95 protein-coding genes and 5 tRNA genes (1 of these 100 only partly in view) are annotated in these 113,505 nt (G+C 69.6%); 57 read left to right on the forward strand and 43 right to left on the reverse strand.

Annotated features, from left to right (window positions below; genetic code table 11):
* Positions 1–313: 313 nt before the first annotated feature.
* The 10 genes from ABIC63_RS18910 (at position 314) to ABIC63_RS18955 (ending at position 13,631) form a co-directional block, all read left to right on the forward strand.
* Positions 314–1,936: an acyl-CoA carboxylase subunit beta gene (locus ABIC63_RS18910; protein WP_354320937.1), complete on the forward strand. Its 1,623-nt coding sequence runs from the start codon at positions 314–316 to the stop codon at positions 1,934–1,936.
* A gap of 29 nt (positions 1,937–1,965) precedes the next feature.
* On the forward strand, positions 1,966–3,960 hold the full coding sequence (locus tag ABIC63_RS18915) for an acetyl-CoA carboxylase biotin carboxylase subunit (RefSeq protein WP_354320938.1): 1,995 nt from the start codon (positions 1,966–1,968) through the stop codon (positions 3,958–3,960).
* Positions 3,961–4,009: 49 nt separating this feature from the next.
* Positions 4,010–4,795, forward strand: coding sequence for an enoyl-CoA hydratase/isomerase family protein (locus ABIC63_RS18920; RefSeq protein ID WP_354320939.1), 786 nt, complete (start codon positions 4,010–4,012; stop codon positions 4,793–4,795).
* A 130-nt stretch (positions 4,796–4,925) separates the two neighbouring features.
* Entirely contained in the window at positions 4,926–7,043 is a 2,118-nt protein-coding gene (locus ABIC63_RS18925; protein WP_354320940.1) for a 3-hydroxyacyl-CoA dehydrogenase NAD-binding domain-containing protein, read from the forward strand.
* Positions 7,044–7,088: 45 nt separating this feature from the next.
* Positions 7,089–8,651, forward strand: coding sequence for a long-chain-fatty-acid--CoA ligase (locus tag ABIC63_RS18930; RefSeq protein ID WP_354320941.1), 1,563 nt, complete (start codon positions 7,089–7,091; stop codon positions 8,649–8,651).
* Positions 8,652–8,710: 59 nt separating this feature from the next.
* Positions 8,711–9,901 (forward strand): substrate-binding domain-containing protein, encoded by a 1,191-nt coding sequence (locus tag ABIC63_RS18935; RefSeq protein WP_502935892.1) that lies wholly within the window; start codon positions 8,711–8,713, stop codon positions 9,899–9,901.
* 4 nt (positions 9,902–9,905) lie between these two features.
* Complete coding sequence (locus ABIC63_RS18940; protein ID WP_354320943.1) at positions 9,906–10,730, forward strand: ABC transporter ATP-binding protein; 825 nt, start codon at positions 9,906–9,908, stop codon at positions 10,728–10,730.
* Position 10,731: 1 nt separating this feature from the next.
* On the forward strand, positions 10,732–11,475 hold the full coding sequence (locus ABIC63_RS18945; protein WP_354321045.1) for an ABC transporter ATP-binding protein: 744 nt from the start codon (positions 10,732–10,734) through the stop codon (positions 11,473–11,475).
* A gap of 13 nt (positions 11,476–11,488) precedes the next feature.
* On the forward strand, positions 11,489–12,550 hold the full coding sequence (locus ABIC63_RS18950) for a branched-chain amino acid ABC transporter permease (RefSeq protein ID WP_354320944.1): 1,062 nt from the start codon (positions 11,489–11,491) through the stop codon (positions 12,548–12,550).
* 13 nt (positions 12,551–12,563) lie between these two features.
* Positions 12,564–13,631 carry a branched-chain amino acid ABC transporter permease gene (locus tag ABIC63_RS18955; protein ID WP_294373014.1) on the forward strand — a complete coding sequence of 356 codons (1,068 nt, stop codon included), beginning with the start codon at positions 12,564–12,566 and terminating at the stop codon, positions 13,629–13,631.
* Between the two features lie 18 nt (positions 13,632–13,649).
* Here ABIC63_RS18955 and ABIC63_RS18960 read toward each other — a convergent pair whose 3' ends face one another.
* Positions 13,650–14,375, reverse strand: a complete 726-nt coding sequence (locus tag ABIC63_RS18960; RefSeq protein WP_294373016.1) for a GntR family transcriptional regulator — start codon at positions 14,373–14,375, stop codon at positions 13,650–13,652.
* Positions 14,376–14,667: 292 nt separating this feature from the next.
* Here ABIC63_RS18960 and ABIC63_RS18965 point away from each other — a divergent pair, with 292 nt between their 5' ends.
* The 7 genes from ABIC63_RS18965 to ABIC63_RS18995 all read left to right on the forward strand — a co-directional run bounded on the left by ABIC63_RS18965 (position 14,668) and on the right by ABIC63_RS18995 (position 21,079).
* Positions 14,668–15,870 (forward strand): acyl-CoA dehydrogenase family protein, encoded by a 1,203-nt coding sequence (locus tag ABIC63_RS18965; RefSeq protein WP_294373018.1) that lies wholly within the window; start codon positions 14,668–14,670, stop codon positions 15,868–15,870.
* Between the two features lie 40 nt (positions 15,871–15,910).
* Positions 15,911–16,768, forward strand: a complete 858-nt coding sequence (locus ABIC63_RS18970; RefSeq protein ID WP_354320945.1) for a helix-turn-helix transcriptional regulator — start codon at positions 15,911–15,913, stop codon at positions 16,766–16,768.
* Between the two features lie 30 nt (positions 16,769–16,798).
* The gene (locus ABIC63_RS18975; protein WP_354320946.1) at positions 16,799–17,602 is read left to right on the forward strand and encodes an SDR family oxidoreductase; all 804 of its coding nucleotides are present in this window, start codon (positions 16,799–16,801) and stop codon (positions 17,600–17,602) included.
* 146 nt (positions 17,603–17,748) lie between these two features.
* On the forward strand, positions 17,749–18,156 hold the full coding sequence (locus tag ABIC63_RS18980; RefSeq protein ID WP_354320947.1) for a GFA family protein: 408 nt from the start codon (positions 17,749–17,751) through the stop codon (positions 18,154–18,156).
* Between the two features lie 302 nt (positions 18,157–18,458).
* Entirely contained in the window at positions 18,459–19,652 is a 1,194-nt protein-coding gene (locus tag ABIC63_RS18985) for a sensor domain-containing diguanylate cyclase (protein ID WP_354320948.1), read from the forward strand.
* Complete coding sequence (locus ABIC63_RS18990) at positions 19,649–20,149, forward strand: YdeI/OmpD-associated family protein (RefSeq protein WP_354320949.1); 501 nt, start codon at positions 19,649–19,651, stop codon at positions 20,147–20,149. Before ABIC63_RS18985 ends, ABIC63_RS18990 begins: the two co-directional genes overlap by 4 nt.
* Before the next feature lie 90 nt (positions 20,150–20,239).
* Complete coding sequence (locus tag ABIC63_RS18995) at positions 20,240–21,079, forward strand: restriction endonuclease (RefSeq protein WP_502935893.1); 840 nt, start codon at positions 20,240–20,242, stop codon at positions 21,077–21,079.
* Positions 21,080–21,155: 76 nt separating this feature from the next.
* Here ABIC63_RS18995 and ABIC63_RS19000 read toward each other — a convergent pair.
* The 3 genes from ABIC63_RS19000 to ABIC63_RS19010 form a co-directional block, all read right to left on the reverse strand.
* A tRNA-Ala gene (locus tag ABIC63_RS19000) sits at positions 21,156–21,231 on the reverse strand.
* Positions 21,232–21,267: 36 nt separating this feature from the next.
* Positions 21,268–22,245, reverse strand: a complete 978-nt coding sequence (locus ABIC63_RS19005) for a GMP reductase (RefSeq protein WP_354320952.1) — start codon at positions 22,243–22,245, stop codon at positions 21,268–21,270.
* A 222-nt stretch (positions 22,246–22,467) separates the two neighbouring features.
* Positions 22,468–23,130 carry an OmpW/AlkL family protein gene (locus ABIC63_RS19010; protein WP_294373036.1) on the reverse strand — a complete coding sequence of 221 codons (663 nt, stop codon included), beginning with the start codon at positions 23,128–23,130 and terminating at the stop codon, positions 22,468–22,470.
* A 212-nt stretch (positions 23,131–23,342) separates the two neighbouring features.
* Here ABIC63_RS19010 and azu point away from each other — a divergent pair, with 212 nt between their 5' ends.
* Together azu and ABIC63_RS19020 are read left to right on the forward strand one after the other, a co-directional pair.
* Complete coding sequence (azu, locus tag ABIC63_RS19015; protein WP_354320953.1) at positions 23,343–23,795, forward strand: azurin; 453 nt, start codon at positions 23,343–23,345, stop codon at positions 23,793–23,795.
* A gap of 48 nt (positions 23,796–23,843) precedes the next feature.
* The gene (locus tag ABIC63_RS19020) at positions 23,844–26,258 is read left to right on the forward strand and encodes a UvrD-helicase domain-containing protein (protein WP_354320954.1); all 2,415 of its coding nucleotides are present in this window, start codon (positions 23,844–23,846) and stop codon (positions 26,256–26,258) included.
* Between the two features lie 24 nt (positions 26,259–26,282).
* On the opposite strand, the gene ABIC63_RS19025 is transcribed toward ABIC63_RS19020, so the two are convergent.
* From ABIC63_RS19025 to ABIC63_RS19035, 3 genes are read right to left on the reverse strand one after another with little or no spacing between them, the layout of a single operon-like run.
* Positions 26,283–27,080 (reverse strand): BPSS1780 family membrane protein, encoded by a 798-nt coding sequence (locus ABIC63_RS19025; protein WP_354320955.1) that lies wholly within the window; start codon positions 27,078–27,080, stop codon positions 26,283–26,285.
* Positions 27,081–27,121: 41 nt separating this feature from the next.
* Positions 27,122–28,174 (reverse strand): homoserine kinase, encoded by a 1,053-nt coding sequence (locus ABIC63_RS19030; RefSeq protein WP_354320956.1) that lies wholly within the window; start codon positions 28,172–28,174, stop codon positions 27,122–27,124.
* 7 nt (positions 28,175–28,181) lie between these two features.
* The gene (locus ABIC63_RS19035; protein ID WP_234193825.1) at positions 28,182–28,550 is read right to left on the reverse strand and encodes a hypothetical protein; all 369 of its coding nucleotides are present in this window, start codon (positions 28,548–28,550) and stop codon (positions 28,182–28,184) included.
* A 122-nt stretch (positions 28,551–28,672) separates the two neighbouring features.
* Between ABIC63_RS19035 and polA the strand changes: the two genes are divergently transcribed.
* The 4 genes from polA (at position 28,673) to ABIC63_RS19055 (ending at position 35,157) form a co-directional block, all read left to right on the forward strand.
* Positions 28,673–31,462, forward strand: a complete 2,790-nt coding sequence (gene polA / locus ABIC63_RS19040) for a DNA polymerase I (protein WP_354320957.1) — start codon at positions 28,673–28,675, stop codon at positions 31,460–31,462.
* A 261-nt stretch (positions 31,463–31,723) separates the two neighbouring features.
* Positions 31,724–33,019, forward strand: a complete 1,296-nt coding sequence (locus ABIC63_RS19045) for a M20/M25/M40 family metallo-hydrolase (protein WP_354320958.1) — start codon at positions 31,724–31,726, stop codon at positions 33,017–33,019.
* Between the two features lie 169 nt (positions 33,020–33,188).
* Positions 33,189–34,085: a dienelactone hydrolase family protein gene (locus tag ABIC63_RS19050; protein ID WP_294373050.1), complete on the forward strand. Its 897-nt coding sequence runs from the start codon at positions 33,189–33,191 to the stop codon at positions 34,083–34,085.
* Between the two features lie 115 nt (positions 34,086–34,200).
* Positions 34,201–35,157, forward strand: coding sequence for a ZIP family metal transporter (locus ABIC63_RS19055; protein WP_354320959.1), 957 nt, complete (start codon positions 34,201–34,203; stop codon positions 35,155–35,157).
* 72 nt (positions 35,158–35,229) lie between these two features.
* Here the strand turns inward: ABIC63_RS19055 and ABIC63_RS19060 are convergent, their stop codons facing one another.
* From ABIC63_RS19060 to ABIC63_RS19095, 8 genes are all read right to left on the reverse strand, one after another.
* Entirely contained in the window at positions 35,230–37,266 is a 2,037-nt protein-coding gene (locus tag ABIC63_RS19060; RefSeq protein ID WP_354320960.1) for a DUF3300 domain-containing protein, read from the reverse strand.
* Positions 37,267–37,480: 214 nt separating this feature from the next.
* Positions 37,481–38,095 (reverse strand): DUF3299 domain-containing protein, encoded by a 615-nt coding sequence (locus ABIC63_RS19065; protein WP_294373057.1) that lies wholly within the window; start codon positions 38,093–38,095, stop codon positions 37,481–37,483.
* Positions 38,096–38,286: 191 nt separating this feature from the next.
* Positions 38,287–39,546, reverse strand: coding sequence for an ABC transporter permease (locus ABIC63_RS19070; RefSeq protein WP_294373059.1), 1,260 nt, complete (start codon positions 39,544–39,546; stop codon positions 38,287–38,289).
* Entirely contained in the window at positions 39,543–40,247 is a 705-nt protein-coding gene (locus ABIC63_RS19075) for an ABC transporter ATP-binding protein (RefSeq protein WP_354320961.1), read from the reverse strand. The genes ABIC63_RS19070 and ABIC63_RS19075 overlap by 4 nt, the downstream gene beginning before the upstream one ends.
* Positions 40,244–40,867 carry a DUF2796 domain-containing protein gene (locus ABIC63_RS19080; RefSeq protein WP_354320962.1) on the reverse strand — a complete coding sequence of 208 codons (624 nt, stop codon included), beginning with the start codon at positions 40,865–40,867 and terminating at the stop codon, positions 40,244–40,246. The genes ABIC63_RS19075 and ABIC63_RS19080 overlap by 4 nt, the downstream gene beginning before the upstream one ends.
* A gap of 5 nt (positions 40,868–40,872) precedes the next feature.
* A complete protein-coding gene (locus tag ABIC63_RS19085) occupies positions 40,873–41,781 on the reverse strand; it encodes a sulfurtransferase (protein ID WP_354320963.1) in 909 nt (302 codons plus the stop codon).
* Positions 41,782–41,843: 62 nt separating this feature from the next.
* On the reverse strand, positions 41,844–42,767 hold the full coding sequence (locus ABIC63_RS19090; protein WP_354320964.1) for a DMT family transporter: 924 nt from the start codon (positions 42,765–42,767) through the stop codon (positions 41,844–41,846).
* 49 nt (positions 42,768–42,816) lie between these two features.
* Positions 42,817–43,980: an aromatic ring-hydroxylating oxygenase subunit alpha gene (locus tag ABIC63_RS19095; RefSeq protein WP_354320965.1), complete on the reverse strand. Its 1,164-nt coding sequence runs from the start codon at positions 43,978–43,980 to the stop codon at positions 42,817–42,819.
* 268 nt (positions 43,981–44,248) lie between these two features.
* Here ABIC63_RS19095 and xseB point away from each other — a divergent pair, with 268 nt between their 5' ends.
* The 4 genes from xseB (at position 44,249) to ABIC63_RS19115 (ending at position 48,544) form a co-directional block, all read left to right on the forward strand.
* Complete coding sequence (gene xseB / locus ABIC63_RS19100) at positions 44,249–44,503, forward strand: exodeoxyribonuclease VII small subunit (protein ID WP_354320966.1); 255 nt, start codon at positions 44,249–44,251, stop codon at positions 44,501–44,503.
* A complete protein-coding gene (locus ABIC63_RS19105; RefSeq protein ID WP_354320967.1) occupies positions 44,503–45,438 on the forward strand; it encodes a polyprenyl synthetase family protein in 936 nt (311 codons plus the stop codon). The genes xseB and ABIC63_RS19105 overlap by 1 nt, the downstream gene beginning before the upstream one ends.
* Before the next feature lie 20 nt (positions 45,439–45,458).
* Positions 45,459–47,312: a 1-deoxy-D-xylulose-5-phosphate synthase gene (gene dxs / locus ABIC63_RS19110; protein ID WP_354320968.1), complete on the forward strand. Its 1,854-nt coding sequence runs from the start codon at positions 45,459–45,461 to the stop codon at positions 47,310–47,312.
* 149 nt (positions 47,313–47,461) lie between these two features.
* Entirely contained in the window at positions 47,462–48,544 is a 1,083-nt protein-coding gene (locus ABIC63_RS19115; RefSeq protein ID WP_017762306.1) for a TRAP transporter substrate-binding protein, read from the forward strand.
* Positions 48,545–48,743: 199 nt separating this feature from the next.
* On the opposite strand, the gene ABIC63_RS19120 is transcribed toward ABIC63_RS19115, so the two are convergent.
* The 6 genes from ABIC63_RS19120 to ABIC63_RS19145 form a co-directional block, all read right to left on the reverse strand.
* On the reverse strand, positions 48,744–50,606 hold the full coding sequence (locus ABIC63_RS19120) for a TRAP transporter large permease (RefSeq protein ID WP_354320969.1): 1,863 nt from the start codon (positions 50,604–50,606) through the stop codon (positions 48,744–48,746).
* Between the two features lie 19 nt (positions 50,607–50,625).
* Complete coding sequence (locus tag ABIC63_RS19125; RefSeq protein ID WP_354320970.1) at positions 50,626–51,255, reverse strand: TRAP transporter small permease subunit; 630 nt, start codon at positions 51,253–51,255, stop codon at positions 50,626–50,628.
* A 243-nt stretch (positions 51,256–51,498) separates the two neighbouring features.
* Positions 51,499–54,318 (reverse strand): PAS domain S-box protein, encoded by a 2,820-nt coding sequence (locus ABIC63_RS19130; RefSeq protein ID WP_354320971.1) that lies wholly within the window; start codon positions 54,316–54,318, stop codon positions 51,499–51,501.
* A gap of 58 nt (positions 54,319–54,376) precedes the next feature.
* Entirely contained in the window at positions 54,377–54,889 is a 513-nt protein-coding gene (locus ABIC63_RS19135; RefSeq protein WP_294373082.1) for a hypothetical protein, read from the reverse strand.
* A 132-nt stretch (positions 54,890–55,021) separates the two neighbouring features.
* Positions 55,022–56,362, reverse strand: coding sequence for a sulfatase family protein (locus ABIC63_RS19140; RefSeq protein WP_354320972.1), 1,341 nt, complete (start codon positions 56,360–56,362; stop codon positions 55,022–55,024).
* Positions 56,359–57,330, reverse strand: coding sequence for a Bug family tripartite tricarboxylate transporter substrate binding protein (locus ABIC63_RS19145; RefSeq protein WP_354320973.1), 972 nt, complete (start codon positions 57,328–57,330; stop codon positions 56,359–56,361). Before ABIC63_RS19145 ends, ABIC63_RS19140 begins: the two co-directional genes overlap by 4 nt.
* Before the next feature lie 92 nt (positions 57,331–57,422).
* On the opposite strand from ABIC63_RS19145, the gene ABIC63_RS19150 reads away from it, so the two are divergent.
* The gene (locus ABIC63_RS19150) at positions 57,423–57,932 is read left to right on the forward strand and encodes a MarR family winged helix-turn-helix transcriptional regulator (protein WP_354320974.1); all 510 of its coding nucleotides are present in this window, start codon (positions 57,423–57,425) and stop codon (positions 57,930–57,932) included.
* 66 nt (positions 57,933–57,998) lie between these two features.
* Here the strand turns inward: ABIC63_RS19150 and ABIC63_RS19155 are convergent, their stop codons facing one another.
* From ABIC63_RS19155 to ABIC63_RS19165, 3 genes are read right to left on the reverse strand one after another with little or no spacing between them, the layout of a single operon-like run.
* Positions 57,999–59,111, reverse strand: coding sequence for a mechanosensitive ion channel family protein (locus ABIC63_RS19155; protein ID WP_354320975.1), 1,113 nt, complete (start codon positions 59,109–59,111; stop codon positions 57,999–58,001).
* 56 nt (positions 59,112–59,167) lie between these two features.
* Positions 59,168–61,432 (reverse strand): FUSC family protein, encoded by a 2,265-nt coding sequence (locus ABIC63_RS19160; protein ID WP_354320976.1) that lies wholly within the window; start codon positions 61,430–61,432, stop codon positions 59,168–59,170.
* Positions 61,429–62,472, reverse strand: a complete 1,044-nt coding sequence (locus tag ABIC63_RS19165) for an inositol monophosphatase family protein (RefSeq protein WP_354320978.1) — start codon at positions 62,470–62,472, stop codon at positions 61,429–61,431. Before ABIC63_RS19165 ends, ABIC63_RS19160 begins: the two co-directional genes overlap by 4 nt.
* A gap of 437 nt (positions 62,473–62,909) precedes the next feature.
* Between ABIC63_RS19165 and ABIC63_RS19170 the strand changes: the two genes are divergently transcribed.
* From ABIC63_RS19170 to ABIC63_RS19180, 3 genes are read left to right on the forward strand one after another with little or no spacing between them, the layout of a single operon-like run.
* Positions 62,910–63,218, forward strand: a complete 309-nt coding sequence (locus ABIC63_RS19170; protein WP_294373260.1) for a DUF3649 domain-containing protein — start codon at positions 62,910–62,912, stop codon at positions 63,216–63,218.
* Positions 63,215–64,843, forward strand: a complete 1,629-nt coding sequence (locus ABIC63_RS19175) for a PepSY-associated TM helix domain-containing protein (RefSeq protein ID WP_354320979.1) — start codon at positions 63,215–63,217, stop codon at positions 64,841–64,843. Before ABIC63_RS19170 ends, ABIC63_RS19175 begins: the two co-directional genes overlap by 4 nt.
* Entirely contained in the window at positions 64,843–65,121 is a 279-nt protein-coding gene (locus tag ABIC63_RS19180) for a DUF3325 domain-containing protein (RefSeq protein ID WP_114802928.1), read from the forward strand. Before ABIC63_RS19175 ends, ABIC63_RS19180 begins: the two co-directional genes overlap by 1 nt.
* Before the next feature lie 36 nt (positions 65,122–65,157).
* Here ABIC63_RS19180 and ABIC63_RS19185 read toward each other — a convergent pair whose 3' ends face one another.
* From ABIC63_RS19185 to ABIC63_RS19195, 3 genes are all read right to left on the reverse strand, one after another.
* Positions 65,158–67,674: a penicillin acylase family protein gene (locus ABIC63_RS19185; protein WP_354320980.1), complete on the reverse strand. Its 2,517-nt coding sequence runs from the start codon at positions 67,672–67,674 to the stop codon at positions 65,158–65,160.
* Positions 67,675–67,833: 159 nt separating this feature from the next.
* Entirely contained in the window at positions 67,834–68,643 is an 810-nt protein-coding gene (locus tag ABIC63_RS19190; protein ID WP_354320981.1) for a helix-turn-helix domain-containing protein, read from the reverse strand.
* An 87-nt stretch (positions 68,644–68,730) separates the two neighbouring features.
* Positions 68,731–69,021: a 2Fe-2S iron-sulfur cluster-binding protein gene (locus tag ABIC63_RS19195; RefSeq protein ID WP_294373101.1), complete on the reverse strand. Its 291-nt coding sequence runs from the start codon at positions 69,019–69,021 to the stop codon at positions 68,731–68,733.
* 90 nt (positions 69,022–69,111) lie between these two features.
* Between ABIC63_RS19195 and ABIC63_RS19200 the strand changes: the two genes are divergently transcribed.
* Together ABIC63_RS19200 and ABIC63_RS19205 are read left to right on the forward strand one after the other, a co-directional pair.
* Entirely contained in the window at positions 69,112–69,639 is a 528-nt protein-coding gene (locus tag ABIC63_RS19200) for a GNAT family N-acetyltransferase (RefSeq protein WP_294373103.1), read from the forward strand.
* Positions 69,640–69,728: 89 nt separating this feature from the next.
* A complete protein-coding gene (locus ABIC63_RS19205) occupies positions 69,729–70,634 on the forward strand; it encodes a DUF808 domain-containing protein (protein ID WP_354320982.1) in 906 nt (301 codons plus the stop codon).
* A gap of 34 nt (positions 70,635–70,668) precedes the next feature.
* On the opposite strand, the gene ABIC63_RS19210 is transcribed toward ABIC63_RS19205, so the two are convergent.
* Positions 70,669–70,869 carry a hypothetical protein gene (locus ABIC63_RS19210; protein ID WP_294373107.1) on the reverse strand — a complete coding sequence of 67 codons (201 nt, stop codon included), beginning with the start codon at positions 70,867–70,869 and terminating at the stop codon, positions 70,669–70,671.
* An 86-nt stretch (positions 70,870–70,955) separates the two neighbouring features.
* Positions 70,956–71,114 (reverse strand): hypothetical protein, encoded by a 159-nt coding sequence (locus ABIC63_RS19215; RefSeq protein WP_017759941.1) that lies wholly within the window; start codon positions 71,112–71,114, stop codon positions 70,956–70,958.
* A gap of 150 nt (positions 71,115–71,264) precedes the next feature.
* Between ABIC63_RS19215 and ABIC63_RS19220 the strand changes: the two genes are divergently transcribed.
* From ABIC63_RS19220 to ABIC63_RS19235, 4 genes are all read left to right on the forward strand, one after another.
* Positions 71,265–71,690: a hypothetical protein gene (locus tag ABIC63_RS19220; RefSeq protein WP_354320983.1), complete on the forward strand. Its 426-nt coding sequence runs from the start codon at positions 71,265–71,267 to the stop codon at positions 71,688–71,690.
* A complete protein-coding gene (locus ABIC63_RS19225; RefSeq protein ID WP_294373111.1) occupies positions 71,687–72,361 on the forward strand; it encodes an alpha/beta hydrolase in 675 nt (224 codons plus the stop codon). The genes ABIC63_RS19220 and ABIC63_RS19225 overlap by 4 nt, the downstream gene beginning before the upstream one ends.
* Positions 72,362–72,480: 119 nt before the next feature.
* Positions 72,481–74,046: a glutamate--cysteine ligase gene (gene gshA, locus ABIC63_RS19230; protein ID WP_354320984.1), complete on the forward strand. Its 1,566-nt coding sequence runs from the start codon at positions 72,481–72,483 to the stop codon at positions 74,044–74,046.
* Positions 74,047–74,181: 135 nt separating this feature from the next.
* Positions 74,182–76,299 (forward strand): esterase-like activity of phytase family protein, encoded by a 2,118-nt coding sequence (locus ABIC63_RS19235; RefSeq protein WP_354320985.1) that lies wholly within the window; start codon positions 74,182–74,184, stop codon positions 76,297–76,299.
* A gap of 119 nt (positions 76,300–76,418) precedes the next feature.
* On the opposite strand, the gene hemH is transcribed toward ABIC63_RS19235, so the two are convergent.
* Positions 76,419–77,432 carry a ferrochelatase gene (hemH, locus tag ABIC63_RS19240; RefSeq protein WP_354320986.1) on the reverse strand — a complete coding sequence of 338 codons (1,014 nt, stop codon included), beginning with the start codon at positions 77,430–77,432 and terminating at the stop codon, positions 76,419–76,421.
* A gap of 15 nt (positions 77,433–77,447) precedes the next feature.
* Between hemH and ABIC63_RS19245 the strand changes: the two genes are divergently transcribed.
* The gene (locus ABIC63_RS19245; RefSeq protein WP_294373119.1) at positions 77,448–78,179 is read left to right on the forward strand and encodes an HAD-IA family hydrolase; all 732 of its coding nucleotides are present in this window, start codon (positions 77,448–77,450) and stop codon (positions 78,177–78,179) included.
* Between the two features lie 143 nt (positions 78,180–78,322).
* Positions 78,323–78,787, forward strand: coding sequence for an SH3 domain-containing protein (locus ABIC63_RS19250; protein ID WP_304303528.1), 465 nt, complete (start codon positions 78,323–78,325; stop codon positions 78,785–78,787).
* Here the strand turns inward: ABIC63_RS19250 and hpnE are convergent.
* The 3 genes from hpnE to hpnC form a co-directional block, all read right to left on the reverse strand.
* Positions 78,781–80,028, reverse strand: coding sequence for a hydroxysqualene dehydroxylase HpnE (gene hpnE / locus ABIC63_RS19255; protein ID WP_354320987.1), 1,248 nt, complete (start codon positions 80,026–80,028; stop codon positions 78,781–78,783). The genes ABIC63_RS19250 and hpnE overlap by 7 nt on opposite strands.
* A 70-nt stretch (positions 80,029–80,098) precedes the next feature.
* Positions 80,099–80,941 carry a presqualene diphosphate synthase HpnD gene (hpnD, locus tag ABIC63_RS19260; RefSeq protein ID WP_294373124.1) on the reverse strand — a complete coding sequence of 281 codons (843 nt, stop codon included), beginning with the start codon at positions 80,939–80,941 and terminating at the stop codon, positions 80,099–80,101.
* A gap of 135 nt (positions 80,942–81,076) precedes the next feature.
* Entirely contained in the window at positions 81,077–81,946 is an 870-nt protein-coding gene (hpnC, locus tag ABIC63_RS19265) for a squalene synthase HpnC (RefSeq protein WP_354320988.1), read from the reverse strand.
* Positions 81,947–82,082: 136 nt separating this feature from the next.
* Between hpnC and ABIC63_RS19270 the strand changes: the two genes are divergently transcribed.
* The 11 genes from ABIC63_RS19270 (at position 82,083) to ABIC63_RS19320 (ending at position 95,201) form a co-directional block, all read left to right on the forward strand.
* Positions 82,083–84,011, forward strand: coding sequence for a potassium transporter Kup (locus ABIC63_RS19270; protein ID WP_476345172.1), 1,929 nt, complete (start codon positions 82,083–82,085; stop codon positions 84,009–84,011).
* 182 nt (positions 84,012–84,193) lie between these two features.
* Positions 84,194–85,405, forward strand: coding sequence for an efflux RND transporter periplasmic adaptor subunit (locus ABIC63_RS19275; RefSeq protein ID WP_354320989.1), 1,212 nt, complete (start codon positions 84,194–84,196; stop codon positions 85,403–85,405).
* A complete protein-coding gene (locus ABIC63_RS19280) occupies positions 85,405–88,584 on the forward strand; it encodes an efflux RND transporter permease subunit (RefSeq protein WP_354320990.1) in 3,180 nt (1,059 codons plus the stop codon). Before ABIC63_RS19275 ends, ABIC63_RS19280 begins: the two co-directional genes overlap by 1 nt.
* Positions 88,585–88,794: 210 nt before the next feature.
* Positions 88,795–88,881 (forward strand) — tRNA-Leu (locus ABIC63_RS19285).
* Positions 88,882–88,910: 29 nt separating this feature from the next.
* Positions 88,911–90,224, forward strand: coding sequence for a trigger factor (gene tig, locus ABIC63_RS19290; protein WP_294373131.1), 1,314 nt, complete (start codon positions 88,911–88,913; stop codon positions 90,222–90,224).
* 150 nt (positions 90,225–90,374) lie between these two features.
* Positions 90,375–90,983, forward strand: coding sequence for an ATP-dependent Clp endopeptidase proteolytic subunit ClpP (clpP, locus tag ABIC63_RS19295; RefSeq protein ID WP_043112356.1), 609 nt, complete (start codon positions 90,375–90,377; stop codon positions 90,981–90,983).
* A 119-nt stretch (positions 90,984–91,102) separates the two neighbouring features.
* A complete protein-coding gene (gene clpX, locus ABIC63_RS19300; protein ID WP_294373134.1) occupies positions 91,103–92,371 on the forward strand; it encodes an ATP-dependent Clp protease ATP-binding subunit ClpX in 1,269 nt (422 codons plus the stop codon).
* A gap of 11 nt (positions 92,372–92,382) precedes the next feature.
* A complete protein-coding gene (gene lon, locus ABIC63_RS19305) occupies positions 92,383–94,818 on the forward strand; it encodes an endopeptidase La (protein WP_294373135.1) in 2,436 nt (811 codons plus the stop codon).
* A gap of 63 nt (positions 94,819–94,881) precedes the next feature.
* A tRNA-Gly gene (locus ABIC63_RS19310) sits at positions 94,882–94,957 on the forward strand.
* A 47-nt stretch (positions 94,958–95,004) separates the two neighbouring features.
* Positions 95,005–95,080, forward strand: a tRNA-Gly gene (locus tag ABIC63_RS19315).
* 45 nt (positions 95,081–95,125) lie between these two features.
* Positions 95,126–95,201: transfer RNA gene (locus ABIC63_RS19320), tRNA-Gly, on the forward strand.
* Between the two features lie 214 nt (positions 95,202–95,415).
* Here the strand turns inward: ABIC63_RS19320 and ABIC63_RS19325 are convergent.
* Positions 95,416–97,968 carry an FtsX-like permease family protein gene (locus tag ABIC63_RS19325; RefSeq protein WP_354320991.1) on the reverse strand — a complete coding sequence of 851 codons (2,553 nt, stop codon included), beginning with the start codon at positions 97,966–97,968 and terminating at the stop codon, positions 95,416–95,418.
* Between the two features lie 71 nt (positions 97,969–98,039).
* Here ABIC63_RS19325 and ABIC63_RS19330 point away from each other — a divergent pair, with 71 nt between their 5' ends.
* Positions 98,040–98,819 carry a GNAT family N-acetyltransferase gene (locus ABIC63_RS19330; RefSeq protein ID WP_294373138.1) on the forward strand — a complete coding sequence of 260 codons (780 nt, stop codon included), beginning with the start codon at positions 98,040–98,042 and terminating at the stop codon, positions 98,817–98,819.
* 27 nt (positions 98,820–98,846) lie between these two features.
* Here the strand turns inward: ABIC63_RS19330 and ABIC63_RS19335 are convergent, their stop codons facing one another.
* The 4 genes from ABIC63_RS19335 to mutL form a co-directional block, all read right to left on the reverse strand.
* Positions 98,847–99,509 (reverse strand): ABC transporter ATP-binding protein, encoded by a 663-nt coding sequence (locus tag ABIC63_RS19335; protein WP_354321046.1) that lies wholly within the window; start codon positions 99,507–99,509, stop codon positions 98,847–98,849.
* Between the two features lie 62 nt (positions 99,510–99,571).
* The gene (miaA, locus tag ABIC63_RS19340) at positions 99,572–100,561 is read right to left on the reverse strand and encodes a tRNA (adenosine(37)-N6)-dimethylallyltransferase MiaA (RefSeq protein WP_354320992.1); all 990 of its coding nucleotides are present in this window, start codon (positions 100,559–100,561) and stop codon (positions 99,572–99,574) included.
* A 163-nt stretch (positions 100,562–100,724) separates the two neighbouring features.
* The gene (locus tag ABIC63_RS19345; RefSeq protein ID WP_294373145.1) at positions 100,725–101,684 is read right to left on the reverse strand and encodes an alpha/beta hydrolase; all 960 of its coding nucleotides are present in this window, start codon (positions 101,682–101,684) and stop codon (positions 100,725–100,727) included.
* Between the two features lie 221 nt (positions 101,685–101,905).
* Positions 101,906–103,840, reverse strand: a complete 1,935-nt coding sequence (gene mutL / locus ABIC63_RS19350; RefSeq protein WP_354320993.1) for a DNA mismatch repair endonuclease MutL — start codon at positions 103,838–103,840, stop codon at positions 101,906–101,908.
* Positions 103,841–103,889: 49 nt separating this feature from the next.
* Between mutL and ABIC63_RS19355 the strand changes: the two genes are divergently transcribed.
* Positions 103,890–104,552: a DedA family protein gene (locus ABIC63_RS19355; protein ID WP_294373148.1), complete on the forward strand. Its 663-nt coding sequence runs from the start codon at positions 103,890–103,892 to the stop codon at positions 104,550–104,552.
* A 67-nt stretch (positions 104,553–104,619) separates the two neighbouring features.
* Here the strand turns inward: ABIC63_RS19355 and ABIC63_RS19360 are convergent, their stop codons facing one another.
* From ABIC63_RS19360 to tsaE, 3 genes are all read right to left on the reverse strand, one after another.
* A complete protein-coding gene (locus ABIC63_RS19360; protein ID WP_017761537.1) occupies positions 104,620–104,889 on the reverse strand; it encodes a YMGG-like glycine zipper-containing protein in 270 nt (89 codons plus the stop codon).
* Between the two features lie 142 nt (positions 104,890–105,031).
* On the reverse strand, positions 105,032–106,525 hold the full coding sequence (locus tag ABIC63_RS19365) for an N-acetylmuramoyl-L-alanine amidase (RefSeq protein WP_294373151.1): 1,494 nt from the start codon (positions 106,523–106,525) through the stop codon (positions 105,032–105,034).
* Between the two features lie 62 nt (positions 106,526–106,587).
* The gene (tsaE, locus tag ABIC63_RS19370) at positions 106,588–107,115 is read right to left on the reverse strand and encodes a tRNA (adenosine(37)-N6)-threonylcarbamoyltransferase complex ATPase subunit type 1 TsaE (RefSeq protein WP_502935889.1); all 528 of its coding nucleotides are present in this window, start codon (positions 107,113–107,115) and stop codon (positions 106,588–106,590) included.
* A 12-nt stretch (positions 107,116–107,127) separates the two neighbouring features.
* On the opposite strand from tsaE, the gene queG reads away from it, so the two are divergent.
* Positions 107,128–108,180 carry a tRNA epoxyqueuosine(34) reductase QueG gene (gene queG, locus ABIC63_RS19375; protein ID WP_294373265.1) on the forward strand — a complete coding sequence of 351 codons (1,053 nt, stop codon included), beginning with the start codon at positions 107,128–107,130 and terminating at the stop codon, positions 108,178–108,180.
* A 9-nt stretch (positions 108,181–108,189) separates the two neighbouring features.
* Here queG and ABIC63_RS19380 read toward each other — a convergent pair whose 3' ends face one another.
* A complete protein-coding gene (locus ABIC63_RS19380; protein ID WP_354320994.1) occupies positions 108,190–109,095 on the reverse strand; it encodes an AEC family transporter in 906 nt (301 codons plus the stop codon).
* Between the two features lie 126 nt (positions 109,096–109,221).
* On the opposite strand from ABIC63_RS19380, the gene ABIC63_RS19385 reads away from it, so the two are divergent.
* From ABIC63_RS19385 to ABIC63_RS19395, 3 genes are all read left to right on the forward strand, one after another.
* On the forward strand, positions 109,222–110,199 hold the full coding sequence (locus tag ABIC63_RS19385) for a tripartite tricarboxylate transporter substrate binding protein BugE (protein ID WP_354320995.1): 978 nt from the start codon (positions 109,222–109,224) through the stop codon (positions 110,197–110,199).
* Positions 110,200–110,278: 79 nt separating this feature from the next.
* Complete coding sequence (xerD, locus tag ABIC63_RS19390; protein ID WP_354320996.1) at positions 110,279–111,202, forward strand: site-specific tyrosine recombinase XerD; 924 nt, start codon at positions 110,279–110,281, stop codon at positions 111,200–111,202.
* Positions 111,203–111,261: 59 nt separating this feature from the next.
* The gene (locus ABIC63_RS19395) at positions 111,262–112,266 is read left to right on the forward strand and encodes a Bug family tripartite tricarboxylate transporter substrate binding protein (protein ID WP_294373160.1); all 1,005 of its coding nucleotides are present in this window, start codon (positions 111,262–111,264) and stop codon (positions 112,264–112,266) included.
* 73 nt (positions 112,267–112,339) lie between these two features.
* On the opposite strand, the gene ABIC63_RS19400 is transcribed toward ABIC63_RS19395, so the two are convergent.
* Positions 112,340–113,161, reverse strand: coding sequence for a ferritin-like domain-containing protein (locus ABIC63_RS19400; RefSeq protein WP_354320998.1), 822 nt, complete (start codon positions 113,159–113,161; stop codon positions 112,340–112,342).
* 68 nt (positions 113,162–113,229) lie between these two features.
* Between ABIC63_RS19400 and ABIC63_RS19405 the strand changes: the two genes are divergently transcribed.
* On the forward strand, positions 113,230–113,505 hold the 5' portion of the coding sequence (locus ABIC63_RS19405; protein ID WP_294373164.1) for a gamma carbonic anhydrase family protein. It continues 249 nt past the right edge of the window; 276 of the gene's 525 nt are visible here — the first part of the coding sequence; its start codon is at positions 113,230–113,232; its stop codon lies beyond the right edge, outside the window.

The raw sequence follows: 113,505 nt of genomic DNA on the forward strand, positions 1-113,505 counted from the left end.
GGGGGTTGGGGGGGGGGGGGTTTATTATACAAATTTTTGCCGGCGGCGCCCCCCCCCCCCCGGCCCCGGCGCGCGCAGCCCGGACCGTCGTGCACAACGGTCGTCCCCCGGCCCCGGCGCGCGCGCCCCGGACCGTCGTGCACAAGGGTCGTCCCCAAGCCCAAACGCGCGTACCGCGGACCGTCAGCGCACAACGCCAGCGCCCCACACAGCCACTTCGCGCAAGACCCGGCAAGCCTCACTGCCTAAGCTGACCCCCATCCCACACGGCAGGCGTTCGCAGCACCGCAGACGCCCGCATCAGAAGCACCTCATGGCCATCATCGAGTCGACCATCTCCCCCGGCAGCGATGCCTTCGAAGCCAACCGCGCCGGCATGCTCGCCCTCATCGAGCGCGTGCGCACCTACCAGCAACGCAGCATCGCCACCTCCGCCAAATCCCGCGAGCGCTTCGAGAAGCGCGGCCAACTGCTCCCGCGTGAGCGACTGGCCCTGCTGCTCGACCCCGGCACGCCCTTCCTCGAGATCGGCGCCCTGGCCGGCCTGGGCCTCGACCACCCCGATCTTGACCGCAGCGTCCCCGGCGGCGGCGTCATCGGCGGCATCGGCTGGGTCAGCGGCGTGCGCGTCATGGTCAATGCCTCGGACTCCGGCATCGACGCCGGTGCCCTGCAGCCCATGGGCATTCCCAAGCAGCTTCGCATGCAGGAGCTGGCCCTGGAGAACAGGCTGCCCTACGTGCAACTGGTTGAGTCGGCCGGCGCCAACCTCATGACCTACAAGGTCGAGGAATTCGTCACCGGCGGCAGCCTGTTCCGCAACATCGCGCGCATCTCCGCGGCCGGCCTGCCGGTGGTCACCGTCACGCATGGCTCGTCCACCGCGGGCGGGGCCTACCAGACGGGCCTCTCGGACTACATCATCATGGTGCGGGGCCGCTCCCGGGCCTTCCTGGCCGGGCCGCCGCTGCTCAAGGCGGCCACCGGCGAGATCGCGACCGAGGAGGAACTGGGCGGCGCCCTCATGCACACGTCCATCTCCGGCCTGGGCGACTACCTGGCCGAGGATGACCGCGACGCCGTCCGCCTGGCCCGCGAGATCCTGGCCAACATCGACTGGCAGCGCAGCGTGCCGGCCGAGCCCGCGCGCACCTTCAAGCCGCCACGCCACGACGCGGAAGAGCTGCTGGGCATCATGCCCATGGACCACAAGCGGCCCGTGGACATGAAGCAGGTCATCGCCCGCATCGCCGACGACTCGGACTTCCTGGAGTTCGGCCAGAACTACGGCGGGGCCACCGTCGTCGGCCACATCAAGGTCGAAGGCATGCCGCTGGGCATCGTCACCAACAACGGGCCCATCGACCCGGCCGGTGCCGCCAAGGCCACGCACTTCATCCAGGCCTGCTGCCAGTCGCGCACGCCGATCCTGTACCTCAACAACACGACCGGTTTCATGGTGGGCCGCGCCTACGAAGAGGCCGGCATCATCAAGCATGGCTCCAAGATGATCCAGGCCGTGACCAATGCGACGGTGCCGCAGATCACCATCTACTGCGGCGCTTCCTTCGGGGCCGGCAACTACGGCATGTGCGGCCGCGGCTTCCATCCGCGCTTCTGCTTCAGCTGGCCCAATGCCAAGACGGCGGTGATGGGCGGCGAGCAGGCGGCGCAGACCATGGTCAACGTGACCGAGGCCGCCATGAAGCGCAAGGGTGGCGAGGTGGACCACGCGAAGCTGGCCGAGCTGGAGCGCCGCATCGTCGAGCGCTTCGACAGCCAGATGAGCGTGTTCACCACCAGCGCGCACCTGCTGGACGACGGCGTGATCGACCCGCGCGACACCCGCGCCGTGCTGGCCAATGTGCTGGCCATCTGCCGCGATGCCGAACTGCGGCAGCCGCAGGCCATGCAGTTCTCGGTTGCACGGCCGTGACCTCCTGCGACCCATCGGATCTACACGCCATGACCGCCGACACTCCTGCGCGCACACCCTTCCGCAAGATTCTGATCGCCAACCGGGGCGAGATCGCGCTGCGCATCATCCGCACCGCCCGGGCGCTGGGCTACCGCACGGTGGCCGTCCATTCCACCGCCGACGCCGGCGCGCGCCATGTGCGCGAAGCCGACCAGGCCGTGTGCATCGGCGAGCCGCTGCCCGCGCAGAGCTACCTGCGCATCCCGGCGCTGATCGAGGCGGCGCGCCGCAGCGGGGCCGACGCGGTGCACCCAGGCTACGGCTTCCTCGCAGAGAACGAGGACTTCGCCCAGGCCTGCCATGACGCCGGGCTGGTCTTCATCGGCCCCTCGGCCGAGGCGATCCGCGTCATGGGCAACAAGGCCGGTGCCAAGGTGCTGATGCAGGCCGCGGGCGTGCCGTGCATTCCGGGCTACCAGGGCGAGGACCAGAGCGAGGCGCGCCTGGCCGACGAGGCCGGGCGCATCGGCTTTCCGGTCATGATCAAGGCCACGGCCGGTGGCGGGGGGCGCGGCATGCGGCTGGTGAACAGCGCGGCCGAGTTTCCGGAACTGCTGCGCAGCGCCCGCTCCGAGGCGCAGAGCGCCTTCGGCGACCCCGAGGTGATCCTGGAGCGCGCCATCGTGCGGCCGCGGCACATCGAGATCCAGGTCTTCGCCGACCGCCACGGCCATGCCATCCACCTGGGCGAGCGCGACTGCTCGGTGCAGCGCCGGCACCAGAAGCTGATCGAAGAAGCGCCATCGCCCGCGGTCGACGCCGACCTGGGTGCGCGCATGGGCGCCACGGCTGTGGCAGCCGTCAAGGCCATCCGCTACGAAGGCGCGGGCACGCTCGAGTTCCTGCTGGACGCCGAGGGCCGCTACTACTTCATGGAGATGAACACGCGGCTGCAAGTGGAGCATCCCGTCACCGAGGCCATCACCGGCCTGGACCTGGTGGCCCTGCAGTTGCGCGTGGCCGCGGGCGAGCCCCTGGGCATCGCGCAGGAGGATGTGCGGTTCAGCGGCCATGCCATCGAGGTGCGCCTGTGCGCCGAGGACGCCGATCAGGGCTTCATGCCCCAGAGCGGCACCATGGCCCTGTGGCAGATGCCGCCGCAGTTGCGTGTGGAGCATGCGCTGCAGTCCGGCGCCGAGATCCCGCCGTACTACGACTCGATGATCGCCAAGCTCATCGCCCACGGCGACAGCCGCGAGGACGCACGACGTCTGCTGATGGCCGGCCTGGAGGATGCGGTGGCGCTGGGCGTCACCACCAACCAGGCCTTCCTGCACCGCTGCCTGGGCCATGACGTCTTTGCGGCCGGTGGTGCGACCACCGCCTTCATCGCCGAGCACCAGGCCGCGCTGCTGGCGCCCGATGCGGCCCTGCGCGCGCGGGCTGCGGCCATCGCCGCCGTGCTGCTGTACGAGACCACCGCGGCACCCCAGGCGCCCGGCCAGCGTCGGCTGGCGCCCAGCCTGCCCATCGGCATGCGCCTGCAGATGGCGGGTGAGACCGTGGCCGCCAGCGTGGTGCTGACCGAAGGACGCCACTTTGCGGTCGGCATCGGCGAGGCCACCTACCGAATCGCACTGGATGGGCTGGAGCAGCCCCATGCCCGCTTCACCTGCGATGGCCTGCAGGAGAGCGTCGCCTTCCATCGCGATGGCGCGACGCTGCTGCTGCACTACGCCGGCCTGCCGATCCGCATCGAGGACCGCACCCGCGCCGCGGCGGCGCGCCAGGGCGAGGCGGGCGGCGACGGCAAGGTGCGCGCGTCCATGAACGGCCGTGTCGTGGCGGTGCTGGCCGCCATCGGCGACATGGTGCAGCCCGGCCAGCCGGTGCTCACGCTGGAGGCCATGAAGATGGAACACGTGCATGCCGCGCCCGTGGCGGGCCGGTTGGTCGCCCTGCATGTGAAGACCGGCGACCAGGTGGCGGCGAGCCGCGTCGTCGCCGAGATCGAGCCGGTGACCGAGGGCGTGCCCGCCTGAGCGGGCTGGCGGCCACGTGCGCCCTTTCAATCCTTACAGCGAGACGTCCATGACAGAGAACGCAGCGCCCGCCGTGCTGTGCGAGAAGCGGGGCCATGCCCTGTGGGTGATCCTCAACCGGCCCGACAAGCGCAATGCCATCAACAAGGAGGTCGTCGCGGGCATCCGCGAGGGCTGGCGGCGCGCCCATGCCGACCCCGAGGTGCGCGTGATCGTGCTCACCGGGGCCGGCGACAAGGCCTTCTGTGCGGGGGGCGACCTGCAACCGGGCGCCGGCTTCGCCTTCGACCTCTCGCGGCCCAACATCGACTATGCCGACCTGCTGCGCGACGTGCAGAACGCCACGCTGCCGAGCATCGCGCGCATCAACGGCACCTGCATGGCCGGCGGCATCGGGCTGCTGTGCATGACCGACATGGCCGTCGCGGCGCAGCAGGTGCAGTTCGGCCTGCCCGAGGTCAAGATCGGCCTCTTTCCCATGCAGGTGCTGAGCCTGCTGCAGGACCTGGTGCCGCGGCGCGTGCTGCGCGAGTGGTGCCTGAGCGGCGAGCCCTTCGGTGCGGCGGAGGCCCACGCGGCCGGCCTGCTCAACCATGTGGTGCCCGCGGCCGAACTGGACGCGAAGACCCAGTGGCTGGTCGACCGCGTGGCCGACAAGTCGCCCACGGCGCTGCGCCGCGGCAAGTACGCCATGCGGGCCATGGCCGCCATGTCCTTCGACGAAGGCATCGCCTACACCGAGAGCCAGATCGCGCTGCTCGCCATGACCGAGGACGCGCGGGAAGGCCTGGCCGCCTTCAACGAAAAGCGAAGGCCGGTGTGGACCGGCCGTTGAGCCTGCGGTCCCTGCCGCGGCCCCGGGTCGATACCGACCCGGACAGCGTGTAGACGCAAGAGGCCGAAGACCCCCTTTGCTAGCCTTTCTTCGCTGCCCGCAACGGGCGCGAAGGCCCCTGAAGACACCCATGACCGAGCCCGTCGTTTCACTTGCACGCCATGGCGACATGGCCGTGCTGACCATCGCCAACCCGCCCGTCAATGCCCTCTCCACGGCGGTGGTGGCGGGCCTGGCCGAGGCCGTGCTGGCCTTCGAGGCCGACCGCAGTTTTGCCGGCCTGCTGGTGCACTGCACGGGCCGCACCTTCGTGGCGGGCGGGGACATCGGCAGCTTCGACGATCCGGCCTTCTCGGCCGCTCCCTACAACCGCACCCTGGCCCGCATCGAGGCGCAGGATCGCCCGGTGGTGGCCGCGCTGCACGGCACCGTGCTGGGGGGTGGGCTGGAGCTGGCCCTGGCCTGCCACGCCCGCGTCGCGGTGCCCGGCACGCAGTTCGGGCTACCGGAAGTCAAGCTGGGCCTGCTGCCGGGCTCGCTGGGCACGCAGCGCCTGCCGCGTGCGGTGGGCGTGCGGCTGGCGCTGGACATGATCTCGACCGGACGCAGCCTGGATGCCCAGGCCGCACGCGACGCGGGCATCGTCGACGACGTGCGTGCGGGCGATCCGCTGGCCGTGGGGCTGGCCTACCTGCGCGCGCTGCAGGCCGGTGGCGAGGGCGTGCGGCGCCTGAGCGCCCAGCCCGTGCCCGACGAGGGCCTGCCGGCCGACTTCTTCGCGCAGGCACTGCAGGCCGCCGCGCAGCGCAAGCCTTTCCATCCCGCCGCGCGCAGCATCGTGCTGGCGGTGCAGGCGGCGGCCACGCAGCCCTTTGCCGAGGGTGAGGCCACCGAGGCACGGCTGTTCGAGCAGTTGCGTGTGTCGCCCGAATCGGAGGCCCTGCGGCACCTGTTCTTCGCCGAACGCCAGGCCGCGCGCATTCCAGGCCTGCCGCGCGACACGGCGTTGCGACCGGTGCGCCGCGTCGGCATCCTCGGCGCCGGGACCATGGGGGGCGGCATCGCGATGAACTTCGCCAACGTCGGCCTGCCCGTCACGCTGGTCGAGGCCTCGGCCGAGGCGCTTGCGCGCGGCCTGGGCATCATCCGCCGCAACTACGAGGCCAGCGCCGCCAAGGGCCGCATGACGTCTGCGCAGGTGGAACAGCGCATGGCGCTGCTGCACGGCAAGCTTGACGACACCGCGCTCGCCGACTGCGATCTGGTCATCGAGGCCGTGTTCGAGGACATGGCCCTCAAGCAGCAGGTCTGCGCGCGGCTGGGTGCCGTGTGCCGGCCCGGCGCCATCATCGCCACCAACACCTCCACGCTGGACGTGGACGCGCTCGCCGAGGCCACCGGCCGGCCGGCCGATGTGGTGGGCCTGCACTTCTTCAGCCCCGCCAATGTGATGCGCCTGCTGGAGGTGGTGCGCGGCGCGCGTACCGCGCCCGATGTGCTGGCCACGGCCATGCAGCTGGCACGCAGCATCCGCAAGGTGGCGGTCGTCTCGGGCGTGTGCTACGGCTTCATTGGCAACCGCATGGCCGAGGTCTACATGCGCGAGGCGGAGTTCCTGTTGATGGAAGGCGCAAGCCCTTCGCAGGTCGACGGCGCGGTGGAGGCGCTCGGCATGGCGATGGGCCCGTGCCGCATGCTCGACATGGCCGGCATCGACGTGGGCGCCCGCACCGTCATCGAGTACGGCAAGGCCGGTGGGCTGCCGCCGGACGACAGCTACCGTGCCATGGTGCGTCGGCTCTACGAACTGGGCCGCTTCGGCCAGAAGACGGGCGCGGGGTACTACCGCTACCAAGGCCGCACGCCGGTGGACGACCCCGAGGGCGCACACATCGCGGCCGAGCTGGCCGCGGCCCACGGCATCGCGCGCCGCACGGACATCGGCGCGCCGGAGATCGTGGAGCGGCTGCTGTACCCGCTGATCAACGAAGGCGTGCGGATCCTGGAGGAGGGCATCGCCTACCGGCCGGGCGACATCGACATCGTCTGGACGGCCGGCTATGGCTTTCCCGATCACCTGGGCGGGCCGATGTGGTGGGCCGACGCGCTCGGCCTGGCCACCGTGGCCGACCGACTGACCTTCTACGGCCGCACCCGCGGCGATCGCTTCGGCTACTGGCGCGTGGCGCCGTTGCTGTCGGAGCTCGTTCGCAGCGGGCGGCGCCTGTCCGACGGGCTTCCCGGCTGAGCGCCGCCCGACCATCTCACGCATCACCCACATCGGAGACACGCCATGGAAGACCTCACCCTCATCGACGGATTGCGACGCCAGCTCGCCGAGCGGCCGGACGCCACCGCCTACCGGCAGGGCGAGCGGCGGCTCAGCTACCGCGACATCGAGGCCTTCACCAACCGGCTGGCCCACGCCCTGGCCGGTGCCGGCGTGGGACGCGGCTCGCGCGTGGCGGTGCTCACCAAGCAGCATGTCGAATGCATCCTGGTGACGCTGGCTGCCTGTAAGCTGGGGGCCGTGTGCATGCCGGTCAACTGGCGGCTGGCGGCCAAGGAGGTCGAGTACATCGTCAACAACGGCGAAGCGCCATTCCTGATGGCCGATGCCGAGTTCCTGCCGCTGCTGGAGAAGGCCGAGCTGCCGGGCGTGCGCATCCGCGTGTGCACCACCGAAGGCACGGCATTGCCTTCGCTGGCCCAGTGGTGCGCCGTCCAGTCCGACCGCTTCGAGCCGGTGGCCGCGGACACGCATGACGCGGCGCTGCAGCTCTATTCCTCCGGCACCACGGGCCTGCCCAAGGGCATCGTGCTGACGCATGCGGGGCTGCTGTCCACCTCGCGGGTGGTGTCGCGCGAATGGAAGTTCGACCACCGGCATGTGCTGGGCAACCCGTTGCCGGTCTTCCATGTGGCGGGCATGACGATGCTGCTGCTGACGCTCTACACGGGCGGCCAGACTTCGTCGTACCCGGAGTTCGATCCGCGCGGCTACCTGCGTGCCATCGGCGAGCACGGCATCACCCACACCTTCGTGGTGCCGGCCATGATCCTGTTCATGCTGCAGGTGCCCGAGGCGAAGTCCTTCGACTTCAGCCGGCTGCAACTCGTCGCCTACGGGGGCTCGCCGGTGAGCGAGTCGGTGCTGCACCAGGCCTTCGAGGTCTTCGGCTGCGACTTCCTGCAGGTCTATGGCCTGACCGAGGTGTCGGGGCCGGCGACCTTCCTCTTTCCCGAGGACCACCGCGCCGGCGATGCCGAACTGCTGCGTTCTGCGGGTCGGCCCATTGGCGGCGGGCGCCTGCGCATCGTCGATCCCATCGACCTCAAGGACCTGCCCGACGGCCAGGTGGGCGAGATCTGGATCGAGTCCGACCGCAACCTCAAGGAGTACTGGCGCAACCCCGAGGCCACGGCCGCCGCCTACCCGGAAGGCCGCAATGCCAATGGCGGCTGGTTCCGTTCGGGCGACGCGGGCTACATGAAGAACGGCTATCTCTACATCAACGACCGCATCAAGGACATGATCGTTTCGGGCGGCGAGAACATCTATCCGGCCGAGGTGGAGAACGTCCTGATGCGTCATCCGGCCGTGGCCGACGGCGCCGTCATCGGCGTGCCCGATCCGACCTGGGGCGAATCGGTCAAGGCCTGCGTGGTGCTGCGCCCGGGGGCCACGGCCGACGCGCGCGCCATCATCGACTTCATGCGCGAGAACCTTGCGCACTACAAGTGCCCGAAGACCATCGACATCGTCGAGGTGCTGCCACGCAACCCCAGTGGCAAGGTGCTCAAGCGCGTGCTGCGCGAGCCCTACTGGAAAGGCCAGACGCGCGCCGTGGGCTAGGCGCGCATCCCGGGCGCACGAAGAGGCGCCTGTTCCCATCCACAACGGAGACAAGCATGCTGAAGAAACTCGCCATGGCCGCCACCGCGGCTGCGGCCTGCTGGCTTGCGCCACAGGCCTTCGCACAGGACAAGCCGATCAAGATCGCGCTCATTGCCAGCAAGACCGGGCCGTCCGAGGCCTATGCCCGCGACACCGAGCGCGGGCTGCGCCTGGGCCTCGAATACCTCACCCAGGGCTCGATGACGCTGCTCGGCCGCAAGATCGAGCTGATCGTCAAGGACGACCAGATGAAGCCCGAGCTGTCCAAGGCCATGCTCACCGAGGCGCTGGCGGACGACAAGGCCGACATCGCCATCGGCACCTCCTGGTCCGGCGGCGCGCTCTCGATGGCGCCGGTGGCGGAGGAGTACGGCAAGCTGCTCATGGTCGAGCCGGCCATCGCCGATTCGCTCACGGGCTCGGCCTGGAACAAGTACCTCTTCCGCGCCAGCCGCAACTCGTTCCAGGACGCCCTGGCCAGCGCCGCGGCGCTGAAGGACGGCGACAACATCGCCTTCCTCGCGCCCGACTATGTCTATGGCAAGGACGGCGTGAAGGCGGCCAAGGAGGCGCTGGCCGCCACCAAGAAGAAGGCGACCGTGGTGCACGAGGAGTACATCCCGCTGTCCACCACCGACTTCACCGCGCCCATGCAACGCATCTTCGACCGCATGAAGGACGTGCAGGGCAAGAAGTACCTGGTGGTGATCTGGGGCGCGCCCAACCCGATCCGCAAGATCTCGGAGCTCAACCCGGGGCGCTACGGCATCGAGTTCCTCTCCATCGGCGGCGCCAACCTCGAAAACGCCAAGCCGTGGCGCGGCCTGGACATCACCGGCGGCACCTTCTACTACTACGACTTCCCCAAGAACCCCATGAACGACTGGCTGGTGGCCGAGCACCGCAAGCGCTACCAGACGCCGCCGGACCTGTTCACCGCGGGCGGCTTCGTCACGGCGGCGGCCATCGTGGCCGGGGTGAAGAAGGCCAACTCGGTCGACACGCCCAAGCTCATTGCCGCCATGGAAGGCATGGAGTTCGACACGCCCAAGGGCAAGATGACCTTCCGCAAGGAAGACCATCAGGCGCTGCAGTCGCAGTACCAGTTCCGAATGAAGAAGGCGCCGGCGAACGAGTGGGACCTGTTCGAGCTGGTGCGCGAGATCCCGGCGTCCGAGATGCCGCTGCCGATCACCGTCAAGCGCTGAGCGCATGCACGACGCGACAGCGCAAGTCCGCCCGCCTGAAGCGCGTGCACCGGTCCTGGAGAGCCGGGGACTGGGCATCCGCTTCGGCGGCCATGCCGCGGTGGACGACGTGAGCGCGGCCTTCCATGCGGGAACGCTGACGGCCATCGTCGGGCCCAACGGGGCCGGCAAGACGACCTACTTCAACCTGCTGTCGGGCCAGCTGCCGGCCACGGCCGGCCGGGTGATGCTGCATGGCGAAGACGTGACCCGGCTCGACGCCGCGCGGCGGACGTCCCGCGGCATCGGCCGCGCCTTCCAGCTCACCCACCTGTTTCCGCGGCTGAGCGTGCTGGAGAACGTGCGGCTGGCGGTGCAGAGCCGCCACCGCGCCGGCTTCAACATGCTGGCCGTGTGGCGCAGCCGGGCCGACCTGGTGGAGCAGGCGCGCGAGCATGTGCAGCAGGTCGGCCTGGCTGCGCGCCTGGACGAGCAGGCGGCGCGGCTGTCGCACGGCGACAAGCGCAAGCTGGAGGTCGCCATCCTGATGGCGCTGGCGCCGCAGGTCGTCATGCTCGACGAGCCCACGGCCGGCATGAGCGTGGACGAGGTGCCGGTGATCCTCGACCTGATCGCCCGCCTGAAGGCGCGCGGCGATCGCACCATCCTCCTGGTGGAGCACAAGATGGACGTGATCCGTTCGCTGGCCGACCGCATCGTGGTGCTGCACAACGGCCGCCTGGTGGCTGACGGCATGCCCGCCGAGGTGATGGCCTCGGCCGTCGTGCAGGAGGCCTACCTCGGCGTGCGCCGCCAGCGCACGGCGCGCAGGGAGGCGGCCCATGCATGAGATGCCGGAGCCTAAGACGGGCGGCGACGCGCTGCTGTCGCTCACCGGCGTGCACACGCACATCGGCGAGTACCACATCCTGCAGGGCGTGGACCTGCAGGTTCCGCGCGCCGGCCTGACGGTGCTGCTGGGGCGCAACGGCGCCGGCAAGAGCACCACGCTGCGCACGATCATGGGACTGTGGCACGCCAGCCGCGGCACGCTGCGCTTCGATGGCGAGGACATCACTGCCGCGCGCACGCCGGACATCGCACGCCGCGGCATCGCCTTCGTTCCCGAGGACATGGGCGTGTTCGCAGGGCTCACGGTGCAGGAGAACCTGCGCCTGGCGGCCATCGGCGGGCGCTTCGACGAGGCGCGGCTGGCGTGGATCTTCGATCTGTTCCCGGCGCTCAAGCGCTTCTGGCTGCGGCCGGGCGGCACGCTGTCGGGTGGGCAGAAGCAGATGGTGGCCATCGCCCGTGCCATCGTCGAGCCGCGTAAGCTGCTGCTGATCGACGAGCCCACCAAGGGCCTGGCACCGGCCATCGTCGACAACCTGGCCGATGCCTTCGAGGCGCTGAAGGCCCGGGGCACCACCATCCTGCTGGTGGAGCAGAACTTCCACTTCGTGCGCGCGCTGGGCGACCATGTCGCGGTGATGGACGACGGCCGCATCGTGCACACCGGCACCATGGCCGCGCTGGACGCGGACGAGGCGCTGCAGGCCCGGCTGCTCGGCCTGCATGCCGGCGCCGTCCATTGAGGGAGACCGACGAATGTCCGCCACCGACTCCATCCTGGCGACGCCGGCACAGGCCGCGGCCACGCCCGCCGCACCTGCGGCGCTGGAGGCCCTGCCGGGCCGGCGCCGCGACCTGGTTCCCGTCCTGGTCATCCTGGCCTTCATCGCCATCGCGCTGCCGGTCACGGGCAGCCTGCCCACCTGGGTCACGCTGACCGTGGCGGCCCTGGCCATGGGCATGATGCTGTTCATCATGGCCAGTGGCCTCACGCTGGTCTTCGGCCTCATGGACGTGATGAACCTGGGCCATGCGGCCTTCGTGGCCGTCGGCGCCTACACGGCGACGCTGATGGTGGGGCCCTTGCAGGCCCTGCTGCAGTCCGCGTCGATATGGGCCGGCATGGCGGCCATCCTGGCCGTGATCGCCGTGGCCATGGCCGTAACGGCACTGCTGGGCTGGGTGTACGAGCGACTGTTCGTGAAGCCGGTCTATGGCGACCATCTCAAGCAGATCCTCATCACCATCGGCGCCATGATCGTCATGGAGCAGCTCGTGCTGGTGGTGTTCGGTGCCAACCAGATGCTGCTGCCGCTGCCCGAGGCCTTGCGTGGCTCGATCCTGCTGGGCGACGTGGCCATCGAGCGCTACCGGCTGGTGGCCGTGGGCGTGGGGCTGGCCGTCTTCATCGGGCTGACGCTGGTGCTCGGGCGCACGCGCATCGGCCTGCTGATCCGTGCGGGCGTGGAGAACCGTTCCATGGTCGAGGCCCTCGGCTACCGCGTGCGCACGGTGTTCGTGGGCGTGTTCGTGGCCGGCTCGGCGCTGGCGGGCCTGGGCGGCGTGATGTGGGGCTTCTACCGCGAGCAGTTCACCGTGGCCATCGGCGCCGAGGTGCTGGTGCAGATGCTCATCATCGTCATCATCGGTGGGCTGGGCTCGGTGGCCGGCTGCTTCGCCGGTGCCATGCTGGTGGCGCTGACCACCAATTACGTGAGCTTCCTGCTCCCCGACCTGGCGCTGGTCTCCAACATCCTGGTGATGATGGCCGTGCTGCTGTGGCGGCCGCAGGGGCTGTACCCGGTGCACAAGCCGTAGGAGGACGTCCGCCATGCTCATGCGAATCCTTTCCGGCGACCTGCCGCGCAGCCGGGCGCTCACCGTGCTGCTGCTCCTGGTGCTGTTCTATCTGGCCACGGCGCCCTTTCTTTTCTCCGGAGCCCGGCCGTTGAACGTGGCGGCCACCATCTGCGTGTTCATCGTGCTGGTGGCGTCCTTCGACCTGCTGCTCGGCTACTGCGGCGTGGTGTCCTTCGCGCATGCCATGTTCTATGGCATCGGCGCCTACGGCGTGGCCATCGCGATGCACACGCTGGGGCCCACCTGGACGGCCATGGGCGTCGGGGCGCTGGCGGCGATCGGGCTGTCGGTGCTGCTGTCCTTCCTGATCGCGCTGATCTCGCTGCGGGTGAAGGCCATCTTCTACACCATGATGACGCTGGCCTTCGGGGCTGCCTTCGGGGCCCTGGTGATGCGCCTGAGCGGGATCACCGGCGGCGACGATGGCCGCACCTTCCGCTTGCCGCAGGCCCTGACGCCGGCCTTCCGCCTGGTCGAGGACGAGGTGCTGGGCACGGCCATCAACGGCCGCCTGCTGACCTACTACCTGGTCTTTGGCGTGTCGCTGCTGCTCTTCCTGCTGATGCTGCGCGTTGTCAACTCGCGCTTCGGCCGGGTGCTGGAAGCCATCCGCGAGAACGAATTCCGCGCCGAGGCCATCGGCTATCGCACGCTCCACTACCGCATCGCCGTCAACTGCCTGGCCGCGGCACTGGCCACCTGTGCCGGCATCCTGATGGCACTGTGGCTGCGCTACGTGGGGCCGCAGACCACGGTGGGCTTCAACGTGATGCTCAACATCCTGCTGATGGCAGTGATCGGTGGGCTGGGCACCATCTATGGTGCGGTCATCGGCGTGGCGCTGTACATCGTGGCCGAGAACTATCTGCAGAGCCTGATGGCGGGGCTCAGCAGCGCCCTGGGCGCGGCGCCGCTGCTGGCCAAGCTGTTTCACCCCGACCGCTGGATGCTCTGGTTCGGGCTGGTGTTCGTGCTGTCGGTGTACTTCTTCCCGAGTGGCGTCGTGGGCCGGCTGCGCACGGCTTTGGTCCGGCGCTGAGAGCCTGCCCGACCGCGCTCAGTCCAGGGCGAGTCCGCGCATGCGAGGAAGGGTGCGCTCGCCGGACTTCTGCAGATGGCGCCGCATGCGCTTTTCTGCCTTGTCGGCGTCGCCCATCAGGATCGCCTCCGTGATGCCGCGGTATTCGGCCACCATGGCGCGTACATCGGCGGGCGTGAGCAGGTGGTGGAACTGGGCGCGGAAGAGATGGGCCCGGGCCTGCGGCAGCACGCGGTCGAGCTCCGGGCTGGCCGCGATGTCGAACATGACCTTGTAGTAGTGGGCGCGTGCGTCGAGCACGTGGTCCAGCGCCTCGGGCGTCTCGGCGCGCACGAGCTTGTGCGCGGCCGCCTCGAAGCGCCTGGCGTTGTCGCCCAGGTGGATGCGTTGGGCGGCCAGGCGCGCGGCCAGGCCCGAAAGCACCTCCAGCACGCCCAACAGGCTGGTCGCGTCTTCGCGGGTGAGCGAGCGGATGACGGCGCCCCGGTGCGGTGTGAGTTCGACCACACCGCTGGCGGCCAGGATGCGCAGCGCTTCGCGCACCGTGCTGCGGCCCACGCCCAGGTCACGCATCAGGTCGGTCTCGACCAGACGCTGGCCCACCACGAAGCGGCGATTGAGGATGCCCTTGCCGATGGCGTCGGCCACGCGGTCGGGCGTGCTGCGCGGATGGGCGGGCGACACGGCGGCGGGTGTCTTGCGCACGGCGGGGCGGCGTGTGGCGGCGGGCTTGTTGTCGTTCATGGATGCGGATGTTGGCCTGTGCCATTGTCGGGCGATGAGGCCCGATCGGGGCTCCGCACCGGCACGCGGCGAGATGCCTCCAGCAGGTGGACGCAAGACGGCAAGGCCCCCTCGTCCTACGCTGCGGACCCGCGCTGATCGGCGTGGCGGCGCACTTCGATGCGCGTCGCCCGCGCGACGGCGGCCGGGGCAAGTACCTAAGATCGTCTGACGAAATCATCCTACTATCTGGCCGAATCACCATGCGGGCCACGGTTGCCCGCTGCCTGCCCCATCTCTCGAAAGGCCTTTCGTGTTCGCGTTCTCTCCCAAAGTCCAGGATCTGCAGCAGCGCCTGCTTGCCTTCATGGACGAGCACATCCATCCCAACGAGGACCGCTACTACAAGGAGGCCGAGGCGCTGGGCCCATGGAAGGTCGCGCCGATCCTGGACGAACTCAAGCCGAAGGCGCGCGCGGCGGGGCTGTGGAACCTGTTCCTGCCGGACTCCGGGCATGGTGCCGGCCTGAGCAACTTCGACTACGCGCCGCTGTGCGAGATCATGGGCCGCTCGCACCTGGCGCCCGAGGTGTTCAACTGCTCGGCACCCGACACCGGCAACATGGAGGTGCTGGCCCGTTACGGCACGCCCGAGCAGCAGGCGCGCTGGCTCACGCCGCTGCTGGCGGGGGAGATCCGCTCCTGCTTCGCCATGACGGAGCCGGCCGTCGCCTCCAGCGATGCCACGAACATCGCGTCGAGCATCGTGCGCGACGGCGACCACTACGTCATCAACGGCCACAAGTGGTACACGACCAACGCCACCGATCCGCGCTGCCGCATCTGCATCTTCATGGGCAAGTCCGATCCGGACAACGCCGACCGCCACCGGCAGCAGTCCATGATCCTCGTGCCCATGGACACGCCCGGCGTGAAGGTGGTGCGGCCCATCGCGGTGTTCGGCTTCTACGGCGTGCCCGACCGTGCGTCGGAGGTGATCTTCGAGAACGTGCGGGTGCCGGCGGCCAACATGCTGCTGGGCGAGGGCCGTGGCTTCGAGATCGCGCAGGGCCGGTTGGGGCCGGGCCGCATCCACCACTGCATGCGGCTGGTGGGTCTGGCCGAGCGGATGCTGGAGCGCATGTGCCGACGCAGCCTCTCGCGCGTGGCCTTCGGCAAGCCCATTGCGCAGCAGGGCGTGACGCTGGAGCGCATCGCCCAGGCCCGCATCCTGATCGAGCAGGCACGCTTGCTCACGCTCAATGCGGCGCACCGCATGGACACGCTGGGCAACAAGGGCGCCAAGGCGGACATCGCCATGATCAAGGTGGCGGCACCGCAGATGGCCTGCCAGGTGATCGACTGGGTGATCCAGGCCCATGGTGGCGGCGGTACCAACAACGACCTGGGTATCGCGTCCGCCTATGCCACCGCGCGGCTGCTGCGCCTGGCCGATGGCCCCGACGAGGTGCATTGCGCCCAGATCGGCAAGCTCGAGCTGGCCAAGTACCGATGAGCATGCGAAACGCTTTCGCCGACAGACCGCCGAGGAGACCATGAAGGACAGTTCGATCGATCCCGCATGCGACCGCGCCTTCGGTGCAGCCACGGCGGCCGAGCCGTCCGAGCCGCTGATGTGGCTCAACACCGACCGCGTGCTGTATGTGGGCCTGCTGGGTGCGCCTTCGATGCGTACCTTCGGCGCGTATTCGCTGTACCTGTCGCTGGCGCGGCCGCATCGCATCTGCGTGGAGGGCGGTCGCTGGGAGGAGGCGTCGTTGTCGGTGGTGCCGCCCTACGTGCCGCACCGCATCGTCTCGGTCGACCGGATGATCTGCAATGTGCTCGTCGAAGCCGACACGGTGCGGGCGGCCGATCTGTGCGGTGCGCTGCGCGCAGGGCGCGGCGCCATTCACGATCCCCAGGCCGTGCAGTCCCTGCGTGAGGCACTGCTGCGATTCAGGCTCGGCAGTACGCGGCGGTACGCCAGCACCGCCGACTTCGACCGTGCCTTCTTCGGTGCGGCCTTGCCGGCCCGTCCGGTGGACCGGCGCATCGCGCAGGTGCTCGCACGCATCAAGGACGACCCCAACCGCCATTTCCCGGCCGAGGACTGCGCGGCCAGTTGCCATCTGTCGGTGTCGCGCTTCCTGCATCTGTTCCGCGCCGAGGTGGAGGCGCCGTTCCGCAGCTTCCGCACCTGGCAGCGCGCACGCAGCCTGCTCTACTTCGTCACCCGGAACTCGAACCTGGCCGCCATCGCGCTGGATGTGGGCTATCCGGATTCGACCCATTTCAGCCACTCGATCCGGCAGATCTACGGGCTCACGCCCAAGTCGATCTTTGCCGGCTGTAGACGGCTGGCGCTCTATGGCAGCGGTGCCGCCGCCCTGCCGCGTTTCGCCTTCCATTGACGCTGCTTCTTCGCTTGCAGCCTTCCTTCCATGCAGATCGATCTCGACTTCACCGGCCGCCATGTCGTGGTGTTCGGCGGCACCACCGGCATCAACCTGGGCATCGCCGATGCATTCGCGCGCCAGGGCGCCCGCCTCACCGTGGCGAGCCGCAAGCCGGAGAACGTCGATGCGGCGGTCGTCGCGCTGCGCCAGCACGGCGGCGAGGTCCAGGGTGTCAGCGCCGACGTGCGCGACTTCGATGCCGTGGGTGCGGCCTTCGCGCGGTCGGCCGAGGCCTTCGGTCCCATCGATGTGCTGGTCTCCGGCGCGGCCGGCAACTTCCTGTGCGCGGCCAAGGACATGTCGGCCAACGGCTTCAAGGTCGTGGTGGACATCGACCTGCTCGGCACCTTCCATGTGCTGCGGCAGGCGCACGCGCATCTGCGCCGGCCGGGTGCCTCGGTCATCAACATCACCGCGCCGCAATCCTTCGTGCCCATGCGCTACCAGGCCCATGCGAGCGCCGCCAAGGCAGGCGTGGACCAGCTCACGCGGGCGCTGGCGCTCGAATGGGGCGGGGAGGGCATCCGGCTCAACGGCATCTCGCCCGGGCCCATCGATGGCACCGAAGGCTTCCGCAAGCTGATGGCGCCGACGCCGGAGGACCGCGAGTTCGCGCGCCGGCAGGTGCCGCTGCAACGCTTCGGCGGGCTGGACGACATCGCCAACCTGGCCTTGTTCCTGGGCTCGCCCTATGCGGGCTACATCTCGGGCGCCGTGATTCCCTGCGATGGCGGTGGGGCGCTGGAGAGCGTCAAGCCGGCACTCGAGGCGGCGGGGGCGGCGCTCTGAGCTTGGGCGGCCTTGGGCCCGGTGCCCGGCGGTTCGCAGGCGGGGCGCCGCGGCAGGGCACCCGCCAGCAGTGCCCGCATGGCGGCGCCGCGTTGGCTAAAGTCGACGGGGTCGGGGCGAGCGCGCCCCATGCCAAGGAGTCGTCGATGAAGATTCAAGGTGAGTGCTATTGCGGGGCCATCGCCTACGAGGCCGAGGTGGAGCCCGGCACGATCACGGTCTGCCACTGCGCGGATTGCCAGATGCAATCCGGATCTGCCTTCCGCGCCAACATGCCGGCGCCCGCGGCCGGCTTCCGGCTGCTGCGCGGGACGCCCCGCACCTACGTCAAGACCGCGGCCAGCGGCAACCGGCGCCTGCTCGCTTTCTGCGAGGTCTGCGGCAGTTCGCTGTATGCCTGTGCGACCGAGGATCCCCAGGTCTATTCATTGCGCGTCGGCACGATCAAGCAGCGCCACGCGCTGGGTGTGCCGCAGCGCGAGATCTGGACGCAGCGGCGGATGGACTGGGTCGGCCTGCCGGACGGCGTGGCCTCCTTCGAAGGGCAGCCCTGAGCGCCTGAGCGTCTTGGGTCCAGGCTCGCTCGTCACGCCAAAACGCCGCCGCTCGGGCTCGGCCAAAAAACGCTCAGGCGCTGAGCCATCGCGCCGCGCGCAGGGCCGAGTTCCAGGGCAAGGGGCCCATATGGGCGGCTCGAACGGCTTTCATCGGTGCATCGAGCCAGTGCCGATGTGCATCAGAATGTTGCCGACATGCGAGTTTCAGCAAAAAGTTTGCAGCAGGGCCCTGGAGCCATCGTCCGGCGTCGGATTCGGCACGACACGGCTTCTCCGTCCAACGCCCGCAGCCCGGCGCGATGCTGAAGATTTTTCCGCACCCCTCTGCGTCCGCCGCGCCTGCCGGGGAGCAGCCCCGTGTCTATTGGCTCGTGAGGATGAACCGGCGCAACCGGAGCATCTTTTATGTGCTGCTGTTCCTCACCGTCGCCTCGCACCTGTGGGGGGTGGGTTCGAGCTTCACGGCGTGGCTGCTGCTGGCCCTTCAATTCCTGCTGTATCCCCAGCTTGCCTATGGGGTTGCTTTGCGGTCGGCAGATCAGCGCAAGGCCGAGCATCGCAACCAGTTGATGGATGGCTTCTGGGCGGGTTGCTGGATGGCCGGCCTGGGCTTCCCGTTGTGGATTTCCTTCACCATGTTTGCGGGCGCCTGCCTTCACATGGTGGTCTTCTACGGGCTGCGCGGCCTGCCGATGGTGGTCGGCGCCATGGGACTCGGTGCCGGCCTGGTGATCGCCAGCGGCAACTGGAGCGGCGTGCATTTCGAGACCGACCTGCGCACCACCTTGTTGGCGATGCTGTCGCTCACCCTGTTCTTCGTGACCTATGCGCTCGACGGCTATCGCCGGGCGATGTACCAGCACCGCAGCGAAATGAAGCTCCGCGCGCAGGTCGAGGAGATCAGGGCGCTGCAGGCCAGGCTCTATGAGCAGACGATGTCCGATCCGCTCACGGGCCTGCTCAATCGCCGACATCTGGAAAAGGCATTGCCGTCCGCCCTCGAGTCGGCCCAGGTCGAGGGGCGCGCGCTGGCTCTGCTGATGGTGGACATCGATCACTTCAAGAACATCAACGACCAGCATGGCCACGACGTGGGCGACGAGGTGCTCAAGTCGCTGGCATCGATCATGAAGGCCGCCGCGCGCAGCGACGAATTGGTCTACCGGTACGGCGGCGAGGAATTCGTCATCGTGCTGCCCGATTGCCCCGCCGATCTGGCGGCCCGGCGTGCCGAGCAACTGCGGCGTCGATTCATGGAGAGCCCCGTCGGTTTTGGCGAGGCGTCGATCAATGCCACGCTGTCCTGCGGAATTTCCGTGTACCCGGAACACGGTGCCGTTGGGCGCGAATTGCTTCGTTCGGCGGATGCGGCGCTTTATCGGGCCAAGGCCAATGGCCGCAACCGCAGCGAGATATTTGTCTCGACCCCTGGTCAATTCGATCGCCAACCGCTCGACGAGGCGGCGGACGCTGCCGGGGATCATCCTGCATGAAGTCATCGGCACGCCCGGCAGGCAAGCAGTTCATGTTCGAGGCGCTCCTGGAGGACTGGGCGGAAGGCATGGACTACTGCGCTGTTGCTGTGCCGGCCGAGATCACCGAGGCGCTCGGTACCAAAGGGCCGGTGCTGGTCATGGCACGTGTCAATGACTCCGAGCCTTTTCAGGTGAGTCTGTTTCCCGTGGGCGGAGGGCGGCACTACATCCGGATCAAGGCCCGGATCCGCAAGCAGACATCCACCCGCACGGGTGACTGCATTCGCCTGAGGATCACTGTCCTGGACCGCAGCAGGGCGGAGATTCCGGACGACCTGCGGACTGCATTGGCGGCGGAAGGCGCCCAGGCGGCCTTCGATGCCCTGCCACCGGGCAAGCGGAACTTCATCGTCCGCCGCATTGACGAGGCCGCAAAGGCAGAGACGCGTGCCAGGAGAGTTCAGGAGGGCGTGCTGGCCGCACACGAGAGAAGCGACAAGGAGCGTTCACGCTGACCTGCCAAATGGCTGAGCCTGGGTGTTCATCTTCGATTCGGCGACGTATCAAAATGTTCGCAGTCGAAGTGGATGTTCCAGGAGAAGCAGGTGGCGAGACGCAAGAGCACGGGTGCTGCGGAAGACTTGATGGAGGTGGTGGCCTTGCTGCCCTGGTGGGCGGGCGTGGTGCTTGCTGTGGTGAGCTTCTCGTTGTTGCATGGGTGGGCCTCTCAGCCACTGCCACAAGGCACCACGACGAAAGACGTCGCCAATGTCGCGACGGCGGGGTTCCTTCACGCGGCCGCCTATGTCGGTCAGTGGGTGGTCCCATTGATTTGTCTTGCAGGTGCTGCGGCTTCCGCTATCAAGCGTCGGCAGCGGAGCAACTTGCTCCAGACGGTGCAGGAGGCCAAGAGCGCCAGCGCTCTGGACGACATGACCTGGAAGCAGTTCGAGATGCTGGTGGGCGAAGGCTTCAGGCAGCAGGGCTACAGCGTGGAGGAGACCGGAGGCGGGGGCGCGGACGGCGGCATTGACCTGGTGCTGCGCAGAGGCCGGGAAACATTCTTCGTCCAGTGCAAGCAGTGGAGGGCCACACGGGTTGGCGTCGCCGTGGCTCGCGAGGTCTATGGCGTCATGGCAGCCAAAGGCGCAGACGGCGCGTTTATCGTGACCTCAGGCCGCTTCACCGATGACGCTGTCGCCTTCGCCGAAGGTAGGAACATCAAACTCGTGACCGGAGAGGAACTGCGGCGTTTGATCCGGGCAGGCAGACGTTCACAAGTCCCAGAGGCGTCATCAATGCCATCCAAGGCAGCGACGACGCCTGCGTGCCCGGCCTGCGGCAGCGCCATGGTCAAGCGGGTGGCCAGGCGAGGAAGCGCCGCTGGTCACCCGTTCTGGGGCTGCTCGACCTACCCCGCCTGCAAAGGCACGACAGTCGTTTGAGACGCCAACTCGGCGCGGGTCCCGGGGTGCGCAAAAAAGAAAAAACCCGTTGACGAATCAACGGGTTTGGAAGTGTTGGTGGAGAGGAGGAGGATCGAACTCCCGACCTCCGCATTGCGAACGCGGCGCTCTCCCAGCTGAGCTACCCCCCCAACGCAATCGCGCGATTATATGCGCAGCGTTGCGGCTCACATCAAGAGGTGCTCGCCCGCGTTGTCGCCACCCAGGATCACGTAGTTGACCTTGCGGATGTCCATCAGCTGCTTGCCGCCCGCGTAGCTCACGGCGCTCTGCAGGTCTTCCTGCATCTCGCGCAGGATGCCTTCCCAGGTGCCGCGCACCGGCTCCAGGATGCGCTTGCCTTCGACGTGCTTGTATTCGCCCTTGTTGAAGTCCGAGGCCGAGCCGAAGTACTCCTTGTAGCGCTTGCCGTCCACCTCGACCGTCTCGCCGGGGCTCTCTTCCAGGCCGGCCAGCAGCGAGCCGATCATGACCATCGTGGCGCCGAAGCGGATGCTCTTGGCGATGTCGCCATGCTCGCGGATGCCGCCATCGGCAATGATGGGCTTGGTGGCCACGCGGGCGCACCACTTGAGCGCCGACAGCTGCCAGCCGCCGGTGCCGAAGCCGGTCTTGAGCTTGGTGATGCACACCTTGCCAGGGCCGATGCCCACCTTGGTGGCGTCGGCGCCCCAGTTCTCCAGGTCGATCACGGCCTCGGGTGTGCCGACGTTGCCGGCGATCACGAAGGTCTGCGGCAGCTTCTGCTTGAGGTGGCCGATCATGCGCTGCACGCTGTCGGCATGACCGTGGGCGATATCGATGGTCACGTAGTCGGGCACCAGGCCCTCGGCGGCCATGGCGTCCACGGTGCGGTAGTCGGCGTCCTTGACGCCCAGCGAGATCGAGGCGAAGGCACCCTGCAACTTCATCCGGCGCGTGAAGGCCAGGTTGTCGAGGTCGAAGCGGTGCATCACGTAGAAGTAGCCGTTCTGTGCGAGCCACAGGCAGCGTGCCTCGTCGATGACCGTCTTCATGTTGGCGGGCACCACCGGCAGCTGGAAGCGGCGGCTGCCGAGTTGCACGGTGGTGTCGCATTCCGCGCGGCTCTCCACGCGGCACTTGCGCGGCAAGAGCAGAACGTTGTCGTAGTCGAAGATTTGCATGGCAGTCCAGGCTCCGGGAATCGTGGGTGAACGAAAAGATGAGCGCTTGGCCTGGCCGGTCCTCCTGTGCCGCCATTGCAGGAAAAGCAGGGCACAAAAAAACCGGGCGCAAGAAACTTGGGCCCGGTGATTGAGTGTAGGCGCGCCCCGCAAAGGGCGGCCTATGGGTTTGCGTATAGCCTCTATAGAGGCAAGGTTGTGAGGCGTTGCGGCGGGGCGGGTTCAGAAGCGGTAGCCGATGCCCACGCCCACCAGCCAGGGGTCGATCTTGACCTTCGAGACGGTCTGCCAGCCCAGACGGACGTCGGAGTCGATCTTCACCTTCTTCACGTCGAAGTTCAGGAACCACTGCGGCGCGATCTTGATGTCCACGCCCGCACCCAGCGCCAGGCCGACGCTGCTCTTGTCGAGCGACAGGCTGCCCACGGTCGGCACGGCCAGGTTCACCGAGCTGATGCGGGTGTAGTTGAGGCCCACGCCCGCGTAGGGGCGGAAGGTGCCCTCGGGCAGGAAGTGGTACTGCAGCATCAGCGTGGGCGGCAGGTGCTTGAAGCTGCCGATGTCCACGGGGCCGCCCAGGGCGCTCTGCTGGACGGTCACGCGCTGCTTCTGCGGCACGGTGAGCACCAGCTCGGCGGCGATGTTGGGCGTGAAGAAGTAGGTCACGTCCAGCTCGGGGATGGTCTTGTCGTTGACGTGGATGGCGTCGGCCGGCACGAGCAGCGAGGGGATGGCGCTGGACTTGTTGGCCGGGTCGAGCCGCACGGCACGTGCACGCACGAGCCAGTTGCCTTCGGGCGTCGGGGTGCTCTGGGCAAAGGCGCCGCCGCTCAGCAGCGCGGCAAGGAGGAGGGTGGTGCCCCGGAGGGCGAACAGTCTGGACATACGCTGTGCTCTGGTTGTGAATGCCAGGTCAGTGTCTGCAAGGGATTCGGGGCCGGTGTTGACGCGGCGCAAGCCGGCGGGGCCATGCGAAGGCCACTGCCGGTTGCTTGATCCATGTCATGCGGATGCTGTGGTGCGCTTCGCACAATGCCTCTGCGGTTCGCGAAGGCGCGGCCGCATCCCGACTTCAACCGCATCCCGAAAGACTCTCCATGTCGTCCCGCTTCATCGTTGCCGCAGCCCTGCTGGCCGCTGTCTCCACGCCCCTTTATGCCGCCGATTGCAGTGTGCAGATCGAAGGCAACGACGCCATGCAATTCAACAAGAGCAGCATCGAAGTGCCCAAGGCCTGCAAGAGCTTCACCGTGCAACTCAAGCATGCCGGCAAGATGCCCAAGGCCGCAATGGGCCACAACTGGGTGCTGGCCAAGACCGCCGACGTGCAGGCCGTGGCCAACGACGGCATCGCGGCCGGCCTGGACAAGCAGTACGTCAAGCCCGGCGACGCCCGCGTGATCGCCCACACCAAGGTCGTGGGCGGTGGCGAGAGCGACTCGGTGGCCGTGGACGTGAGCAAGCTCAAGGTGGGTGAGAGCTACACCTTCTTCTGCTCCTTCCCGGGTCATTCCGGCGTCATGAAGGGCAGCTTCGCGCTGGCCAAGTAAGCAGCCCTGCGCGGGGCCGGCGCAGGCCCCGCTTCCTACAATCGGGGGATGTCCTTTCCTGGCCCCCACGCCGAGCCGACGGCGGCCGACTCCCCCCTTCTTGCCAACCTCAACGACGAGCAGCGCGCGGCCGTCACGGTGCCCGAGGGGCATTCGCTCATCCTGGCGGGCGCAGGCTCCGGCAAGACGCGCGTGCTCACCACGCGCATCGCCTGGCTGATCTCCACCGGCCAGGTCTCGCCCGGCGGCGTGCTGGCCGTCACCTTCACCAACAAGGCCGCTAAGGAGATGATGACGCGCCTGACGGCGCTGCTGCCCGTCAATGTGCGCGGCATGTGGATCGGCACCTTCCACGGCCTGTGCAACCGCTTCCTGCGTGCGCACTGGAAGCTGGCCAACCTGCCGCAGAGCTTCCAGATCCTGGATACGCAGGACCAGCTCTCGGCCATCAAGCGGCTGATGAAGCAGTTCAACGTCGACGACGAACGCTTTCCGGCCAAGCAGACGCAGTGGTTCATCGCCGGTGCCAAGGAAGACGGCCTGCGCCCCGGCGACATGCAGGCCCGCGGCGAGGACGACCGCAAGAAGATCGAGCTGTATGCGCTGTACGAAGAGCAGTGCCAGCGCGAAGGTGTGGTCGACTTCGGCGAGCTGATGCTGCGCAGCTACGAGCTGCTGCGCGACAACGATGCCGTCCGCGAGCACTACCAGCGGCGCTTTCGCCACATCCTGATCGACGAGTTCCAGGACACCAACCGCCTGCAGTACGCCTGGATCAAGATGCTGGCCGGCCACACCGATGCGCTGGGCCACTTCACCTCGGGCGGCAACAGCGTGCTGGCCGTGGGCGACGACGACCAGAGCATCTATGCCTTCCGCGGCGCGCGCGTGGGCAACATGAGCGACTTCGTGCGCGAGTTCGACGTGCAGCACCAGATCAAGCTGGAGCGCAACTACCGCAGCTTCAGCAACATCCTGGACTCGGCCAACGCCCTCATCAGCCACAACAAGAAGCGCCTGGGCAAGAACCTGCGCACCGACCAGGGCCCCGGCGAGCCCGTGCGCGTCTACGAGGCATCCAGCGACTTCGCCGAGGCCCAGTGGATGGTCGAGGAGATGCGCCAGCTGGTGCGCGACGATGTCGAACGCAAGGAGATCGCCGTGCTCTACCGCAGCAATGCGCAGAGCCGGGTGATCGAGACGGCGCTGTTCAACGCAGGGATGCCCTACCGCGTGTACGGCGGCCTGCGCTTCTTCGAGCGGGCGGAGATCAAGCATGTGCTGGCCTACCTGCGCCTGCTGGAGAACGCGGACGATGACACGAGCTTTCTGCGGGTCGTGAACTTTCCGCCCCGCGGCATCGGCGCGCGCAGCATCGAGCAATTGCAGGACGCGGCGCGCAGCCGCGGCGTGTCGCTGGCCAAGGGCGTGGAAGGCCTGCCGGGCAAGGCGGGCGCCAACCTGGGCGCCTTCGTGGCCAAGGTCGACGTCATGCGCGAGCAGACGCAGGGCCTGTCGCTCAAGGAGATCGTCGAGGTGGTGCTGGATGCCAGCGGCCTGGTCGAGCACTACAAGGCCGACCGTGAGGGCGAGGACCGGCTGGAGAACCTGGAGGAACTGGTCAATGCCGCCGAGGCCTTCGTCACGCAGGAGGGTTTCGGCCGCGATGCCGTGGCCCTGCCGGTCGACGAACTGCGCCAGAGCGTCGTCAGCCAGGGCCTGGACCCCAACCTGCCGGTCCTGGACGATCCGCTGGCGCCCGACGCCGACACGGGCGAGACGCTGAGCCCGCTGGCCGCCTTCCTCACGCACGCCGCGCTGGAGTCGGGTGACAACCAGGCCCAGGCCGGCCAGGACGCCGTGCAGTTGATGACGGTGCATGCGGCCAAGGGCCTGGAATTCGACTGCGTGTTCATCACCGGCATGGAAGAGGGCCTGTTCCCGCACGAGAACTCGCTGAGCGATTTCGAGGGCCTGGAAGAGGAGCGTCGCCTGATGTACGTGGCCATCACGCGCGCGCGGCGCCGGCTGTACCTCAGCCATTCGCAGACCCGGCTGCTGCACGGCCAGACCCGCTACAACCTGCGCAGCCGCTTCTTCGACGAGTTGCCGGAAGAGGCGCTCAAGTGGCTCACGCCCAAGCAGTCCGGCTTCGGGCAGTTCGGCGGCAGCGGCGCAGGCGGTGGCTCGCGCGGCAGCAGTGGTGGCTTCGGCGGCTTCTCGTCGTCGGGCTACAGCGGTGGCTACGCCAGCAGCAGCCCGGCCCCCGCCACGGTGCCCCAGCGCGCAGCGCCATCGCACGGCCTGCGCACCGGCATGCAGGTCTTCCACAACAAGTTCGGCGAAGGCACGGTGACTGCGCTGGAAGGCAGCGGCGACGACGCCCGCGCCCAGGTCAAGTTCAACCGCCACGGCATCAAGTGGCTGGCGCTGAGCGTGGCCAAGCTCACGCCGGTCGAGTGATGAAGTGCAGGGCGTGCCGCGCCCTCACTCCACGCTGAAGCTGTCCCGGAAGGTGAACCAGGCGGAGGCGAGGAAGGCGGCCGAGAGCAGGAAGGAGCCACCGACCATCACCGCCATGCCCAGCGTGCCCGCGCCACTCACGGCGATCAGCAGCGAGGCGATCAGGCTCATCAGCAGGCTCAACGCCAGCACGACGCCGGCCCAGGCCAGGCCGTACAGCGTCATGGCGCCCATGTTGCGCCAGCAGGCCACCAGGCTGAAGAAGATGCTCTTGACCGGCGTCACGCCATGCCAGTGCACCAGTGCGGGCGCATGCCAGAAGGCCAGCGCCACCGGCACATAGAACAGCAACCGGGCCAGCACGGCGATCTGGAAACCGGTGCTCTGCACCACCTCGGCCTGCGGCGCGCCGTCGTTGCCGAAGGCGCCATCGAAGGGGTCGCCGAAGATCAGCGTGGCCAACCCGCCGGCGGCCAGGGCGCCCAGCGCATACAGCACCCCCAGCACCACCAGCGGCTTGGCCTGCGCGCGCACGGCCTGCAGCGCCTGCAGGAAGATGCCGGCCGAGGCCGCCCGCCCCGCGGCGGGGTCGGCACGGCCGTGGACGGTGCGCTCGCTGGCCACCATCAGGGCCAGCGTGGTGGCCGGGCCCAGGGCCACGGCCAGGGGGCCGCCGATGAGCGGCACCACCGAGAGCATCGCGATCGCCGACATGAACAGCATGAACAGCGAGAAGAAGGCCATCGGCTGGCGACGGAAGGCGCGCAGGCCCTCGCGCATCCACTGGACGCCGGTGCGGGGCGAGACGATTTGGAGTTTCATGAGCAGGAGAAGGGGGCGGCCGGAGCCGGCGCAAGGGGCGCTCAGGCGCCCAGCGTTTCGGCGACGGGTTCGGCCTGCAGGGCCGTCACCTGCGGCGCACGCACCCGTTCGCGCAGCACGCGCTCGAAATGCGTCGGATCGTGCGGCTTCAGCATGCTGGCTTCACGCGGGAGGTGGAAGTCCCACAGGCGCGAGATCCAGAAGCGCAGGGCGCCGGCGCGCAGCATCGCGGGCAGCAGTTCCCGCTCGGCGGCACCCAGCGGCCGGCGGGCCTGGTAGGCATCGAGCAGGGCGCGGCTGCGTGCCGGGTCGGCACGGCCGGTGGGCAGGTCGATGGCCCAGTCGTTCAGGCACACGGCCAGATCGAAGAGCCAGGTGTCGGTGCCGGCGAAGTAGAAGTCGAACACACCCGTGACCACGGGCAGCGTGCCGCCTTTGCCGTCGTGCGCGAACATGGCGTTGTCGCGGAACAGGTCGGCATGCACGGGGCCGCGGGGCAGGGCCGCATAGGCCGAGGACTCGGCCACATGGTTCTGATAGGCCAGTTCGCTGCGCAGCAGGGCGGCCTGGGCGTCATCCACATGCGGCAGCACCACCGGAACGGTCTCGTTCCACCAGGGCAGGCCACGCAGGTTGGGCTGCACCTGCCCATAGTCGCGCCCCGCCAGGTGCAGCTGGGCCAGCAGGTCGCCGAGCGCGCTGCAATGGTCGGCGGTCGGCGCCAGCTCGCTGCGGCCCTGCAGCTTGCGCACCACGGCCGCAGGCTTGCCGGCGATGGTGTGCAGCAGCGGGCAGGCGGTGTCCGGGGCGCCGGCATCGAAGAGCGGGCCGCCCCCGGGACCGACTGCCGCGGGTTCGGGCACCGGCATGCCGCGCTCGGCCAGGTGCTTCATCAGCCCCAGGTAGTACGGAAGTTGTGCCGGCGTCAGGCGCTCGAAGAGCGTCAGCACGTACTCGCCCCGGTCGGTGGTGGCGAAGTAGTTGGTGTTCTCGATGCCCCCCTCGATGCCGCGCAGTTCGGTGAGTTCGCCCAGTCCCAGGCGGCGCATCAGTTCGGCCGCTTCGTCGGCCCGGACTTCGGTGAAGACCGCCACGGGCGGTTCAGAACTTGAGGACGTTCCAGACGCGCTGACCGCCGCTGGAACTGTTGCCGTCGGTCGCGCCGGTGCGCTGGCGCGTGCCGTCCGTCGGCTGGATGTCGTAGGAGGGCAGTGCCGAATCCTTGGGCTGGACGGTGATGCTCTGCGTTACGCCGCCGTAGCGCACCTCGTCGACCTTGGCGCCGCGGTCTTCCACCGTGATGTGCTCGATCTTCTGGTTGCGGCGCCCGTCCAGCGGCTGCGATTCAGCGGCCGGGGCTGCCGAGGCCGACTGGGGCGGCGGGGTCTGGGCATGGCCGAGGGCCGGAAGGAGCGACAGTCCCGCAGCCAGCAGGGCTGCGCGCACGGACGGGGAGGAATGGGCAGGCATGGTCGGGCGATTGTAGGTGCGCCCCCCATGTTCCCGCGGCCTTGCCCCCTGTCGTCGAAGGCTGCCGCAGCCCGTAGGCGCCGACGCACAGCCGCATTCCGGCGGCAGGGGAGAATGGCCCGATGACCGAGAAGAAAACGCTGCTGCTGGTCGATGGCTCCAGCTACCTGTACCGCGCCTTCCATGCCATGCCCGACCTGCGTGCGGTGCCTGGCGACCCCAACAGCCCCGCCACCGGCGCCATCCGGGGCATGATCAACATGATGCAGGCCCTGCGCCGCGAGGTGCGCGCCGACTATGCGGCCTGCGTGTTCGACGCGCCGGGCAAGACCTTCCGCGACGACTGGTACCCCGAGTACAAGGCCCACCGCGCGCCCATGCCCGACGACCTGCGCACGCAAATCCCGCCTATCCACCAGGTGGTGCGGCTGCTGGGCTGGCCGGTGCTGTGCGTGCCTGACGTGGAGGCCGACGACGTCATCGGGACGCTGGCGCGCACGGCCGCCGGCCAGGGCATCGAGGTGATCGTGAGCAGCGGCGACAAGGACCTGTCGCAGCTGGTCGACGAGCACGTCACCATCATCGACACCATGAGCGGCAAGCGCCGCGACGTGGCGGGCGTGACGGCCGAATTCGGCGTGCCGCCCTCGTTGATGGTGGACTACCAGACGCTGGTGGGCGACGCGGTCGACAACGTGCCGGGCGTGGACAAGGTGGGCCCCAAGACCGCCGCCAAGTGGCTCGCGCAGTACGGCTCGCTCGACGGACTGATCGCCCATGCGGCCGAGGTCAAGGGCCAGGCTGGCGAGAACCTGCGCCGCGCGCTCGACTGGCTGCCGCAGGGCCGGCGGCTGGTCACCATCCGCACCGACTGCGACCTGGCCGGCCATGTGGAGGGCCTGCCCGCGCTGGAGGGCATCGCCATCCAGCCGCTGCAGACCGACGCGCTGAGGGACTTCTACGAGCAGTACGGCTTCAAGAGCCTGGCCAAGAGCCTGGAGGCCCACGCCGCCGCGCCCGAGCTGCTGGGCCATGGCGCCGCGCAGCCGGGCGAGGGCGGCACCGGACTGCTCGATGGCACGCTGGCCGCGGCGGCCGAGCGGGCGAGCAACCTGGTCTACGACACGGTGCTCGACTGGCCGGCCTTCGATGCCTGGATGGCCAGGCTGCAGGCGGCAGAGCTGGTCGCCATCGACACCGAGACCAGCTCGCTCGACGAGATGAAGGCCGAGATCGTCGGCATCAGCTTCAGCGTGACGCCTGGCGAGGCGGCCTACGTGCCGCTGGCCCACGACTACCCGGACGCGCCCGAGCAACTGCCGCGCGACGAGGTACTGGCGCGCATGAAGCCCTGGCTGGAGGACGCCAGCCGCCACAAGCTCGGCCAGCACATCAAGTACGACCGCCATGTGTTCGCCAACCATGGCATCGAGGTGCAGGGCTATGTGCACGACACCATGCTGCAGAGCTATGTGCTCGAAGTGCACAAACCCCATGGCCTGGCCAGCCTGGCCGAGCGCCACACCGGCCGCAGCGGCATCGACTACGAGGACCTGTGTGGCAAGGGCGCTCACCAGATCCCCTTCAGCCAGGTGTCCATCGACAAGGCGGCCGAGTATTCGTGTGAGGACAGCGACCAGACGCTGGACGTGCACCGCGTGCTGTGGCCGCAGCTGCAGGCCGACGAGCGGCTGAAGTTCGTCTATGAGCTGGAGATCGCCAGCAGCGAGACGCTCTACCGCATCGAGCGCAATGGCGTGCTGATCGATGCTGGCGCGCTCGCCTCGCAGAGTCACGAACTGGGCCAGCGCATCGTGGCGCTGGAGCAGCAGGCCTACGAGATTGCCGGCCAGCCCTTCAACCTGGGCAGCCCCAAGCAGATCGGCGACATCTTCTTCAACAAGCTGGGCCTGCCGGTGGTCAAGAAGACGCCGAGCGGCGCGCCCAGCACCGACGAGGAGGTGCTGGAGAAGCTGGCCGAGGACTATCCGCTGCCGGCCAAGATCCTGGAGCACCGCGGCCTCTCGAAGCTCAAGAGCACCTACACCGACAAGCTGGCGCAGATGGCGCTGCCGCGCACGGGGCGCGTGCACACGCACTATGCGCAGGCGGTGGCCGTGACCGGACGGCTGTCGAGCAACGACCCCAACCTGCAGAACATCCCGGTGCGCACCACCGAAGGCCGGCGCATCCGCGAGGCCTTCATCGCGCCCGAGGGCCGGGTGATCGCCAGCGCCGACTACTCGCAGATCGAGCTGCGCATCATGGCCCACATCAGCGGCGACGAGGCGCTGCTGCGGGCCTTCAACGAGGGCATCGACGTGCACCGGGCAACGGCCGCCGAGGTCTTCGGCAGTACGCCCGAGCAGGTCAGCAGCGAGCAGCGCCGCTATGCCAAGGTGATCAACTTCGGCCTGATCTACGGCATGAGCAGCTTCGGCCTGGCGCGCAACCTGGGCATCGACAACACCGCAGCCAAGAGCTACATCGACCGCTACTTCGCGCGCTACCCGGGCGTGAAGAACTACATGGACGAGACGCGCGCCAGCGCCAAGGAGAAGGGCTACGTCGAGACCGTGTTCGGCCGGCGCCTGTACCTGCCCGAGATCCGCTCGCCCAACGGCCCGCGGCGCGGCGCCGCCGAGCGTGCGGCCATCAACGCGCCCATGCAGGGCACCGCGGCCGACCTCATCAAGCTGAGCATGAACGCCGTGCAGAAGGCACTGGACGCGCAGGGCCTGGACACGAAGATGATCATGCAGGTGCACGATGAACTGGTGTTCGAGGTGCCCGAGGCCGAAGTCGACTGGGTGCGGGCCGAGGTGCCGCGCATCATGGCCGGCGTGGCCGAGCTCAAGGTGCCTTTGCTGGCCGAGATCGGCTTCGGTCCGAACTGGGAAAAGGCGCATTGATGGGCTTCACCTCCCATGCCGCGTCAATGCTCCGGGCGGCCGCCAGAGGCGGCGGCTCTTCGGGCGCGTCCAAGCCCGCGCAGGCAAGCTGGGAGCCGCGGCCCTCAGCCCCTCTCTGCCGCCTTCGGCTTGGAGGGGGGCGCACCCCGAGGCCTGGCAAAGCCAGTTCCTCGGGTGCCCTGGCATGGCCTGCTCCGCGGCCGTCTGAAGGTCGCCTTGGCTTCAACGTCGAACGACTCAATTAAATAGTCCCCAGACTCCATGCAACCTACGCTCCGCTCCCTCATCCTCGCCCTGGCACTGACGGTTGCCGTCGCGCCCGCCTTCGCCCAGCGCGACGCGCGCATCGAGACGCTGGCCCAGCAGCAGAAGCAACCACTGCTCGACACGCTTTCGCAGCTGGTCGCCATCGAATCCGGCAGCCGCGATCTCGACGGCCTGGACCGCATGGCGGCGCTGGTGGCCGGACGCCTGCGGGCGCTGGGCGGGCAGGTGTCGGTGATCGAGCCGGGCAGCGCGGAGTCGCCCGAGGTCTACCGCATGGGCGATACGCCCGAGCGTATCGGCAAGATGGTGCGCGCCACCTTCGAGGGCACGGGCAAGGCGCGCATCATGCTCATCGCGCACATGGACACGGTCTACACCATCGGCATGGGCGCGCGCCAGCCCTTCCGCGTCGAAGGCGACAAGGCCTACGGCCTGGGCATCGCCGACGACAAGCAGGGCGTCGCGGTGATCCTGCATACGCTGGCCATGCTCAAGGAGTTGGGCTTCAAGGACTACGGCCGCATCACGGTGCTCATCAACGGCGACGAGGAGATCAGCTCGCCCGGCTCGCGCGCCCTGATCAGCAAGCTGGGTGCTGAGCACGATGTGGTGATGTCGCACGAAGGTGCCTATGCCAACGACGACAAGCTGTCGCTCGCCACCGCCGGCATCGGCGCCGTCACGCTCAAGGTGCAGGGCAAGGCCTCGCATGCCGGCTCGGCCCCCGAAAAGGGCGTCAATGCCTTCTACGAAATGGCCCACCAGGTGCTGCAGATGCGTGACCTGTCGGACCCGTCCACGGGTCTCAAGATGAACTGGACGGTGGGGCAGGCCGGCAACAACCGCAACGTGATCCCGGCGGCGGCCCAGGCCATGGCCGATGTGCGCGTGATCAAGGTGGCCGACTACGACCGTCTGGAGCGCGCCATCCGGGAGCGGGTGACGACGCAGCTGATCCCCGAGGCCAAGGTCGAGGCCGTGTTCGAGCGCCGCCGCCCGCCGCTGGAGGCCAATGCCGCCGCGCTGGCGCTGGCCAGGCATGCACAGGGCATCTACGGCGAACTTGGCCGCACGCTGGGCGCCGATGACAGGGTGGCCGGCGGCGGCACCGACGCGGCCTTCGCGGGCCTGTCGGGCAAGGCGGCCGTGGTCGAGCGCTTCGGCCTTCAGGGGTACGGCGCGCACTCGGCCGATGCCGAGTACGTGCTGATCGACTCCATCGCGCCGCGGCTGTACCTGGCCACTCGGCTGATCATGGACGTGTCGGCGGGCAAGGTGCCGGCGCGCTGAGCCGCCTGCGGCGGGCGTGTCGACTGATCCGCCCGGCGCTTCCCACCGTACTGTGGAGCTGGGCTCGCAGGGCCCTGCGCGGCCAGCCCTGCACCCCGCAGGGCTTTGCGAGCGCAGCGCCGCGCGCTGCCTAGACTCCGACACCCCCTACAGCCAAGGAAGACACCGCATGCTGAAAGACGACATCCAGCGCGATTTCGATTCCCTGCGGCCCGGCCGCGCCGAAGCCGAAGGCGCCACCCGCCGCACCGCCCTCAAGGCAGCACTTGGCGTGGGCTATGCCGCCGCCACGCTGCCCATCGCTGCGCAGACGGCCATCCGCACACCGGCCGACGGGCTGCGGGCCGGGCCGGTCAAGTTCACCGTCGCCGGTTTCGACGTGCCGGCCTATGCCGCGGCGCCGGAAGGCCGCACGGGCCTGCCGGTGGTGTTGGTGGTGCAGGAGATATTCGGCGTGCACGAGTACATCGCCGACACCTGCCGCCGCTTCGCCAAGCTGGGCTACCTGGCCATCGCGCCGGAGCTGTATGCGCGCCAGGGCGATCCGCGTGGCTACACCGACATCCCCAAGCTGATGGCCGAGGTGGTCTCCAAGGTGCCTGACGCGCAGGTCATGGCCGATCTGGACGGCGCGCTGGCCTGGGCCGGCGCCAACGGCGGGGACACCAGCCGGGCCGGCATCACCGGCTTCTGCTGGGGCGGCCGGATCACCTGGCTTTATGCGGCCACCGGACGGGTCAAGGCCGGCGTCGCCTGGTACGGGCGTCTGGTGGGGCAGGCCTCGACGCTCACGCCGAAGCACCCTGTCGAGATTGCGGCCGAACTCAAGGCGCCGGTGCTGGGCCTCTATGGCGGCAAGGACCAGGGCATCCCGCTGGACACGGTCGAGCAGATGAAGACCGCGCTGGCCGCTGGCTCGCCTGCGGCCAAGGCCTCGCAGTTCGTCGTCTATCCGGAGGCGGGCCATGCCTTCCATGCGGACTACCGGCCCAGCTATGTGCAGAGTGCCGCCGAGGACGGCTGGAAGCGCGCCACGGCCTGGTTCAAAGCCAACGGCGTGGCCTGAGTGCCACGCGGGGCCGGGCCGCCGACAATGGCGCCCGCCCGCTGTCCTGACCCTCCCGCACGGGCCGCCTTCGGGCGGCCTTTTTTCGTCATCCCTCCCGTTCGTCCGACCCCCGATGAAGCTGCTCCAGATCCTGCTCGCCACCCTCGTCACCGGCATCGGCAGCGTCTGGATCGCCGGCATGCTGCTGCGCCTGGGCGTGCGCGGACGGCCGCAGGACGCAGGCCATGGGCCGCAGCATCTGCTGAGCCTGGCCGCGGGCGCCTTGCTGGCGACGGCCTTCATGCACCTGCTGCCGGAGGCCTTCGAGAGCGGGCTGGAACCCTCGGTGCTGTTCGCCGTGCTGCTGGGCGGGCTGGTGCTCTTCTTCCTGCTCGACAAGGCCGAGCTTTGGCATCACGGGCATGAACACCACCACGGACCTGCGCCCGACGCCCATGCGCACGCCGCGGCGCATGGACACGACCATCCGGGGCATCGGCGTCTTCATGCCCATCCCGTCGACAGCGCGGGCCACGCCCACGACCGCGCCCATGCGCATGCGCATGCACCGCGGGTCGGCGGCTGGGCCGTGCTGGCCGGCGACAGCGTGCACTGCTTCGGCGACGGCGTGCTCATCGCCTCGGCCTTCATGGCCGACACGCGGCTCGGCCTGCTGGCCGCGCTGTCGGTGCTGGCCCATGAAGTGCCGCACCATGTGGGTGACCTGGTGGTGATGCGACAGACCTCGCCGGATGCCCGCGCCGCGCTGATCAAGGTGTCCCTGGCGGGCACGGTGACCGCGCTGGGCGGCGTCCTGGGCTGGTGGCTGGTCGAGCGGTTGCACGGCTGGCTGCCGTACTTCCTGGTGCTGGCGTCCAGCAGCTTCGCGTACGTGGCACTGGCCGATCTCATCCCGCAACTGCAGCGCAGGCTGGCCGCACGCCAGACAGTGCTTCAGGTGTTGTGGCTGCTGGCGGGCATCGTGCTGGTGACGGGGGTCAGCCGCCTGTCCCATGGCGATGAGCATGGGCATGGGCACGATGAGGGAGTGGCGCCGCCCGTGAGCGCTGCGCGCCCGCACACGCACTGAGGCAGTGTTCCTGCGAGCGCAGGCCGCCCGCGCCCGCGCCATGCTGGCCCTGATGCGCGGCGGGCGCCGTGGTCAGGACGGCGGCTGCTCGCCCGGGCGCGGCGGCCGGCCCGGCCCAGGCGGCCCGTCCCGCCGTTCGCCGCCGTGCCCCGGCTGGGCCTCGCGGGCGCGCTGCTGCGCCTGCTGCTGTTGCTGAAGCATCTGCTCCTGCATCCGCTGCTGTGCTTCCCGCTGCTGTTGCCCGGCGCGCTCCTGCATCTGTTGCTGCTGCTGGCGTATCTGCTCCTGCGCCTGCTGCTGTTGGCGCCGGGCCTGCTCCTGCGCCTGTTGCTGCTGCTGGCGGACCTGCTCCTGGGCCTGCTGTTGCTGGCGGCGTGCCTGCTCCTGGGCTTGCTGCTGCTGTTGCCGCGCTTGCTCCTGACGCTGCTCCTGTTGCCGGCGCATCTGGTCCTGGGCCTGCTGCTGCACCTGCTCCTGCTGTCGACGTGCCTGCTCCTGCATCTGTCGCTGCTGGTCGCGCATCTGCCCTTGCTGGCGGTCGCGTTCCGCCTGCGCCCGCCGCTGGTCCTGCTGGGCGCGGGCCTGCCGCTGCTGTTCTTCGGCGGCCTGCTGCTGGCGGCGGGCCTGGTCCTGCTGCTGACGCTGCTGCATTTCCTGCTGGCGGCGTGCCATGTCTGCCTGCTGCCGTTGCGCCTCCTGCTGCTGGCGCTGTTGTTCCAGCTGGGCCTGGCGCATGCGGTCCTGCTGTTCGCGGCTTTGTGCCTGCGCCGCCTGCTGCCGCATCTGCATGTCCCGCTGCTGGTCGGCGAGCTGACGCTGCTGCTGGGCCTGCTGCCGCTGCATGTCGGCCACGCGCCGTTGCTCGTCGGCCTGACGTTGCGCCATGTCGCGCATCTGCTGGTCGCGCTGCATCTGCTGCTGCATCAGGTGCGTCTGCCGCTGCTGCTCCTGGCTCTGGCGTGCGGCCTGCTCGGCCAACTCCCGCTGTTGCTGTTGCTGGACAGCCAGCATGCGTGGATCCGGACCGCCGGGGGGCGGGCCGCCCCACGGCCGAGGCGGGGGGCCGTAGCCCGGCGCGGGCTGGGGCATGTAGATGTTGTTGTTGTAGACCACGGCCGGCCGCTGCCAGTTGGGGGGAGGCCGGTCGCGTCCCCAGCCGCCGGGCGGCGGGGGCGGTGGCGGGCTGCCCCAGCGCAGGTCCCAGTTGCGCCAGCCCCAGTCGTGCCGCTGCAGTGCCGAGCTGACGATGACACCGGCGCCGAAGGCCAGGGCGCCCACGACCACGGGCTGCACCGGCACGGGTTCGGCCACCTGCAGGGGCGGCGTGTAGCTGTAGCCGCTGTAATAGGGCACAGGCGCGCCGTACACGACCTGCGGGTCATAGCGCGGCACATAGACCACGTCGGGCTGGGCGGGCTCGATGGTGATGTAGGTCGGCGGCGGCTCCACCACCACCGGGGTGGACTGCACCACCACCCCCGGCTGCACCGCGACGGGTTGCGCCGGTGGCGCGCTGCTCTGCACCACCTTCAACTGCGAACTGCTCTTGAGTTCCCCGGCGCTGCGAGCGCGCTGGCGCATGACCTGGATGGCGTTCATCACGTCCGTCGGGTCGTTGTAGTAGGCCTGGCCCAGGGCCGTGGTCCACGCGACGTTGCCGGCCATCTGGTCCAGCACGCGCCGGAATGCGGTCAGCCCCTTCACGCTCGGATCCCAGGGCTGCTGGTTGGCGGCATCGGCCAGCGGGCCTGCCTTGAGTTGCTGGTTCTGCATCAGCCACTGGTGGGCGGCGGTCACCTGGTCGGGATAGGTAGAGGCGGCCAGTACCTGGGCCACCAGCTTGTCCGGGTACAGCGCGATGGGCGCCACCAGCCGATACAACTCATTGGCCGAAGGTGGCGTGTAGGCCGCAGGAACCGGCGCGGCGGCTGTGACGGCCTGGGCTGCGGGGGCCGGGGCCGGAACGGGTGCCTGGGCTTCGGGCGACGGTGACGTCTGGTTGCAGGCGCCGAGCGCCAGGGCCAGCGTCAGGGCCACCCAGAGCGGGCGGGGGGTAGCGGCCGGGCGCGATGGCTGCGGCGCGGCGGCAATGAATGGCAAAGTGGGCATGGTTGGAAGTCCCCATCGGTCGGAAGGACGAGAAGTCCTGCCGGTTCCTGGTCAACGGCGCCGCGTCTGTCGCGGTGCACCCGCGGCGCCTCGGCTGTGTGACCAGTGGTGTCGACGAGTTTCCGGTGCTGGCAGGCGGCCGCTGCCGGCGTCGCCCGCGCAAACCTGTAGGTCGCGGCGGCCAGACGACCTGCGGGAAGCTGACCTGCGGGCCCTACTTGCCGCCCTCGGTGTATTTGGTGACGGCTTCGGCCGTCATGCTGTAGCCGCTGGCGCCCATCATCGAGTCGTTGCGCTCGGTGCGCAGCGGGCCACTGACCCACACGGCATCCATGGCGCGGAACTTGACCGGTGTGCGCGGCCGCACATGCAGGATCTGGTTGGCCGGCGGCGGCGGGGTGTGGATGCAGGCGCCGAAGTACGGCACCAGCAGGAACTCGCTCACCAGGCCCTTGCTTTCCTCCAGCGGCACCACGAAGCCCGGCAGGCGCACCTGAACCCCGTTGAGGGCGGCATTGGTGGGGGCGTTGTTGAGCACGTCCTGCATCTTCTGCAGCAACTCGGCGGCGCGGGGATCGTTGTCCTCCAGCTTGCCGAGGTCGATGTCCTTGAAGTCCTTGGCCGGGTCCCAACCCGGCGGCACCAGCTCGACCCAGGTGATCTGCTTGGCGCCCGCGGCGGGCTTGGCGGGGCTGCTGCTCTTGCCGCCCAACGGGTTGGTGGCCGTGGTGGCTTCGGGCGCCGGGCCGGCGGCCAGGGCTGGGGCGATGGCAAGAGACGCGACGACGCAGGCGCCGGCGAGCAGGGTTCGCGAAAGTAGGGTCGTCATATCAGTTTTCCTCAGCGCTGTCGCGCCACCCGCAGGGCAAGAAACCGGCATCGCTTTTCTGATCGAAGGGCCGCGGAGCAGGCCATGCCAGTGCACCCGCGGAACGGGCTTGGCCCGGCCGCTGGGTGCGCCCCTTGAGGGGGATTGGACTTCCACACGCAGTGAGGAAGTCCAAACGGGGTGGTTTCATTTCAGATCCTGGGAGAGAGCCCGTCGGCCAGCGACAGGCGATAGGCCCGCCAGCCCGGCAGCAGGCTGGCCAGCCAGCCTGCTGCCAGCAGCGCACCGAGCAAGGTCCATTCGTTCAGTGTAGGAGCCGAGATCGTCAGGGCGAGGCCGTAGGTCGATTGCAGCCACGGCCCCAGCAGGGCCAGGGCGACGGCCGCGGCGATGGCGCCCAGCAGCACGCCCAGCGCGGTGACCAGCGCCCCTTCCAGTGCCAACAGCGCCAGCACATGGCGCGCGCCCGCGCCCACGGCGCGCAGCACGGCCAGCTCGCGGCGGCGCTCGTTCAGGCCGGCCAGCACCACCGACACCAGACCTGCCAGGCTGACGATGCCTACCAGGCCCGACAGCACCAGCAGCGCCTTCTCGCCCACGCCGACCACCTGCCACAGCTCGTCCAGCGCCACGCCGGGCAGGATGGCCATCAACGGCTCCTCGGTATAACCGGCCACCCAGCGCTGCACCGCGAACACGGCGGCGCGGCTCTTGAGGCCGACCAGCGCGGCGGTGACGCTCTTGGGGCTGAGGTCGAACTTGCGCACCTGCTCGGCGGGGATCTTGAGCCCCGGCACCGGCACGCCGGCGACCCAGTCGAGGTGGATGGCCTGCATGGCCTCCAGGCCGATGTGCACGGTGCGGTCCACCGGCGTGCCGGTGCGCGCGAGGATGCCGACCACGGTGAAGGGCTTGTCGGCATGCTCGGGCGAGAGCTCGCCGCTGCCGTGCGACAGCGTGATCTTCTGGCCCAGGCGATAGCCCAACTGCTCGGCGACGTCGGCGCCCAGCACCGCGTCGAAAAGCTGCTCGAAGGGTTTGCCTTCGCGCATGGCCAGCGCCTGGCGATCGCCGTAGTGGAAGCGGCTGAAGTACTCGGGCGTGGTGGCCAGCACCGGAAAGCCGTGGTGCGAGTCGCCCAGCGAGATCGGCACCACCCAGGCGACGCCGCGGTGGGCCTGCAGGTCCTGCACGCTCTTCCAGCCCATGTTGTTGGTGGCGGCGCCGATGCGGAATACCGAATACAGCAGCAGCTGCGTGCTGCCCGTGCGCGCGCCGACGATCAGGTCGGTGCCCGAGACGGCCGACGAGAAGTTGTCGCGCAGCTCGGTGCGGATGCGCTCCACGCCCAGCAGCAGCAGGGTGGACAGCGCGATGGAAAACACCGTGAGCGCCAGCGTGAAGCGCCGGTTCCAGGCGCTGCGGGCGGCGATGGCGAACAGCGTCTTCATGCGGCGGAAGCGGCAACGGCCGTCGCGGCCTTGTTGAGCGCGGGCAGGTGCAGCTGGCGCGCAAAACGTTGCGCGATGCGCGGGTCGTGGCTGACCAGCACCAGCGCGCTGCCGGCCTCCTGACAGGCCGCCATCAGCGTGTCGAGAAAGGCCTCGCGGCGCTCCTCATCGAGAGCGGATGTCGGTTCGTCGGCGATCACCAGCTCGGGCCGGCCGACCAGCGCCCGCGCCGCAGCCACGCGCTGCTGCTGGCCCACCGACAGCTGCAGGGCGCTGCGCGACCAGAGCGTGGCATCCAGGCCCATGCGCGCCAGCAGCGCCTCGGCCTGCGCGCGCGAGCCCTCGGCCCGGCGGCGCGGAGAGAAGCGCAGCGGCAGCAGCACGTTGTCCATCACGCTCAGGTACGGCAGCAGGTTGAACTGCTGGAAGATGTAGCCCACGTGGTCCACGCGCCGGCGGTCGCGGGCGCTGCCCCCCAGGCGCGACCAGTCCTGGCCCAGCAGTCGCACTTCGCCGGCATCCGCCAGCAGCACGCCGGCCAGCAGCGACAGCAGCGTGCTCTTGCCGCAGCCGCTCGGGCCGTACAGAAAGACGGGTTCGTCGGCTGCCACAGCCAGGTGGTCGATGTCGATGCAGGGCGCGGCCGCGCCGGGCCAGCCGAAGCGCAGGCTCCGGGCCTCCAGGACGGGGGCGGCGCTCACTTGTCCCAGGTCAGCCGCGCGGCGGGACGGCGCAGCACACGCTTGAACTGGCCCTGCGGCGCGACGATCTCCGCTTCGATCTGCCGCAGGTTCTTGAAGGCGTCGAAGAGTTGCACCTCGATGTAGCGGGCGCGCGAGGCATCGACGCAGTTGAAGGCGAAGCTGGCGTCCAGGTCGGCATGGTCGACGTCCTCCGCGGGCTTCGCAGCGGGTTTGGCTGCGGCCTTGGCATCGCCAACCTTGGCGCCGGCAGCTGGCTTGGCCTCGGCCGCCTTGTCGCCGCTGAGCACGGGCGAATCGAGCTGCACCGGACCGAGCTTGCAGCCGGCCGCCGGATCGATCACGAAGAGCTGATCGGCCGCGCGCAGGCGCTTCGTCATGCTGGCCACGGCCTCGCGCTCGGCATCGGTGCGCGGCGCGCGCTCGAAGCCGAGAAGGCTGTCCAGCGGCGCCTCCATCTCGATGGTGACGGCGGTGCCTTCGATGGCGATGTCCAGCTCCAGCTTGCCGTGCACATGGGCATGCTGGGCGCGGGGGGCAGGCTTCTGCTGCGCCAGGGCTGGCGCGGCGGCGCCGGCCAGCGCCAGGGCGAGGAGGGCGGTGAGATGGCGAAGGGTCATGCGGTTCACGGGTTGGGGCCTTGCCGGGTGGGCAGGCCGGGGGTGTTGCTCCATTCGCTCCAGCTGCCGGCGTACAGGGCCGGCTCGGGCAGGCCGGCGATGCGGGCGGCCAGCACATTGGGCACGGCGCTCACGCCGCTGCCGCAGTGATGGATCGCACCCGTGGCTGCTCGGTCGCCTAGCAGCGCCTCGAACTCGGCGCGCAACTGGTCGGCGTGCTTGAAGCGGCCGTCCGGTCCGATGTTGTCCACGAAGGGCCGGTTCAGCGCGCCGGGCATGTGACCCGCGATCGGGTCCAGCGGTTCCACTTCGCCGCGGTAGCGCGGGCCGGCCCGGGCATCGACGATGGGGGCGGCGCCGCTGTCCATGGCGGCGCGCACGGCGTCGGTGTCGACGAGCTTCACGCGCGGCTCGCCCAGCACGAAATTGCTCTGGAAGTGCGCCGGCTCCTCGCCGCTGGCGACCGGAAGGTCGGCGGCCTGCCAGGCCTGCAGGCCGCCGTCGAGCACGGCGGTGGCAGCGTGGCCGGCCCATTGCAGCATCCACCACAGCCGGCCGCAGTAGTTGGCGCCGTTGCGGTCGTAGACCACCGCCTGCATGTCGTTGGAGAAGCCCACGCTGCCCAGCCAGGCCGCGAAGCGCTCGCGGCTGGGCAGCGGATGCCGGCCACCGGAGGCCGGCCGGTCGGCCTCGTGCGCGACCAGCACGCGGCCGTCATGGCCGGGCGCGCCATGGCGGGCGCTCAGGTGCTGATCCAGGTCGGCATGCAGCGCGCCGGGGATGTGGACCTGCAGCCAGGCCTCGCGGCCGGCATGCGGCTTCATCAGGTCGAAGCTGCAGTCGAAGATCATGAGCCGCGCGTGGCTGTCCTGCAGCGCGCGCAGGTGGTCGACGGAAATGAGGGTGTCGTACATCGGCAAGGCTCCGAAGGCGAAGCCGCCATTGTGGCGCCGGAGCCTGCCCGGCGCCTGAGTGTTCAGTGCTCTTCGGCCGGCGCCTTGGGCACCGCGCGCTGGCGCAGCACCGTGGCTGCGATGCCGCTGCCGATGATCAGCGCGATCCCGCCCCAGCCCGCCGCGTCGATGCGGTCGCCGAAGAGCAGCACGCTGTAGATGGCCGCGAATACGATGCCGGAGTACTGCAGGTTGGCCACCACCAGGGTCGCCGCCTGCGTCTTCGCACTGGCATACGCGCGGGTGAGGCACAGCTGCCCAAGAGCAGCGAGCACGCCCACCGGCAGCAGCCAGATCGCATGCGACCACGACCAGGCCGACCAGCCGGTGAACAGCGTCCACAGGGCGCCCGCCACCATCGATCCGACAGCGAAGTAGAAGACCGTGCGCGTCTCGGGCTCGCCGATGCGCGACAGCGCGATCACCTGCATGTACGCAAAGGCCGCGGCCATGCCCGACAGCAGCCCGACCAGGCCGGCGAAGGCGTCCGTGCCGTGCACCGAGGGCTTGAGCAGCAGCACCACCCCCGCGAAGCCGGCCAGCACCGTGAGTGCCAGCGGGCCCTGCATGGGCGGCAGCGGCACCCGTCCGCCACGGCCTGGCACCGGCGCCCAGGCCAACAGCGCGCCGCCCACCAGGAAGGCCGCGACCCAGATGCTGCTCATGTAGTTGAGCGTCATGGCGGTGGCCAGCGGCAGGTTGGCGATGGCGTACCACCAGGCGCCCAGCGAGGCGGTGCCGATCACGCTGCGCCACGCATGCATGCCGGGATAGCGCGTGGCCAGCGACACCTTCTGCCGGCGCGCCAGCACGGCGATGAAGATCATGCCGATCACACCGCGCCAGAACACCAGCTCGGCGCTGGTGAACCAGGCCGAGGCGATCTTCACGCACACGCCCATGGTCGCGAAGAACAGGGCCGAAGCGACCATCCACAGGCTTTGCATGCGCGGGTCAGTTCTCCTGTCTGGCGTCGATGGGGCAGGCCGCCGCGGCTCAGCCGCGGGCGCCGTCCAGGCAGGCTCGGGCTGCGGCGCTGGCGGTCATCTGCGTGCGGTACCACTCGTGGAAGTGCTGCATGCCGTCTTCCATCGGACTCTGGTAGGGGCCGACTTCGTTGTCGCCGCGCTCGAAGAGGGCGCGGCGGCCGGCGTCCATGCGCTCGCCGATCTCGTCGTCCTCGATGCAGGTCTCCATGTAGGCGGCCTGCTGCGCCTCGACGAACTCGCGCTCGAAGTGGGCGATCTCCTCGGGGTAGTAGAACTCGACCACGTTCATGGTCTTGTGCGGCCCCATGGGATGCAGCGTCGACACGGTCAGCACATGCGGATACCACTCCAACATGATGTGCGGGTAGTAGGTCAGCCAGATGGCGCCGAACTCGGGCGGGCGGCCGCTGCGGTAGCGCAGCAGCTCGTCGTGCCAGCGCTCGTACACCGGGCTGCCCGCGCGCCCCAGGCGGTTGGCCACGCCCACGGTCTGCACCGAATACTGCGGCTTGAACTCCCAGCGCAGATCGTCGCAGGTCACGAAGTTGCCCAGGCCCGGATGGAAGGGGCCGACGTGGTAGTCCTCCAGATAGACCTCGATGAAGGTCTTCCAGTTGTAGTTGCACTCGTGCATCTCGACCCGGTCGAGCACGTAGCCGTCGAAGTTCAGGTGGGCGCGCGGGCCCATGCCTGCCAGGTCGGCCTCGATGTCGCGGCCGTTGTCCTCGAACAGCAGGCCGTTCCACTCGCGCAGGCCGTAGGTATGCAGGTTGAGGCAGGGGTCCTGGGCGAAATGCGGCGCGCCCAGCAGCGTGCCGGTGGGCGAGGGGCCGGCGGCGTTGTAGGTCCAGCGGTGCAGCGGGCAGACGATGTGGCCGCCGCTCTGGCGCGGCAGCTCGCCCTTGCCGCGCAGGATCACGGCCTGGCGGTGGCGGCAGACATTGGAGATCAGCTCGACGCCGCGCGGCGTGTGCACCAGCGCGCGGCCTTCGCCTTCCTGCGGCAGCGTGTGGTAGCTGCCGGCTTCGGGCACCCACAGCTTGTGGCCCACGTAGCGTGGGCCCTGCTTGAAGAGTGTTTCCATTTCGCTCGCATAGAGCGCCTCGTCGAAATAGCTGGAGACCGGAAGTTGGCTCGAAGCCTGCTGCAGTCGAAGACTTAAATCAGACATGGGTGACCTGACCAAGCTCCCCACAGGGAGGTAACGCGAAGTGGAAACCCCTGCTTTGCTCCGCCCGGAAGGGGTGGCCTCCTTGAGGATTGGGCAGAAAAAACGAAGCCGGCTGGCGCCGGCACAGGGAATGAGCTCGAATTGTACCCCGGTTTTATCCAGGGCCGATGACCGCGACCGGCGAACGCGCTGGTCCCGCCCACGGCCGACAGGCGGCTCGGACGGGGCCTCCTAGAATCGTGCGTTTCACCTTCCGACAACCTTCCGAATGCCCAAGGCCGCCCCCGCAGCCGCGCCTGCGCCCGACATCGCCGACCTGCCCGCCAGCTACGAGGCAGGTTTGCAGGAACTGGAGCAACTGGTGGCCGCGCTCGAATCGGGCCAGCTTCCCCTCGACCAGTTGCTCGCCGGCTACCAGCGCGGTGCGCGCCTGCTGGCCTTCTGCCGCGAACGCCTGCAGGCCGTGGAAGAGCAGATCAAGGTGCTGGACGCCGGCAACCTCAAGCCATGGACAGGCGCCTGATGGCCGCGTCTGCCTGGACGCCGGTCGAACTCGCGGCCTGGATGCGCCCGCAGTTGGCGCGTGTGGAAGCTGCGCTCGCGCAGTGGGTGGGCGCCGGGGCGCCGTCTTCGCTGGCCAAGCCCATGCGTTACGCCGTGCTCGATGGCGGCAAGCGCCTGCGGCCGCTGCTGGTGCTGGCTGCCGCACGGGCCGCTGGCTCGGCCGGCGTGCCGGCCTGGCTGGACGAGGCGGCCCTGCGCGCGGCCTGTGGCGTCGAGCTGATCCATGCCTATTCGCTGGTGCACGACGACATGCCCTGCATGGACAACGACGTGCTGCGCCGGGGCAAGCCAACGGTGCATGTGCGCTTCGGCGAAGCGGGTGCGCTGCTGGCCGGGGATGCCCTGCAGGCGCAGGCCTTCGAGCTGATCGCGCCGTTGGACGGCGCCGCCGCGGCGGTGCCCGCGCAGGTGCAGGCCCGTCTCGTCGCGCTGCTGGCGCGCGGCGCCGGTGCCTGCGGCATGGCCGGCGGCCAGGCCATCGACCTGGCCAGCGTCGGCCGTCGGCTGGACGAGGCGCAGCTGCGCGAGATGCACCGCCTCAAGACCGGCGCCCTGCTGCAGGCCAGCGTCGAGATGGGCGCCGCGTGCGCGGGCGAGCTGCCTGTGGCCGCGGCCCAGGGCCTGCGCGCCTTCGGCGCCGCCATCGGCCTCGCCTTCCAGGTCGTGGATGACGTGCTCGACGTCACGGCCGATTCCGCCACCCTGGGCAAGACGGCCGGCAAGGACGCCGCCGCCGACAAGCCCACCTACGTCGCCCTGCTGGGCCTGGACGGCGCCCGCGCCGAAGCGGACCGCCTGCTGGCCCAGGCGCTGGCCGCGCTCGATGCCAGCGGCCTGGCCGACACCGCCGCACTGGCCGCCCTGGCCCACATGGTCGTCGCGCGCGACCGGTAGCCTTTTTCGAACATCGCCCCATGGCACCTCTTCTCCCCACGATCCACGATCCCGCCGACCTGCGCCGCCTGCCGCGCGAGCAGCTGCGCCAGCTGGCCGACGAGGTGCGTGCCTGCGTGCTCGACAACGTGTCGCGCACCGGCGGCCACCTCAGCTCCAACCTCGGTACTGTCGAGCTCACCGTGGCGCTGCACTATGTCTTCGACACGCCCGAGGACCGCATCGTGTGGGACGTGGGCCACCAGACCTATCCGCACAAGATCCTCACCGGCCGGCGCGAGCGCATGCCCACGCTGCGCCAGCAGGGCGGCATCTCGGGCTTTCCGCAGCGCACCGAGAGCGTCTACGACACCTTCGGCACGGCGCACTCGTCGACCAGCATCTCGGCTGCCCTTGGCATGGCTCTGGCCGCGCGCCAGAAGGGCGAGACACGCCATGCCATCGCGGTGATCGGCGACGGCGCGATGACGGCCGGCATGGCCTTCGAGGCGCTGAACAACGCGGGCGTGTACGACGACGCCCGGCTCCTGGTGATCCTGAACGACAACGACATGTCGATCAGCCCGCCCGTGGGCGCGCTCAACCGGTATCTGGCGCAGCTGATGAGCGGTCAGTTCTACGCGGCGGCCAAGGAAGTCGGCAAGAGCGTGCTCAAGGCGGCGCCGCCACTGTTCCAGCTGGCCAAGCGGCTGGAGGAGCAGGCCAAGGGCATGGTGGTGCCGGCCACGCTGTTCGAGAAGTTCGGCTTCAACTACATCGGGCCGATCGATGGCCACGATCTCGACTCGCTGATTCCCACGCTGGAGAACCTCAAGCAGCTCAAGGGCCCGCAGTTCCTGCATGTGGTCACGCGCAAGGGCCAGGGCTATAAGCTGGCCGAGGCCGACCCCGTGGCCTATCACGGCCCGGGCAAGTTCGATCCGTCCATCGGCCTGGTCAAGCCCGCCGCCGCGCCCAAGAAGACCTTCACCCAGGTCTTCGGCCAGTGGCTGTGCGACATGGCCGCCAAGGACGGCCGGCTGGTGGGCATCACGCCCGCCATGCGCGAGGGCTCGGGCCTGGTGGAGTTCGAACAGCAGTTCCCCGAGCGCTACTACGACGTCGGCATCGCCGAGCAGCATGCCGTGACCTTTGCGGGTGGCCTCGCCTGCGAAGGGCTCAAGCCGGTGGTCGCCATCTATTCGACCTTCCTGCAGCGCGCCTACGACCAGTTGATCCACGACGTGGCGATCCAGAATCTGCCGGTGGTCTTCGCGCTGGACCGCGCGGGCCTGGTGGGCGCCGACGGCGCCACGCATGCGGGGGCCTACGACATCCCCTTCCTGCGCTGCGTGCCTAACATGGCCGTGGCCTGTCCGGCGGACGAGGCCGAGTGCCGGCAACTGCTGTCCACCGCCTTCGCGCAGAACCATCCGGTGGCCGTGCGCTATCCGCGCGGCGCGGGCGTGGGCACCGTGCCTTCGCTGTCGCTCGATGCCCTTCCCTACGGCAAGGGGGAGGTGCGCCGCCAGGGCCGGCGCATCGCCATCCTCGCCTTCGGCACGCTGCTCTATCCGGCGCTCGAGGCCGGCCAGGCGCTCGATGCCACGGTCGTCAACATGCGCTGGGCCAAGCCCCTGGACGAGGCGTTGCTGCGCGAGGTGGCCGAGGGCCACGAGGCGCTGGTGACGATCGAAGAGGGGGCCATCATGGGCGGTGCGGGCAGCGCCGTGCTCGAGGCCTTGCAGGCCGCGGGCATCCAGCGTTCCGTACTGCAGCTGGGCCTGCCCGACCGCTTCATCGAGCATGGTGACCCGGCCCGCCTGCTGGCCGGGCTGGGGCTGGATGCCGCGGGCATCCGCAGCGCCATCGAGGCGCGCTTCGGCAGTGCCTGATCCGCGCGCTGCGCGGGCGCGTTCCGGGCACCGCAAGGGGAAACCCCACGGGGCCGCCGGGTGCATCTTTTTAGAATCGGCCCTCTTCAGAGTCGACAACGCGGCCACGGGCCGCGTTCGTATTTCAGCTGTTCAACGGAGTCAAGCTCATGGATCGTCGTTCCATCATCAAAAATGCCGGCCTCGCTGGTGTCCTGGCCGCCGGTGTGGCGCCAGCGGTGCACGCGCAGGCCGCAGTGCGCTGGCGCCTCGCATCGAGCTTCCCTCGTTCGCTCGACACCATCTTCGGCAGCGCCGAAATGCTGTCCAAGACGATCAAGGCCATGTCGGGTGGCAAGTTCGAGATCACCGTGCACCCCGCCGGTGAACTGATGCCGGCCTTCGGCGTCGTCGATGCGCTGCAAGGCGACACCATCGAGATGGCCCAGTCCGCCGCCTATTACTTCACCGGCAAGGACCCGGTCTTCGCCTTCAGCTGCGCCGTGCCCTTCGGCCTGACCGCGCGTCAGAACACCGCGTGGAAGGACTACGGCGGTGGCCGCAAGCTGCTCGACGACTTCTTCGCCAAGTACAACTTCCGCACCGCCAGCGCCGGCAACACCGGCACGCAGATGGGCGGCTGGTACCGCAAGGAAATCAAGACCGTCGAGGACCTCAAGGGTCTGAAGATGCGCATGGGCGGCGGCGTGTTCGGCGAAGCGATGCAGAAGCTCGGCGTGGTGCCGCAGAACATGCCGGCCGGCGACGTGTACCAGGCGCTCGAGAAGGGCACGCTGGACGCCGCCGAATTCGTCGGTCCCTACGACGACGCCAAGCTGGGCTTCAACAAGGTCGCGCCCTACTACTACTACCCCGGCTGGTGGGAAGGCGGCGCCGACCTGGAGTTCTTCATCAATGTGAAGAAGTTCAACGCGCTGTCCGACGAGAACAAGGCGATCCTCAACGCCGCGATGGCCGTGGCGGCCACCGACATGACCGCCAAGTACGACGCCTACAACCCCATCGCTCTGAAGAAGCTGGTGGCCGAAAAGACCCAACTAAAGGCCTTCCCCAAGGCCGTGATGGACGCGGGTTTCAAGTCGTCGATGGAGGTCTTCGCCGACCACGAAGCCAAGTCGCCGGAGTTCAAGGCCATCCACCAGAGCATGCGCGCCTTCCAGCGCGACCAGATCCTGTGGAACCGCTTCTCGGAGTACCCGTTCAACCAGTACATGAACGGCGTCAAGATCTGACGAAGGCGCGGGCGCCGAGCCTGCCGGATGGCGGGCTCGTCGGCTTGATGCACGCACAACAAAAAAGCCGCGCAGTGCGCGGCTTTTTTGCGTCTGTCGTCATGGCCCTCGGTGGTGACCGCGAGTCCCGCGCCGACATCGCGCAAGGCGCGGCGTCCGGCGCAGGCGCCCGCAATGGACGCGGGCGGGCAGGCGGTGGCTAGTTGGAAGGCTGCGCCCGCTTGAGCGCCTCTTCCATCGCCTTGACCGGATCGTCCGGGGTGGACGCCGGCGCGTCCGCGTCGGGTGCGGCGGGTGCCGCCTCCGGGGAAGCCGGTGCCGCGGGGGGCGAGTCACCGCCCGGCGCGGGCGTGCCGCCGTAGGGCTCTTCGCCGCTGCCGTAGCCGGCATCCGGCGAGGCCCCGCCGCCTTCGGGCTGCAGGCTCTCGCGCATCTGGTCGCCGATGCTCTTGAGGTCGTAGTTCTGGGCCTTGTCGAGGCTGCCCGTGACCAAGTTGGGGAACGAGATCATCACGCCGACCATCACCAGCTGGATCAGCACGAAGGGAATGGCGCCCTTGTAGATCTGCATGGTGGTGACAGGCTGCATCACCGTGCGGGTCACACGGTCCACGTACGGCTTGTCCGGCGCCACCGAGCGCAGGAAGAACAGCGCGAAGCCGAAGGGCGGGTGCATGAAGGAGGTCTGCATGTTCATCGCCAGCAGCACGCCGAACCAGATCAGGTCGATGCCCAGCTTGTCGGCCACGGGCGCCAGCAGCGGCACCACGATGAACGACAGCTCGAAGTAGTCGAGGAAGAAGGCCAGGAAGAAGATCAGCAGGTTCACCGCGACCAGGAAGCCCACCTGGCCGCCCGGCAGGCTGGCCAGCAGGTGCTCGACCCAGATCGGCCCGTCCGCCGCCTGGAAGACCAGGCTGAAGATGGTCGCGCCGATCAGGATGAACATGACGAAGCTGCCGAGCTTGGTGGTGGCGGCCAGCGCCTGCTTGAGCAGCGTCATGTCCAGCCGCCCGCGCGCCCAGCCCATGATGAGCGCGCCGATGGCGCCCATCGCCCCGCCTTCGGTCGGCGTGGCGATGCCCAGGAAGATCGTGCCGAGCACCAGGAAGATCAGCAGCAGCGGCGGGATGAGCACGAAGGTCACGCGCTCGGCCAGCCTGGACAGCAGCCCCAGCCGCAGGTACTTGTTGAGCAGGGCGATCACCAGCGCGACGAAGGTGCCGCCGCACATCGCCACGACCACCTTTTCGTCCGTGGCGACCGAGGTCACCGTCTGGCCACTCCACCAGCTGTGCACGTCGGTCAGGTGGCGCGCGACCAGCACCGACACGACAAAGGAGATGACCATGAGCACCAGCAGCGAGCGATAGCCACCGCTGCCGTCGGGCTCGCGGTAGATGCGGGCCTCGGCGGGCAGCGCCGGCACGCTGGCGGGCCGGAAGATGGCGAGGAAGGCCACGTACAGCACATAGCAGCCCACCAGCATGAAGGCCGGCACGAAGGCGCCCTTGTACATGTCGCCCACGCTCTTGCCGAGCTGGTCGGCCATGATGATCAGCACCAGCGAGGGCGGGATGATCTGGGCCAGCGTGCCCGATGCCGCGATCACGCCGCTGCTGAAGCGGCGGTCATAGCCGTAGCGCAGCATGATGGGCAGCGAGATCAGGCCCATCGAGATGACCGAGGCAGCCACCACGCCGGTGGTGGCGGCCAGCAGCGCGCCGACGAAGACCACGGCCAGCGCCAGGCCCCCGCGCATGGGGCCGAACACCTGCCCGACGGTGTCGAGCAGGTCCTCCGCCATGCCGCTGCGCTCCAGGATGAGCCCCATCAGCGTGAAGAAGGGCACCGCGAGCAGCGTGTCGTTGGCCATGATGCCGATCAGGCGCTGCGGCAGCCAGGCCATCACCGAGGACTGGAACACCCCCAGTTCGATGCCGATGAGGCCGAAGGTCAGCCCGCAGGCGCCCAGGCTGAAGGCCACCGGAAATCCCAGCAGCAGGAAGCAGATGAGCCCCGCGAACATGATCGGGGCGAAATTGGCGGTGATGAACTCCACGTCGTGTGCTCCCGTCCGTTCAGCGTGCCTGCGGCGCCGTGGCGGCCGTGTTGGCGTTGCGGGCGTCGGCTTCGGCGCGCTGGCGCAGCACCTCGGCCAGTTCTTCCTCGGCGGTCTTCTCGCCGGGCTTGACGGTCGGGTCAGGGCCATCGCCTGTGAGGAAGGCGATGCGCTTGATCAGCTCGGACCAGCCCTGCAGCAGCAGCAGCGTGAAGCCGATCGGCAACGCCAGCCACACCGGCCAGCGGATCAGTCCGCCGGGATTGCCCGACATCTCGCCCGAGGCGAACTTCTGCATCGTCATGGGCACCGTGTAGTACAGCACCAGCAGGCACACCGGCGTGAGGAAGGCCGCGAAGCCGACGATGTCGATCCAGATCTGCGCTTTCTTGGGCAGGCGGCTGTTGAGCACATCGATGCGCACATGCTCGCGGTTGAGCAGCGTGAAGCCCGCGGCGACCAGGAAGGACCAGGCGAACAGGTACCACTGCACCTCGAGGAAGGCATTGGAACTGGTGTTGAAGATGTAGCGCACCAGCGCGTTGAGCGCACTGATGGCCGTTGACGCCATGATCAGCCAGATCACGACCTTGCCCACCTGCGCATTGAGCCAGTCGATGGCGCGCGAGAGCCTCAGCAAGCCTTGCATGTCTACTCCATTTTTGAATTGGGCCTTTCAGATACGAAGACACCCGGCGCGCTGGCGTTGTGGGCCGCGAGCCGGGTGCGAAAGGCGGGCGGATTCTAAGGGGCCGCGCCGCGTCGACCATGAGGCGAACCCCCAGCCTGTGCGGGCCTGCAGCAGTGCATGTCGGCGCGTCCCGGACCGCGGGCCGCGCGGTCTTCGCCAAGGCGGCTTGGGTCGTCCCGCATGGTGCGGGCGCGCAAGGACTCAGCGCTCGGTCGGGCCGCGTCCCACCATCGCGCGGATGCGCTCGATGAGTTCCTCGATGGCGAAGGGCTTGGCGATCATGTCCATGCCGGGCGCGAGGAACTCCGACCGGATCGCGGCGCGCGCGGCATAGCCGGTCATGAACAGCACCTGCAGGCCAGGCCGCTGCTGGCGGGCGATCTCCGCCACCTGCCGGCCATTGAGGCCGGGCAGGCCCACATCGCTCACCAGCAGGTCGATGCGGCGGTTCGACTGCAGGATGGGCAGCGCCGACGGACCGTCCGCGGCCTCCAGCGTTTGGTAGCCCAGATCGACCAGCACCTCGCGAACCAGCAGGCGCACGCCTGGGTCGTCCTCCACCAGCAGCACGACCTCGCCCTCGGTCGCCAGCGGCCTGCCTGCATCGCGGCTCGCCTCCGGCTGCTCGGAGGGCGGCTCGTCGGAGCAGGGCAGGTACAGGTCCACGCGGGTGCCCTGGTCCGGCACGCTGTCGATGCGCACATGGCCGCCCGACTGCTGGGCGAAGCCGTAGACCATCGACAGCCCGAGCCCGGTGCCCTGGCCGATCGGCTTGGTGGTGAAGAAGGGATCGAAGGCCTTGGCCAGTACGTCGCGGGGCATGCCGCTGCCGGTGTCGGCCACGGTGATGCGGACATAGTGGCCGGGGCGCAGCGGCTCCATCTCGCCGTCCTTCACCGCCAGGTGTGCCGTGGCGATGCGCAGCAGGCCGCCCGAAGGCATGGCGTCGCGCGCGTTGATGGCCAGGTTGAGGATGGCGCTCTCCAGCTGGCTTTCGTCGCCGACCGCCAGGCAGGCCTGGGCTTCCAGCGCCACGTCCAGGCGCACATGCTCGCCCAGTGTGCGGCGCAGCATCTCCTCCATGGAGCGCACGAGATGGTTGACGTCCAGCGGCTTCGGATCGAGCGACTGGCGGCGCGAGAAGGCCAGCAGCCGCTGCACCAGCGAGGCGGCGCGGTGGGCCGATTGGGTGGCGCTGTCCATGAAGCGCTCCAGCCCCTCGGTCTGGCCCTGGGCCACGCGCCGCCGCATCACCTCGATGGCGCCGGTGATGCCCTGGAGCATGTTGTTGAAGTCGTGCGCGATGCCGCCGGTGAGCTGGCCGATGGCCTCCATCTTCTGGCTGTGGCGCAGCCGCGCCTCGGACTCGCGCAGCGCCGTCACGTCGCGGCCGACCGCATGCAGATAGGGCGCGTCGGGCACGGCCGTCCATGACAGCGTGCGGTAGCTGCCGTCGCGGTGGCGCATCCGGCCTTCGTAGCGCAGCGTGGGGATGCCCTGCGCCAGCCGCTCGAACTCGCGTTCGGCGGCAGCCAGGTCCTCGGGATGCGAATAGTCCAGCAGCTGGCCACCCAGCAGTTCCTCCTCGCGCCAACCGAGGATGGCGTACCAGGCCGGGTTGACGTGCAGGATGCGGCCTCCCAGGTCGGCGATCACCATCACGTCGGTGGACAGCTGCCACAGCCGGTCGCGGTCACGCGTGCGTTCCTCCACCCGCTGCGCCAGGGTGGAGTTCATGGCCTCCAGTTGCGCCTGTGCGGCCTTCTGGTCCTCGATGTCGGTGGTGGTGCCGATCCAGCGCATGCTGCCGTCGCCACCCTGCACGGGCTGAGCGCGCACCAATTGCCAGCGCCACTGACCATCATGGCGGCGCAGGCGCAGCTCGGTGCTGTAGGGCGTCAGGGTGGTGCAGGCACGGGCCCAGGCGGCCCGCATCGAGGCGTGGTCCTCGGGGTGCAGGGTCGCCAGCCATCGGTGGCCAAGGAGCTCGTCCGGGCGGGCACCGGTGTAGTCGAGCACCTGCTGGTTGACCCAGTCCAGCGCGCCGTCGGGGCCCGCCGTCCACACCTGGTTGGGCACGGCCTGGGCGAGGGCGCGAAAGCGCGCCTCGCTTTCGCGCAGGGTGGCCTGGGCCAAATGGCTCACGGTCACGTCCTGCACCACGCCGCGCATGAGCAAGGGCGCGCCGGTGCTGTCGCGCACGATCTCGGCGCGGCGCCAGATCCAGCGCAGCCGGCCGTCGTCGGCGCGGCGGATGCGGTACTCGACATCGAGCGGCGCGCTGCCGTCGCTGCGGCTGTGGGTGTCGGACATGCCCTCCGCCTCGCCGGGCACCTTCAGGGTTTCCAGCATCGACGAGGGCACGGGTGCGGCATGGGCCGGCAGGCCGAAGGCGCGGAAGAAGCCCGGCGAGGCAGTGACGGTGTCGGCCGGAATGTCCAGCACGAACACGCCCACGCCGCCGGCCGCCTGGGCCAGCCGCCATTGCTCTTCCATCTCGCGCAGGTGGGCCTCGCTGGCCGCCAGGCGGCGCGTGGCGTTCACGCGGGCCGTGGTCTCCTTGACGATGCACAGCACCCCGCAGATGCGGCCGTCGTGCTCGCGCACGGGCGAGTAGGAGATGTCGAAGAACACGTCTTCCATCTGCCCGTGGCGGTTGATGCGGAAGGGCCGGTCCTGGGCGGCGACCGTCTCGCCGAAGTGCAGCACGCGGTCCAGCAGCGGCTGCAGGTCGTCCCACAACTCGCTCCAGTGTTCCTGGCCCGGGCGACCGAAGGCCGTGGGATGCTTGTTGCCGATGGTGGGCGCGTAGGCGTCGTTGTAGAAGGCGACGTAGTCCTGGCCCCAGAACAGCACGATCTCCGCCTGCGAAGGCAGCATCATGTCGATGAGCATGCGCAGTGTCGGCGGCCACTCGGAGGCCGGCCCGAGGGGGCAGCGCTCGGCGGTCAGGGCGCGCGCCAGGGCGGCGCACTCGCCTCGGACGAAGGGCCAGTGGGTGGGGACGGATGCGGCGCGCATAGGTCGCGGGAATGCGGCCGGATTATGGTGGCGGCACGGGGCGGCCGATGTCAGCGGATCACGCGTTATGGCCCGTCCCGGCCTGGCGGCTGCGCATGCGTTCGATCCACTGGGCCAGGCTGAAGTGGGCGCCGGTGCCGGCGTCCCGGGCGATGCGGATGCGGCCGATCGACAGCGTGCGCAGGTCCTCGCGCTCCGTGCCGCGCGCGATGATGACCTGGCGGTACAGGTCCAGCCGTTCGACCGTGATCACCCGGTCCGAGGCCTGGCCGTAGATGTCCGTGTACTGGATGCGCAGCGTCGGATGCGGGTTGTCGTACAGCGCGGTGTTCGCCACCGGCGGGGCCGCCGCGGGCGACGGCACGGGGGCACTGGGAACGGCGCCGGTGCTGCGGCCTTGCAGCGGCATGGCGAGGGTGCCCGAGCGCGAGCGGGCCGTGTCGATGCGGTGGTGGCGCTGCCGCCAGGCGCGCGATCCATCCCACAGGCGCCAGGCCAGGGCCGCCAGCCCCATGACCACGGCCGACGCCAGCATCCAGTGTTCCCAGCGGCCGAAGCTCAGCGGTTGCATGGCGTCCTCCCAATGCGGATGGCACCGCCACCCCGCGCCAGGGGCTGCAGGCGCAGCGCCCCCGGGATGGGGCGGGCCGGATGCCTCGGACGATTCTAGGAAGGCGCAGGCCTTTCCGGCCAGCGGGTGCGCTCAGCGCTGCGGCATGTCCTTGTACGAATAGCCCAGGCTGACGGTGGCGTCCTCTGGAATGGGCGGCATGGTGGCGTTCCAGTCCTCCCACTGCTGGCGCATGGCGGCCAGGCGGGCGGGCTCGCGCGGCGCCAGATTGGCCCGCTCGCGCTCGTCGGCCGGGATGTCGAACAGGTAGTCGTGTCCGTCCACGCGCAGGTACTTCCAGCGGCCGTCGCGCAGGGCGCGCTGGCCACGGTGGTTCATGCGCCAGTGCAGCGGCCGCGCGAAGGTGGCGGCCGGGTCGCGCAGCACGGGCATGAGGGAGACGCCGTCCAGCGGATGGTCCGGGTCTGCGGCGACACCGGCGGCGTCGAGCATGGTGGCCGACCAGTCCATGGTCATGCACAGCTGCTCGCTGCGGCCGCCGGGGGCGATGGCGGCCGGCCAGTGGGCGATCCACGGCACGCGGATGCCGCCTTCGGTCAGGTCCATCTTGCCGCCGACCAGCGGCCAGTTGTCCGAGAAGCGCTCGCCGCCGTTGTCGCTGGTGAAGACGACCAGCGTGTTGTCCAACCGGCCGGTGCGGCGCAGGGCCTCCACGATCCAGCCGATGCCTTCGTCCATGTGGTGGATCATGCGGCGGTAGACGTGGATGTTGCCGCCGGCCAGGTCGAACAGGTTGTCCTTGACGGCGGGGGCGCGGCCGGCGTCCTCGCGCGTTTCCCAGGGCCAGTGCGGCGCGGTGTAGTGCAGGCTCAGGAAGAAGGGCGCCTCGCCGGCGGCCATGCGCTCGACGTAATCCACGGCGCGGTGGGAGAACAGGTCGGTGAGGTAGCCCTCGTCGTGCTTCTCTTCCTCGCCGAAGAACAGGTCGTGCGTGCCGCGGCTGTCGCAGTGGGTGAAGTAGTCCACCCCGCCCGACAGCGGCCCGAAGAACTCCTCGTAGCCCGAGCGCAGCGGCCCGAAGGCGGGCGGATAGCCCAGGTGCCACTTGCCGATCAGGGCGGTGCGGTAGCCGGCGTCCTTGAGCAGCGAGGGCAGGGTGGGGTGCGAGGGCGGCATGCCCAGCGTGTTGCTGCCGCGGCTCTTGCTGTTGATCGGCTCCTCGGCCGCGCCGCGCAGCCGGTACTGGTAGCGGCCGGTGATCATGCCGAAGCGGGTGGGCGAGCACACGGGCGAGTTTGCGTAGCCCTGGGTCAGCAGCAGGCCGCCCGCAGCCAGCTGGTCCAGCACGGGCGAGACCTTGCCGAAGGGCGCGTCGCGGCCGCCGTAGCAGCCCAGGTCGGCGTAGCCCAGGTCGTCGGCGACGATGAAGATGATGTTGGGGCGGCCGGCCCCGGGGGTGGCGGTGGCGTTCATGGCTGGTAGCCCGAGGTCTTGACGACGGGTGCCCATTGGGCGCGGAAGGCCTTGAGCATCGCCTCGGTTTCGGCGCGGGTGCTGACCACCGGCTGCATCCTGGCGTCGGTGAACTTGCGCTGGGTGTCGGGTTCCTGCATCACGTCGTGGATCTCGCGTGCCAGGCGGTCGGCCTTGTCGCGCGGCATCGAGGCTGGGGCGAAGAAGGCGTTCCAGCCCACGGCCGTGATGTCCAGGCCGGCTTCCTTGAAGGTGGGCACGTCGGGTGCGAAGGCCGAGCGCTTGGCGCTCGAGACCGCCAGGATGCGCACCTTGCCCGATTCATGCTGCGGCAGCAGCACGTCGAAGGTGTCGACGGCGATGGGGATCTGGCCGCCGATCAGGTCGGTCATCACCGTGGAAGAGCCGCGGTAGCCCACCACCTCGGTCTTGACCTGGGCCTTCTGGCCCAGCATGAGCGCGAAGAAGTGCGGCAGGCTGCCGGTGGCGGGCACACCCACGTTGGCCTTCTCGGGGTTGGCCTTCATCCAGGCCAGCAGGTGCGACAGCTGCTTGACCGGCACCGCGCTGCCCACCACCAGGCCGAACTCGTAGTTGTTGACGTTGGACAGCGGCTGGAAGTCGCGCTCCGGGTCGTAGCCGTTGTCCTTGAAGACCAGCGGCGCCACCACCATGACGGCCGGGTTGGCCACCATGATCACGTTCTGGCCGGCAGGCGTGTTCCTGACCTGCTGGGCGGCCAGGCGGCCACCCGCGCCCGCCTTGTTGTCCACCACGACGGGCACGCCCAGCTTGGCGGTGAGGCGGTCGGCCACGATGCGGGCGACGCGGTCGGTGGCGCCGCCGGGGGCATAGCCGACGACGATGCGCAGGGGGCCGTCAATTGCCGGCTGGGCGGAGACTGCGCCTGCCAGGGTGGCAAGGGCCAGGGCCGCCGCGAGGCGGTGGAATGTTCTGCGTGGGCTCATGGGTGACTACCGGATCGCTCGAAATGAAGCTCGCGCGACTGTAGGGCCGCCACAATCGATGGATCAGATCCATCATCCCTCGGATTTACCCCATGACCCGCCGTCCCGACGCGGCCTGCGCCCGTCCTGCCTCCCTCGATCCGCTGCTGCTGTATCGCATGTCGCGCGTCATCGCGGTGGCGGGCAGCATGGTGCTGCGGCTGTGCGAGGGGCGCTTCGGCATCACCCGGCGCGAATGGCGGTTGATCGCCACGCTGGCGGGCAAGGGGCCCATGGGCTCGTCCGAGCTGGCGCAGCAGACGCAGCTGGACCGGGTGCGCACCTCGCGCGCCCTCGGTTCGCTGGTCGACAAGGGACTCGTTCTGCGCGAGCAGGCCAGCGGTGACCGGCGGCATGTGGCCGTCGCGCTCAGCGAGCGGGGACAGGCGATCTATGACGCGCTCTACCCGCAGGTCACGGAACTGAACCGGCAGCTGCTGCAGGCCTTGGGCGAGCGACAGCAGCCCTTTCTCGACGGGCTGGACCGGCTGGAGGCCAGGGCGCTCGAACTGGCATCGCAGGCCGAGCTGCCCAAGGCACCGCGCGGGCGCAGAGCGGGCTGAGCGCTTCTTTCCAGCGGCGCTGCGCGGTCGCGCCGTCGTTGGCCGCAGCAGCGGCGCCGTCGAGGGTCAGACCGCGCCCGGCTGCACCGGCGGATGGGCACCGATGTCCTCCCCCGTCCGTTCGTGTCGGGCGCTGCCAAGGTCGCCTTCCACCCGCATGCGCGGCAGGAACTGCGGGTACTCGCGCTGCATGAAGTCGATCACGCCCTCGCGCACCCGGCAGCGCAGGTCCCAGGCCAGGCCGGAACTGGCGGCCGTGCACAGGATGCGCAGCTGCATGGTGCGCTCGGTGGCATCGGTCACCACGAGGTTGAAGAAGCGACCATCCCACTCGGGCGCGGCCTTGACCACGCGCTCCACCTCGGCGCGCAGCGGCGCCAGCGGCATCCCATAGTCCACGAACAGGAAGACCGAGCCCAGCAGCTGCGAGCTGTTGCGCGTCCAGTTCTGGAAGGGCTTCTCCATGAAGTAGTTCAGCGGAATGATCAGCCGCCGGTCGTCCCAGATGCGCAGCACCACGTAGGTGCCGGTGATCTCTTCCACGCGCCCCCATTCGCCCTCGACGATCAGCACGTCGTCGATGCGGATCGGCTGGGTCAGTGCGATCTGGATGCCCGCGATCAGGTTGCTGAACACCGGCTTGGCGGCCAGACCGCCGACGATACCGATCACGCCCGCCGAGGCCAGCAGGCTGGCGCCGACCTGGCGCGCGCCCGGAAAGGTCATCAGGGCCATGGCCGCGCCGATGATCACCGCCACCACCATCGCCGTGCGCGAGAGCACGCGCGCCTGGGTCAGGATGCGCCGCGCCGCCATGTTGTCGGCCACGTCCACCGGATGGCGGGCGATGATGCCGTCCGCCAGTCCGCCGATCAGCCGCACGACCAGCCAGGTCAGCGACACGATCAGCAGCAGCCCGTTGAGGTGGCGGATGTTGCCGATGAACTCCAGGTCATCCGGCGCGGCCTGCCAGACCGTCTGCAGGGCCAGCAACGGCAGCACGGCGCTGGCGGGCGCGCGGGCCGCCTGCACCACCATGTGGACCACCGGCAATGGTCGCGTCACGCGCATGAGCACGGCGCGCCCCACGCGGAAGATGACAAGGGCGATGACCACCGCCACCACGGCGGCGATCAGGGTCTGGGTCCAGGGCAGGGCCAGGATGGCTTGCAGGTTCATTCGGCATCTCCATGCGGCAGCGCAGGCGGTGGGCCGGCGCGGGCCGGCGACCGCAGTCAGGCGCTGCGGGGTTGCTGGGAAGGGGCTGCCGGCAGCATGGCGGGGTCGCGCAGGATCTGCGCCACATCCGCCTTGATCTGCATGGCAATGCCCGCGGCGAGGTCGAGCCGGCGCAACAGCCAGGGGCTGATGTCCTGATCGAAGGGGTCCGGCAGGGGCACCGGCCCGGAGGACAGCGAGGCCGCCGGGGCGGTATCCGGCGCATCCGCCAGTTCCGCCCGCTCGGGTGCGCCGGCGGGACGAGGCCCGATCGCCTCGTCGATACGCCGCGCGGCGCGCTCCAGGGGACCCTGGACCTGAGACGGATCCAGCCGGTCGTGCCGCAGCACGAGCATGGACTTCACCGCCGACAGCTGCGCCAGCAGCTGGTAGCTGTGAGCCTGCAGGCGCTCCAGCGGTTCCAGCGGCGGCTGTACGGCACGGGGCTCCGACAGCGAGCGCTGCGTCGCCTGCACCAGCGCCGAGAGGGCATCGAAGGCCTCCCGCCGCGCCAGCCGCCATTCCAGCTCCGGTGCCGTCTCCAGGGCATGCAGCTGGCCGAGCGACAGCGAGAGCCGCGCATGCCGGGCCTGCGCCGCCACCGTCCGCCGCACCAGGGCCGGAATCTGCGTGCGCTCCCAGGATGGCAGCACATAGCAGAAGGCCCACGCCAGCGCGGCGCCGATCAGCGTGTCGGCGATACGCTCCCCGAGCGCGAAGGTGGGCGCGGCGCCGGCATACAGCTGGTGCGCCTGAACCAGCCCCAGCACCGTGGCGGCCACGGCTGTCAGGGTGTATTTGCGCACCGCGAAGCCATGGGCGAAGGCCTGCGCCGCCGTCATGGCCAGCAGCAGCTCGACGGGGCCGGGATGGGTGGCCAGCAGTGCCACGGCGAACAGGCTGCCCACCAGCGTGCCGGCCACGCGCTGGTTGCGCCGCTCCAGCGTCTGCGCCAGGCTGCCGCGCAGCACCACCACGATGGTGAGCAGGATCCAGTAGTCGTGCGAGCCCCAGGGCATCAGCACGGCGATGACGTAGCCGGTGGCCAGTGCCAGCGCGGCGCGGATGGCATGGCGCAGCGGCGGTGCGTCCCAGCGCCAGAGCGCGAGGAAGGGCCGGATCGACCACTCGGTGGGACTGACGAAGACCTGCCAATGCGCGCGGACGACGGCCAGGTCGGGCGCCTCGTCGCCTCGCGCCAGGCGGGCGAGGCGCACCGTCTCATCGTTCAGATGGGCCAAGCGGTTGGCCAGACCGCGGGCCAGTTGGCCGGGGGAGGGGCCGCCGAAGGCCGCCGTCTCGTCGGCGTCCGCAGGGATGGCAGCCAACGCCTGCCGGCGGTCGGCGATGACCGCGGGCCGGCGCATCTGCAGCAGGGCATCGGCCAAGGCCTCGACGTCGTCGGCCATGGCCTCCAGCGCCTGGCGCATGGCCGCCAGCTGGGCGCCGTGGCGTGGATGGCTGCGCAGCGTCTCCAGGTCGAGTTCGCTGGCCAGCAGGTGGTCGCGCATCTCCAGCACCGTCATCAGCATGCCGGCCAGCCGCTGGCGGTAGGGCGTGCGCGGGGATTCGAAGACCAGGTCGCGGGTGGACTGCAACTGGTCGGCCAGCGCCGCCTGCGCGCGCAGCATGGCGCCGAGCGCCGGCGCGTCGACCTCGCGCACATCGCTGGATTCGTCCCGCGCGCGGAACTGCCGCGCCTGCGCCCGCATCAGCCCCGCCATCGACAGCAGCAGGTCGGCCATGTATTGCGTTCGGTAGCGGGCGTTGAGCACCAGGTTCATCAGCGTGGCGTAGACCACGTACAACGCCGATCCCAGCGCCATGTGCCCGGTGCGGGCCAGCGCCTCGGTGAGGCCGGAAGGTGGGCGCGTCGCCATCGAGAACACCATGGCCAGCATCAGCGCGATGGCGATGGGGATGCCGCGCTTGCCCCAGGCCATGGCCAGGAAGGCGAGGAAGGAGGCCGGCACCAGCAGCAGGCCGAGGCGCCCCGGCATGGTGTGCAGCATCTGCACCGCGAAGAAAAGTGGCAGGCTGAGCAGGGCCGCGGGCAGCAACTGGCGCAGCTTGCCGCGGCGAGGCGCCGCGCGGTCGGGGGGGCTGGCGACGATGACGCCTGTGGCCGCCGATGCGGCCGCTGCCGCACCCAGCCACAGATGCACACCGCCCGAGATCAACAGCAGGCCGAGGGCCACCGACAGCCCGTTCGTGACGTCGTGGCTGAGGGCGGTGCGCAGGCTTTTGCGCACCTGGGGACGGCCGGCCGTGCTCAGGCTCACGCGCCCGGATTGCCTTCGTTGCTTTCGGGGGCGCGCTTGACGCGCGTCAGCTTGCGGGGCGCGGCGGGGGCGGGCGCCGGTGCCTCGGCGCCGCCTTCGGCCTCGGCCTCTTCGGTGCCCAGGCCGACGGTGGAGCGGGCGTAGATGTCGGCCGAGTCGTCGGCGCCGGCGGTGCGGCGGCTGGGGTCGACCGAGCGGATGCGCTCGGTGGCGGCCAGCTTGTCGTCCACGCCGGCGAACTTGGAGTATTTGCTCAGGATCGGCACCAACTGGCCGTAGATGCGCGGCGTGCCGGCCAGCAGTTCGCGCTGGTCCAGGAACTCGCCTTCGCCGGTGAAGTTGCTGATCAGGCCACCCGCCTCGGTCACCAGCAGCGAGCCGGCGGCGGCGTCCCAGATGTTGAGGCCCGTCTCGAAGAAGGCCTCGGTGTAGCCGGCGGCCACATAGGCGAGGTCCAGCGCGGCGGCGCCGGGGCGGCGCAGGCCGGCAGCGCGGGGCATCAGGTCGGCCATGATGGCCAGGTACTGCTTGAAGTTGTCGCCGGTGCGGAAGGGGAAGCCGGTGGAGATCAGGCTCTCGGGCAGGCGGATGCGCTTGGACACGCGGATGCGCCGCTCGTTGAGGTAGGCGCCGCGGCCGCGCGAGGCGGTGAACAGGTCGTTGCGCGTCGGGTCGTAGACCACGGCCTGCTCGATCTTGCCGCGCACCGACAGCGCGATGGACACGCAGTACACGGGGAAGCCGTGGATGAAGTTGGTGGTGCCGTCCAGCGGATCGATGATCCAGACGTATTCGGAATCGCGGGCGCCGTGCTCGCTGCCCGATTCCTCGGCCAGGATGCCGTGGCCGGGATAGGCCGTCAGCAGCGTCTCGATGATGATCGCCTCGGCGGCATGGTCCACCTCGGTCACGAAGTCGTTCACCTGCTTCTGCGAGACGCGCACCGCTTCGACGTCGAGCGCGGCGCGGTTGATGATGGCGCCAGCGGCGCGGGCGGCCTTGATGGCCACGTTGAGCATGGGATGCAGGTTGGACGACATGAGTTGTGCGAGGAACGGGTGCGGGCCCGGCCCGCCAGAGACGCGTCCGGCGATGCGGACGGAAAAGAAGGCGCGCATTTTAGCGGGCAGCGCGTTCGTCGTTCTACAATGAGAACAATTCTCAAAAAGTCTGCATAGAACGTCTTTGATCGTCAGCCAGACCGGTCGTGCCGCCTGACGCGGTGCGCCTTCCGGGCCCAGCCAGCGATGCGAGGGTGCCGGCCTCCGTGCCGGCCTCCCTCGCGTGTCTTGCCTGGAGCCTTGTCCATGTTTCCGACCTGCCGGACCGCCGAGGCGGCCCTTGTCTCGGGGCGCGATGCCGCGCCTTTCCTTACTCGCCGGCGCGGCGCCGGCCCGTTTGCGCGGCCGCCGGTCCGCTCGATCCTGGGGGCACTCGCATCCCGGGCGCAGCCGGAGTTCGCGTGGTGAGCGGCGCGATGCCTCTGGCGCAGCAGTGGCTGTCCCGGGCTTGGCAGGCCGGCCCGGTGGTCTCGCGCATCGCCGCAGCCGTGGGCGGCGGCTATGCACTGGGCGCACTCACCAGCGTGGCCGCGCTCGCGCTGCCGGCGAGCCGTCCGCAGGCCGTGTTGGGCGGTGCGTTGGCGAGCTTCGCGGTGTTCGCGGCGGCGGTGATCTGGGTGTTCGCCGCGCGCAGCGCCACGCGGGCCTGGGTCGGGCTGCTGATCGCCGCGCTGCCACTGCTGCTGGCCAGCGCCCGGGTGTGGCGTTTGGGAGTGGGCGGATGAAGAAGCACGCCCCGCCCGCGCGCGGCCTGCGCCAGCGCATGTCCGACCTGCACATCTGGGCCGGCCTGCTGGTCGGCTGGCTGCTCTATGCCATGTTTCTCACCGGCACGGTGAGCTACTTCAAGGAAGAGATCTCGCAGTGGATGCGGCCCGAGGTGCCGCACCGCGCCGACCGCCCCGACCCTGCCACCGTGGCCGAGCGCGTGACGGCCGGCCTGCAGGCGCGCGCCCCGGACAGCACGCAGTGGAGCTTCGCGCTGCCCGACGACCGCAATCCCCTGGCCGACGCCTTCTGGCGCAAGCCGGCCGCGCAGGGGCGCCGCGCCTTCGAAAGCGCCAGCTTCGATCCTCACACCGGCCAGGTGGTGGCGGCGCGCGAGACGCGCGGCGGCGAGTTCTTCTACCGCTTCCACTTCCAGTTCCACTACATGCCGGTCCTGTGGGGGCGCTGGCTGGCCGGCATCTGCGCCATGTTCATGCTGGTGGCCATCGTCAGCGGCGTGATCACGCACAAGAAGATCTTCACGGACTTCTTCACCTTCCGATTGGGCAAGGGGCAGCGCTCCTGGCTCGACGCGCACAACGTGCTCTCGGTGCTCGGGCTGCCCTTCCACCTGATGATCACGTACACGGGCCTGGTGACGCTGATGCTGCTGTACATGCCCTTCGGCGAGCAGGCGGCCTTCAAGACGCCGGCCGAGCGCCGAACGCTCACCGCCCAGATGAGCGCCTTCGTCCAGCCGCAGACGCCCAGCGGCCAGGCGGCGCCGCTGGCGCCCATCGGGCCCATGGTTCGGCAGGTGCAGGCGCGCTGGGGCGCCGACGCCCTGGGGCGCGTGACCATCGCCAACCCGGGCGACGCGGTGGCGCGGGTGGTGGTCACGCGCGGCGACGAAGGCCGGGTGTCGGTCAGTCCGCAGTACATGCTCTTCGAAGGCAGCACCGGCCGCCTGCTGGAGGTCAGGGACCGCGTGGGCCCGGCCGCCGAAACTCGCGGCGTGATGTATGCCCTGCACCTCGGCCGCTTCAGCGATGGCTTGACGCGCTGGCTCTACTTCCTCGTCAGCCTGGCGGGCACCGCCATGGTGGGCACGGGCCTGGTGATGTGGACCGTCAAGCGCCGCGCCAGGTTGCCCGATCCTGCGCGGCCGTACTTCGGCTTCTGGCTGGTGGAGCGGCTGAACATCGCCGCGATCGCCGGCCTGTCCATCGCCATGGCCGGCATGCTGTGGGCCAACCGGCTGCTGCCCGTCGGCATGGCGCAGCGCGCCGAATGGGAAGTCGACGTGTTCTTCATGGTCTGGGGGGCAACCCTGGCCTGGGCGCTGCTGCGGCCGGCCCGCCGGGCCTGGATCGAACTGCTGTGGACCGCCGCCGCCGTGCTGGCGCTCCTGCCGGTGGCGAGCTGGCTGACCACCGGTCGCCACCTGCTGGCCAGCCTTCAGGCGGGCGACGGCGTGTTCGCCGGCATGGAGCTGACGCTGTGGGCCCTCGCCGCGCTGCATGCGGTGCTGGCCCTGCGCACGATGCGGCACCAGGCCCGTCTGCCCAGGCCGCGGGCATCGGCGAAGGCGGCTGTCCCGCGGACGCCGGCCGATGGGCTGGCTGCCGAAGGGGGCCGCTGATGCACGCGCTCGTCACTGCACTGCTGCTCGCCGGTTTCGCGCTACTGGCCGCGGCGATGGAGCGGCACCAGGACGACCTCTTCGGCCGGCCGCTGCCGGCCCGTCTCACCGCGCTGCTGCGGCTCGGAGGCAGCGCCGCGCTGCTGCTCGGCCTGGCCGCCGCCGTGCAGGCCTGGGGCTGGGCCGTGGGGCTGGTCGTCGGTTGCGGCCACCTGAGCGTCGCGGCCGGTGCGGTGGTGCTGGCGCTGGTGGCCTGGAACCGGCGCCACGGCCGCTGAAGGCGCGCGGCGGCATCACGGCCGCCGCCGCCATCCTCACTCCGCGATCCGGCTGCTGCTGTACTGCGGATCGGCCTGGATTTCCGCCTCGGTGAACGGCACCTTGAGCCACTGCTTGGCGCTGTAGCGCCGGGTGTAGTCGCCGTTGTGCGGCGAGGCCGGATCGTCCGATTGCGAGAAGGTCAGGAAGGTGTGGGCCTGCACGCCCGCCGCGTCGAATTGCACCACCTGCATGTAGCTGTTGCCGTTGGGGTCCCCGTCCATGCTGTAGCCGCCTTGCTCGATGCGCTGCTCGGAACAGGCGATGGTGAAGTAGCCGACATTGCCGCAGCCGCCATAGAGCGGGATGCGCACGCCGCCGCGGGTGGCGAACAGCGTCTCTCCCCGCGGCGCATTGAGCGCGAAGCCACTGGCCTGGATCGCCAGTGTGGCGGCGCCCATCGCCTGACGCAGGCTGGCGGCGGCCGCGGGCTGCAGGTCGCGCGGCGTGTTCAGCGGGTCGGCGGCGTCGAAGGGCACGGCCCACAGCGCGGCCGCGCCGAGCTTCTCGGCCCGGCGCCAGAACTCGTCCCATACATGCGCGCCGCGGGCGTCGGCGTTGCCGGTGGAATCCCAGTTGCGCAGTTGGTCGCAGGCGGCAGCGATGTCCACCGTGCGCGCCGGGGAATAGGTCTGGCCGGTGGCGGCATCGGCGCTCACGCTGACCGTGGTGGGCGCGGTGCAGGCCAGCGTCAGGGCCTGGCTCTTGACCAGCTCCGCGCTGAGCACGCGGCTGCCCAGCACCATGCGCTGCACGATGTCGGGCGTGGCGCGGTTGCCGGCATAGCCGTCGGTGCCGGCCAGTCGTGCGCGGGCCATCAGGTGGCCCATGCGGGTGCGCAGCGACTGCGCCTCCGTGCCGGTCGGGCCGATGATGGACGGATAACCCGTGAGTGGCGCGTCCGGGTTGGCCAGCCAGTAGCTGTCGTTCATGTTGGCGACGTAGTCGTCGCGCAGCAGCCCGGGCATCTGGGTGGCCGGCAGGGCCCCGGGCTGTGCGGCAGCGGGGTCGACCGTCCAGTTGCACGCCGAGCGCGAGCCGTCCAGCACGGGCACGCGGGGCAGGGCCGCCGCCAGCGCGGCGCTGAACGGCGTGGCGCAGGCCGAGAGCTGCGCCGGCGGCACATTGGGCATGGCGCCGATGTCGCCGTACCAGGCCTGGCTGCTGCCGCGGCCTACCGCCACGGTGTTCACCCAGGGGATGGACGATTCCTCCTTCTGGATGGCGATCAGCTCGTCCAGCGACTTCGCCGTGTTCCAGCGCATCCAGGTGCGGAACAGCCGGTAGTTGTCGGCATTGATGTCGCGGATGGCGAAGGCGCTGGTGGCCGACCACGCCAGCGCCGGGTTGAGCGTGCCCAGGTTGACCATGGGCCCGTACTCGCTGCGGTAGAGCGTGCGGGTGACGGGGGCGCCGTCCTTCACGGCGACGGTGATGCGCTGGGCCGTCATCTTCACCTTCTGGCCATCGCGCATATAGGCCGTGGGGTCGTCAGAGGCCAGTGTCAGCTGGAAGAAGCCGAAGCGGCGCGCCGTTGAGACTGTGTGGCTCCAGGCCACCCCGCTGTTGAAGCCGATGAGGATGACCGGGATGCCCAGGAAGGAGCTGCCGCTCACGTCCAGCTCGCCCGGGATGGTCAGCTGCGCCTGGTAGAAGCGGTCGGGCCCGCGCCAGTACCAGTGGGGGTTGCCGAACAGCACCGGCCCGCCGCCGGTGGCCGCGCCTCCGAAGCCGTACATGTTGCTGCCCACCCCGGACTCGCCGCCCACTTCGAGCGCGGGCGCCGCAATGTTCTGCGGGCGCAGCACGGCGTACTGCCGGGCAGGGCTGCGTAGCGTCCGGCGGGTGGTCGTGATGGGCGCCGGCGGCTGGGCGTTGGCGATGGCCGAAAGGAAGTTGCTGTAGCCGGCGGCAAAGTTGGCCTGGTACATCCGGCGCCACAGATCGGCGGTCGTGACCGTCGTGACCCAGGCCTGGTCGCGGCAGGCTGCGTGGCGACCGGGACTGCCGCCCGACTTCAGCTCGCGCACATAGCGGTTGTAGCCGGCGGTGAAGCCTTCCACCATCTGCAGCAGTTTGGCGGGCTGGGCCGCCATCACGGCCTGGATGCGGGCGTCGTCCATCACCTGGCGGTGGAAGAAGTCGGAGTCGATGTTCTTCGGACGGCCGATGGTGCCGCTGGTGGTCACCTGCGCATCCGCGCCCAGCCAGCGCGAGCGCTCGCCGCGGTAGGTGAGGAAGGCATCCGCCATCGTGCACAGCGCATCCTGCGCCTGGGCATAGCCGTAGCCGTAGCCCACGCCACCCCAGTCGGCGGCCTTGATGTGGGGAACGCCCAGCGCGGTGCGGCGGATTTCGGCCTGGTAGGCAGCCGCAGGCGCCGGGGCTGGCGAGGGGGCAGGCGCGGGCGCGGGAACGAAATGGCTGGTGCCGCCGCTGCCGCCACAGGCGGCCAGCGAGGCGATGGCAAGCAGGGTCAAGGGCCGCAGATGGCGGCCGAGCGAAGGGGTCACGGTGGTCTCCTGTTTCTTGTTGGCGGCGTCTTGGCACGCCAGCCGGCAGCGTAGGGCGTCGCACATCCGGTGGCTTGTACATAGCCGCTACTCGGCGGGGCGGCGGCGGGCCCGTGCGGTCCGGACGCCCTCCGATGGGCCGGCCTTGCGCGTGCAGGATCAGGTGGGCCAGGCGCGTGTGGCCGCGTCGTCCACCGAGAGCTGCACGCGGCGCGGGTCGGCGAGGAAGGAGGGCGCGAGCCCGAAGCAGGACTGGAAGGTCCGGCTCATGTGCGCCGAGTCCGAGAAGCCGCCGGCCAGCGCCACCTGGGTCAGCGGTGCGCCCTCGCGCATCTGCTGGATCGCGCGGCGGATCTTGGCCCACAGGGCATAGCGCGTCACCGACAGGCCGGCCTGCTCACGGAAGAGGTGCGTGAGCCGGTCGGCCGACAGGCCCGCGATCTCGGCCAATGCAGGCAGGGGACATGCCTGTGGATCGCGGCGGATGGCCGCAGCCACTCGGCAGACGCGCGGGTCGAGGTTGCGCGTGCCTCCCGGGGCTGGCGGCGCGGCGCTGCCGACGATCCGCCGTAGCGCCTCATCGCACAGCGTCTGCAGCTGGATGGCATCGAGCTGGCCGTGCACGGCCCCTTCGCATGGCTGCGCCAGAGGCGCGAGGATGTCGGGCGCCAGCACGTGAATGCGGTTGCTGCCGAGCCGTTTGGCCAACAGACGATGGTGGAGGGCGGCGGGGTCGATGTTGAGCGACAACAGCCCCCAGCGGCTTACGTCCAGGCGGCGGGCCACCAACGGCGGCACCCAGGCGGCGCTGGCCTGTACCCGCTCGCCATGGCCGGACACCAGCGTGAAGCTCCGGCCGGGAGGTGCGATCAGCACCGTGCCGCTCGCGCGGGCGGTGAGGCCGGAGGCGATGGCGTGAGTGGCGTAGAGGAAGCGGTCTTCCCAGAGATGCAGGTGCGCGTCGGACACGGTGAAGGAGCGAAGCCCGCTCGGAGTGTGCGGTCGCGCCCCTTCCTGGTGCGTCGGCAGAAACCCCGGGGCCGGGGCCCCCGCGTGTCAGTCGCCGAAGGATGCGGCGAGCGGCACGTCGATGACGATGTCGCTGCGCGCCTCGGCCACGCAGGGCAGGATCCAGCCTTCCGCGCGCTCCTCGCGGGTCACCCCCGGCCATTCGATGGTGTGCACCACCGCGCCTTCGCGCACCTGGCACAGGCAGGTGCGGCAGGTGCCGTTGCGGCAGGAGCTCGGCAGCACCGCGCCCGCGTCCTCGGCCGCGCGCAGCAGGCTCCGGCCGGCTTGCGCGGTGAAGCGAAGGCCCGAGGGCTGGATGAGGACGCTGTAGGACATGGCAGCAAGCAGGGGAGGGGCGCAGTGTAGGGGCGGGGGCGACCCGCGCCGGGCGGCGACAATGGCGGCCCGATTTTTTAGAAGTTCTGAATGTCTCCGTACGAAGTCTGCCCCGCCGAAACCCGTGACGCCCGTGCCATCGCCGAGATTCACGCTGCCGCCGCCCGGGCCGCCTACCAGGGGCTGGTGCCCGACGACCAGCTCGACGCGCTGGTCGCGCCCGGCACCCGCGAAGCCAAGTGGCGCCAGGCCATCGAATTCGCCGAGCCGCAGGTGCTGGTGGCCGTGCAGGGCGACCAGGTGGTCGGCTTCGTCGGCTTCGACCGCTCGCGCGATCCCAAGACGCCGCCCACCACCGGCGAGATCTGGGCGCTGTACGTGCATCCCGACCATTGGGGCAAGGGCGTGGCCCTGCAGCTGTGGGATGCTGCCACCGAAGGCCTGGAGGACGAGGGCTGCACCACCGTCACCGCCTGGGTGCCGCTGCGCAACGAGCGCGCCCTCAACTTCTTCGAGCACCAGGTCGGCTTCAAGCGCGACATGAAGACCGCCAAGACCACGGCGCTGAACAGCACCGTGCGCATCGAGGAAGTGCGGCTGAAGCGCACGCTGGGTTGACGTCTGCGCTGACGCAGGACCGGCACGCCGCCCCTTAGGCTCCTGCGCGCAGCGAGCTTGCGCTGTGCCCCTGACCGAGAACTCCCCGCATGGCCTCCAGTCTCCTCCTGTTGCTCGACGACATCGCCACCGTGCTCGACGACGTGTCGGTGCTCACCAAGGTGGCGGCCAAGAAGACCGCCGGTGTGCTCGGCGACGACCTGGCGCTCAATGCTCAGCAGGTGACGGGCGTCAAGGCCAACCGCGAGTTGCCGGTGGTCTGGGGCGTGGCCAAGGGCTCGCTGCTTAACAAGGCCATCCTGGTGCCGGCGGCGCTGGCCATCGCGTCGTGGCTGCCCTGGCTGATCACGCCGCTGCTGATGGTGGGCGGCGCCTTCCTCTGCTTCGAGGGCGTCGAGAAGCTGGCCCACAAGTTCCTGCACAAGGGCGAGGATGCCCAGGCGCGCCGCGAGCATGTGCAGGCCATGGTGGAGGGCGGCGCCGATCCGGCCCAGTTGGAGAAGGACAAGATCAAGGGCGCCATCCGCACCGACTTCATCCTGTCGGCCGAGATCATCGTGATCACGCTGGGCGCAGTGGAAGGCCAGCCATTCCTCACCCAGTTGACGGTGCTGGCCGCCATCGCGGTGTTGATGACCGTGGGCGTCTACGGCCTGGTGGCCGGCATCGTCAAGCTGGACGACCTGGGCCTTTGGCTCACCCGCCGTTCCGGCGCACTGGCGCGCGCCGTGGGCCGCGGCCTGGTGGGCATGGCGCCTTGGCTGATGAAGGCGCTGTCGGTGCTGGGCACTGCCGCGATGTTTCTGGTGGGCGGCGGCATCCTGGTGCACGGCGTGCCGGCCGTGGCCCATGCGGTCGAGGGTTGGACCCACCCATTCGGCGGATTGCCGGGCACGCTGCTGGGGCTGGCGGCCAATGCGGCCATCGGCATCGTGGCGGGGGCGGTCGTGCTGGCGGTGGTCGAGGTCGCCAAGCGGTTCAAGCCGGGCGCATGAGTGCGCTGGCCGGCGGTGGGTGCAGGCTCGGCGCTCAGCGGCGCCGGCGCCATAGCGCCACGCCCATCAGCGCCACGCCGAGGATCACCGCGAACCAGCCGACGGTCTGGGCGCCGCCGATCATTTCGCGCCAGCCCGGCGACTTGAGCCACATGGGCGCCAGCAGCACCACCACGCCGATGAGGGCGCACATGGCACCGCGCATCAGCATCTGGTCGTCGTTCTTCTTGGCCATGGAATGGGGTCTCGGAAGGGAAAGGAGCTGCCGTGCGGACGAAAAAAAGCGCGGACGTGCCGCGCTTTCGCCATCTGGCAGGCCGATCAACCCTGGTGGGCGCGCTTGCCCGGGTTCTTCTTGCTGCGGGTGGCAGTGCCGCGTTCCAGGCTGCGCTTCTGCCCGCCGCCGCTGCGCATGACGATGGCGCCCGGCAGGGGCTTGGTGGCCTTGCGGTCGGCTTCGGTGACGATCTTGTTGCCCATGGTGAGTACTCCTTGCTGGACGAGGTGACGAAAATGCGAAACCCCATATTGTGGCGCCTCGCGCCAGGCTTCTGGGCGCGCGACCGTGCAGGGGCTGCCGGATTGCGCTCCAATCGCGCGGCGGCGCCTGTGTCGCCACGCACTTTCCGCATGACTTTTCCTCGTCTCTCCCACCCCGCCTCGCCTGCTTCCTGCCTGGCCGCTGCGCTGTTGGCCGGCGCGATGGCCGGCATGGCGCCGCCCGCCCGGGCGCAGGCCGATGTGCGCGACTTTCCGGCCGCGGCGCTGCGGTTGCTGCAGGCCGAGCAGGCCGCCATCGACCGCGCCGTGGCCGAGCGCGACCGCGACCAGTTCGAGGTCTCCATGGGCCGCACCCTGGCCTTCACCGAGGCCTGGGATTTCAAGAGCCATGCCAACCCGGCCCTGGCGCCTTACGCCGCCTGCACCGAGGCCATTGCCGACCTGCACGTCGTGGGCCTGTGCCGCATGCTGCCCGCCGCAGAAGGCTGCCAGCCTTCGCCCGCGCCACGGCTGGCCGACAACATCAACCGCTGCCGACAACAGGCCACGCCATGAACACCACTGCTTCCCGCCCGCCCATCGAGATCGAGACCGGGCCCAAGCCCTGCGCCACCGTGCTGCTGATGCATGGCCTGGGCGCCGATGGCAACGACTTCGTCCCCATCGTGCGCGAGATGAAGGAGGCATTGGCGCCCATCGGCCCGGTGCGCTTCGTCTTCCCCAACGCGCCGGTCCAGCCCGTGACCATCAACGGCGGCTACGCCATGCCGGCGTGGTACGACATCCTGGGCCCCGGCCGGCCCGAAGACGAGGCCGGCCTGCGCCAGTCCATGGCCACCCTCGAGGGCCTGCTGGCCTGTGAGCGCGAGCGCGGGATTCCGAGCGAGCGCACGGTGATCGCCGGCTTCTCGCAGGGCTGTGCCATGGCGCTGCTCACCGGCCTGCGGCATGCGTCGCCGCTGGCCGGCATCGTGGGCCTGTCGGGCTACCTGCCGCTGGCGGACCGCACGGCGGCGGAGCGTCATGCGGCCAACCAGGCCACGCCCATCTTCCTGGCCCACGGCACGCGCGACAACGTCGTGGTGTTGCCGCGCGCCGAGCATGCGCGCGACACGCTGCTGGGCCTGGGCCATGCCGTGGAATGGCATGCCTATCCCATGGAGCACAGCGTGTGCATGGAAGAAATCGGCGACATCGCCGCCTTCCTGCAGCGTGTTTTGGCCTGAGTCAACGCTGCTGCCGCACGAGGACGAGGGGCCCTGAAAAGGGCGAGAGGACCCTCGGCGGCAGGACTCGGCGGCCGGTGTTACCGTCCGCCCCGATCCCCAGATTTGAGACGATGCACATGAACAGACTTCAACAACGTCTGGGCGGCCTGGCGCCGACCCGGCTCCAGGGCATCCGTCGCGGCGTCGAGAAGGAAAGCCTGCGCGCGCAGCCGGATGGCAAGCTCGCGCTCACGCCGCATCCGGCCGCGCTGGGCAGCGCGCTCACGCATCCGCACATCACCACGGACTTCAGCGAATCGCAGCTGGAGTTGATCACCGGCGTGCATGCCGATGTCGACGCCTGCCTGGCCGAGTTGACCGAGGTGCACCAGTTCACCTACCGCGTGCTGCGCGAGGCCTGCGGCGAAGAAATGATGTGGGTCTCCAGCATGCCCTGCGGCCTGCCGTCGGACGAGACCATTCCGCTGGGCCGCTACGGCACCTCCAACGTCGGGCGCGCCAAGAGCGTCTACCGCATGGGTCTGGGCCACCGCTATGGCCGGCGCATGCAGACCATCTCGGGCATCCACTACAACTGGTCCCTGCCCGAGGTGTCGAGCGAGGACTACTTCGCGCTGATCCGCAACTTCCGCCGCCAGGCCTTCCTGCTGCTGGTGCTGTTCGGCGCCTCGCCGGCGGTGTGTGCGAGCTTCGTCGAAGGGCGACCGCATGCGCTCGATCCCATCGGCGACTACACCATGCACAAGCCCCATGCGACCTCGCTGCGCATGGGCCGCCTGGGCTACCAGAGCGAGGCGCAGGCCTCGCTGTTCGTGAGCTACAACGGGCTCGACGGCTACGGCGCCTCGCTGGCCGATGCGCTGACGCGGCCCTATGCACCCTACGAGGCCATCGGCGTGCGCAATCTGGGTGGCGAGTACAACCAGCTCGCCACCACGCTGCTGCAGATCGAAAACGAGTTCTACGGCACCATCCGGCCCAAGCGCGTCATCTTCCCGGGCGAGCGTCCGCTGCATGCCTTGCGCGAGCGCGGCGTCGAATACGTGGAGGTGCGCCTCATGGACCTCGACCCCTTCGAGCCGGTGGGCATCAGTGCACAGACCATGCGCTTCCTCGACGTCTTCCTGTTGCAGTGCCTGCTGCGCGAAAGCCCGCCCGACAGCCGCGACGAGATCGTCGAGATGAAGCACAACCAGCATCTGGTGGCCGAGTCCGGCCGCCAGCCCGGCCTGACACTGCGCCGCGGCGGTCAGGAAGTGCTGCTGGCCGACTGGGGCCGCGAGATCCTGTCCGAATGCCGGCCCATCGCCGAGGCCATGGACGCAGCCCTGGGCGGCGGCGAGGCGCATGCACGCGCCGTCGAGGCGGCCGTCCAGTCGCTCGCGCAGCCCGACACGCTGCCGTCGGCCCGTGTGCTGCAGGCCATGGCGGCCTCGCATGCGGATTCCTTCACCGGCTTTGTGATCGAGCGCTCGCGCCAGTCGCAGCTCGCGTTGCTGGACATGCCCTGGACGCCCGAGCAGCAGGCGCGTTACGAGGCCATGAGCGCCGACTCCGTCCAGACCCAGCGGCAGATCGAGGCCGCCGACACGATGCCCTTCGAGGAATACCGCCAGCAGTACACCTCGCCGGGCCGGCTGGGGCTGCGGCCGGTCAAGGGCGACGTGCTGCTCGCCATCTGAGCCCAGGGGGCGCTGGGCGTCCCAGTTCTCCCAGTCACGAATCCGTCACAACCCTGAGCGCCAATCGGGGCGGCCCGCCGCACGGTGCGCGGGCCACAACGACGGATGAAGATGAGCAAGAGCACACGACATGCAATGAGGGGTTGGGCGACCGTGGCGGGCACGAGCCTGCTGCTGGCGGCCTGCGGGGGCGGTGGCGGCAGCAGTGCCTGGGTGCCGGTCACCGGCACTTCGTCGAGCGGCGGCAGCACCGCGGGCAGCGGCAACACCGGCACGGGCGCCTCGACGCCCAACGCCACGACCGGCTTCTTCCTCGATGCCGCCGTCGAAGGCCTGGACTACCAGGCTGGCAGCGCCACCGTCGCCCAGACGGATGCGCAGGGCCGCTTCCAGTGCAAGCCGGGCGAGACCGTGCGCTTTCGCGCCGGTGCGCTCGAACTCGGCAGCGCCGCATGCGGCAGCGTGGTCACCCCGCTCACCCTGGCTGGCCTGGCCAATGGCGCCGTCGGCGTGCAGGCCGACGCCGTGGTCAACCGGCTGCTGGCGCTGCAGTCGCTCGATGACGACGGCGATCCGTCCAACGGCATCCGCCTGACCTCCGAGCTCAAGGCCCGCCTCAAGGCCGGCGCGCTCGACTTCTCGGCCACGGCCGCCGACTTCAACACGTCGCTGCAGACGCTGCTGGCCGGCCTGCCGGCGCCCTGGGCGGCGCGCACCGTGGACGACAGCCGCCGCCTGCTGGCGCGGGAGCATTTCGAGAACACGCTCGCCGCCGCCGTGGGTACGCCCGTGGCCTTCCCGTACACGCAGAGCAATGCCCTTGGCACGCTGGGCGTGACCGTGACGCGCTACCAGCTGATGGCCGACGGCAAGTACTACGTGCCCTACGAAGGCACGCAGGCGGCCGTCCGGGCCGACTTTCCGATGGGCTTCCTGCCCGCCTATGGCTCCGGCCTGGCCTTCAAGGGCAAGGCCGACGATGGCGCGCTGGAGTTCTATGCCGTGACCGACCGCGGCCCCAACGGCGACGGCCCCACCGTGCCGGTGCCCGGCGACACCAGCGGTGCGACCAGCGTCAGCAAGGTCTTCCCGGCGCCTTCCTTCACGCCCAGCTTCGGCCTGATCCGCGTGGGCAAGGGCGGCGCCGTGCTGGCATCGAGCACGCCACTGCGCGTGGATGCGCAGACCAAGGTCACGGGCCTGCCGCCCAAGGCGGGCAGCGTAGGCTCCACCGGCGAGATCCCGTTGACCGACACCTATGTCTTCGATGCGACCAAGTCGGGCTTCGACGCCAACGGCCTCGACCCCGAATCGATGGTCTACGACAAGGCCCGCAACGTGCTGTGGACCAGCGACGAATACGGCCCCTTCGTGGCTCGCGTCAACATCGCCACCGGCGTGATCGAAAAGAAGTACGCGCCGGGCAACGGCTTGCCGGCCATCTTCGCCAAGCGGCGGCTGAACCGCGGCATGGAAGGCCTGACGCTGGACGTGGCCACCGGCCGTCTGCATGGCTTCCTGCAGAGCCCCATCGATCCCAAGGACGCCAATGGCAAGTCGCTCAAGGCCAAGCCGCCGGGCGGCAGCAACACCGACGTGCGCCACATCGCGAAGTTCGCGCGCTGGGTGGAATTCGATCCGGCGACGGAGACTTCGAAGTCCTATGCCTATCCCATCGATGGCTCGGCCTATGACAAGGACCGCACCGGCAACGCCAAGCTGGGCGACGTGGTCAGCCTGGGCAACGGCCGCTTCATCGTCATCGAGCAGGGCGCGCGCAAGAGCGACGGCAGGGTGATGAACAAGCTGATGCTGGTGGTGCTGCCTGCCGGCGCGACCGACATCGCCGCCATGGACGAGAACCTGGAGATCAGCAGCATCACCCAGGCTGCTTCCAACGGCGCGAACTACGCCAGTGTGGTGCCGATGCAGAAGACCGAGTTGCTGGACCTCAACGCCCTCGGCTGGCTGGCCGAGAAGGCAGAAGGCCTGGCGCTGGTGGACGACAACACGCTGGCTCTGGTCAACGACGACGACTTCGGCCTGTCGACGGTGCTGCTGGATGCCAACGGCAACAAGGTCGACGGCAGCGTCGAGGACTGCACCTTCGACGCCAGCGGCAACATCGTCAGCGGTTGCCCGACGGGCATGGTCAAGGCCCGCATCACGCGCGGCAGCGACCTGGAGCGGCCGACGCGCGTCTGGTTCATCAAGCTGGACCGCGCGCTGTCGGGGCTGCGACTGCCGAGCTGATCCTGCGGGCAGGGCCGGGGTTCACTCCCTCTCCGCTTGCGGGAGGGGGCCCACGGCGGCCCATGACGGACCGCTTGCGGCCAGGACATGCCGCAGGACCCTTGCGGCCCTCCCGGCGTTCAGCCTGCCCGGGTCGGCCACCCCTGCAGATGCCGCTCGGCCAACTGCGTGAGCGCGGCCATCCAGTCGGCGTCCTCGTTCAGGCAGGGGATGTAGTGGAAGGCCTCCCCGCCCGATTCGAGGAAGGCCTCGCGGGCCTCCATGGCGATCTCTTCCAGCGTCTCCAGGCAGTCGGCCGGAAAGCCCGGGCACATCACGTCCACGCTCTTCAGGCCCTGCTTGGCCAGCTCGCGCAAGGTGGGCTCGGTGTAGGGCTGCAGCCATTCGGCGGCGCCGAAGCGCGACTGGAAGGTGGCGCGCCAGGCGTCGGCAGGCAGGCCCAGCCGTGCGGCCAGCAGCTCAGCCGTGCGAAGGCATTGCTGCTCGTAGGGGTCGCCCAGCTTGATGTTGCGCGCCGGGATGCCGTGAAAGCTCATCACCAGCATGGCACCGCGTCCGTGGGCCTGCCAGTGGCGCTCCACGCTGCGGGCCAGCGCATCGATGTAGGCCGGATCGTCGTGGTAGTCGGCCACGAAGCGCAGCTCGGGCACGCGCCGGGCCCGGCCGCACCAGGCGTTGACGGCGTCGACCATGCTGGCCGTGGTGGTGCCCGAGTACTGGGGATAGGCCTGCAGCACCAGCACGCGATGGATGCCGGCGTCCGCCAGCTGCTGCAGCCGCGTCTCGACCGAAGGTTCGCCATAGCGCATCGCGTGCAGCACCTGGACCTGCCCATGTCCGGCCCGGGCGAGGCCTCCACCGAGCAGCCGGGACTGCGCCTCGGTGTGCACGGCCAGTGGCGAGCCCTGCGGCGTCCAGACGGTGGCGTACTTGGCCGCGGACTTGGCGGGGCGCACGCGCAGGATGATGCCGTGCAGGATCGGCAGCCAGGCGGCGCGCGGGATCTCGACCACGCGCGGATCGCCCAGGAACTGGGCCAGGTAGGGCCGCACGGCGGCGGCAGTGGGGGCGGCCGGCGAGCCCAGGTTGCACCAGAGGACGGCCGCGCCGGCGGAAGGGGACGAAGGAAGCATGCGGTATTCTGGTGCATGCCCGAGACATTCACGGCCGGCCTGGACTTGCCGCGCATCGCCGCCATCACCCTGGACCTGGACGACACCCTGTGGCCCGTGTGGCCGACCATCGAGCGCGCCGAAGGCGTTCTGCATCAATGGCTGCAGCAGCATGCGCCACGCACGGCCCAACTGGTGGCCTCGCCAGCCGAACTGCGCGCGCTGCGCATTGCCACCGAGAAGGAGCGCTCCGACCTCGCGCACGACCTGGCCGCCCTGCGGCGCGAATCGATCCGCCTGGCCCTGCGCCGCGCCGGCGAGGACCCGGCCCTGGCTGAGCCCGCCTTCGAGGTCTTCTATGCCGAGCGCCAGCGCGTGGTGCTGTACGAGGACGCGGCCCCGGCCCTCGACTGGCTGGCCGCACGCTATCCGCTGGTGGCGGTCTCCAACGGCAATGCGGACCTGGCGCTCACCGGCGTGGACCGCTGGTTCCGCGGCGGGTTGAGCGCCTACCGCTTCGGCACCGCCAAGCCGCATGCGGCCATCTTCCATGCCGCGGCCGCGTCGGTGGACGTTTCGCCGGAGCAGGTGCTGCATGTGGGCGACGATGCGGCGCTCGATGTGACCGGCGCCCTGAACGCCGGCATGCAGGCCGCCTGGCTGGTGCGCGACGAGCGTCCGTGGGCCGAAGGCGCACGGCCCCAACTGATCGTGCCCGACCTGCGCGCGCTGTGCGTGGCGCTCGGCGCCTCGGCCGACCTGCGCTGAGCCGCGGGCGGCACCCCGGGGAATCCCTCGGATTTTTCGGGAACCTTTGCGCCGGGCAGGCGCACCCACTGGCGGCCGCGCTGGGACGCGGCCGCTTTTTTTCCCTTTTTCACTCCTCTTTCGACAAAGGACCGATTCCGATGATGTTCACCCGCTCCCTGCGCCGCTCGACCCCCTCCCTCGTGCTGATGCTGCTGCTGATGCTGGCCACCGTGTCGACGGCCTGGGCCCGGGAAATGGTCAGTGCCGCGCGCGACGGGACCATGCTTCGTGCCGGCCCCGGCACGAAGCACGAGGCGCGCTGGAGCGTGGACCGCGGCTATCCGCTCGAAGTGCTGCGCCGCCAGGGCGGCTGGCTGCAGGTGCGCGACTTCGAGGGCGATCGCAGCTGGGTGGCCCGTTCGGTCACCAACCGCCAGCGGCACGTGGTGTCGACCGCCGCCCGACTCAACATCCGCGCCAGCGCCAGCCTCAAGGCGCGCATCCTGGCCGTGGCCGAGTACGGCGAGGTGCTGCGCGTGATGGGCAGCCAGGGCGACTGGCTCAAGGTGCGCAGCAGCCACGGCCGCGTGGGCTGGGTGTCGAAGAAGCTGACCTGGGGCTACTGAAGCGCTGCGGCCGCGGCCAGCCCGCTGCGCACCGCGCCTTCGAGCGTGGCGGGGTAGGGGCCCTCGACATGGTCGCCGCAGGCCAGCAGGCCCGGCGCCACGGCCATGGTCGGCCGGACCAGGCCCGGTCGGCAGGCGAAAGTGGCGCGCTTCTCGACCACCGTGAGCACGGGGTCGAGCCCCTGCCAACCGAGTTGCGTGGCCGCCTGAATCAGGACCTGGGCGGTGAGCGCCTCCCGGCCGGCACTGCACGCGCTGCAGACGAAGGCGGCCAGGCCCGGCTGGCCGCGCAGGCGCTGCAGGTCGAAGACGAACTGGGCCGGCCGATCGGCGTCGGCATGCAGTGCGCGCAGCGGCGGCCCCTCCGCGAGCCCGTGTGCATGGCGCACATAGACCGTGCCGATGGGCACATGGTCCAGCGCACGCGCCGTGGTTGCCCAGGCGGGCGCTATGGCCTCGACCAACCGCGCGCCTTCCCAGGCGGAAGTCGCCAGCACGACCCGGTCGAACGCTTCGCCGTCTATGCACCATCCCCCGGCTTCCCGCCCGAGTTCATCCACCCGGGTGCCCAGGCGGATCGTCGCGCCTTGGGCACCCAGCCAGGCGGCGGCCGCATCGGGCAGCAGCGCGCCCAGATCGACGCGCGGCAAGAGCAGGTCGGCACCGCCACGTTCGCCGAACAGGGCATCGCGCAGCACACGCAGGAAGACGGCGCCGCTGGCTTCGTGCATGGGCGTGTTGAGCGCGGACACGCACAGCGGCTCGACCAGCAGTTGCTGCACGGCCGGCGCGAGGTCCCGGCACAGGTCGGCGACGGTGGCGGCGGGATCGCAGGCGAAGCCGGCCCCGCGCCAGCGCCTGGCGGTGCGCAGCAGCGACAGCTTGTCGCGCCAGGTCCATCCGCGCGCGGTGGCGATGGCGACGGCCAGGTCCAGCGGTGGCGGCAGGCCCGCGGGCACGCGCAGCCCGCGGCCGTCGGCATGGCGCATGTCGAGCGGCTGGCGCAGCAGCACGGCCTCGGGCGCGATGTCCAGCTCGCGCATCAGGCCCAGCGTGGCGGTGTAGGCGCCGATCAGGATGTGCTGGCCGTTGTCCAGCGGCAGGCCGTCCGCGTCGACGCGGCGCGCGCGGCCGCCGAGCTGGCGAGCGCTTTCGAAGACGGTGACGCGGGCGCCGGCGCGCGTCGCGGCGACGGCGCAGGCCAGGCCGGCCCAGCCGGCGCCGATGACGGCGAGCTTCATGCGGGCCTGCGCAGCGGCACAGGCGCCCCGACGCCTGGCGCCATGCCGTGCGGTGAGCGCCGAGCGGCCTTCACAGCCGGCCCAGGGCCTGCACCTTCCACGCCAGCCACAGCTTGCGCAGCGGCGTCAGGCCGATGCGCTGGTCCAGCACCTTGAAGTCTTCCGACTCGATCTCTCGCAGCAGCGTGCGGTAGATGCTGGCCATCATCAGCCCGGGCTTCTGGCCGCGGCGGTCGGCGGCCGGCAGCAGCGCCAGCGCTTCGTCGTAGGCCGCATGCGCGCGCTGCGCCTGGAAGCGCATCAGCGCCACGAAGCGCTCGGAATGCACGCGGCCCAGCACCTCGTGCGCCTTGACGTCGAACTGCTGAAGCTCGTTGACCGGCAGGTAGATGCGGCCGCGCCGCGCGTCCTCGCCCACGTCCCGGATGATGTTGGTCAGCTGCAGTGCCAGCCCCAGCTTGTGGGCGTAGGCGGTGGTGGCGGGGTCGGTCTGGCCGAAGATGCGCGCCGCCACCTCCCCCACCACGCCGGCCACCAGGTGGCAGTAGCGCGCGAGGCCGGGGAAGTCGAGATAGCGCGTCTGCTGCAGGTCCATCTCGCAGCCTTCGATCACCTGCTGCAGCTGCACCGCCTCTATGCCGAAGGCGGCGGCATGCGGCATCAGGGCCTTCATCGCCGGATGGCGGGGCTCGCCGGCGAAGGCCTGGGCCACCTCGGTGCGCCACCAGGCCAGCTTGGTGGCGGCCACGCCGGGGTCGGTCACCTCGTCGACCACGTCGTCCACCTCGCGGCAGAAGGCATAGAAGGCGGTGATGGCCGCACGGCGCTCCGGCGGCAGGAAGAGGAAGGCGTAATAGAAGCTGCTGCCCGAGGCGGCGGCCTTGTCCTGGACGTATTGCTCGGGGGTGCTCATTGGGCGCAGGCGGCTCGGAGGGGGCGGGTCATTGGGCCGGCGATTGTCGGGGATCGCCATGACGATGCCGCCGGCTGTGCGGCGCAGCGGATCGGCCGCCTCGGCGGCCGTCGCGCGCGGCGCACCTGCCGGGGCTCAGGCCCGCATGCGCAGGGCGCGCCAGAGCAGTCGCGGCGCATCCGCCTTGCCGACCGTGGGTCGCCGGCGGAAGCTGTCGAAGTCCTGGGCCTCGATTTTGTCGAGGATGGCCAGTCCGCCCTGCACCACCAGCCGCAGCTCCCAGCCGATGCGCCCGGCCAGGCGGTGGACCAGCGGCGCGCCTTCGCGCATCAGCACGCGTGTCCAGCGCACCTCGTCGGCGACCAGCGCCAGGGCCGCGGGCGGCGGCCCGGCACCGTCCAGCGGCGCGAAGCGGGCGAAGTCGGCACGCTGCAGCCCATGCGCGGCGCAGTCCGCGAGCGGCAGGTACAGGCGGCCGCGCGGCAGGTCCACGCTCAGGTCCTGCCAGAAGTTGACGAGCTGCAGGGCGCTGCAGATGGCATCGCTCTGCCGCAGTGCCTGGGCGTCGTGCACGCCGTACAGGTGCAGCAGCAGCCGGCCCACCGGGTCCGCCGAGCGGCGGCAGTAATCCAGCAACTCGGCGCGGTCGGCATAGGCGCGGCCGTCGCGGGTGAAGGCGATGTCCTGGGCGAAGGCGTCGAGCAGGTCGGCCAGCAGCCGGTGGGGCAGGGCGAAGCGGCGCACTTCATGGGCCAGCGGCCCGAAGACCTGGGGCCAGCGTGTCGAGGGGGTCGCATTCGCGAAGACGGCGTCCAGGTCCGCGTGATAGGCGCCCAGCTCGGCCAGCCGCTGCGCCGGCGTGGCATCGCCCTCGTCCGCGATGTCGTCGGCGGTGCGGGCGAAGTGGTAGATGGCGGCGATCGGCGGCCGCAGCCGCGGCGGACACAGCCACGATGCGACGGGGAAGTTCTCGTAGTGGTCGGGCGCCGCGGCCTGGGCAGGCATCGGCGGGGCGGGGGCGGGAGGCATCCGGGCATTGTGCGCGGCACCTGTGGTTTTCCTGACCGCGTGCCGACTTTGCACGCCGGGCGGATGGGGCTCGGCGCTATGCTGCGCCCCAGCCCGACTTCCCTCACGCCCCATGGCTTCCGCTCCTGCCGTTCCCGTGCCCCAGGGCGCCTCCGCTTCCGCCCAACCCGCCGGCCCGGCGCTCATGGTGGCGGCGCTCGGCGTGGTGTTCGGCGATATCGGCACCTCGCCCCTCTATGCCTTCAAGGAGACGCTGAACTCGGAGCACGGCGTGGCCTTCACCACGGGGGCCGTGCTGGGCCTTCTGTCGCTGATCTTCTGGGGCCTGATGGTGGTGGTGACGCTCAAGTACGTGGTCTTCGTGCTGCGGGCGGACCACGACGGCGAAGGCGGCATCCTGGCGCTGCAGGCCCTGGCCCGCCATGCGGCTGGCTCGCCCGACCGGCGGGGGCGCACGCATCCCGCCATGGTGACGGCCACCATCGGCCTGGGCTTGCTGGGCGCCGCCATGTTCTATGGCGACAGCCTGATCACGCCGGCCATCTCGGTGCTGTCCGCGGTGGAGGGCCTGGAAGTGCAGGCACCCGCGCTGCAGCGCTGGGTGATCCCGCTCACGCTGGTGATCCTGGTGCTGCTGTTCATGGTGCAGCGGCGCGGCACAGGGGCGGTGGGCAAGGTGTTCGGGCCGGTGATGCTGCTGTGGTTCGGCACACTCGGCGTCAGCGGGGCGATGCAGGTGATCGAGCAGCCCGCCGTGCTGGAGGCGCTGGACCCGCGCCATGCAGTGCGCTTCCTGGTCGAGCACCGGGCCCAGTCTCTGGCCGTGCTGGGTGCGGTGTTCCTGGCCTTCACCGGCGGCGAAGCGCTGTACGCCGACATGGGCCACTTCGGCGCGCGGCCGATCCGGCTCGCATGGCTGCTGATCGCGCTGCCGGCCCTGGTGCTCAACTACTTCGGCCAGGGCGCGCTGGTGCTGGCCGATCCACAGGCGGTGGACAACCCCTTCTTCCGGCTCTTCCCGTCCTGGGCGCTGCTGCCGGTCGTGGGCCTGGCCGCCATGGCCACCGTGATCGCCTCGCAGGCCGTGATCTCCGGCGCCTTCTCGCTGACGGCGCAGGCGATGCGACTGGGTTACCTGCCGCGCATGCGCGTCGTGCAGACCTCCGGCGAATCCATCGGGCAGGTCTACGTGCCGGTGATCAACTGGCTGCTGATGGTGGGCGTGCTGCTGCTGGTGCTGGGCTTCCGCAGCTCGAGCGCGCTGTCGGCCGCCTACGGCATCGCCGTGTCGATCACCATGGTCACCACCACGCTGCTGGCTGGGCTGGTGGCCTGGCGGCTGTGGCACTGGAACCGCGTGGCGGTGCTCCTGGGCGTCATCGTCTTCGTGGGGGTGGATCTGGCCTTCGTCGTGGCCAACACGCTCAAGGTGGCCGACGGCGGCTGGCTGACGCTGGCCGTGGCGGTGGTGGCGATGGTGCTGTTCAGCACCTGGGCCAAGGGCGTGCGGCTGACGCGCGCCGAGCTGGTGGCCGAGCTGATTCCGCTGCCGGATTTCGTCGACTCGCTGGTGCTGGAGATGCCCTTCCGTGCGCGCGGCACGGCCGTCTTCCTCACGGCCGATGCGCTGTCGGTGCCTCATGCCCTGCTGCACAACCTGCACCACAACCAGGTGTTGCACGAGCAGGTCTTCGTGATGCAGATGCTGGCCTGCGAGACGCCGCGCGTGCCGGCGCGCGAGCGCATCGAGGCGCAGAACCTGGGCCACGGCATCTGGGCCGTGAAGGTGCGCTACGGCTTCATGGAGCCGCCGAACGTCCCGGAGTTCGTGCGCATGCTGGCCTACCAGAAGGGGCTGGCGGTGGAGTCGATGGCCACCTCGTACTTCATCTCCCGCGCCTCGCTGGGCCGGCGGCGGCTGCCGGCGTTCAGCGGCATGCGGCAGGCGTTGTTCAGCTGGCTGCAGCGCAACGCGGGCCGCGCCTCGGACTATTTCCATCTGCCGGAGAACCGGCTGGTGGAAATGGGCCAGCGCCTCTAGCGCCTTTCCTTTCGCCCCGCTCGACTGACCGTCGCCCGCGCGGCCGGCCGGACGCTGCGCGTTGCGTCGGTGCGATTGACAGCCCGAAGGCCCTTCCCCGAAGATTGCTGACTCGTCGGTCATTAATTGTGACCGGTGCCTCAACCCGTTGTTCCGCCGCCGCTCACGGCCGGCGCCAGGCCATGCCTCATACGACTACCAACCGGGCTCCGCGGAGCCTCGTGCAGGGATTACTCGCGCTCTGCGCCTTTGCGGCCCTCCTGGCGGGCTGCTCGCGCCAGCCGGCCCAGGAGGAACCCGTGCGCGCCGTCAAGCTGATGACGGTGGCGGTCACCCCCTTTGCGAGCGAGCCCGAATTCGCCGGCGAGGTGCGCGCGCAGGTCGAGTCGCGCCTGGGCTTCCGGGTCGGCGGCAAGGTGCTGCGGCGGCAGGCCGAGCTGGGCCAGCGGGTGAAGGCGGGCCAGGTGCTGGCGGAGCTGGATCCGCGCGATCTGCGCCTCTCGGTCGAGGCGGCCCAGGCCCAGGCCAGCGCCGCGCGCACGCAGCGCGACCTGGCCGAGGCCGACCTGGCCCGCTACCGCGAGCTGCGGGCCAGGAACTTCATCAGCGCCGCCGAGATGGAACGGCGCGAGGCCAGCTTCAAGTCCGCCCAGGCGCAGTTCGACCAGTCGCGGGCGCAGCTGAGCGCGCAGGGCAACCAAGCCGGCTATGCCGTGCTGACGGCCGATGCGCCGGGCGTCGTGACCTCGGTCGATGCCGAGCCGGGCCAGGTGGTGGCGGCCGGCACGTCCGTGGTGCGCGTGGCGCTGGATGGTCCGCGCGATGTCGTCTTCGCCGTGCCGGAGGACCGTGCGCCGCAGGTGCGCATCGGTTCCGCCGTGGCGGTGCGCGGCTGGTCGCCCGGCACCGAGACGCTCGAAGGCCGCGTGCGCGAAGTGGCCGCCAGCGCCGACCCCGTCACCCGCACCTACACCGTGAAGGTGGCGGTCGACGCCGCGCAGGCGCCGGCGCTGGGCGCCACCGTCTATGCCAAGCCGCGCGCGCTGTCGCTGGCCGGCACGCCGGTCATCAAGCTGCCGACCAGCGCGCTGCGCCAGGAGGGGCAGGGCTCGGCGGTGTGGGTACTGGATCCGGCCAGCATGACGGTGAAGTCGCAGGCGGTGGAGATCGCCACCGCCGACGGCAACGAGGCGGTGATCGCCAAGGGCCTGGCGCCCGGCATGCAGGTGGTCACGGCCGGGGTGCATGTGCTCGCGCCGGGGCAGAAGGTGACGGTCTACCGGGACCGCTATGCGGCACAGGACCCCGGCGCCACCAGCGCGCCTGCGGCAGCCGCGGCCCCGGCCGCTTCACCGGCCGCTTCACCGGCCCCGGCCGCCAGCGGGGCCCGCTGATGTCCGCCGCGCCGTCCGAGAAGCCTTCAGGCTTCAACCTCTCCGCCTGGGCGCTGGACCACGCGCCGCTCACTCGCTACCTGATGGTGGTGCTGATGGTGCTGGGCTTCGCGGCCTACTTCCAGCTGGGGCAGGACGAGGACCCGCCCTTCACCTTCCGCGCCATGGTCGTGCGCACCTATTGGCCCGGCGCCACCGCGCAGCAGGTGGCCGAGCAGGTCACCGACAAGATCGAGCGGACGCTGCAGGAAGTGCCCTATGCCGACAAGATCCGCAGCTACTCCAAGCCTGGCGAGTCGCAGGTCGTCTTCGAGCTGAAGGACGCGGCCCGTCCATCGGAGGTGCCGCAGGTCTGGTACACGGTGCGCAAGAAGATCGGCGACATGCGCTACACGCTGCCCGGCAACATCCAGGGGCCGTTCTTCAACGACGACTTCGGCGACGTGTACGGCGTGATCTACGCGCTGCGGGGTCAGGGCTTCAGCCCGGCCGAACTCAAGACCGTGGCCGACGACCTGCGCCTGCGTCTGCTGCGCGTGAAGGATGTGGCCAAGGTCGAGCAGTTCGGCGTGCAGGACGAGAAGGTCTTCGTCGAGGTCTCGCAGAAGCGACTGGCCCAGATGGGCCTGGACCTCAACGCCGTGCTCCAGCAGCTCGGCGCGCAGAACGCGGTGGAGAGCGCCGGCACCATCCGCTCACCGCAGGACGTGCTGCAGGTGCGGGTCGGCGGCCAGTTCACCGACCTCGACCAATTGAGAGCCATGCCGATCCGTGGCAGCTCGGGCAACCAGCTGCGCCTCGGCGACATCGCGCGCGTGGAGCGCGGCTATGTCGATCCGCCCAGCGTCAAGGTGCACTACCAGGGCGATCCGGTGATCGGGTTGGGCATCTCGATGATGAAGGGCGGCGACATCATCGCGCTGGGCAAGGCGCTGCAAGAGACGGTCGCCCAGGTCAACACTCAACTGCCCGCCGGCATGCGGCTCGATCAAGTGCAGGACCAGCCCGCCACCGTGGCCACCTCGGTCAACGAGTTCGTCAAGGTGCTGATCGAGGCGGTGGTCATCGTGCTGGGCGTGAGCTTCATCGCGCTGGGACTGCACAAGGGCGGACGCTTCGGCTGGCACATCGACTGGCGGCCCGGCCTGGTGGTGGGTATCACCATTCCGCTGGTGCTGTCGGTCACCTTCCTGGCGATGGACTACTTCGGCATCGGGCTGCACAAGATCTCGCTGGGCTCGCTGATCATCGCCCTGGGCCTTCTGGTGGACGACGCCATCATCGCGGTGGAGATGATGGTGCGGAAGATGGAGGAGGGCTACGACAAGCGCCGTGCCGCCACCTTCGCCTACGACGTGACGGCCATGCCGATGCTCACCGGCACGCTGATCACGGCGGCGGGCTTCCTGCCCATCGGCATCGCCAAGTCGACGACGGGCGAATACACCTTCGCGATCTTCGCGGTGACGGTCATCGCGCTGCTGCTGTCGTGGATCGTGTCGGTGTACTTCGTCCCCTACCTCGGCACGCTGCTGCTCAAGGTCAAACCGCACGACCCCGACGCGCCGCCTCACGAGCTCTTCGACACGCCTTTCTACAACCGCTTCCGCAGCGCGGTGGGCTGGTGCGTCAACCACCGCTGGATCACCATCGGCGCCACGCTGGCCGTGCTGGCGCTTGGCATTCTGGGCATGACGCGGGTGCAGCAGCAGTTCTTTCCCGACTCGAACCGGCCGGAGATCATGGTCGACGCCTGGTTTCCCGAAGGCACCGCCTTCGAGGCCAACGAGGCGGTGGTCAAGCGGCTGGAGCGGCGCCTGATGGAGCAGGAAGGCGTGCAGAGCGTGGCCACCTGGATCGGCTCGGGCGCGCCGCGCTTCTACCTGCCGCTGGACCAGACCTTTCCGCAGAGCAACGTCTCCCAGTTCATCGTGCTGACCAAGGACCTGAAGGCCCGCGACGCCGTGCGCCGCCAGCTGCCGACCCTGCTGGCGCAGGAGTTTCCGGAAGTACGTGGCCGCGTGAAGCTGCTGGCGAGCGGGCCGCCCGTGCCCTATCCGGTGCAGTTCCGCGTGGTGGGCGACGATCCAGCCACGCTGCGGCGCTTGGCCGACGAGGTCAAGGCCGAGGTCCGCACCAACCCGTCCATGGTGGGCGTCAACGACAACTGGAACGAGTCCATCAAGTCCATCCGCATGGACGTGGACCAGGCCAAGGCGCGCGCCCTGGGCGTGACCAGCCAGTCCATCGCCCAGGCCTCGCGCGGGATCTACACCGGCAACCCGATCGGCCAGTACCGCGAGCAGGACAAGCTGATCGACATCGTGCTGCGCCAAGCCCGTGAGGAGCGCGATGCCATCTCCGACCTGACGGATGCGTACGTGACGACTGCCGCTGGCCGTTCGATCCCGCTGCTGCAGATCGCCCAGCCGCATTTCGCTTGGGAGCCGGGCGTGATCTGGCGCTGGAACCGCGCCTATGCCGTCACCGTGCAGGGCGACGTGGTGGACGGCATGCAGGGCGCGACTGTCACCCAGCAGCTGCTGCCCGCGCTGCGCACGCTGGAGGCGAAGTGGCAGGCCCGCGGCGAGCCGCCGGTGCGTATCGAGGTGGCCGGTGCGGTGGAGGAGAGCAGCAAGGGGTCGGCCTCGATCATGGCGGGCATTCCCATCATGCTGTTCGCCGTATTCACGCTGCTGATGCTGCAGCTTCACAGCTTCAGCCGGGCGCTGCTGGTGTTCCTGACGGGTCCGATGGGCATCGCGGGCGTGGCCGCGGCGCTGCTGCTGCTGGACCGGCCTTTCGGCTTCGTCGCCATGCTGGGCGTCATCGCACTGATGGGGATGATCCAGCGCAACTCGGTGATCCTGATCGACCAGATCGAGCTGGACCGCGCGGCCGGCGTGCCGGCGCGCCGCGCCATCGTCGAGTCGGCGGTACGGCGGCTGCGACCGATCGTGCTGACGGCGGCGGCAGCCGTGCTGGCGATGATCCCGCTGTCGCGCAGTGTGTTCTGGGGGCCGATGGCGGTCGCCATCATGGGTGGGCTGATCGTGGCGACGGCGCTGACGCTGCTGGCGTTGCCGGCCATGTATGCGGCCTGGTTCCGCATCGGCCACGACGACGCCGTGGCGCCGTCGGAACCGGACACACCGGCCGCTCCTGCGGCTGCCCATTAGGGACTTGAGCAAGGCCGAAAGCGCATTCGAACCCGATTAGAATGCGCGATTGACCAATTTCAGGCAGGCGGTGCGTGGCGGGTGATCCCCACTGCCGTCGGTGGCACCTAATCCGGTGCTCCATGCCTCTAGTTTGTTGTCAGGGCGGCCCTGCCTTCGCGGCGAGGTCGCCCTGTTCATCATCCACCATCGGCTGAAAAGTCCGGAGCTGCGCGGGTGGCGAAATTGGTAGACGCACCAGGTTTAGGTCCTGACGCCAGCAATGGTGTGGGGGTTCGAGTCCCCCCCCGCGCACCAGCATCCTTCATTTGGAAGAGATTCACACCATGACCGTGAACGTTGAAACCCTCGAGAAGCTCGAGCGCAAGATCACCCTGACGCTCCCCGTGGAGACGATCCAGGCGGAAGTCGATTCGCGGCTCAAGCGGCTGGCCCGCACCGTCAAGATGGACGGCTTCCGTCCGGGCAAGGTGCCCATGAGCGTCGTGGCCCAGCGCTACGGCTACTCGGTGCAGTACGAGGTGATGAACGACAAGGTCGGCCAGGCCTTCTCGCAGGCTGCCAACGAGGCCAAGCTGCGCGTCGCCGGCCAGCCCACCATCACCGAAAAAGAAGGTGCGCCCGAGGGCCAGGTGGCCTTCGACGCCGTCTTCGAGGTGTACCCCGAGGTCAAGATCGGCGAGCTGGCCGAGGCCGAGGTCGAGCGCGTGTCCACCGAAGTCACCGACGAGGCCATCGACCGCACCGTCGACATCCTGCGCAAGCAGCGCCGCACCTTTGGCCTGCGCTCGCAGGACAGCGCCGCCGCCGACGGCGACCGCGTGACGGTCGACTTCGAAGGCAAGATCGACGGCGAGCCCTTCCAGGGCGGCAAGGCCGAGGACTTCCAGTTCATCGTCGGCGAAGGCCAGATGCTCAAGGAGTTCGAAGATGCCGTGCGCGGCATGAAGGTGGGCGACAGCCGCACCTTCCCGCTGGCCTTTCCGGCCGACTACCACGGCAAGGACGTGGCCGGCAAGCAGGCCGACTTCATGGTCACCGTCAAGAAGATCGAGGCCGCCAACCTGCCCGAGATCGACGAGGCCTTCACCAAGTCCCTCGGCATCGGCGAAGGCACGGTCGAGGCGTTGCGCGACGACATCCGCAAGAACCTCGAGCGCGAAGTCAAGTTCCGCCTGCTGGCGCGCAACAAGACGGCCGTGATGGACGCGCTGCTGGCCAAGTCCGAGCTGGACCTGCCCAAGTCGGTGGTCCAGTCCGAGATCGACCGCATGGTCGAAGGTGCCCGCGCCGAGCTCAAGCAGCGCGGCATCAAGGACGCCGACAAGGCCCCGATCCCCGCCGACGTGTTCCGTCCGCAGGCCGAGCGCCGCGTGCGCCTGGGCCTGGTGGTGGCCGAGCTGGTGCGTGCCAACAGCCTCGAAGCCAAGCCCGAGCAGATCAAGGCCCACATCGAAGAGCTGGCCTCCAGCTACGAGAAGCCGGCCGACGTGGTGCGCTGGTACTACGGTGACAACCGCCGCCTGGCCGAGGTCGAGGCCGTGGTCATCGAGAACAACGTGACCGAATTCGTCCTGGGCAAGGCCAAGGTCAGCGACAAGGCCGTCGGCTTCGACGAGCTGATGCAGCAGCAAGGTTGATTGCCTTCTGATCGTTCCTTCGTGGGGCTTGTGCCGTGCGGCACAGGCCCCATTTGCTTTCCAGCACCGGCTTCGCAGGCGGCAATGTCCGCCGCCTGAAACCCGGCATGCGGCGCAGTACAGTTGCGCCATCTTTTGCGGAGAAACCCAATGAGTGCACAGGAAACCCAAGCCCTCGGCCTGATCCCGATGGTCATCGAGCAGTCGGGCCGTGGCGAGCGGTCCTTCGACATCTACTCGCGCCTGCTCAAGGAGCGCGTCGTGTTCCTGGTGGGCGAGGTCAACGACCAGACCGCCAATTTGGTGGTCGCGCAGTTGCTGTTCCTGGAGAGCGAGAACCCCGACAAGGACATTTCGCTGTACATCAACTCGCCGGGCGGCAGCGTGACGGCCGGCATGTCGATCTACGACACCATGCAGTTCATCAAGCCCGACGTGTCGACCATGTGCCTGGGCTTCGCGGCCAGCATGGGCGCCTTCCTGCTGGCGGCCGGGGCGCCGGGCAAGCGCTACTCGCTGCCCAACTCCAAGGTCATGATCCACCAGGTGCTGGGCGGCGCCCGTGGCCAGGCGACGGACATCGAGATCCAGGCGCGCGACATCCTGCGTACCAAGGACCAGATGAACCGCATCCTGGCCGAGCGCACGGGTCAGCCCTTGGAAAAGATCAAGAACGACACCGAGCGCGACTACTACATGACCGCCGACGAGGCCAAGGACTACGGCATCGTCGATCAGGTCATCTCGCGGCGCGGCTGATGCGGGCGCACCGGCGGCAATGCCGGTGTCCGTCCTAGGAAAAACGGCGTTTTTCCCTGCGGAAAACGCCGTTTTTCCTTTCGCTATCATTGGTTCATTACTGTTTTGGGCATCCGTTCATGGCCGAGAAAAAAGGCTCTTCCAGCGAGAAAACGCTTTATTGCTCCTTCTGCGGCAAGAGCCAGCACGAGGTCAAGAAGCTGATCGCCGGCCCTTCCGTTTTCATCTGCGACGAGTGCATCGACCTGTGCAATGAAATCATCCGCGACGAACTGCCCGCCGGCGGCGATGCGCGGGAACAGGGACGCGGCGACTTGCCGACCCCGACCGAGATCAAGGGCAACCTCGACAACTACGTGATCGGCCAGGAGGCGGCCAAGCGCATGCTGGCGGTGGCGGTCTACAACCACTACAAGCGTCTCAAGCACAAGGAACGGGCCAAGGGCGAGGACGTCGAGCTGTCCAAGAGCAACATCCTGCTCATCGGTCCGACCGGCTCGGGCAAGACGCTGCTGGCCCAGACGCTCGCCCGCCAGCTCGACGTGCCTTTCGTCATGGCGGACGCCACCACGCTGACCGAGGCGGGCTACGTGGGCGAGGACGTCGAGAACATCATCCAGAAGCTGCTGCAGAGCTGCAATTACGACGTCGAACGCGCCCAGCGCGGCATCGTCTACATCGACGAGATCGACAAGATCTCGCGCAAGTCCGACAACCCGAGCATCACCCGCGACGTGTCGGGCGAGGGCGTTCAACAGGCGCTGCTCAAGCTGATTGAAGGCACCATGGCCAGCGTGCCGCCGCAGGGCGGACGCAAGCACCCCAATCAGGATTTCCTGCAGATCGACACCACCAACATCCTGTTCATATGCGGTGGCGCCTTCGCGGGGCTGGAAAAGGTGATCGAGGCGCGTACCGAAGCCTCGGGCATCGGCTTCGGCGCGCTGGTGCGCAGCAAGCAGCAGCGCAGCCTGACCCAGGTGTTCAGCGAGGTGGAGCCGGAAGACCTGATCAAGTTCGGCATCATTCCGGAGCTGGTCGGCCGTCTGCCGGTGGTGGCTTCGCTGGCCGAGCTGAGCGAAGACGCGCTGGTGCAGATCCTGACCGAGCCACGCAATGCCGTCGTCAAGCAGTTCTCCAAGCTGCTGCAGATGGAAGGCGTGGAGCTGGAAGTGCGGCCCGCCGCCCTTCGTGCGGTGGCGCGCAAGGCGCTGGCGCGCAAGACCGGCGCCCGTGGCCTGCGCTCCATCCTTGAAGGTGCCCTGATCGACACCATGTTCGATCTTCCCACGGCGTCCAACGTGGAAAAGGTGGTGGTCGACGAGTCGACCATCGAAGAAAACAAGGCGCCGCTTCTCGTCTATCGCGAGGCGGCCAAGAAGGCCTGAAGAGGAACACCATGTCCGGTCACATTCCCCTGCCGTCCGATCCCATCGATCTGCCGCTGCTACCGCTGCGCGATGTGGTGGTGTTCCCTCACATGGTCATCCCACTGTTCGTGGGCCGGCCCAAGAGCATCAAGGCGCTCGAGCTTGCCATGGAGGCCGAGCGCCGCATCATGCTGGTCGCGCAGAAGGCTGCCGCCAAGGACGAGCCCTCGGTCGACGACATGTTCGAGGTGGGTTGCGTCTCGACCATCCTGCAGATGCTGAAGCTGCCGGACGGCACCGTGAAGGTGCTGGTCGAAGGCCAGCAGCGCGCCCGCGTGGCGCGCATCGAAGACAGCCAGACGCATTTCTCGGCCAATGTGGTGCCGCTTGAAGCGGCCGGTGCTGCGGGTACCGAGGTCGAGGCGCTGCGCCGCGCGGTGATGCAGCAGTTCGACCAGTACGTCAAGCTGAACAAGAAGATCCCGCCCGAGATCCTCACGTCCATCGCCAGCATCGACGATGCCGGCCGCCTGGCCGACACCATCGCCGCTCACCTGCCGCTCAAGCTGGACAACAAGCAGGCCGTGCTGGACCTGTCGAACGTGCAGCAGCGGCTGGAAAGCCTGTTCTCGCAGCTGGAGCGCGAGGTCGACATCCTCAACGTCGACAAGAAGATTCGCAGCCGCGTGAAGCGGCAGATGGAGAAGAACCAGCGCGACTTCTATCTGAATGAGCAGGTCAAGGCCATCCAGAAGGAACTGGGCGAGGGCGAGGACGGCGCGGACATCGAGGAGATCGAAAAGAAGATCATCGCCGCCAAGATGCCCAAGGACGCCCGCAAGAAGGCGGACGCCGAGCTCAAGAAGCTCAAGCTCATGTCGCCCATGTCGGCCGAGGCGACGGTGGTGCGCAACTACATCGATGTGCTGGTCGGCCTGCCCTGGAGCAAGAAGACCAAGATCAAGCACGATCTGGCGAACGCCGAGACGGTGCTCAATGAGGACCACTATGGCCTCGAGAAGGTCAAGGACCGGATCCTCGAATATCTTGCGGTCCAGCAGCGCGTGGAAAAGGTCAAGGCGCCCATCCTGTGTCTCGTCGGCCCACCGGGCGTCGGCAAGACTTCCCTGGGGCAATCCATCGCCAAGGCGACGGGCCGGAAGTACGTGCGCATGGCGCTCGGCGGCATGCGCGACGAGGCCGAGATCCGCGGTCACCGACGCACCTACATCGGCGCGCTGCCGGGCAAGGTGCTGCAAAGCCTGAACAAGGTGGGCACGCGCAATCCGCTGTTCCTGCTGGACGAGATCGACAAGCTGGGCACGGACTTCCGTGGCGATCCGTCGTCGGCCCTGCTGGAGGTGCTCGATCCCGAGCAGAACCACACCTTCGGCGACCACTACGTCGAGGTCGATTTCGACCTGTCGGACGTGATGTTCGTCGCGACGTCGAACTCGATGAACATCCCGCCGGCGCTGCTGGACCGGATGGAAGTGATCCGCCTGTCGGGCTACACCGAGGACGAGAAGACCAGCATCGCCCTGAAGTACCTGCTGCCCAAGCAGATGGGCAACAACGGCGTGAAGGACGATGAGCTGCTGGTGACCGAGGACGCGGTGCGCGACATCGTGCGCTACTACACCCGCGAGGCCGGCGTACGTTCGCTGGAGCGCGAGCTCTCCAAGATCTGCCGCAAGGTGGTCAAGGGGCTACTGCTCAAGAAGCTGACGCCGAAGGTGACCGTGGACAGCGAGAACCTCCACGAATTCCTGGGTGTGCGCAAGTACAGCTTCGGTCGTGCCGAGCAGCAGAACCAGGTGGGCCAGGTGGTCGGGCTGGCGTGGACGGAGGTGGGCGGCGACCTGCTGACCATCGAAGTGGCCACGGTGCCGGGCAAGGGCGTCATCACCCGTACCGGCTCGCTGGGCGACGTGATGAAGGAGTCGGTCGAGGCCGCGCGCACCGTGGTGCGCAGCCGCGCTCGTCGCCTGGGCATCAAGGATGAGCTCTTCGAGAAGAAGGACATCCACATCCACGTGCCCGATGGCGCGACGCCCAAGGACGGCCCGAGCGCTGGTATTGCGATGACGACGGCGCTTGTTTCGGCGTTGACAGGTATCCCGGTGCGCAGCGACGTGGCCATGACTGGCGAGATCACCCTGCGTGGCGAGGTCACGGCCATCGGCGGTCTGAAGGAAAAGCTGTTGGCGGCTCTGCGCGGAGGCATCAAGACCGTGCTGATCCCCGAGGAGAACGCCAAGGATCTGCAGGACATCCCCGAGAACGTGAAGAACGGCCTCGAGATCGTGCCGGTCAAGTGGATCGACAAGGTGCTTGAAGTGGCGCTCGAAAAGCAACCCAAGCCGCTGTCGGAAGAAGAGGTGGCGGCTTCCGCCGCCGCCATGGCCGAGCTGTCCAAGCAGCGCGCCGGCGAGCCGCGCACCGAAGGGTCGATCAAGCATTGAAGAATTTCGGGTCGGCGCTTGCGCTGGCCCGAAAAAGAGCCCTATAATCTAAGGCTCGGTTCTGCGGGAATAGCTCAGTTGGTAGAGCGCAACCTTGCCAAGGTTGAGGTCGACGGTTCGAGACCGTTTTCCCGCTCCAGTTTTAAGGAGGAAGCCGCAAGGCTTCTTCCAGCGTCCGATCAAGACGCGGGAATAGCTCAGTTGGTAGAGCGCAACCTTGCCAAGGTTGAGGTCGACGGTTCGAGACCGTTTTCCCGCTCCAGTTTTGGAGGAAGCCGCAAGGCCTCTTCCAGCGCCCGATCAAGACGCGGGAATAGCTCAGTTGGTAGAGCGCAACCTTGCCAAGGTTGAGGTCGACGGTTCGAGACCGTTTTCCCGCTCCAGTCTCAGGTCCAAGACCGCCTTGTCTGCCCCTCACGGGAGTTCAGCAAGGCGGTTTTGTTTTGGCCTGCTCCTTTCCCATCCTTGGCGACGGTGACGGCGTTTCGGCGTGCTGCCGGTTCCAGATCGTGGTGGCGTCGCGCCCCGTAAGGCGGCGCCGGACCCGCGCCGCATCCGGCGCTGTGGACTGCGCGTCGCGTCCGGCGCTTCGGGCCGCTACCAGTCCTCCTTGACCGCCAGCACCATGTCCTGCGAGGCGGCGGCACGCGCGGAGAACCAGGCGGTGAGTGTTCCTGCCCCGATCACTGCCATGCAGAGCGCGGCCAGCCGTCCAGGTGGCAGCAGCATGTCCATCGTCCAGTGGAAGCTCTGGGGATTGACCACCTTCACCAGCACGGTGGCCACGGCGATGCCCAGCCCCAGTCCTGCCAGCGCGCCGATGCCGGTCCAGGCGGCGCCTTCGCCGGCGACGAGGCGGCGAACCTGGCTCGGCGTGAAGCCGAGGTGCGCCAGAAGGCCGAATTCCTTGCGCCGCGCGAGCACCTGCGCGCTGAAGCTGGCCGCGATCCCGAACAGGCCGATGGCAATGGCCACGGCCTGCAGCCAGTAGGTCACCGCAAAGCTGCGGTCGAAGATGCGCAGCGACACGGCCCGCAGCTGCGCGGTCGATGCGATGTCCAGTGCGTCAGCCGAACCAAGCCGGACGCGCGCGAGCCCGTCCAGCGCCTGGCGGATGCGTGCTTCGTCCGCGCCGGCGGCTTGCCACAGCGACAGCTCGCTCGCCGCGCCATCGCTGGTCAGGGCCTGGTAGTCGTCCCGGCTGATCGCAATGGCGCCGAACTGTCGTGCGTAGTCCCGCCACACGCCGGCCACGAAGAAGCGGCCCGCCGGAAGTCCGAATGCCGCATCGAGCGACACCAGCGTGCCGCCCACGCGCGCGCCATGCAGCGACAGCATGGGCTCGCTGACGTAGATAGGGATGCGGCCGGGCGGTGCGGACAGCGTCGGCCCCGTCAGCGGCAGGCTGTCGCCGGGCGCTTCCGGGTCGATGGAGCGGGCGAGCAGGCTCACGGTGGGCGCCGCGGGATCCAGTTGCAGCAGTCGGATGCGCTGCGGCGCGACCCGCGCCACCCCGGGGATGGCCCGCGCGGCCGCTACGAAGTCGGCATCGAACGGCGCCAGTTCGCCCGTTGCGGCACCGGCCGCGCGGACATAGAGGTCAGCCGGCAGTACGACGTCCAGCCAGCGCGTGACCGATTCGCGGAAGCTCGCGACCATGACGGTGAGCGCCACCGACAGCGCCAGGCTGGCGACGACCCCGCTCAGGGCGATGGCGGCGGTGCCCCTCATGCGCCGCGCGCGCTCGATCGCCATCAGCGGCAGCAGTCGGCCCGCAAGGCGTGGCGCCAGCCACCCGTAAAGGGCCTGGATCAGCCACGGCAGGGCGGCGATGCCCCCGACCAGCAGCAAGGCCACCGAGGCATAGGCGGCCAGCGGCATGCCCAGGACCGGTGGGACCAAGGCGAGTGCGCCGCCGGCGCCCATCAGGGTGAGGGCCGGCCACAGGCGGCCGCCCCGGCCCGAGGCGTCGCCCAGGCCCTTGAGCGTCTGCGCCTCTGGTAGGCTTTGCGCGGCGCGCGCCGGCCACCAGCCGCCGGCCAGTGCGGCCAGCGTGCCCAGCACGCCGTAGGCGAGCGTGGCCGCCGGGTCGACGCGCAGGGGCGGTGTCACGTCGCGGAAGTAGCCCCCGCCCAGGTCGCCGCCGAGCAGCCGGAGGGCGGCCCAGGCCAGCGCCAGCCCGAGCGCCAGACCCGCGGCGCTGCCGACGGCCCCCAAGGCCAGCGACTCGGCCAGCACCAGGCGCAGCCGCTGCCGCGCGGTCAGCCCCAGCACGCCGAGCAGGGCGAACTGCTGCGCCCGCTTGGCCACCGACAGGGCCAGCACCGAGAAGACCAGGAAGGCGCCCGTGAACAGCGCCACCAGCGCGAGCACCGTGAGGTTCACGCGGTAAGCCCTGGAGAGGTTGCCGATGCGCTGGGCCTCGTCGGCCGGCTCGGCAAGCCGCAGGGCAGGCGTCCAGTCGGGCAGGGCGCGGATGGCCTGGGCGAGCGCCTCGCGGTCGGTGCCGGGCGCCAGGCGCAGGTCGATGCGGCTCAGGCGCCCCTGCCGGCCCAGGAGGGCCTGTGCGGCGCCGATGTCCATCACGGCCAGCGGCGGGCCGGCCGCCGCGACGGTGCCGGCGATGTCGAGCCGTCGGGCTGCGCCATCCTGCATGCGGAGTTCGAGCTGCTCGGCACCGCTGGCGAGCGATTGCCGCGCCGCCGCGTTGAGGAAGGCGCGTTCCGGCAGCAGCATGGCCAGGCGATCGCCACCGCGGCCCGGAAAGGGCATGGGCATCAGGGAAGGCGAAATGGCAGGCAGCACCAGCGCGTCCAATCCAAGCAGGCGCAGGCTGGCCAGCCTGCCTTCGCGGGTGCGCAACAGCACCTGCGCCTCCAGCACCGGACTGAGCAGCGCCACCTGCCTCAGGCCGGCCAACTGCCCGAACAGGGCTTCGTCCAGATCGCCCTGCACCGCACGCACCTCCAGATCCGGCTGGCCGTTGACGGTGCGCGTCGCCCGCTGGAATTCGTCCAGCGCCGAGTTGTTGATCAGATGCACCGAGAACGCCAGCGCCACGCCCAGCATGACGGCCAGCACGGCCGCCAGATGGCGCCACGGATGGTGGCGGACCTCCTGCCAGGAGAAGGTGTTGAGCAGCGAACACATCGGGCGATTGTGGGGGCCGGGCGGGTGTCAAAGACGGTGAAGCGTTTCACAATGGGGTCATGGTTGCTGGCGTGAACGTTGAATCGATCGAAAGGGCCACACTGGCCGCGGTGCCCCCCGATGCCCTGGAGGAATTGCCGGGCTGGCTGCTGGCACTGGACCGCGGCACGGTGGGCCGGGCGCGCAGCGCGGTGCCCCTGCACCACGGCGTGCAGGACCCGTCGGTCCTTTCCCGCATCGAGGCGGCCTACGAGGCCTATGGCCTGCCGGCCGTGCTGCGCCTGCCCATCGAGACGCCGGGCTTCGAGACGCTCACCGAAGCCTTGCGCCAGCGCGGCTACGTGCCGTCCCGGCCCACCCAGGTGATGTGTGCCGACCCGGCCACCGTGGCGGCCAACGGCCGGCCGGAGGCCGTCCAGATATCTCCCACGCCGGGCGACGACTGGGCCCGCGTCTACCTGGGCGAGGGCTTCGATCCGGTCGACGGTCAGAGCCGGGTCCGTCTGCTGCGCCGGGCTCGGGATGCGGTCTACGTCAGCCTACGACTGACGCAGGATCTCCCGGGTGGCGAGGCAGGCGACGTGGCGGCCGTGGGCAGCGGCTGTTTTGCCGAGGGTTGGATGGGCGTGCACGGCATGCGCACCCGGCCGCGCTTTCGCGGCCACGGCTTCGCGCGTCAACTGATGGCGGCGATGGGTGCGGAGGCGGTGCAGCGTGGCGTGACCCGCACCTTCCTCCAGGTCGAGGCAGAGAACTACCTGGCGCGATCGCTCTATGCCCGGGTAGGCTTCTCGCCGGCCTGGCTCTACGTCTACTGGCAGCGGCCTGGCGCGGACGCGTTGCTCAAGTAGGTGCCAGCGCAGCCGCTTCGGCGGCGTTCAGCGGAAACCGTCGGTGCGCAGGTGCAGCCGGCGGTCGGCTCGCGCGGCGGCAGCGTCGGAATGGGTGACCAGGACCAGGCTGGCGCCGTGGGCCCGCGATTCGGACAGCAGCAGGTCCATCACTTTCCCGGCCGTTGCCGGGTCCAGGTTGCCGGTGGGTTCGTCCGCCAGCAGCAGGCCGGGGCGATGGACCAGCGCCCGGGCAATGGCCACGCGTTGCAATTGACCACCCGACAGCGCCTGCGGCAGCCGCTGGCCCAGGCCCTGCAGGCCGACCGCCTCGAGCATCTGCGCGACGCGCTGCGCCATCTCCTGCTTGCGGCCCAGCAGCATCAGGGGCAGCCCCACGTTCTGGGCGACATCGAGGTGGGGCAGCACATGGAAGGCCTGGAAGACGAAGCCGACATGCGCGCGCCGCCACAGCGCGCGCTGCTCGGCGTCCATGGTGCCGAGGTCCCGCTGGCCATGCAGCACGCGCCCCTCGTCCCAGTGGTCGAGGCCAGCCATGCAGTTCAGCAGCGTCGACTTGCCGACGCCCGACTCGCCCACGATGGCCACGAACTCGCCCGGCGCGACCATCAGGTCCAGGTGGCGGAACACCGGTCGCGCGTCCGCGCCCTGGCCATAGAACTTGCCGAGTCCCTCGATGCGGAGGGGCACGGCGCGCGAGGCCGTCTCCGTCGCGCGCCCGTCGGGCGCCGTTTCTGGGTGGGGGCGGCGGTTCATGCCCCGTCCTTCGCAAGCGCCTGCCGGACCCGCGCCACCACCTGATCGGCCGCGGTCGTCGCGTCGCAGGCGATCACTTCGCGACGGCGCATGCTGCGCAACCAGGTGATCTGGCGTTTCGCCAACTGGCGGGTTGCGGCCACGCCCCGCTCGCGCAACTCGGCGAGTTCCGCGCGCGTGGGGAGACGGCCTTGGGCGGCATCGAGCATCTCCCACGCCTGTCGATAGCCGACGCAGCGGATCGAGGGCAGGGCTGGGTCCAGGTCGCTGCGCTGGCGCAGGCGCCCGACTTCGTCGAGGAAGCCGCCGGCCAGCATGGCGTCGAAGCGCTGCGCGATGCGCGCGTGAAGCCAGGCCCTGTCCTCGGTCTCCAGCGAGAGGAGCAGGGCCTCGCCGCTCGCCAGCGGATCAGGGGTCGGATCCTCGCCCTCGCGGCGATGAAAGGCGGAGAGGGGCCGGCCGCTGCTCATCCAGACCTCCAGCGCCCGCTGGATGCGCTGGCTGTCGGCAGGCGCCAGGCGGGCGGCGGTGTCCGGGTCGACCTCCGCCAGACGGGCATGCATGGCCGGCCAGCCGTGCTCGGCGGCCTCGGCGTCGATGCGCCGGCGCAGTTCCGGGTCGGCGGCCGGCATCGCGTCCAGCCCGTCGAGCAGCGCCTTGAAGTACAGCATCGTTCCACCGACCAGCAGGGGGAGGGCACCGCGCTGGCGGATCTGGCCGATCAACCGCTGGGCGTCGGCCACGAAGGCGGCGGCGCTGTAGCGCTCGGCCGGGTCGAGGATGTCGATCAGGTGGTGCGGCACGGCCGCGCGCTCGTCTGGCGTGGGCTTGGCGGTGCCGATGTCCATACCGCGGTAGACCAGGGCCGAGTCGACGCTGACCACTTCCACCGGCGTCGGCAGCGCAGCCGCCACGGCCAGCGCGGCGGCAGTCTTGCCGCTGGCGGTAGGGCCTGCCAGGGCGATGTAGCGCAGGTGCGCGGTCATGTGCAGGGGCCGCTCGGCACGGGCGCCGGGCGCGGTGAACGTCTGCCGCGCGGGGCAAGGTCAGGCGAGGGGGGAGAGCAGGAAGCCGGGAAGCACGCGGGCATCCTGCCGAGGGTAGCAAATCGCCCGGCGCCCGCCGCAGCGAGGGGAGGCCAGGCCGCGCTCAGGTGCCCAGCGGCTGGGGCGGCTTCACCGCCTGCGGCACGGCGGCGCCACCCGCGGGGCGGCTGAGGCCTGCCGTCGGCTCGCCCGTGGCGAGAGCGGGGGTGCCAAGTGCGCGTTCCTTCATCTGGAACAACTGGGCCAGCGCGGCGCGGTACTGCGCCTCCCCGACGGAGTTGGTGCTGTGGTGGGAGCCGCCTTCGACCAGCACGAACATCTTCTGGCCCGTGGCCGCCTCGTAGAGCTTGCGGCCCAGGGTGGGATTGATCAGGGTGTCGTTCGAGCCATGCACCACCAGCAACGGCGAGCCGATGGACTTGACCTTCGCCAGCGACTCGAAGCGCTGGGTGATGAAGGGCTTGAAGGGCAGCCAGCCCCATTTGAAGCTGCTCACTACGTCCGAGATCGAGGTGAATGTGCCTTCGACGATGGTGCCGGATTCGTCGCGCACATCGGCGGCCAGGTCGATGCCGATGGCGCCGCCCAGCGAGTGACCGAAGATGTAGCGGCGCTGCTTGGGGTACTTGGCGGCCAGCCATTTCCAGGCGGCGCGCGCGTCTTCGCGGGCGGATTCCTCGGAGGGCAGCGTCTTGGTGCTCTTGCCGAAGCCACGGTAGTCGATGGCCAGCACCGAGAAGCCGAGCTCGTGCATGCGGCGGATGCGCGGCGCCGAGCCGGAAACGTTGTAGCGCGCGCCGTGCAGGTACAGCATCACGGGCGTGTCGCGCGACATCGGCGCGTCGCCCAGCCACAAGCCATGGAGCCGCACGTCATCGCCATCGGGCGTGCGGTAGTCGATCCACACGTCGTCCATGCCCGCCGTCATTTCGGCAGTGTTGCCCCAACTGAGGTCGCTGGGCTGAAAGATCCATTCGCGCTGTTGGGCGTCGAGCGTGGAGCATCCTGCACCGACCAGGACGGTGAAAGACAGGGCCGACGCGATGAGGGACCAACGTTTCATTGGGCAAACAGAGACCGGATGGCGGGTCGAAGTTCACAGGGATTTGCAACTGCGGCCCCTGAGCACCGTGTGGGTGACGGCCCGTTACAGGCCTTGCACACCCTTGCCCGCATGCAACGGGCGTGCCCGCCTTTCCGACGACCGTGTAAACCCCAGTGCCAGCGCCGTGTAGGAAGTTGCCTACGCAAGCCCCGGCGCGTGCGCGTTCCCGCCCAGCCGTCTCAGCGCCCGCGCAGGAACAGTCCGTCGAGATCGCGCACGCTCAGTTGCCGCCAAGTGGGGCGCCCGTGATTGCACTGGTCGGAGCGCTCGGTGGCTTCCATCTGGCGCAGCAGTCCGTTCATTTCGTCCAGCGTGAGCCGCCGGTTGGCCCGCACGGCGCCGTGGCAGGCCATGGTGGCGAGCAGTTCATGCTGGGCGCGCTGGATGACGGTGGTGGCTTCGTGCTGGGCCAGCTCGGCCAGCACGCTGCGGGCCAGGGCCACCGGATCGCCGTCGGCCAGGGGCGCCGGCACAGCGCGCACCGCGAGGGTGCGGGGCGAGAAGGGCGAGACCTCCAGTCCCAGGGCGCCGAGTACCTCCGAGCAGGTCTCGGCCGTGGCCACCTCTTCCGGCGTGGCCGCGAAGGTGGCGGGAATCAGCAGTGGCTGGCTGGCGATCGCATGGCCGTCGAGCTGGGTCTTCAGGCGCTCGTAGACGATTCGTTCGTGCGCGGCGTGCATGTCGACGATGACCAGGCCCTGGGTGTTCTCGGCCAGGATGTAGATGCCCTGCAGTTGCGCCAGTGCACGGCCCAGCGGCCAGTCGCTGGCTGCCGCGGCAGTGACCTCCGGCGGTGTGGAAGAGAGGCGCAGGGCGCCAGCCGCCGCGCCGCCGGCGGTCCAGGGGGGCTGGAGGGGGGCGCCCCCCAGGCCGCTGGGCAGGGTGGGGGCGGCCTCTTGGTCCGCCCCCGGGGCCGCCGCTGCAGACGGTGCCGCAGGCGCGGTGGGCCACATGGCCGCCCAATCGCCGGCACCCCGCTCGGCTGCGAACGGAATGCCGGACTGCCGCCATGCCGGCGCCGCAGCAGGCGCGTCGTAGCCTCGCAGCAGCGGGGCGGGCCGGCCGGTACCGCTGTCGTCCGTGCTCGCCGCGCCGGCCGCGCGTGGGGCCGCCAGGGCGTTCTCGATGGCATGGCGCACGGCGCTGTGCACTTCGCGGCCATCGCGAAAGCGCACCTCGATCTTGGTGGGGTGCACGTTGACGTCCACGCGCGTCGGATCGATCTGCAGGTGCAGCACGAACACCGGCTGGCGCTGACCGTGCAGCACGTCCTCGTAGGCGGCACGCACCGCGTGCAGCAGCACCTTGTCGCGCACGAAGCGGCCGTTGACGTAGAAGAACTGCTGGTCGCCCCGGCTGCGCGCCGCATCCGGCACGCCGGCATGGCCACGAACATGCAGGGCGCCTTCGCCATGGTCGACCTGCACGCTCTGGCCAATGAAATCCTCGCCGAAGACGTCCGACAGGCGCTGGGCGGGCGTGTCCGCGATACGCCACTGCTCGACCAGCCGGCCTTCGTGCCAGATCGCGAAGCCCACGTCCGGCCGCGCCAGCGCATGGCGGCGCACCGCCTCGATGCAGTGCGCCAGTTCGGTGGCATCGGTCTTGAGGAACTTGCGGCGCGCCGGCGTGGCGAAGAACAACTCACGCACTTCCACCGTCGTGCCCTGGCTGCGGGCCGCAGGACGCAGTTCGCCCGTGCGGGCGTCCAGTTGCCAGGCGCTGTCCGCCCCACCGTGGCGCGACAGCAGGCTCAGCTCGGCGATGGAGGCGATCGAAGCCAGCGCTTCGCCGCGAAAGCCCATGGTGCCGACCGATTCGAGTTCGGCCAGGCTGGCGATCTTGCTGGTCGCATGGCGGCGCAGCGCCAGCGGCAGTTCGTCGCGCGGGATGCCGCCGCCATCGTCCTCGACGGCGATCAGCCGGACACCGCCGGCGGCCAGGCGCACCGTGATCTGGCTCGCCCCGGCGTCCAGGGCGTTGTCCACCAGTTCGCGCACGACCGAGGCGGGCCGCTCCACCACCTCGCCGGCGGCAATCTGGCTGATGAGTTCGTCCGGCAGGTCCCGGATGGGGCGCCGGGTGGCGGAGGAGGAGGAAAGGAGGGCGCTCACGGCGGGATTTTAAGAATCCGTCAACGGGCGGCCCGGATAATGCCGCGCCATGGACATCGTCGCCTTCCTGATTGACTTCATCCTCCACGTGGACAAGCACCTGGAGGCCTTCGTCGCCGCCTATGGCACCTGGGTCTATGTGCTGCTCTTCCTCATCGTCTTCGTGGAGACGGGCGTGGTGGTCATGCCCTTCCTGCCGGGCGATTCGCTGCTGTTCATCGTCGGTGCGCTGTGCGGCGCGGGGCTGATGAACCTCGGGATCGCCATCCCGGTGCTCCTGGCCGCGGCCGTCCTGGGGGACCAGTGCAATTTCGCCATCGGCCGCCACATCGGGCCCCGTGTCTTCCAGTGGGAGAACACGCGCTTCTTCAACCGCAAGGCCTTCGACCAAGCGCATGCGTTCTACGAGCGCTATGGCGGCATCACGATCGTGCTGGCGCGCTTCATGCCATTCATCCGGACCTTCGCACCCTTCGTGGCGGGCGTGGCCGCCATGAGCCGCTCCAAGTTCACGGCCTTCAACGTCGGCGGGGCCGTGCTGTGGGTGGTGGGCATCTGCGCGGCGGGCTACTTCTTCGGCAACCTGGCCTTCGTCCGCGAGCATCTGGACAAGATCATCTGGGCGCTGATCCTGGTGCCCGGCCTCATTGCCATCTTTGGCGCCTGGCGCGGTTCGAGGGCTTCGAGCGCGCCGGCCGCAACGGCGCGCTGAGGCTGCTCAGCGCAAAAACGCCGGGGGCCGCGTTCGCGGCCCCCGGCATTGATGGATGGCGTTCCGCTCAATAGCGGCGGCTGCCGTCCGGGTAATAGTACTGGTTGTTGTAGTTCTGCTGGTCGCGCTGGCGGCCGATCTCGTTACCGACCAGACCGCCGATGGCCGCGCCGCCCACGGTCGCGGCCGTATTGCCGCCGATCGCATTGCCCACGACGGCGCCGCCCAGCGCGCCGACGCCGGCACCCAACTGCTGATTCGGGCCCGCGGCGCAGCCGGCCATCAGGGCCGCCGCACCGATCGCGGCGGCAGAAATCCAAGTGCGAGTCTTCAACATGGTGTCCACCTTTCTGGAATGTGATGGGCGCATGGTGTGCTCGTCGGTCTCTTCGCGCCTGTAGGAGCGGTCCGCCGGCCGCTGTGCGTCGCGGCGGTCCCGCCCTGAGAGACGCCGCGCGCGCGGCGCGAAGGCCGCCGCATTACAGCGCGCGGCTGCGCGCGAGAGGCGGGTTCTGGCCGAAATAGCGGTGGATGCCCTTCAACAGAGCGTCCGCCATCTCCTCCTGATAGGCCACGCTGCGCAGCTTGGCTTCTTCTTCCGGATTGCTGATGAAGGCCGTCTCCACCAGCACGCTCGGGATGTCGGGCGCCTTGAGCACGGCGAAGCCGGCCTGCTCGACGTCGCCCTTGTGCAGCCGGGCGCCGATGCGGCGGAATTCGCCCAGCATGGCGCCACCGAGCTTCAGGCTGTCCTTGATCTGCGCGGTGGTGCTCATGTCGAACAGCGCACGCTGCACCTGAATCTCGTGCTCGCCGATGCTGATGCCCCCGACCTGGTCGGACTGGTTCTCCTTGTTGGCCATCCAGCGGGCGGCACTGCTGGAGGCACCGTTCTGGCTGAGCGCGAACACGCTGGCGCCGCGCGCCGCCGGCGTGGTGAAGGCGTCGGCATGGATGCTGATGAACAGGTCGGCCTGCACGCGCCGCGCTTTTTGCACCCGCACGTTCAGTGGCACGAAGAAGTCGTCGTCGCGGGTCATGAAGGCGCGCATCGGGTTGCCGCCCAGGGTGCTGCCATTGATGCGGTCGCGCAGGCGCCGGGCCACCTGCAGCACGATGTCCTTCTCGCGCGTGCCGTTGGGGCCGATGGCGCCAGGGTCTTCGCCGCCGTGTCCGGGATCGAGCGCCACGATGATGATGCGGTCGGTGCGTGTGGAGGTGGCCACGTTGGGCTCGGGCCGCTGTGGCCGCGCAGGCGCCGGGCGCGGCGCCTCGGCCACGACCGGGGGCGCCGCCGGCGCCACGGGCGTGGGCGGCGCAGGCGGGGGCGGACGGACGGCCTTCTGCGCGATCAGGTCCCCCAACGGATCGGTGGCCGGGACGGGCCGTGCCGGAACGGGGGGCGGGGCCTGGACCACCGGCGGCGCCACCGCCACGGCAGGGGGCGCAGGCGGCAGCGGGGCGGCAGGCGATGCGCCGGTGCGGGTGTCGCGCAGGCGCTCGGCGATCAGCGATTCGAGCGGGTCGAGCGCTTCCTGCGGGTACAGGTCGAGCACCAGCCGGTGCTTGTAGGCAGCCACGGGCGCCAGCGAGAAGACCTGCGGCCGCACGGTCTGCTTGAGGTCGAACACGATGCGCACCATGGTGGGCGTGTTCTGGCCCACCCGCAGCCCGGCGATGTAGGGATCGTCGGCCTTGACCTTGCCGACCAGGTCGCGCAGGGCCGGGTTGAGGGTGATGCCCTCGATGTCCACCGCCAGGCGGGGCGGGTCGCCCACCACGAGCTGCTGCGACTGCAGCCGCGCATCGGACTCGATGGTGATGCGCGTGTAGTCGGCGGCCGGCCACACGCGCACGGCCACGATGGAGGCGCCGTGCGCGATCTCGGCCGCGCCCATCAGCAGCACCAGGCTGCCCGCCTGTTGCAGCCAGCGCCGGCGCTCGGGCTGCACGGGGAGCAGGGCGTGGGTCATGGGCGCAGCCTCGGCATCGTCGGCGGTTGCGGCGGGAGGGTGGGATGGCGTGCGGCGACGGCTCATGGCGCAACAGCCGCCAGCAGGGCCTGGCCGTTGGGGGTGAAGGCGCGCAACTGCACGCGGCGCACGTCGTCGGCGTCTGGGGTCATGGCTTCGATGTGGATGGCGAGGTCCTCGGTGGGCAGGTAGCCGGCCGCCTGGCCGGGCCACTCGGCCAGCTTGAGTCCGGGGCCGGCAAAAAGGTCCCGGAACCCGGCGTCCTCCCACTCGCGTGGATCGCTGAAGCGGTAGAAGTCGAAGTGGTAGACCGGCCGGCTGTCCTGCGTCGTGTGCGGCTCCACCACGGCATACGTGGGGCTCTTGATGCGGCCCTGGACGCCGAGCGCGCGCAGCAGGTGGCGCACGATGGTGGTCTTGCCAGCGCCCAGGTCGCCGTGCAGCGCGATGAACGCGTGGCCCAGCTCGGGCCGGGCCTGCATGGCTTGCGCCAGCGACTGGGCAAAGCGGGCGGTGTCCTCCTCGCCCTGCCAATGCAGCGTGCGGGAGGCGATTTCTACAATCGGGCGGTGACTGCGGTCGATGCTCAACTCGTGGCTCGGATTCGTGCGTGGGCCGGGGAGCTCGGATTCTCCCAAATCGGCATCGCGGGCATCGACCTGTCCGACGCAGAGCCCGGCCTGGCGGAATGGCTGGCCCAGGGCTTCCATGGCGAGATGGGGTATATGGCGGCGCACGGCATGCGTCGCGCCCGGCCTGCCGAGCTGGTGCCGGGCACCCTCAGCGTCATCACCGCCCGCATGGACTACCTGCCGCGCGAGACGCCGGAAGACTGGCAGGCCGTCGAATGGGCACGGCTGGATCGGCCCGGGGAGGGCATCGTGTCGCTCTATGCCCGGGGGCGCGACTACCACAAGGTGCTGCGGGCCCGGCTGCAGAAGCTGGCCGACCGGCTGGCCGCCGAGATCGGACCCTTCGGCCACCGCGTGTTCACCGATTCCGCGCCCGTGCTGGAGGCCGAGCTGGCCAGTCGCAGTGGCCAGGGTTGGCGCGGCAAGCACACGCTGGTGCTGAGCCGCGAGGCGGGCTCCATGTTCTTCCTGGGCGAGATCTATGTCGACATCGCCCTGCCGCCGACCGAGCCGGTGGCGGCGCACTGCGGCCGCTGCACGGCATGCATCGACGCCTGCCCGACCGGCGCCATCCTCGGGCCGCACCGGCTGGACGCGCGACGCTGCATTTCCTATCTGACCATCGAGCACGCGGGAGTCATCCCGGAGGCGCTGCGCCCGGCGATGGCCAACCGCATCTATGGCTGCGACGACTGCCAGCTCGCCTGCCCCTGGAACAAGTTCGCGCAGCGCAGTGCACTGCCGGACTTCGATCCGCGCGAGGGCCTGACGGGCGTCACGCTGGCGCAGCTTTTCGCATGGACCGAGGACGAGTTCCTGCGCCGCACCGAAGGCAGCCCCATCCGCCGTATCGGCCATGAGCGCTGGTTGCGCAACATCGCCGTCGCGCTGGGCAATGCGTTGCGGCAGGGCGATGCGTCGGCCGCAGCGGCGCTGCTGTCGCGGCGCGACACCGCCGCGCCCCTGCTGCGCGAGCACATCGACTGGGCGCTGGCGCAGGCGCCCACCGCCGCGCGCGCCTGAGGCCGGCACTCAGCGCGGCAGGCTGAGCGCGAAGGGCAGGCTGACGATGCCCAGCAGGGTCGACAGCGTCACCAGCGCCGCGACATACGCGCCGTTGTAGCCCATACGCGCTGCGAGCACGTAGGCGCTCGATGCGGTGGGCACGGCCGAGAAGGCCATCAGCACCGCCGCCTGGGCCCCGTGCAGCCCCAGCAGCCGGCACAGGCACCAGGCCACCAGCGGCAGCACCAGGTGCCGGATCGACAGCACCGCGACGCCCAGCGCCTTGCCGCGGTTGAGTGCGCCGAACTGCATGCCTGCGCCCGCTGCCAGCAGGCCGAGCGCCAGCGAGGCGGCGCCCAGCCGGCCGAGCGTCGGCTGCATCCAGTGGGGCACCTGCAGGCCCAGCAGGTTGATCACCAGCCCGCTGGCCGTCGCGATGATGAGCGGATTGCGCACGAGCTGGCGCAGAAACCCGCTGTTGGCATGCCGCGCCATCGGCCACACCGCCGCGACGTTCATCAGCGGCACGCACACGCCGATCAGCACCGCGATCACCAGCAGGCCCTCGGCGCCGGCCAGGCGCTCGGCCACGGCCAGGCAGATGAAGGAGTTGAAGCGGAAGGCCACCTGGGCGCTGGCCGCGTGCTCGCGCCGGTCGATGTGCTGTCCCAGCCAGGGCAGATGGGGCAGCGCATAGGCGAACGCGATGCCGGCCAGTCCCACGCCCAGCCCGGCGGCCAGCAAGTGCGTGGCGGAGCCAAAGTCGATGGGGCTCTTCACGATCGAATGGAAGAGCAGGACCGGGAAGAGAAAGTAATACACCAGGCTCTCCACCTGGTCCCAGACCCGGCGGTCCAGCGCGGTGTAGCGGCACAGCAGCCAACCGCAGGCGATGAGGGAGAAGTCCGGAAACAGCAGCTGCGCGTAATTCACCCAGGGAGCATAAACGGGCCGCTTATAGGTATTCCCTCAAGGTCCGGCAGCAGGGCTGCCGCTAGGATGCGCCGCACGCGGGAAGCGAATCCGCCCATTTCAAGAAACGAACCTGGAGTCAAACCGATGCAACGTCGCCACTGGAACGCCATCGCCGCCGCTGCCCTGCTGGGCTCGCTGGCTGCCCCCGCCGCCTGGGCGCAGGGCTATCCCGACAAGCCGATCGAACTGCAGGTGCCCTTCGCTCCCGGCGGCACCACCGACATCGTGGGCCGCGTCATCGCCGATCCGCTGGGCAAGATCCTGGGCCAGCCGGTGGTGGTCACCAACAAGGCCGGCGGCGGCGGCGTGGTCGGCGCGTCCGAGACGGCCCGCGCCGCGCCCGATGGTTACAAGCTGGGCGTGGCCACGGTGTCGAGCACCGCCGCCAACCCGGCAATCAATCCCAAGACGCCGTACGACCCGATCAACGACTTCACGCCCATCATCAACATCGCCGCCACGCCCAACGTGATCGCGGTGCATCCGAGCTTTCCGGCCAAGGACTACGCCAGCTTCGTGGCCGAGCTGAAGAAAAACCCCGGCAAGTACTCGTACAGCTCGTCCGGCACCGGCGGCATCGGCCACCTGCTGATGGAGCTGTACAAGAGCATGACCGGCACCTTCGTTACGCACATCCCGTACCGCGGCGCCGGCCCGGCCCTCAACGACACCGTCGGCGGCCAGGTGCCGATGATCTTCGACAACCTGCCCTCGGCGCTGCCCTTCATCAAGGCCGGTAAGCTGGTGCCCATCGTGGTGGCGGCGCCCCAGCGCCTGAAGGACCTGCCCAACGTGCCCACCTTCAAGGAGGTCGGTCTGGAGCCGGTGAACCGCATGGCCTACTACGGCATCCTCGGTCCCAAGGGCCTGTCGAAGGACGTGGTGGACAAGATCAACGCAGGCACGCGCAAGGCGCTGGAAGACCCCGCCGTGCGCAAGCGCATCGAGGACACCGGCTCGATCATCGTGGCCAATACGCCCGAACAGTTCGCCGCGCAGATCAAGGCCGAGTTCGCGGTCTACAAGGACGTGGTGAAGAAGCAGAATCTCAAGCTCGACTGAGCGTCCCGTCCCAGCCGTGTCCGCCCAGCGGGCGCGGCGTTTTCTGGAGCCGCCCTCGGGCGGCTTCCTGTTTTTCCGCATGTCCATGACCCCTCCGGCCTCCACCGCCGCCACGCCATCGCCTGCCGACATCGACGACTTCATCGATGCGCTGTGGCTGGAGGAGGGCCTTTCGCGCAACACGCTGGCCGCGTACCGGCGCGACCTCTCGCTGCTGGCGCAATGGCTCGCACCCCGCGGCGTGACCCTGCCGGCGGCGCGCGAGAGCGATCTGCAGGCCTATATGGGCGAGCGGCTTGCGCAGCGCGGCAAGGCCACCTCGGCCAACCGCCGGCTGACGGTGTTCAAGCGCTACTTCCGCTGGGCGCTGCGCGAGCACCGCATCGTGGCCGACCCGACCCTGCGCCTGCTGCCTGCGCGCCAGCCCGCGCGCGTGCCCAAGACGCTGAGCGAGGCGCAGGTGGAGGCGCTGCTGGGCGCACCCGACATCGCCACGCCGCTGGGCCTGCGCGACCGCGCGATGCTGGAGCTGATGTACGCCAGCGGCCTGCGCGTGAGCGAGCTGGTGGGCCTGCGCCTGGTCGACCTCGGCCTGCAGGAGGGCGTGCTGCGCGTGATGGGCAAAGGCAGCAAGGAGCGCCTCGTGCCTTTCGGGCAGGAGGCCGAGCGCTGGATCGGCCGCTACCTGGCTGAAGCCCGTTCGGCCATCCTTGGCGGCCAGCAGAGCGGCGACCTGTTCGTCACCGCGCGCGGCGCTGGCATGACGCGGGCCATGTTCTGGGTGATCGTCAAGAAGCACGCCGAGGCGGCGGGCGTGCGTGTGCCGCTGTCGCCGCACACGCTGCGCCATGCCTTCGCCACGCATCTGCTCAACCACGGGGCCGATCTGCGGGCGGTGCAACTGTTGCTCGGGCATGCCGATATCTCCACCACCACCATCTATACCCATGTGGCGCGTGAACGCTTGCGCCAGTTGCATGCGCGGCACCACCCGCGTGGCTGAAGCCGGGCGGCTGGCCGCCTGCGGCAGCCGACGACAGGGGGCGCTGGCATGATCAGGCCATGATCTTTACGACCGATTCCTACCTGCGCCGGCGCCTGTGCCGCGGCGCTGTTCTCGCGGCCTGTGGCGCGGCCCTCGCGGCCACCGGCCTGCCGGCCCTGGCCCAGGACCTGCCCAAGACCGTGCGCCTGATCGTGGCCTATCCGCCCGGCGGCGTGGCCGACGTGGTGGCCCGCACCCTGGCCGAGCGGCTGGCGGCGCAGACCGGCAGCACCTTCGTCGTCGACAACAAGGCGGGCGCCAGCGGCACCATCGCCATGGAGGCCATCGCCAAGGCCGCACCGGACGGCGCCACGCTCGGCTTCTCGGCCATCAGCCCGCTGGTGCTGAGCCCGCATCTGGGCAAGCTGCCCTACGACCCGCTGCGCGACCTGCTGCCGGTGGCCAGCGTCATGTATTCGCCGGTGGTGTTGCTGGCCACCTCGGCCGAGGGCAGCGCGGACATGCGCGCCGTGCTGGCGAAGGCGAAGGCGCAGCCCGGCGCGGTGCGGTGGGCGACCTCGGGGCCGGCATCGTTGGGACACATCATGCTGGAACAACTGCGCGCGACGGCCAAGGTCGACATCACCCATGTGCCCTACAAGGGGGGCGGCCAGCAGATGACGGATGCGCTGTCGGGCCAGTTCGAGGTGCTGTCCACGAACGCGGGCCCGGCGGTGGCCATCCAGGTCAAGGCCGGCAAGCTGCGGCCCCTGGCTGTGGGCGCCCCGGCGCGGCTGGAGAGCCTGCCCAACGTGCCGACCCTCACCGAGCTGGGCTTCAAGGACGCCAACCTCTCTTCGCAGTTCGGCGTCTTCGCCCCGGCCGGGTTGCCGCAGCCCTTGCAGGCCCGTTTCAACACGGAGATCAACACCGCGCTGCAATCGCCCCAGATGCGTTCGCGCCTGACCACCACCGACAACGTGCCGACCGGCGGAAGCCCCGCGGCCTTTGCCAAGGAGATCGCGGCCGAATACGAGAACAACGGCCGGATCATCCGCGCCGCGGGCATCAAGGCGGATTGAGTGGGCGCAAGGGGCGTGTTGGCGCGGGCGGCCCAGGGCGGGCGTGCCAATGCGCGGTCCGCGCTACAGGCGCCTATGTCGCGTCCGCCGCCAGCCCTTCCAGTTCGTCTGGCGTGAAGCCGGCCCGCGACCGCGCGTCCATGTTGAACGGCGGCTTGAGCCGGGGCGCCTGATGCTCGCGGTACAGGCGCCGGTAGTGCGCCAGCGGTTCCAGCCCCTCCCGCTCGCACAGCCAGCGGTACCAGCGGTTGCCCACCGCCACATGGCCGATCTCGTCGCGCAGGATGATGTCGAGGATGGCGATGGCCGCCCGCGCGTCGGGCGTGCCCACACGGGCGAGCTTGGCCTGGATGAGCGGCGTGGCGTCCAGCCCGCGCGCTTCCAGGGTCCGGGGCACCAGCGCCATGCGGGCGACGACATCGTCGGCCGTCTTCTCGCACATGGTCCACAGCCCGTCGTGGCCGGGGAAGTCGCCGTAGCACCACCCCATGCACTCCAGGTGACCGTGGATCAGCGTGAAGTGCAGCGCCTCCTCGTCCGCGACCCGCAGCCAGTCGCGGTAGTAGTCGGCCGGCATGCCGTCGAAGCGCCACAGCGCGTCGAGCGCGAGGTTGATGGCATTGAATTCGATGTGGCAGATGGCATGCACCAGTGCCGCGCGGCCTTCCTCGGTGAAGGGCGAGCGGGTGGGCACGTCCTTGGCGCCCACGCGGACCGGCCGGGCAGGGCGGCCCGGCACGCCCGCACCGTCGTCCGGCATGCGGACCTGGTCGGTCCAGCAGGCGTCGACGGGCTGCGCCTGGGCGCAATCGGCCGCCAGCGCGCGGGTGGCCGCCACCTTCTGGGCGGGATCGGAAAGGACAAGCGCCTGCAGCGCGCGCAGCCGGGGGTGCATCCCTACAATTCTATTTTTCGCCCGCGGCCTGCCCGCACGTGCACCCACGACACAAGGAGACGACAAGCATGGCCCTCTACGAACTCGATGGCACCGCCCCCCAACTCGCCGAAGGCGCATGGGTGGCCGACAGCGCCGAGGTGATGGGCAATGTGAGCCTGGCCGAGAACGCCAGCGTCTGGTTCGGCGCCGTCGTGCGCGGCGACACCGAGCACATCGCCATCGGGCGCAATAGCAATGTGCAGGACCTGTCGGTGCTGCACGCCGACATCGGCTGCCCCCTGACCATCGGCGAGAACGTGACCGTCGGCCATCAGGTCATGCTGCACGGTTGCACCATCGGC

Source organism: Pseudacidovorax sp. 1753, assembly GCF_040544975.1.
Classification (GTDB): Bacteria; Pseudomonadota; Gammaproteobacteria; order Burkholderiales; family Burkholderiaceae_C; genus Xenophilus.

Bases quoted from the DNA above. Each gene is read 5' to 3' on its own strand.
- ABIC63_RS19070 (WP_294373059.1), bottom strand. From the start codon at position 39,546: ATGAAGACGCTGTTCGCCATCGCCGCCCGCAGCGCCTGGAACCGGCGC.
- ABIC63_RS19135 (WP_294373082.1), bottom strand. From the start codon at position 54,889: ATGCAACCGCTGAGCTTCGGCCGCTGGGAACACTGGATGCTGGCGTCG.
- ABIC63_RS19150 (WP_354320974.1), top strand. From the start codon at position 57,423: ATGACCCGCCGTCCCGACGCGGCCTGCGCCCGTCCTGCCTCCCTCGAT.
- xerD (WP_354320996.1), top strand. From the start codon at position 110,279: ATGTCCATGACCCCTCCGGCCTCCACCGCCGCCACGCCATCGCCTGCC.
- ABIC63_RS18990 (WP_354320949.1), top strand. From the start codon at position 19,649: ATGAAGTCATCGGCACGCCCGGCAGGCAAGCAGTTCATGTTCGAGGCG.
- ABIC63_RS19005 (WP_354320952.1), bottom strand. From the start codon at position 22,245: ATGCAAATCTTCGACTACGACAACGTTCTGCTCTTGCCGCGCAAGTGC.
- ABIC63_RS18950 (WP_354320944.1), top strand. From the start codon at position 11,489: ATGTCCGCCACCGACTCCATCCTGGCGACGCCGGCACAGGCCGCGGCC.
- ABIC63_RS19210 (WP_294373107.1), bottom strand. From the start codon at position 70,869: ATGGCCAAGAAGAACGACGACCAGATGCTGATGCGCGGTGCCATGTGC.
- ABIC63_RS18920 (WP_354320939.1), top strand. From the start codon at position 4,010: ATGACAGAGAACGCAGCGCCCGCCGTGCTGTGCGAGAAGCGGGGCCAT.
- ABIC63_RS19080 (WP_354320962.1), bottom strand. From the start codon at position 40,867: ATGACCCTTCGCCATCTCACCGCCCTCCTCGCCCTGGCGCTGGCCGGC.
- gshA (WP_354320984.1), top strand. From the start codon at position 72,481: ATGAACAGACTTCAACAACGTCTGGGCGGCCTGGCGCCGACCCGGCTC.
- ABIC63_RS19245 (WP_294373119.1), top strand. From the start codon at position 77,448: ATGCCCGAGACATTCACGGCCGGCCTGGACTTGCCGCGCATCGCCGCC.
- ABIC63_RS19010 (WP_294373036.1), bottom strand. From the start codon at position 23,130: ATGTCCAGACTGTTCGCCCTCCGGGGCACCACCCTCCTCCTTGCCGCG.
- hpnD (WP_294373124.1), bottom strand. From the start codon at position 80,941: ATGAGCACCCCCGAGCAATACGTCCAGGACAAGGCCGCCGCCTCGGGC.
- ABIC63_RS19220 (WP_354320983.1), top strand. From the start codon at position 71,265: ATGACTTTTCCTCGTCTCTCCCACCCCGCCTCGCCTGCTTCCTGCCTG.
- ABIC63_RS19045 (WP_354320958.1), top strand. From the start codon at position 31,724: ATGCAACCTACGCTCCGCTCCCTCATCCTCGCCCTGGCACTGACGGTT.
- ABIC63_RS19060 (WP_354320960.1), bottom strand. From the start codon at position 37,266: ATGCCCACTTTGCCATTCATTGCCGCCGCGCCGCAGCCATCGCGCCCG.
- ABIC63_RS18955 (WP_294373014.1), top strand. From the start codon at position 12,564: ATGCTCATGCGAATCCTTTCCGGCGACCTGCCGCGCAGCCGGGCGCTC.
- ABIC63_RS19395 (WP_294373160.1), top strand. From the start codon at position 111,262: ATGATCTTTACGACCGATTCCTACCTGCGCCGGCGCCTGTGCCGCGGC.
- ABIC63_RS19035 (WP_234193825.1), bottom strand. From the start codon at position 28,550: ATGCCTGCCCATTCCTCCCCGTCCGTGCGCGCAGCCCTGCTGGCTGCG.
- ABIC63_RS19165 (WP_354320978.1), bottom strand. From the start codon at position 62,472: ATGTCGTCCAACCTGCATCCCATGCTCAACGTGGCCATCAAGGCCGCC.
- ABIC63_RS19065 (WP_294373057.1), bottom strand. From the start codon at position 38,095: ATGACGACCCTACTTTCGCGAACCCTGCTCGCCGGCGCCTGCGTCGTC.
- ABIC63_RS19155 (WP_354320975.1), bottom strand. From the start codon at position 59,111: ATGAACCTGCAAGCCATCCTGGCCCTGCCCTGGACCCAGACCCTGATC.
- clpP (WP_043112356.1), top strand. From the start codon at position 90,375: ATGAGTGCACAGGAAACCCAAGCCCTCGGCCTGATCCCGATGGTCATC.
- ABIC63_RS19200 (WP_294373103.1), top strand. From the start codon at position 69,112: ATGTCTCCGTACGAAGTCTGCCCCGCCGAAACCCGTGACGCCCGTGCC.
- ABIC63_RS18915 (WP_354320938.1), top strand. From the start codon at position 1,966: ATGACCGCCGACACTCCTGCGCGCACACCCTTCCGCAAGATTCTGATC.
- ABIC63_RS19325 (WP_354320991.1), bottom strand. From the start codon at position 97,968: ATGTGTTCGCTGCTCAACACCTTCTCCTGGCAGGAGGTCCGCCACCAT.
- azu (WP_354320953.1), top strand. From the start codon at position 23,343: ATGTCGTCCCGCTTCATCGTTGCCGCAGCCCTGCTGGCCGCTGTCTCC.
- ABIC63_RS19025 (WP_354320955.1), bottom strand. From the start codon at position 27,080: ATGAAACTCCAAATCGTCTCGCCCCGCACCGGCGTCCAGTGGATGCGC.
- hemH (WP_354320986.1), bottom strand. From the start codon at position 77,432: ATGCTTCCTTCGTCCCCTTCCGCCGGCGCGGCCGTCCTCTGGTGCAAC.
- ABIC63_RS19130 (WP_354320971.1), bottom strand. From the start codon at position 54,318: ATGCGCGCCGCATCCGTCCCCACCCACTGGCCCTTCGTCCGAGGCGAG.
- ABIC63_RS18970 (WP_354320945.1), top strand. From the start codon at position 15,911: ATGAAGGACAGTTCGATCGATCCCGCATGCGACCGCGCCTTCGGTGCA.
- xseB (WP_354320966.1), top strand. From the start codon at position 44,249: ATGCCCAAGGCCGCCCCCGCAGCCGCGCCTGCGCCCGACATCGCCGAC.
- ABIC63_RS19205 (WP_354320982.1), top strand. From the start codon at position 69,729: ATGGCCTCCAGTCTCCTCCTGTTGCTCGACGACATCGCCACCGTGCTC.
- ABIC63_RS18975 (WP_354320946.1), top strand. From the start codon at position 16,799: ATGCAGATCGATCTCGACTTCACCGGCCGCCATGTCGTGGTGTTCGGC.
- clpX (WP_294373134.1), top strand. From the start codon at position 91,103: ATGGCCGAGAAAAAAGGCTCTTCCAGCGAGAAAACGCTTTATTGCTCC.
- ABIC63_RS19140 (WP_354320972.1), bottom strand. From the start codon at position 56,362: ATGAACGCCACCGCCACCCCCGGGGCCGGCCGCCCCAACATCATCTTC.
- ABIC63_RS19175 (WP_354320979.1), top strand. From the start codon at position 63,215: ATGAAGAAGCACGCCCCGCCCGCGCGCGGCCTGCGCCAGCGCATGTCC.
- hpnE (WP_354320987.1), bottom strand. From the start codon at position 80,028: ATGAAGCTCGCCGTCATCGGCGCCGGCTGGGCCGGCCTGGCCTGCGCC.
- ABIC63_RS19050 (WP_294373050.1), top strand. From the start codon at position 33,189: ATGCTGAAAGACGACATCCAGCGCGATTTCGATTCCCTGCGGCCCGGC.
- ABIC63_RS19250 (WP_304303528.1), top strand. From the start codon at position 78,323: ATGTTCACCCGCTCCCTGCGCCGCTCGACCCCCTCCCTCGTGCTGATG.
- ABIC63_RS18985 (WP_354320948.1), top strand. From the start codon at position 18,459: ATGCTGAAGATTTTTCCGCACCCCTCTGCGTCCGCCGCGCCTGCCGGG.
- miaA (WP_354320992.1), bottom strand. From the start codon at position 100,561: ATGACCGCGCACCTGCGCTACATCGCCCTGGCAGGCCCTACCGCCAGC.
- ABIC63_RS19145 (WP_354320973.1), bottom strand. From the start codon at position 57,330: ATGAGCCCACGCAGAACATTCCACCGCCTCGCGGCGGCCCTGGCCCTT.
- ABIC63_RS19400 (WP_354320998.1), bottom strand. From the start codon at position 113,161: ATGCACCCCCGGCTGCGCGCGCTGCAGGCGCTTGTCCTTTCCGATCCC.
- ABIC63_RS19235 (WP_354320985.1), top strand. From the start codon at position 74,182: ATGAGGGGTTGGGCGACCGTGGCGGGCACGAGCCTGCTGCTGGCGGCC.
- ABIC63_RS19385 (WP_354320995.1), top strand. From the start codon at position 109,222: ATGCAACGTCGCCACTGGAACGCCATCGCCGCCGCTGCCCTGCTGGGC.
- dxs (WP_354320968.1), top strand. From the start codon at position 45,459: ATGGCACCTCTTCTCCCCACGATCCACGATCCCGCCGACCTGCGCCGC.
- polA (WP_354320957.1), top strand. From the start codon at position 28,673: ATGACCGAGAAGAAAACGCTGCTGCTGGTCGATGGCTCCAGCTACCTG.
- ABIC63_RS19280 (WP_354320990.1), top strand. From the start codon at position 85,405: ATGTCCGCCGCGCCGTCCGAGAAGCCTTCAGGCTTCAACCTCTCCGCC.
- ABIC63_RS19095 (WP_354320965.1), bottom strand. From the start codon at position 43,980: ATGTCTGATTTAAGTCTTCGACTGCAGCAGGCTTCGAGCCAACTTCCG.
- ABIC63_RS19115 (WP_017762306.1), top strand. From the start codon at position 47,462: ATGGATCGTCGTTCCATCATCAAAAATGCCGGCCTCGCTGGTGTCCTG.
- ABIC63_RS19055 (WP_354320959.1), top strand. From the start codon at position 34,201: ATGAAGCTGCTCCAGATCCTGCTCGCCACCCTCGTCACCGGCATCGGC.
- ABIC63_RS18925 (WP_354320940.1), top strand. From the start codon at position 4,926: ATGACCGAGCCCGTCGTTTCACTTGCACGCCATGGCGACATGGCCGTG.
- ABIC63_RS19020 (WP_354320954.1), top strand. From the start codon at position 23,844: ATGTCCTTTCCTGGCCCCCACGCCGAGCCGACGGCGGCCGACTCCCCC.
- ABIC63_RS18945 (WP_354321045.1), top strand. From the start codon at position 10,732: ATGCCGGAGCCTAAGACGGGCGGCGACGCGCTGCTGTCGCTCACCGGC.
- ABIC63_RS19270 (WP_476345172.1), top strand. From the start codon at position 82,083: ATGGCTTCCGCTCCTGCCGTTCCCGTGCCCCAGGGCGCCTCCGCTTCC.
- ABIC63_RS19170 (WP_294373260.1), top strand. From the start codon at position 62,910: ATGCCTCTGGCGCAGCAGTGGCTGTCCCGGGCTTGGCAGGCCGGCCCG.
- ABIC63_RS19365 (WP_294373151.1), bottom strand. From the start codon at position 106,525: ATGACCCACGCCCTGCTCCCCGTGCAGCCCGAGCGCCGGCGCTGGCTG.
- ABIC63_RS19105 (WP_354320967.1), top strand. From the start codon at position 44,503: ATGGCCGCGTCTGCCTGGACGCCGGTCGAACTCGCGGCCTGGATGCGC.
- ABIC63_RS18960 (WP_294373016.1), bottom strand. From the start codon at position 14,375: ATGAACGACAACAAGCCCGCCGCCACACGCCGCCCCGCCGTGCGCAAG.
- ABIC63_RS19195 (WP_294373101.1), bottom strand. From the start codon at position 69,021: ATGTCCTACAGCGTCCTCATCCAGCCCTCGGGCCTTCGCTTCACCGCG.
- ABIC63_RS19225 (WP_294373111.1), top strand. From the start codon at position 71,687: ATGAACACCACTGCTTCCCGCCCGCCCATCGAGATCGAGACCGGGCCC.
- ABIC63_RS19345 (WP_294373145.1), bottom strand. From the start codon at position 101,684: ATGAAACGTTGGTCCCTCATCGCGTCGGCCCTGTCTTTCACCGTCCTG.
- ABIC63_RS19360 (WP_017761537.1), bottom strand. From the start codon at position 104,889: ATGTTGAAGACTCGCACTTGGATTTCTGCCGCCGCGATCGGTGCGGCG.
- ABIC63_RS19180 (WP_114802928.1), top strand. From the start codon at position 64,843: ATGCACGCGCTCGTCACTGCACTGCTGCTCGCCGGTTTCGCGCTACTG.
- ABIC63_RS18940 (WP_354320943.1), top strand. From the start codon at position 9,906: ATGCACGACGCGACAGCGCAAGTCCGCCCGCCTGAAGCGCGTGCACCG.
- ABIC63_RS18930 (WP_354320941.1), top strand. From the start codon at position 7,089: ATGGAAGACCTCACCCTCATCGACGGATTGCGACGCCAGCTCGCCGAG.
- ABIC63_RS19355 (WP_294373148.1), top strand. From the start codon at position 103,890: ATGGACATCGTCGCCTTCCTGATTGACTTCATCCTCCACGTGGACAAG.
- hpnC (WP_354320988.1), bottom strand. From the start codon at position 81,946: ATGCCTGCCCAGGCCGCGGCGCCCGACCACTACGAGAACTTCCCCGTC.
- ABIC63_RS19125 (WP_354320970.1), bottom strand. From the start codon at position 51,255: ATGCAAGGCTTGCTGAGGCTCTCGCGCGCCATCGACTGGCTCAATGCG.
- ABIC63_RS19090 (WP_354320964.1), bottom strand. From the start codon at position 42,767: ATGCAAAGCCTGTGGATGGTCGCTTCGGCCCTGTTCTTCGCGACCATG.
- ABIC63_RS19215 (WP_017759941.1), bottom strand. From the start codon at position 71,114: ATGGGCAACAAGATCGTCACCGAAGCCGACCGCAAGGCCACCAAGCCC.
- ABIC63_RS19275 (WP_354320989.1), top strand. From the start codon at position 84,194: ATGCCTCATACGACTACCAACCGGGCTCCGCGGAGCCTCGTGCAGGGA.
- tig (WP_294373131.1), top strand. From the start codon at position 88,911: ATGACCGTGAACGTTGAAACCCTCGAGAAGCTCGAGCGCAAGATCACC.
- ABIC63_RS19085 (WP_354320963.1), bottom strand. From the start codon at position 41,781: ATGTACGACACCCTCATTTCCGTCGACCACCTGCGCGCGCTGCAGGAC.
- lon (WP_294373135.1), top strand. From the start codon at position 92,383: ATGTCCGGTCACATTCCCCTGCCGTCCGATCCCATCGATCTGCCGCTG.
- ABIC63_RS18980 (WP_354320947.1), top strand. From the start codon at position 17,749: ATGAAGATTCAAGGTGAGTGCTATTGCGGGGCCATCGCCTACGAGGCC.
- ABIC63_RS18910 (WP_354320937.1), top strand. From the start codon at position 314: ATGGCCATCATCGAGTCGACCATCTCCCCCGGCAGCGATGCCTTCGAA.